The sequence below is a fragment of the Amycolatopsis sp. TRM77291 genome (assembly GCF_054166285.1).
The window spans coordinates 2093647-2204736 of sequence record NZ_JBSZHF010000001.1; the positions used below are offsets into that span (position 1 = coordinate 2093647).

Annotated in this window: 106 protein-coding genes and 6 tRNA genes (2 of these 112 cut by a window edge); 67 read left to right on the forward strand and 45 right to left on the reverse strand. The window is 68.8% G+C overall.

The features are described 5' to 3' along the window. From ACXIZN_RS09815 to ACXIZN_RS09835, 5 genes are all read right to left on the reverse strand, one after another. Positions 1 to 2308, reverse strand: partial view of a PEP/pyruvate-binding domain-containing protein gene (locus tag ACXIZN_RS09815; RefSeq protein WP_457953835.1) — the 5' portion only. Its footprint begins 620 nt before the window's first position; only the first 2308 of its 2928 coding nucleotides appear in the window; its start codon is at positions 2306 to 2308; the stop codon falls past the left edge of the window. 347 nt (positions 2309 to 2655) lie between these two features. Beyond that, the gene (locus ACXIZN_RS09820) at positions 2656 to 2898 is read right to left on the reverse strand and encodes a hypothetical protein (RefSeq protein ID WP_457953837.1); all 243 of its coding nucleotides are present in this window, start codon (positions 2896 to 2898) and stop codon (positions 2656 to 2658) included. Continuing rightward, positions 2898 to 4109 (reverse strand): cation:proton antiporter, encoded by a 1212-nt coding sequence (locus tag ACXIZN_RS09825; RefSeq protein ID WP_457953839.1) that lies wholly within the window; start codon positions 4107 to 4109, stop codon positions 2898 to 2900. The genes ACXIZN_RS09820 and ACXIZN_RS09825 overlap by 1 nt, the downstream gene beginning before the upstream one ends. Positions 4110 to 4247: 138 nt before the next feature. Further along, positions 4248 to 4754: a cation:proton antiporter gene (locus ACXIZN_RS09830; RefSeq protein WP_457953840.1), complete on the reverse strand. Its 507-nt coding sequence runs from the start codon at positions 4752 to 4754 to the stop codon at positions 4248 to 4250. Between the two features lie 58 nt (positions 4755 to 4812). Next, the gene (locus ACXIZN_RS09835) at positions 4813 to 5070 is read right to left on the reverse strand and encodes a hypothetical protein (protein WP_457953841.1); all 258 of its coding nucleotides are present in this window, start codon (positions 5068 to 5070) and stop codon (positions 4813 to 4815) included. Between the two features lie 220 nt (positions 5071 to 5290). Here ACXIZN_RS09835 and ACXIZN_RS09840 point away from each other — a divergent pair, with 220 nt between their 5' ends. Then, positions 5291 to 6340 (forward strand): integrase core domain-containing protein, encoded by a 1050-nt coding sequence (locus ACXIZN_RS09840; protein WP_457953843.1) that lies wholly within the window; start codon positions 5291 to 5293, stop codon positions 6338 to 6340. Positions 6341 to 6467: 127 nt separating this feature from the next. Here ACXIZN_RS09840 and ACXIZN_RS09845 read toward each other — a convergent pair. From ACXIZN_RS09845 to ACXIZN_RS09870, 6 genes are all read right to left on the reverse strand, one after another. Continuing rightward, a tRNA-Val gene (locus ACXIZN_RS09845) sits at positions 6468 to 6542 on the reverse strand. A 1-nt stretch (position 6543) separates the two neighbouring features. Continuing rightward, positions 6544 to 6614, reverse strand: a tRNA-Cys gene (locus ACXIZN_RS09850). A 25-nt stretch (positions 6615 to 6639) separates the two neighbouring features. Next, positions 6640 to 6712: transfer RNA gene (locus ACXIZN_RS09855), tRNA-Gly, on the reverse strand. Positions 6713 to 6714: 2 nt separating this feature from the next. Next, positions 6715 to 6787: transfer RNA gene (locus tag ACXIZN_RS09860), tRNA-Gly, on the reverse strand. A gap of 2 nt (positions 6788 to 6789) precedes the next feature. Continuing rightward, positions 6790 to 6862 (reverse strand) — tRNA-Gly (locus ACXIZN_RS09865). Positions 6863 to 6997: 135 nt separating this feature from the next. Then, the gene (locus ACXIZN_RS09870) at positions 6998 to 7423 is read right to left on the reverse strand and encodes an SsgA family sporulation/cell division regulator (RefSeq protein WP_005159130.1); all 426 of its coding nucleotides are present in this window, start codon (positions 7421 to 7423) and stop codon (positions 6998 to 7000) included. Between the two features lie 388 nt (positions 7424 to 7811). Between ACXIZN_RS09870 and ACXIZN_RS09875 the strand changes: the two genes are divergently transcribed. The 5 genes from ACXIZN_RS09875 (at position 7812) to ACXIZN_RS09895 (ending at position 13736) form a co-directional block, all read left to right on the forward strand. After that, positions 7812 to 7883: transfer RNA gene (locus ACXIZN_RS09875), tRNA-Val, on the forward strand. An 871-nt stretch (positions 7884 to 8754) separates the two neighbouring features. Next, complete coding sequence (locus tag ACXIZN_RS09880; RefSeq protein WP_457953845.1) at positions 8755 to 10281, forward strand: sugar transferase; 1527 nt, start codon at positions 8755 to 8757, stop codon at positions 10279 to 10281. Positions 10282 to 10389: 108 nt separating this feature from the next. Further along, positions 10390 to 11004 carry a malonic semialdehyde reductase gene (locus ACXIZN_RS09885; RefSeq protein WP_457953846.1) on the forward strand — a complete coding sequence of 205 codons (615 nt, stop codon included), beginning with the start codon at positions 10390 to 10392 and terminating at the stop codon, positions 11002 to 11004. Positions 11005 to 11184: 180 nt separating this feature from the next. Continuing rightward, entirely contained in the window at positions 11185 to 13203 is a 2019-nt protein-coding gene (thrS, locus tag ACXIZN_RS09890) for a threonine--tRNA ligase (protein WP_457953848.1), read from the forward strand. Beyond that, positions 13200 to 13736, forward strand: coding sequence for an HIT family protein (locus tag ACXIZN_RS09895; RefSeq protein WP_457953850.1), 537 nt, complete (start codon positions 13200 to 13202; stop codon positions 13734 to 13736). The genes thrS and ACXIZN_RS09895 overlap by 4 nt, the downstream gene beginning before the upstream one ends. Before the next feature lie 78 nt (positions 13737 to 13814). On the opposite strand, the gene ACXIZN_RS09900 is transcribed toward ACXIZN_RS09895, so the two are convergent. Next, the gene (locus ACXIZN_RS09900) at positions 13815 to 14357 is read right to left on the reverse strand and encodes a YceI family protein (RefSeq protein ID WP_034307837.1); all 543 of its coding nucleotides are present in this window, start codon (positions 14355 to 14357) and stop codon (positions 13815 to 13817) included. 118 nt (positions 14358 to 14475) lie between these two features. Here ACXIZN_RS09900 and ACXIZN_RS09905 point away from each other — a divergent pair, with 118 nt between their 5' ends. The 6 genes from ACXIZN_RS09905 to ACXIZN_RS09930 all read left to right on the forward strand — a co-directional run bounded on the left by ACXIZN_RS09905 (position 14476) and on the right by ACXIZN_RS09930 (position 18810). Beyond that, positions 14476 to 15018 carry a MarR family winged helix-turn-helix transcriptional regulator gene (locus ACXIZN_RS09905; protein WP_457953851.1) on the forward strand — a complete coding sequence of 181 codons (543 nt, stop codon included), beginning with the start codon at positions 14476 to 14478 and terminating at the stop codon, positions 15016 to 15018. Positions 15019 to 15121: 103 nt separating this feature from the next. Continuing rightward, a complete protein-coding gene (pgsA, locus tag ACXIZN_RS09910; RefSeq protein WP_016334780.1) occupies positions 15122 to 15763 on the forward strand; it encodes a phosphatidylinositol phosphate synthase in 642 nt (213 codons plus the stop codon). Beyond that, the gene (locus tag ACXIZN_RS09915; protein WP_034307832.1) at positions 15760 to 16677 is read left to right on the forward strand and encodes a phosphatidylinositol mannoside acyltransferase; all 918 of its coding nucleotides are present in this window, start codon (positions 15760 to 15762) and stop codon (positions 16675 to 16677) included. Before pgsA ends, ACXIZN_RS09915 begins: the two co-directional genes overlap by 4 nt. A 22-nt stretch (positions 16678 to 16699) precedes the next feature. Then, a complete protein-coding gene (locus ACXIZN_RS09920) occupies positions 16700 to 17845 on the forward strand; it encodes a glycosyltransferase family 4 protein (protein WP_457953852.1) in 1146 nt (381 codons plus the stop codon). After that, entirely contained in the window at positions 17842 to 18324 is a 483-nt protein-coding gene (locus ACXIZN_RS09925) for an NUDIX hydrolase (RefSeq protein WP_457953853.1), read from the forward strand. The genes ACXIZN_RS09920 and ACXIZN_RS09925 overlap by 4 nt, the downstream gene beginning before the upstream one ends. Positions 18325 to 18336: 12 nt before the next feature. Then, positions 18337 to 18810, forward strand: a complete 474-nt coding sequence (locus ACXIZN_RS09930; protein WP_457953854.1) for an XdhC family protein — start codon at positions 18337 to 18339, stop codon at positions 18808 to 18810. Between the two features lie 58 nt (positions 18811 to 18868). On the opposite strand, the gene ACXIZN_RS09935 is transcribed toward ACXIZN_RS09930, so the two are convergent. Further along, positions 18869 to 20977 carry an elongation factor G-like protein EF-G2 gene (locus ACXIZN_RS09935; RefSeq protein WP_457953855.1) on the reverse strand — a complete coding sequence of 703 codons (2109 nt, stop codon included), beginning with the start codon at positions 20975 to 20977 and terminating at the stop codon, positions 18869 to 18871. Between the two features lie 164 nt (positions 20978 to 21141). Here ACXIZN_RS09935 and ACXIZN_RS09940 point away from each other — a divergent pair, with 164 nt between their 5' ends. The 5 genes from ACXIZN_RS09940 to ACXIZN_RS09960 all read left to right on the forward strand — a co-directional run bounded on the left by ACXIZN_RS09940 (position 21142) and on the right by ACXIZN_RS09960 (position 27810). Then, positions 21142 to 22560, forward strand: a complete 1419-nt coding sequence (locus ACXIZN_RS09940; RefSeq protein WP_457953857.1) for an FAD-binding oxidoreductase — start codon at positions 21142 to 21144, stop codon at positions 22558 to 22560. A gap of 182 nt (positions 22561 to 22742) precedes the next feature. Then, on the forward strand, positions 22743 to 23657 hold the full coding sequence (gene pdxS, locus ACXIZN_RS09945; RefSeq protein WP_007034941.1) for a pyridoxal 5'-phosphate synthase lyase subunit PdxS: 915 nt from the start codon (positions 22743 to 22745) through the stop codon (positions 23655 to 23657). Between the two features lie 93 nt (positions 23658 to 23750). Continuing rightward, positions 23751 to 24167: a DUF6892 domain-containing protein gene (locus tag ACXIZN_RS09950; protein ID WP_457953858.1), complete on the forward strand. Its 417-nt coding sequence runs from the start codon at positions 23751 to 23753 to the stop codon at positions 24165 to 24167. Between the two features lie 385 nt (positions 24168 to 24552). Next, positions 24553 to 25053: a peptidase inhibitor family I36 protein gene (locus ACXIZN_RS09955; protein ID WP_457953859.1), complete on the forward strand. Its 501-nt coding sequence runs from the start codon at positions 24553 to 24555 to the stop codon at positions 25051 to 25053. 90 nt (positions 25054 to 25143) lie between these two features. Further along, on the forward strand, positions 25144 to 27810 hold the full coding sequence (locus ACXIZN_RS09960) for a BTAD domain-containing putative transcriptional regulator (protein ID WP_457953860.1): 2667 nt from the start codon (positions 25144 to 25146) through the stop codon (positions 27808 to 27810). On the opposite strand, the gene ACXIZN_RS09965 is transcribed toward ACXIZN_RS09960, so the two are convergent. Continuing rightward, the gene (locus ACXIZN_RS09965; protein WP_457953861.1) at positions 27807 to 28874 is read right to left on the reverse strand and encodes a DmpA family aminopeptidase; all 1068 of its coding nucleotides are present in this window, start codon (positions 28872 to 28874) and stop codon (positions 27807 to 27809) included. The two genes, ACXIZN_RS09960 and ACXIZN_RS09965, sit on opposite strands and share 4 nt — an antisense overlap. Continuing rightward, complete coding sequence (locus ACXIZN_RS09970) at positions 28871 to 29482, reverse strand: TetR/AcrR family transcriptional regulator (RefSeq protein WP_126734619.1); 612 nt, start codon at positions 29480 to 29482, stop codon at positions 28871 to 28873. Before ACXIZN_RS09970 ends, ACXIZN_RS09965 begins: the two co-directional genes overlap by 4 nt. Positions 29483 to 29624: 142 nt before the next feature. Here ACXIZN_RS09970 and ACXIZN_RS09975 point away from each other — a divergent pair, with 142 nt between their 5' ends. Continuing rightward, complete coding sequence (locus ACXIZN_RS09975; RefSeq protein ID WP_457953863.1) at positions 29625 to 31001, forward strand: APC family permease; 1377 nt, start codon at positions 29625 to 29627, stop codon at positions 30999 to 31001. On the opposite strand, the gene ACXIZN_RS09980 is transcribed toward ACXIZN_RS09975, so the two are convergent. Then, positions 31002 to 31568: a helix-turn-helix domain-containing protein gene (locus tag ACXIZN_RS09980; protein ID WP_192742035.1), complete on the reverse strand. Its 567-nt coding sequence runs from the start codon at positions 31566 to 31568 to the stop codon at positions 31002 to 31004. It lies immediately after the preceding gene. A gap of 68 nt (positions 31569 to 31636) precedes the next feature. Here ACXIZN_RS09980 and ACXIZN_RS09985 point away from each other — a divergent pair, with 68 nt between their 5' ends. The 5 genes from ACXIZN_RS09985 to ACXIZN_RS10005 all read left to right on the forward strand — a co-directional run bounded on the left by ACXIZN_RS09985 (position 31637) and on the right by ACXIZN_RS10005 (position 34752). Continuing rightward, on the forward strand, positions 31637 to 32350 hold the full coding sequence (locus ACXIZN_RS09985; RefSeq protein WP_148106601.1) for an AzlC family ABC transporter permease: 714 nt from the start codon (positions 31637 to 31639) through the stop codon (positions 32348 to 32350). Next, positions 32350 to 32670 carry an AzlD domain-containing protein gene (locus tag ACXIZN_RS09990; RefSeq protein ID WP_007034928.1) on the forward strand — a complete coding sequence of 107 codons (321 nt, stop codon included), beginning with the start codon at positions 32350 to 32352 and terminating at the stop codon, positions 32668 to 32670. Before ACXIZN_RS09985 ends, ACXIZN_RS09990 begins: the two co-directional genes overlap by 1 nt. A gap of 54 nt (positions 32671 to 32724) precedes the next feature. Beyond that, on the forward strand, positions 32725 to 33354 hold the full coding sequence (pdxT, locus tag ACXIZN_RS09995; RefSeq protein ID WP_457953865.1) for a pyridoxal 5'-phosphate synthase glutaminase subunit PdxT: 630 nt from the start codon (positions 32725 to 32727) through the stop codon (positions 33352 to 33354). A 50-nt stretch (positions 33355 to 33404) separates the two neighbouring features. After that, a complete protein-coding gene (locus tag ACXIZN_RS10000; RefSeq protein ID WP_016334762.1) occupies positions 33405 to 34154 on the forward strand; it encodes a YebC/PmpR family DNA-binding transcriptional regulator in 750 nt (249 codons plus the stop codon). A 67-nt stretch (positions 34155 to 34221) separates the two neighbouring features. Beyond that, the gene (locus ACXIZN_RS10005) at positions 34222 to 34752 is read left to right on the forward strand and encodes a DUF4262 domain-containing protein (protein WP_457953867.1); all 531 of its coding nucleotides are present in this window, start codon (positions 34222 to 34224) and stop codon (positions 34750 to 34752) included. A gap of 260 nt (positions 34753 to 35012) precedes the next feature. Here ACXIZN_RS10005 and ACXIZN_RS10010 read toward each other — a convergent pair whose 3' ends face one another. After that, positions 35013 to 35462 carry a cupin domain-containing protein gene (locus ACXIZN_RS10010; RefSeq protein WP_457953868.1) on the reverse strand — a complete coding sequence of 150 codons (450 nt, stop codon included), beginning with the start codon at positions 35460 to 35462 and terminating at the stop codon, positions 35013 to 35015. A 76-nt stretch (positions 35463 to 35538) separates the two neighbouring features. Here ACXIZN_RS10010 and ruvC point away from each other — a divergent pair, with 76 nt between their 5' ends. The 9 genes from ruvC (at position 35539) to ACXIZN_RS10055 (ending at position 45282) form a co-directional block, all read left to right on the forward strand. Further along, the gene (gene ruvC, locus ACXIZN_RS10015; protein ID WP_126734613.1) at positions 35539 to 36123 is read left to right on the forward strand and encodes a crossover junction endodeoxyribonuclease RuvC; all 585 of its coding nucleotides are present in this window, start codon (positions 35539 to 35541) and stop codon (positions 36121 to 36123) included. Continuing rightward, positions 36120 to 36719: a Holliday junction branch migration protein RuvA gene (gene ruvA / locus ACXIZN_RS10020; protein ID WP_125683140.1), complete on the forward strand. Its 600-nt coding sequence runs from the start codon at positions 36120 to 36122 to the stop codon at positions 36717 to 36719. Before ruvC ends, ruvA begins: the two co-directional genes overlap by 4 nt. A gap of 8 nt (positions 36720 to 36727) precedes the next feature. Further along, positions 36728 to 37804 (forward strand): Holliday junction branch migration DNA helicase RuvB, encoded by a 1077-nt coding sequence (gene ruvB, locus ACXIZN_RS10025; RefSeq protein ID WP_126734611.1) that lies wholly within the window; start codon positions 36728 to 36730, stop codon positions 37802 to 37804. A gap of 145 nt (positions 37805 to 37949) precedes the next feature. Continuing rightward, positions 37950 to 38348, forward strand: coding sequence for a preprotein translocase subunit YajC (gene yajC / locus ACXIZN_RS10030; RefSeq protein WP_457953869.1), 399 nt, complete (start codon positions 37950 to 37952; stop codon positions 38346 to 38348). A gap of 206 nt (positions 38349 to 38554) precedes the next feature. Next, positions 38555 to 40261: a protein translocase subunit SecD gene (gene secD / locus ACXIZN_RS10035; protein WP_457953870.1), complete on the forward strand. Its 1707-nt coding sequence runs from the start codon at positions 38555 to 38557 to the stop codon at positions 40259 to 40261. A 56-nt stretch (positions 40262 to 40317) separates the two neighbouring features. After that, entirely contained in the window at positions 40318 to 41460 is a 1143-nt protein-coding gene (secF, locus tag ACXIZN_RS10040) for a protein translocase subunit SecF (RefSeq protein ID WP_457960491.1), read from the forward strand. Positions 41461 to 41544: 84 nt separating this feature from the next. Beyond that, complete coding sequence (locus tag ACXIZN_RS10045) at positions 41545 to 42063, forward strand: adenine phosphoribosyltransferase (RefSeq protein WP_034307775.1); 519 nt, start codon at positions 41545 to 41547, stop codon at positions 42061 to 42063. 78 nt (positions 42064 to 42141) lie between these two features. Further along, positions 42142 to 44472, forward strand: a complete 2331-nt coding sequence (locus ACXIZN_RS10050) for a RelA/SpoT family protein (RefSeq protein WP_126734608.1) — start codon at positions 42142 to 42144, stop codon at positions 44470 to 44472. 30 nt (positions 44473 to 44502) lie between these two features. Next, positions 44503 to 45282 (forward strand): enoyl-CoA hydratase/isomerase family protein, encoded by a 780-nt coding sequence (locus tag ACXIZN_RS10055; RefSeq protein ID WP_457953871.1) that lies wholly within the window; start codon positions 44503 to 44505, stop codon positions 45280 to 45282. 1 nt (position 45283) lies between these two features. Here ACXIZN_RS10055 and ACXIZN_RS10060 read toward each other — a convergent pair whose 3' ends face one another. Both ACXIZN_RS10060 and ACXIZN_RS10065 read right to left on the reverse strand, forming a co-directional pair. Further along, positions 45284 to 46069: an aminotransferase class IV family protein gene (locus tag ACXIZN_RS10060; protein WP_457953872.1), complete on the reverse strand. Its 786-nt coding sequence runs from the start codon at positions 46067 to 46069 to the stop codon at positions 45284 to 45286. A gap of 1 nt (position 46070) precedes the next feature. Further along, positions 46071 to 46928 (reverse strand): peptidylprolyl isomerase, encoded by an 858-nt coding sequence (locus tag ACXIZN_RS10065; RefSeq protein ID WP_192742047.1) that lies wholly within the window; start codon positions 46926 to 46928, stop codon positions 46071 to 46073. Positions 46929 to 47084: 156 nt separating this feature from the next. On the opposite strand from ACXIZN_RS10065, the gene ACXIZN_RS10070 reads away from it, so the two are divergent. Together ACXIZN_RS10070 and ACXIZN_RS10075 are read left to right on the forward strand one after the other, a co-directional pair. After that, positions 47085 to 47693, forward strand: a complete 609-nt coding sequence (locus ACXIZN_RS10070; protein WP_457953874.1) for an MBL fold metallo-hydrolase — start codon at positions 47085 to 47087, stop codon at positions 47691 to 47693. Then, entirely contained in the window at positions 47693 to 48349 is a 657-nt protein-coding gene (locus tag ACXIZN_RS10075; protein WP_126734603.1) for a hypothetical protein, read from the forward strand. Before ACXIZN_RS10070 ends, ACXIZN_RS10075 begins: the two co-directional genes overlap by 1 nt. Positions 48350 to 48542: 193 nt before the next feature. Here the strand turns inward: ACXIZN_RS10075 and ACXIZN_RS10080 are convergent, their stop codons facing one another. From ACXIZN_RS10080 to ACXIZN_RS10090, 3 genes are all read right to left on the reverse strand, one after another. Further along, on the reverse strand, positions 48543 to 48803 hold the full coding sequence (locus ACXIZN_RS10080) for a hypothetical protein (protein WP_457953876.1): 261 nt from the start codon (positions 48801 to 48803) through the stop codon (positions 48543 to 48545). Positions 48804 to 48886: 83 nt separating this feature from the next. Further along, positions 48887 to 50308, reverse strand: a complete 1422-nt coding sequence (locus ACXIZN_RS10085) for a YibE/F family protein (protein ID WP_457953878.1) — start codon at positions 50306 to 50308, stop codon at positions 48887 to 48889. Positions 50309 to 50349: 41 nt separating this feature from the next. Further along, positions 50350 to 51327, reverse strand: coding sequence for a GlxA family transcriptional regulator (locus ACXIZN_RS10090; RefSeq protein ID WP_457953880.1), 978 nt, complete (start codon positions 51325 to 51327; stop codon positions 50350 to 50352). A gap of 98 nt (positions 51328 to 51425) precedes the next feature. On the opposite strand from ACXIZN_RS10090, the gene ACXIZN_RS10095 reads away from it, so the two are divergent. Together ACXIZN_RS10095 and ACXIZN_RS10100 are read left to right on the forward strand one after the other, a co-directional pair. Next, on the forward strand, positions 51426 to 52136 hold the full coding sequence (locus ACXIZN_RS10095; protein ID WP_457953881.1) for a DJ-1/PfpI family protein: 711 nt from the start codon (positions 51426 to 51428) through the stop codon (positions 52134 to 52136). Between the two features lie 86 nt (positions 52137 to 52222). Next, the gene (locus ACXIZN_RS10100; protein WP_457953882.1) at positions 52223 to 55189 is read left to right on the forward strand and encodes a BTAD domain-containing putative transcriptional regulator; all 2967 of its coding nucleotides are present in this window, start codon (positions 52223 to 52225) and stop codon (positions 55187 to 55189) included. A gap of 175 nt (positions 55190 to 55364) precedes the next feature. On the opposite strand, the gene ACXIZN_RS10105 is transcribed toward ACXIZN_RS10100, so the two are convergent. After that, complete coding sequence (locus tag ACXIZN_RS10105) at positions 55365 to 56483, reverse strand: erythromycin esterase family protein (protein ID WP_457953883.1); 1119 nt, start codon at positions 56481 to 56483, stop codon at positions 55365 to 55367. A gap of 465 nt (positions 56484 to 56948) precedes the next feature. Here ACXIZN_RS10105 and ACXIZN_RS10110 point away from each other — a divergent pair, with 465 nt between their 5' ends. From ACXIZN_RS10110 to ACXIZN_RS10120, 3 genes are all read left to right on the forward strand, one after another. Continuing rightward, the gene (locus ACXIZN_RS10110; RefSeq protein ID WP_457960492.1) at positions 56949 to 57806 is read left to right on the forward strand and encodes a helix-turn-helix domain-containing protein; all 858 of its coding nucleotides are present in this window, start codon (positions 56949 to 56951) and stop codon (positions 57804 to 57806) included. A gap of 70 nt (positions 57807 to 57876) precedes the next feature. Continuing rightward, on the forward strand, positions 57877 to 59385 hold the full coding sequence (locus ACXIZN_RS10115; RefSeq protein ID WP_457953884.1) for a CYTH and CHAD domain-containing protein: 1509 nt from the start codon (positions 57877 to 57879) through the stop codon (positions 59383 to 59385). Positions 59386 to 59505: 120 nt separating this feature from the next. Next, positions 59506 to 59814 carry an STAS domain-containing protein gene (locus ACXIZN_RS10120; protein WP_457953886.1) on the forward strand — a complete coding sequence of 103 codons (309 nt, stop codon included), beginning with the start codon at positions 59506 to 59508 and terminating at the stop codon, positions 59812 to 59814. Positions 59815 to 59868: 54 nt separating this feature from the next. Here ACXIZN_RS10120 and ACXIZN_RS10125 read toward each other — a convergent pair whose 3' ends face one another. From ACXIZN_RS10125 to ACXIZN_RS10140, 4 genes are all read right to left on the reverse strand, one after another. Further along, positions 59869 to 61317 (reverse strand): DNA polymerase ligase N-terminal domain-containing protein, encoded by a 1449-nt coding sequence (locus ACXIZN_RS10125; RefSeq protein WP_457953887.1) that lies wholly within the window; start codon positions 61315 to 61317, stop codon positions 59869 to 59871. A 128-nt stretch (positions 61318 to 61445) separates the two neighbouring features. Then, entirely contained in the window at positions 61446 to 63470 is a 2025-nt protein-coding gene (locus ACXIZN_RS10130) for an ABC transporter ATP-binding protein (protein WP_457953888.1), read from the reverse strand. Further along, on the reverse strand, positions 63470 to 65203 hold the full coding sequence (locus ACXIZN_RS10135; protein ID WP_457953889.1) for an ABC transporter ATP-binding protein: 1734 nt from the start codon (positions 65201 to 65203) through the stop codon (positions 63470 to 63472). The genes ACXIZN_RS10130 and ACXIZN_RS10135 overlap by 1 nt, the downstream gene beginning before the upstream one ends. A 30-nt stretch (positions 65204 to 65233) precedes the next feature. Then, positions 65234 to 65881, reverse strand: a complete 648-nt coding sequence (locus ACXIZN_RS10140) for a TetR/AcrR family transcriptional regulator (protein ID WP_457953890.1) — start codon at positions 65879 to 65881, stop codon at positions 65234 to 65236. 271 nt (positions 65882 to 66152) lie between these two features. Here ACXIZN_RS10140 and ACXIZN_RS10145 point away from each other — a divergent pair, with 271 nt between their 5' ends. The 7 genes from ACXIZN_RS10145 (at position 66153) to ACXIZN_RS10175 (ending at position 71393) form a co-directional block, all read left to right on the forward strand. Then, positions 66153 to 67379 carry a sensor histidine kinase gene (locus ACXIZN_RS10145; protein ID WP_457953892.1) on the forward strand — a complete coding sequence of 409 codons (1227 nt, stop codon included), beginning with the start codon at positions 66153 to 66155 and terminating at the stop codon, positions 67377 to 67379. Next, entirely contained in the window at positions 67376 to 67810 is a 435-nt protein-coding gene (locus ACXIZN_RS10150) for a roadblock/LC7 domain-containing protein (protein WP_005159022.1), read from the forward strand. Before ACXIZN_RS10145 ends, ACXIZN_RS10150 begins: the two co-directional genes overlap by 4 nt. A 19-nt stretch (positions 67811 to 67829) precedes the next feature. Next, the gene (locus tag ACXIZN_RS10155; RefSeq protein WP_125683188.1) at positions 67830 to 68213 is read left to right on the forward strand and encodes a DUF742 domain-containing protein; all 384 of its coding nucleotides are present in this window, start codon (positions 67830 to 67832) and stop codon (positions 68211 to 68213) included. After that, entirely contained in the window at positions 68188 to 68805 is a 618-nt protein-coding gene (locus ACXIZN_RS10160; RefSeq protein ID WP_457953894.1) for a GTP-binding protein, read from the forward strand. Before ACXIZN_RS10155 ends, ACXIZN_RS10160 begins: the two co-directional genes overlap by 26 nt. 25 nt (positions 68806 to 68830) lie before the next feature. Beyond that, on the forward strand, positions 68831 to 70057 hold the full coding sequence (locus tag ACXIZN_RS10165; protein WP_126734589.1) for a styrene monooxygenase/indole monooxygenase family protein: 1227 nt from the start codon (positions 68831 to 68833) through the stop codon (positions 70055 to 70057). Between the two features lie 118 nt (positions 70058 to 70175). Then, the gene (gene ku / locus ACXIZN_RS10170; RefSeq protein WP_126734588.1) at positions 70176 to 71030 is read left to right on the forward strand and encodes a non-homologous end joining protein Ku; all 855 of its coding nucleotides are present in this window, start codon (positions 70176 to 70178) and stop codon (positions 71028 to 71030) included. A gap of 150 nt (positions 71031 to 71180) precedes the next feature. Then, on the forward strand, positions 71181 to 71393 hold the full coding sequence (locus ACXIZN_RS10175) for a hypothetical protein (RefSeq protein WP_457953896.1): 213 nt from the start codon (positions 71181 to 71183) through the stop codon (positions 71391 to 71393). A 157-nt stretch (positions 71394 to 71550) separates the two neighbouring features. Here ACXIZN_RS10175 and ACXIZN_RS10180 read toward each other — a convergent pair whose 3' ends face one another. From ACXIZN_RS10180 to ACXIZN_RS10205, 6 genes are all read right to left on the reverse strand, one after another. Further along, positions 71551 to 71772, reverse strand: a complete 222-nt coding sequence (locus ACXIZN_RS10180) for a DUF2795 domain-containing protein (protein WP_192742064.1) — start codon at positions 71770 to 71772, stop codon at positions 71551 to 71553. A gap of 149 nt (positions 71773 to 71921) precedes the next feature. Next, complete coding sequence (locus ACXIZN_RS10185) at positions 71922 to 72077, reverse strand: DUF6131 family protein (RefSeq protein ID WP_007034891.1); 156 nt, start codon at positions 72075 to 72077, stop codon at positions 71922 to 71924. Between the two features lie 320 nt (positions 72078 to 72397). After that, complete coding sequence (ahcY, locus tag ACXIZN_RS10190; protein ID WP_457953897.1) at positions 72398 to 73873, reverse strand: adenosylhomocysteinase; 1476 nt, start codon at positions 73871 to 73873, stop codon at positions 72398 to 72400. 245 nt (positions 73874 to 74118) lie between these two features. Then, positions 74119 to 75171 carry a DNA polymerase IV gene (locus tag ACXIZN_RS10195; protein WP_457953899.1) on the reverse strand — a complete coding sequence of 351 codons (1053 nt, stop codon included), beginning with the start codon at positions 75169 to 75171 and terminating at the stop codon, positions 74119 to 74121. A gap of 10 nt (positions 75172 to 75181) precedes the next feature. Beyond that, positions 75182 to 75607 carry a YciI family protein gene (locus tag ACXIZN_RS10200; RefSeq protein ID WP_457953900.1) on the reverse strand — a complete coding sequence of 142 codons (426 nt, stop codon included), beginning with the start codon at positions 75605 to 75607 and terminating at the stop codon, positions 75182 to 75184. Between the two features lie 61 nt (positions 75608 to 75668). Continuing rightward, positions 75669 to 75935, reverse strand: coding sequence for a DUF3040 domain-containing protein (locus ACXIZN_RS10205; RefSeq protein WP_257486254.1), 267 nt, complete (start codon positions 75933 to 75935; stop codon positions 75669 to 75671). A 255-nt stretch (positions 75936 to 76190) separates the two neighbouring features. On the opposite strand from ACXIZN_RS10205, the gene ACXIZN_RS10210 reads away from it, so the two are divergent. Beyond that, positions 76191 to 77249: a cobalamin-independent methionine synthase II family protein gene (locus ACXIZN_RS10210; RefSeq protein WP_457953901.1), complete on the forward strand. Its 1059-nt coding sequence runs from the start codon at positions 76191 to 76193 to the stop codon at positions 77247 to 77249. Positions 77250 to 77272: 23 nt separating this feature from the next. Here ACXIZN_RS10210 and ACXIZN_RS10215 read toward each other — a convergent pair whose 3' ends face one another. After that, entirely contained in the window at positions 77273 to 77899 is a 627-nt protein-coding gene (locus ACXIZN_RS10215; protein ID WP_457953902.1) for a LysE family translocator, read from the reverse strand. Further along, positions 77896 to 78462 (reverse strand): GNAT family N-acetyltransferase, encoded by a 567-nt coding sequence (locus tag ACXIZN_RS10220; protein WP_457953903.1) that lies wholly within the window; start codon positions 78460 to 78462, stop codon positions 77896 to 77898. The genes ACXIZN_RS10215 and ACXIZN_RS10220 overlap by 4 nt, the downstream gene beginning before the upstream one ends. Positions 78463 to 78513: 51 nt before the next feature. Here ACXIZN_RS10220 and ACXIZN_RS10225 point away from each other — a divergent pair, with 51 nt between their 5' ends. Continuing rightward, on the forward strand, positions 78514 to 79299 hold the full coding sequence (locus ACXIZN_RS10225; RefSeq protein ID WP_457953904.1) for an alpha/beta fold hydrolase: 786 nt from the start codon (positions 78514 to 78516) through the stop codon (positions 79297 to 79299). A gap of 170 nt (positions 79300 to 79469) precedes the next feature. On the opposite strand, the gene ACXIZN_RS10230 is transcribed toward ACXIZN_RS10225, so the two are convergent. Together ACXIZN_RS10230 and ACXIZN_RS10235 are read right to left on the reverse strand one after the other, a co-directional pair. Continuing rightward, a complete protein-coding gene (locus ACXIZN_RS10230; protein WP_457953906.1) occupies positions 79470 to 80285 on the reverse strand; it encodes a MerR family transcriptional regulator in 816 nt (271 codons plus the stop codon). A 45-nt stretch (positions 80286 to 80330) separates the two neighbouring features. Continuing rightward, positions 80331 to 81485 (reverse strand): epoxide hydrolase family protein, encoded by a 1155-nt coding sequence (locus ACXIZN_RS10235; RefSeq protein ID WP_457953907.1) that lies wholly within the window; start codon positions 81483 to 81485, stop codon positions 80331 to 80333. A 134-nt stretch (positions 81486 to 81619) separates the two neighbouring features. On the opposite strand from ACXIZN_RS10235, the gene ACXIZN_RS10240 reads away from it, so the two are divergent. From ACXIZN_RS10240 to gcl, 3 genes are read left to right on the forward strand one after another with little or no spacing between them, the layout of a single operon-like run. Beyond that, positions 81620 to 82447, forward strand: coding sequence for a hydroxypyruvate isomerase family protein (locus tag ACXIZN_RS10240; protein WP_457953909.1), 828 nt, complete (start codon positions 81620 to 81622; stop codon positions 82445 to 82447). Beyond that, positions 82444 to 83331, forward strand: a complete 888-nt coding sequence (locus ACXIZN_RS10245) for a 2-hydroxy-3-oxopropionate reductase (protein ID WP_457953910.1) — start codon at positions 82444 to 82446, stop codon at positions 83329 to 83331. Before ACXIZN_RS10240 ends, ACXIZN_RS10245 begins: the two co-directional genes overlap by 4 nt. 3 nt (positions 83332 to 83334) lie before the next feature. Beyond that, a complete protein-coding gene (gene gcl / locus ACXIZN_RS10250) occupies positions 83335 to 85029 on the forward strand; it encodes a glyoxylate carboligase (protein WP_457953912.1) in 1695 nt (564 codons plus the stop codon). Positions 85030 to 85073: 44 nt separating this feature from the next. Here gcl and ACXIZN_RS10255 read toward each other — a convergent pair whose 3' ends face one another. Continuing rightward, the gene (locus tag ACXIZN_RS10255) at positions 85074 to 85502 is read right to left on the reverse strand and encodes a pyridoxamine 5'-phosphate oxidase family protein (protein WP_126734573.1); all 429 of its coding nucleotides are present in this window, start codon (positions 85500 to 85502) and stop codon (positions 85074 to 85076) included. Positions 85503 to 85725: 223 nt separating this feature from the next. Continuing rightward, positions 85726 to 86919 carry a lytic transglycosylase domain-containing protein gene (locus tag ACXIZN_RS10260; protein WP_457953914.1) on the reverse strand — a complete coding sequence of 398 codons (1194 nt, stop codon included), beginning with the start codon at positions 86917 to 86919 and terminating at the stop codon, positions 85726 to 85728. A gap of 250 nt (positions 86920 to 87169) precedes the next feature. Here ACXIZN_RS10260 and ACXIZN_RS10265 point away from each other — a divergent pair, with 250 nt between their 5' ends. From ACXIZN_RS10265 to ACXIZN_RS10275, 3 genes are all read left to right on the forward strand, one after another. Then, positions 87170 to 87748, forward strand: a complete 579-nt coding sequence (locus ACXIZN_RS10265) for an ArsR/SmtB family transcription factor (RefSeq protein ID WP_457953915.1) — start codon at positions 87170 to 87172, stop codon at positions 87746 to 87748. Between the two features lie 97 nt (positions 87749 to 87845). After that, positions 87846 to 90167 carry a penicillin acylase family protein gene (locus ACXIZN_RS10270; RefSeq protein WP_457953916.1) on the forward strand — a complete coding sequence of 774 codons (2322 nt, stop codon included), beginning with the start codon at positions 87846 to 87848 and terminating at the stop codon, positions 90165 to 90167. Next, positions 90164 to 91489, forward strand: a complete 1326-nt coding sequence (locus ACXIZN_RS10275; RefSeq protein ID WP_457953917.1) for an alpha/beta hydrolase family protein — start codon at positions 90164 to 90166, stop codon at positions 91487 to 91489. Before ACXIZN_RS10270 ends, ACXIZN_RS10275 begins: the two co-directional genes overlap by 4 nt. Before the next feature lie 106 nt (positions 91490 to 91595). Here the strand turns inward: ACXIZN_RS10275 and ACXIZN_RS10280 are convergent, their stop codons facing one another. Then, positions 91596 to 92396, reverse strand: coding sequence for a carbon-nitrogen hydrolase family protein (locus ACXIZN_RS10280; protein WP_457953919.1), 801 nt, complete (start codon positions 92394 to 92396; stop codon positions 91596 to 91598). Positions 92397 to 92499: 103 nt separating this feature from the next. Here ACXIZN_RS10280 and ACXIZN_RS10285 point away from each other — a divergent pair, with 103 nt between their 5' ends. Continuing rightward, a complete protein-coding gene (locus ACXIZN_RS10285) occupies positions 92500 to 93159 on the forward strand; it encodes a GntR family transcriptional regulator (protein WP_457953920.1) in 660 nt (219 codons plus the stop codon). Between the two features lie 107 nt (positions 93160 to 93266). Beyond that, a complete protein-coding gene (locus ACXIZN_RS10290; RefSeq protein WP_457953921.1) occupies positions 93267 to 93602 on the forward strand; it encodes a sporulation protein in 336 nt (111 codons plus the stop codon). Here ACXIZN_RS10290 and ACXIZN_RS10295 read toward each other — a convergent pair. After that, positions 93541 to 94221: a TetR/AcrR family transcriptional regulator gene (locus ACXIZN_RS10295; RefSeq protein WP_457953922.1), complete on the reverse strand. Its 681-nt coding sequence runs from the start codon at positions 94219 to 94221 to the stop codon at positions 93541 to 93543. The two genes, ACXIZN_RS10290 and ACXIZN_RS10295, sit on opposite strands and share 62 nt — an antisense overlap. Positions 94222 to 94295: 74 nt before the next feature. Between ACXIZN_RS10295 and ligD the strand changes: the two genes are divergently transcribed. Beyond that, positions 94296 to 95234, forward strand: a complete 939-nt coding sequence (gene ligD, locus ACXIZN_RS10300; RefSeq protein ID WP_457953923.1) for a non-homologous end-joining DNA ligase — start codon at positions 94296 to 94298, stop codon at positions 95232 to 95234. Between the two features lie 160 nt (positions 95235 to 95394). On the opposite strand, the gene ACXIZN_RS10305 is transcribed toward ligD, so the two are convergent. Further along, a complete protein-coding gene (locus ACXIZN_RS10305) occupies positions 95395 to 97779 on the reverse strand; it encodes an ATP-binding cassette domain-containing protein (protein ID WP_457953924.1) in 2385 nt (794 codons plus the stop codon). A 147-nt stretch (positions 97780 to 97926) separates the two neighbouring features. Then, the gene (locus tag ACXIZN_RS10310; RefSeq protein ID WP_457953926.1) at positions 97927 to 98430 is read right to left on the reverse strand and encodes an Lrp/AsnC family transcriptional regulator; all 504 of its coding nucleotides are present in this window, start codon (positions 98428 to 98430) and stop codon (positions 97927 to 97929) included. 93 nt (positions 98431 to 98523) lie between these two features. Between ACXIZN_RS10310 and ACXIZN_RS10315 the strand changes: the two genes are divergently transcribed. The 7 genes from ACXIZN_RS10315 to pspAB all read left to right on the forward strand — a co-directional run bounded on the left by ACXIZN_RS10315 (position 98524) and on the right by pspAB (position 103953). Continuing rightward, entirely contained in the window at positions 98524 to 99708 is a 1185-nt protein-coding gene (locus ACXIZN_RS10315) for an MFS transporter (protein WP_457953927.1), read from the forward strand. 138 nt (positions 99709 to 99846) lie between these two features. Continuing rightward, positions 99847 to 100035 carry a hypothetical protein gene (locus tag ACXIZN_RS10320; protein WP_125683248.1) on the forward strand — a complete coding sequence of 63 codons (189 nt, stop codon included), beginning with the start codon at positions 99847 to 99849 and terminating at the stop codon, positions 100033 to 100035. Positions 100036 to 100079: 44 nt separating this feature from the next. Beyond that, complete coding sequence (locus ACXIZN_RS10325) at positions 100080 to 101222, forward strand: type III PLP-dependent enzyme (protein ID WP_457953929.1); 1143 nt, start codon at positions 100080 to 100082, stop codon at positions 101220 to 101222. Further along, a complete protein-coding gene (gene speD / locus ACXIZN_RS10330) occupies positions 101212 to 101583 on the forward strand; it encodes an adenosylmethionine decarboxylase (RefSeq protein ID WP_457953930.1) in 372 nt (123 codons plus the stop codon). Before ACXIZN_RS10325 ends, speD begins: the two co-directional genes overlap by 11 nt. Beyond that, a complete protein-coding gene (locus tag ACXIZN_RS10335; RefSeq protein WP_457953932.1) occupies positions 101583 to 102443 on the forward strand; it encodes a spermidine synthase in 861 nt (286 codons plus the stop codon). The genes speD and ACXIZN_RS10335 overlap by 1 nt, the downstream gene beginning before the upstream one ends. Positions 102444 to 102560: 117 nt before the next feature. Next, the gene (locus tag ACXIZN_RS10340; protein WP_457953933.1) at positions 102561 to 103247 is read left to right on the forward strand and encodes a GAF and ANTAR domain-containing protein; all 687 of its coding nucleotides are present in this window, start codon (positions 102561 to 102563) and stop codon (positions 103245 to 103247) included. Between the two features lie 148 nt (positions 103248 to 103395). After that, positions 103396 to 103953, forward strand: coding sequence for a PspA-associated protein PspAB (gene pspAB, locus ACXIZN_RS10345; protein WP_457953934.1), 558 nt, complete (start codon positions 103396 to 103398; stop codon positions 103951 to 103953). 14 nt (positions 103954 to 103967) lie between these two features. On the opposite strand, the gene ACXIZN_RS10350 is transcribed toward pspAB, so the two are convergent. After that, positions 103968 to 104237, reverse strand: a complete 270-nt coding sequence (locus ACXIZN_RS10350; protein ID WP_457953935.1) for a hypothetical protein — start codon at positions 104235 to 104237, stop codon at positions 103968 to 103970. A 260-nt stretch (positions 104238 to 104497) separates the two neighbouring features. On the opposite strand from ACXIZN_RS10350, the gene ACXIZN_RS10355 reads away from it, so the two are divergent. Genes ACXIZN_RS10355 through ACXIZN_RS10365 form a run of 3 tightly spaced genes read left to right on the forward strand, consistent with a single transcriptional unit; the run spans position 104498 to position 110950 of the window. Beyond that, the gene (locus ACXIZN_RS10355; protein WP_257486291.1) at positions 104498 to 105172 is read left to right on the forward strand and encodes a response regulator; all 675 of its coding nucleotides are present in this window, start codon (positions 104498 to 104500) and stop codon (positions 105170 to 105172) included. A 32-nt stretch (positions 105173 to 105204) separates the two neighbouring features. Next, entirely contained in the window at positions 105205 to 106275 is a 1071-nt protein-coding gene (locus ACXIZN_RS10360) for a PAS domain-containing sensor histidine kinase (protein WP_457953938.1), read from the forward strand. 22 nt (positions 106276 to 106297) lie between these two features. Beyond that, positions 106298 to 110950, forward strand: a complete 4653-nt coding sequence (locus tag ACXIZN_RS10365; protein ID WP_457953939.1) for a HAMP domain-containing protein — start codon at positions 106298 to 106300, stop codon at positions 110948 to 110950. Positions 110951 to 110958: 8 nt separating this feature from the next. Here ACXIZN_RS10365 and ACXIZN_RS10370 read toward each other — a convergent pair whose 3' ends face one another. Further along, a protein-coding gene (locus ACXIZN_RS10370; protein WP_457953940.1) for a response regulator crosses the window boundary here: on the reverse strand, positions 110959 to 111090 show its end. 273 nt of this gene lie beyond the right edge of the window; only the last 132 of its 405 coding nucleotides appear in the window; its start codon lies beyond the right edge, outside the window; it ends in the stop codon at positions 110959 to 110961.

The window sequence follows — 111090 nt, forward strand, 5'->3', positions numbered from 1 at the left end:
CCAGCCGGCGGTGGTCGGTGGCGTCATGGACGGCCGCGCGCGCTTCGTCGAGTGTGAGGAACATGATGTCCTCGCGACTCTTCAGCAGGCCGCGCGACACGAGATCATCACCGATGAGGAGGAGTTGGCGCCGGGAGGCTCGGATAGCGGGCAGCCACGCGAATTTCCCGATCTCCCGCAGCCCGGTGAGCTTACGCGACCGGCGCATGAGGAAGGTCGCGATCCGCCCGCGGACCGGCCGCCGGCGCCGAGCCCGGCGGGCCAGCGTCTCGATCATCGCTTCGGCCTTGTGCGCGGCTTGGCGGAAACGCCGGTCCGGGGCCAGCTCGGGGTCATCCACGCGGAGGTAGTTGGCGATCGTGGCGAACAACGGCGCCGGATCCTCGTCCCAGCGGGGCATGCCGACATCGATCTCGGCTGCCGCGCGCATGCCGTACCTGTCGAGGAACCCGGCCATGCCGATGTCGGGCAGCCGCCCGGTGCGATACCGCGCCGCCAGTTCGTCCGGTGTGATGCCGAGGAAGATGTCGCGGTGCTTGCGCGCGTTCACCGCGAGGTTCCAGAGGAGCAGGTCCATCTCGGTGGTCACGTTGTGAGGCATCCCGCCCAGGACGATGTCGAGTTCCTCGTTGGAGGCGATGCCTTTCAGCAGACCGGAGGGCGCCGCGCCGAGGAGGATCCCGGCCATCAAGGGCCCCATGAGCCCCAGCATGCCGCGGCTCATGATCGCCCGGTGTGAGTCCTCGATGACCCACCTCAGTCGTTCCGCCGTGGTGGCCGGGTTCGAGGGCGGTACGGTCAGGCGCCGGATCTCCTCGACCGCACGGTACGAGCGGACACGCGCCGCGTCCGGGCGGGCGACGCTCGACGCGATTCCGGCGACCATGCTCGGCGCCAGCAACGCCGTGGCCCTGAGGAGGTTCCCCAGCCGGAACGGAAGACCACGCCGCGGGGCGAAGCGGGGATCGGTCATCATGTGCTCGACGGCCCCCTGCACTCGCGGCCCGTACACCTGCAAGGACGTCGACAAGCGTTTGCGCATGGCCTTGTGCCGGACGAAGTCGGTCAGGTCGAAATAGAGCCGTCCACCGATGGGAACCATACGAGGCAGCGGATCCCGCGGATCGCCATGGACCCCGTGTGCGTGGAACCACAGCGCCGATCCGGCCTTCAGCAGAGAGATCCCCATCGGCGTGCAGGGGCGGAGCATGCCCTGGATATGGCCGAACTCGAGATACAGCCGGGTCTCACCGGTGTCCGGTGGCGACGGGAACAGGGTGGTGATCGGCCGTGACTGCAGCAACCACAGCACGCCGTCGGAATCGATCGCCCACTCGATGTCCTGTGGAGAGCCGAAATGCCGTTGCAGGCGCAGGCCGGCGTCCCGGAGTTTTTCGAGTTCTTGTGTGCCGAGACATCCTTCGGGCAGCTGTGGCACGGTTCGCGCGTGCCCGAGAACATAGTGATCGGGCACGACAGTGCCGTCGACGATCGCCGTTCCCAAACCTGGAGCGGCGTCGATGATCATCTCGGTGCGGCAACCGGTGATCGGGTTGGCGGTGAACAGAACACCGGCCACCACGGGGTCGATCATCCGCTGGATCACCACCGCCATGGCGGCGTCGTCGATGCCGGCGGCGGCGCGGTAGGCCACGGCCCGGTCGGAATGCAGGGAATCCCAGCACTTGTGGATGGCATCGACGAGCGACGCGGGCCCGTTGACATCGAGGAAGGTGTCCTGCTGACCGGCGAAGCTGGCTTCCGGCAGATCCTCCGCAGTGGCGCTGGAACGCACCGCGACCTGGCCGCTGCCAAGCCGCTCGTAGGCGCCGATCACCTCGTTTTCGGGGAGGTCTCTCGACGAGTACGCCTCGACGGTCAAGCAAAAGCCGTCCGGGACGCGCTCGCCCGCCTTGATCATCTCACCGAGGCCGGCGGCCTTCCCGCCTACCAGGTCGATCATCGACGCATCGATCTCGGACAGACGGATCAGTTTCATCTCTCCTCCTCCTGTGGTGGACTCAGGTGATTCGGCGGCTGGTTCGATATGCCATCGCGGCGAGGAGCGCCAGCGATCCGATGCCGCACGGGATCGTGTGTTCAGCGTTGCCGAGGAGCAGGGTTCCGGCGAAGGCAAGGAGAAGCCCGACCAGTACCGCGCCGCTAGAGCTGCAGTGTTCTTCTTTGCCGGTGCGGTATCGAGATGCCGCCGGTAGAGCGCGGTCCAGACCTCCAGCTGACCCCATGGCGGTGAGTCCATGGCGGACCGATGGCGAAGGACGGTTGTGCCAGCTGCCGGAATGGCCATGTCGGTGGACCAGCCCCGGCCGCGGCAAGGACCCGCAGAGCCGAGGCGACTGCCTGCCGGCCGACTCGCAGCCGCCGGTGGAGATCCTCGAGGGAACACGGGGCTTCGACCAGGATGTCCAGGATTTCGACCACGTGGGTCGACTGACCAGCCGGGCCAGCTCCGCGATGGAGTGATCGGACACTGGCCGTAGCTCCCCTTCCCGCGTCGGGATGGTTGGGCCTACACGATAGGCGCGCATTGTCGACCTTGACGTTTTCTCAACGGGGTTGGACCGGCCGGACGACGCCGGTCACCCGGCCTTCCAGTGCCGTCTCGCCTTCTGCAGCAGTAACGAGCGAGCCGCGTCACCCGTCGGGATCATCGCGGGGACCCGCACGCTTACCCGTAAGGGCGAGCCATAACAGGCTGAAGACTGTGATCGCCAGGCCCAACGTGTCGGTCCACTGTCCTGTGAATTCACTGTCGAGCCAGACGAGAACCCAGCCGAGTACCGCGGGAAGCTGCAGGTACCAGTAACGCCGCGGAATGCCGCCAAGCAGCACCATGAACAGCACCGCGAACACCAGGGCGGGGTTGACGGTGCCCATCAGGAACTTTCTTTCTGTGCCTGGGCTTCCGGGCGTCCTGTCGGCAGGTTGTCGGGTGGTTCGATTCTGAGTGCCTTGGCGACGGGGACGTCGGTAGAGGAGTGCAGGACGATCGACAAGGCGATCGTGATGGCGACGAGGTCGAAGACGTGCTCCCCAGCGGGAATCCCGGCCTGGAGCGCGAGCAGGCCGTAAACGACGGACGCGAAACCCTTCGGCCCGAACCAGGCAGCGACCGATCGTTCCCGTGCGGGCAGCGGAGTGCGGATCAGGGAGAACATCATCGCGGCGGGCCGGATCAGCACGATGGCAATGACCGCGACGGCCCAGTCGCCCAAGCTGAGATGTGACAGCCGCTCGGGCGTGATGAGAGCGCCGAACACGAGCAAAGCGGCGAACTTCGTCGTTTCCGAGAGCAGGTCACCGAAGTGTTCGAAGTGCTCGGCCGAGACGCGGTCCATCGTCGCCAATGTGGCGCCGGCGGCGAATGCGGCGAGGTACGGGTTCGCGTGGGTGAGGTGGCAGGTTGCGTAGAGGATGACCGCGACCGCCAATGGTCCCAGTGCTTGGAGGCGCGGTTCAGCGGTCAGGACTTTCAGTCGCCAGGCGAGTGCGATGGCTGCGGGAATGGCGACACCGAGTACGAGACCGGCGACGAGTTCGATCGCGATTCCGCCGAAATCGGTGTCCCGGTTCGCGGCGGTGGCCAAGAAGATCAGTACGAACGGCAGGGCAAGACCGTCGTTGAGCCCGGATTCGACGTTGAGAAGCCTGCGCAGGCGCAGTGGCACGTCGGTCCGGCCGACGATGGCCGACGCGAAGACCGGGTCGGTCGGGGACAGAATGGCACCGATCAGGAACGAGGTGGTCCAGTCCAGGCCGGTGAGGTAGTGGGTGGGCACGGCGATTCCGACCATGGTCAAGGGCATCGCCAATCCGAGTGCGCGGCCGGAGAGCCGCCATCCCTCCTTCAAGGAGGGCAGACTGGCGCGCTGGCCGTCGGTGAACAGCACCGTGAAGAGGGCCAAGTCGGCGAGCCCGGTCACGAAGGCGCCGTTCGACGGGATGTCGACCAGCCCGAAGCCACCTTGCCCGATCAGTGCACCGGCGACCAGGAACAATAACGCGGTGGAAAGCACGGTCCGGGCCGCGAGCCCGGACAACGACACGCTGATCAACAGCACCAGACCGAACGCCAAAGCGAGCGCCATCACAACCCCGTCCACGTCGAATGGCCCACCCGTCATGGATGGGTCATGCCGACCAGGCTTCCCGGCGCTCCGCGCGTAAAGATGCCGTATGGCAGCCGCAGATGCAAACCAGCGACCGGGCGGTTCGGGATGCAGGTGTCAGGCGCGAGGTGCTGGAGGCAGCGGCGGCGGGTCTTCGTCGGCGACGTGCTTGTGCTGGCGCTCGACGGTCGTTCGCGGGGTTCGTGACCGCGGCCAACGCGTGAGCACGGGGCCGATGGTGGCGAGAATGAGGACGTAGGCGGTCACGATAGGACCGAGTGTTGCGCTTGCCGCGCCCGCGAGGCTGACGATCACGATCGAGAACTCGCCGCGAGGGACCAGGATGGTGCCTGCCCTCGTCCGTCCTCGGGACCCGGCGCCGTCGCGTCGCGCGGCAAGCCATCCTGTCGCGAACTTGGTCGCGATACCGGCGGCGGCGAGTGCCATCGCCGTGGGGAGCACGGGTAGCAGATCGGCGGGGCTCACGGCGAATCCAATGGCCAAGAAGAAGGCGGCGGCGAACAGGTCCCTCAGGGGTGAGAGCACTGTCCGCGTGCGTTCTGCGGCTTCCCCGGTGAGTGTCAGGCCGATCAGGAACGCACCTACAGCGGCTGACACATCCACCAGTTCCGCCAGCTGTTCGTAGTCATGGGCTCACTGCCAAGCATGGGGACAGGTTCGGTCAGCGGAACCGGTCCGGCCAATGGACCGGTTCCGCTGACCGAACCGCACTACGGGACGAGAACGGCACGGCCGCGAACCCGGCCGGCCCGCAGTATCGCTGGACCCTCAGCCGGAGTTCCCCCGCGGACAGCCGCTTCACCAGGTCACCGGCTACCTCGCGGGCCCGGCGTTCCTGCCGGATCATGTTGACCGGCAGCAAAGCCACGTCATCGAGAAGCCAGGACGGCAGGTCGACGCGGGCTTCGGTGCCCGTCACGTACCCCACCACCACGGCGCGGCCTCCCTGGCGGACCCAGCGAGTGCGGGCCACGAGTCCGTCACCGCCGAGCGTGTCGACCAACAGGGACGCCGGACGCTCTTCGGCGAGCCTGTGGGTGCCGGAAACGTTGTCATGAGTGTCGACGAGCTGATTCGTGGCGTGTGGGCGGGTGGTTGATGGGTGACGGTGCCGTGGTTCATGATCACATGCTGTGATCATGAGGCTTCTGTATTTGCTGGTGACGCGGGTGTTCGGTTTGCTGGTGCTGTGCTCGCGGTCGAATGCTGCGAAGGATGCGGAGATCTTGGTGTTGCGTCATCAGCTCGCGGTGCTTCGGCGTCAGGTGGCGCGGCCGCGTTTGACCTGGGCTGGATCGTGCGGTGCTGACGGCGTTGGTGCGGCAAGTACCGAATTGGCGTCGGTTGCGGTTAATCGTGTCGCCGCGCACGATCCTGCGGTGGCATGCGGCGCTGGTGCGACGTCGGTGGACCTACGGGGGTCGACGGGGTCGGCCGGCTGTTGCCGTGGTGATCCGCCGGTTGGTGGTGGAGATGGCGAGGGACAATCCGTCGTGGGCTACCGGCGAATTCACGGCGAACTGGGATACACGATTGCGCCCTCGACAGTGTGGAAGATCCTCAATGATAGGGGAGTGGACCCGACACCGCGCCGATCGGGACCGACGTGGAAGCAGTTCCTCATCGCCCAGGCCAAAGGCATTCTGGCGATGGACTTCTTTCACGTGGACACGGTGTTGCTGCGCCGGTTGTACGTGTTGTTTGTCGTCGAGCATGATCGTCGCCGGGTGCATATCGTTGGGGCGACGGTTCATCCGACTGCGGAGTGGCTGGTGCAGCAGGCCCGGAACCTGCTGGTGGACCTCGGCGACCGAGTGGACAGTTTGCGGTTTCTGATCCGTGACCGCGACGCGAAGTTCACGGCCGCGTTCGATGAGGTGTTCACGTCGGTCGGCATCGACATCCTGCGGAGCCCTGTCCGAGCTCCTCGGGCGAACGCGATCGCCGAGCGATGGGTAGGCAGTGTGCGTCGCGAATGTCTGGATCGGATACTCATCGTCAACCAGCGTCACCTGGAGCAAGTGCTGGCCGAGTATGTCGATCACTTCAACCAGCATCGGCCCCATCGCTCCTTGAACCAACGGCCGCCCGATCGAGTCCTGGTACCCGGCCGCGTGACCGGCACGGGACGGGTTCGTCGGCGTGATCGGCTCTGCGGACTGATCCACGAATATCAGCAGGTCGCATGACGTGACACAGTTCTCGGCACCCACAGGCTCGAGACGGCTCCGAGGGCCATCGCCATTTCATCGCCATTGAACGACTGAAGCCCCGCCCCTCCGAGGAGGAGCAGGGCTTCTGACCTGCGAAAACAGATGGTGCGCGATACTGGGATTGAACCAGTGACCTCTTCCGTGTCAGGGAAGCGCTCTCCCGCTGAGCTAATCGCGCGAGGTGGAGACGGGATTCGAACCCGTGTACACGGCTTTGCAGGCCGTTGCCTCGCCTCTCGGCCACTCCACCGTGTCAGGCCCGAGAGGGCCTTCCGAGCGGATGACGGGATTCGAACCCGCGACCCTCACCTTGGCAAGGTGATGCGCTACCAGCTGCGCTACATCCGCCGAGCGGATGACGGGATTCGAACCCGCGACCCTCACCTTGGCAAGGTGATGCGCTACCAGCTGCGCTACATCCGCAGAGCGGATGACGGGATTCGAACCCGCGACCCTCACCTTGGCAAGGTGATGCGCTACCAGCTGCGCTACATCCGCACATCCTCGGTCTGGCTGAAGCTCAAAACCTCGCGGTTCTGTTCCTCACCCCGTCGCCGTGGTGTGTGTGAACACTATCGGACCCCGAAATCGGCCCTGCAACCGGGGTGCCACTTGCTGTTCGCAAGCCCGTCATCAGGCCAGATCGTTGGGGATCAGGTGGGTCAGGGCGTCGTCGACGTCGACCCAGAGGTGCTCGTTGCCCGGGAGCACGACGTCGTAGGTCCGGTCGAGGAAGTCGGCCAGCTCCTGGGCGGACGCCTCGAACATGGCGTGCCCGGACGGCGAGTTCAGTTCGATGAGGACGGACTCGGGGTCTTCGACGGAGGGGCGGATGCGTACGTCGCCGTCGCCCGCGTCGGCCAGGAGGCCGTCCGCGAGGAGGTCGCGCGCGTAGACCCACTCGACCCAGCCGGCGCGGCCGGTGCGGAAGGCGGCCACGACCGCGTACGGGTCGCGTGTGTCGTATCGCAGTTCAACCTTGACCGGAACCGCGGGGGTCCGCGGTGCCAGGAGGTCGAACACCGCCGTCGAGCGGAGCGTCACGTGATCGTTGCGCATCGTCCTACCCTTCGTCTCCTTCCCGGCCCGGTCGAACCGAGTGGCGATGATGTGACGTATCGGCCGGCTGATCGGAACGCGGTTTTGCCGCAGATCACCCGGACGGGGTCATCGGACCCCGGTCACCCCATCATCACCCGCGCGACGCGCAGCCATCCATGCGCCCTGCAGGCAGTCCACATGTACATACTGCGCGGTTTAGTCGTCACGCGATAGCACCGTCGCACGAATGTCGAAACGCGTCGCGGGCGGCCCCCGGCCGGGACAACCCCGGCTAGCTCGCGGTTGTTCGCTCCGTATTTGCTGGTGAGCGGAGTGTGGTCGGGCGGAACCACCCGTTTGCAGGCCCCCTAAAGTCGTGGGGTAGAGTCTGCCGGACACCGCGAGCGGGCGATTAGCTCAGCGGGAGAGCGCTTCGTTCACACCGAAGAGGTCACTGGTTCGATCCCAGTATCGCCCACCGGATGAAGGCCCTGGACCGATGGTCCGGGGCCTTGATTCATTCTCGGGGGTGCGCCGTCCGGCGGCATTCGATCCCCAGGTCGGACGCGGGTTGTGTGGGGGCGGTACTTCTGCCGTCCCGGGCGGCGCCACCGGCGCGGCCGAATCCGCTCGCCTGGTCGACGGCCGCGGTTCGACGATCTCCGAAGCCTCTCGTTCCGGCCGGTGTGGACACTCGTCGGAGACCGCGTGTCACGTCGTGAAAATGTCGCATGATCCGGCCATCGAGACAACTTTGTGATCCTCGGCACGAAGCGTCCGCCGAAAGGTCCAGACCACAAGAAAGGTGATGTGGGACATGGCCGGACGGCTCACCTGTCCGGCCGCGGCGGCGGGGTCGCCGTGATGCTGACGTGATGTGACGAAACGCCACTCCGGTGACCGATTGACAAGGTAGGTCGGCTCGCGGTGGGCGAGTCCGGCCGGCGGCCGTCCACCGGGGTCGCTAAATCCACAGTGGACCGACCGGAGATCGACTCGTGTGAATAGTCCACTGTGGAGTTTTCGGGGCTGTTCGGCCGATCGGGGAGGCGGTGCTCCAAGTGGCCGCGAGTCAGGAGAATTCGTGACTACTTTGAGTAGTTGTTCGCAGGATACGGTCTATTACGCATCGTCATCATGTTGTTATCGACACGGCATTCATTTGCCGGATGCTCGCCAAGGGTGTGGCTGGAAATCCTTGTAACGATGGCCGGAGAGTGGCCGATACCTTGGCGTGTGTCGCCCCATCGGCCGCGGAGAGACCTTGAGAATCGATCACTCTTCGAGATCACTCTCATTTACTCAGCGTGTTGATCCGGCGTTCGGGAATCCCCACTCCGGGAGGTCTGATGGAAGAGTCGGTGCGGCCGTCGTCCACCGTCAACGGGACGCCGCAGCACATCGACCTCCAGTCGGTCCCGCTTCCCCCGCAACGGGATACGGGCAATGCCGCCGCGGTCGGCACGATGCCGGCACGGCCGCCTTACGCGGCTTGGGAATCGCGCTACCGCGCGTGGGTCATCGGTAGTGACGTTTTCACCGCTTTCGTGCTCATCGTGATGAGCGCCTTCTTGATCGATCGATCCGATCCGCATGACATGCACGCGCTCGGTACCGCCGCGGCCTTCCTGTTCGGGTTGTCGGTCTGCCGCGCCTGGAGTCCGCGTGTGCTGGGCGAGGGCGCGGAGGAGTACCGGACGCTGGGGCGCGGCTTGGTGACCACGGCCGTTCTGGTCGCGTTGGGCGGCCTGCTCTTCGGCGCGCTCGCCGTGCAGCCGTGGGTCTTCATCGTCGTCCCGATGATCTCCGTCTTCATGTTCCTGCAGCGATACGCGCTGAGACAGGTGCTGCACCGGCGCAGGCGGCTCGGTGAATGCCTGCTGCCGGTGCTCGCGGCCGGAAGCCCCGACACGGTCGCCGACCTGATCGCGCGCACCAAGGCCGATCCGCATGTCGGCTGGCGGGTGGAAGCCGTCTGCACGTATTCCGGTGCCGGAGCGGAACGGGGGAGCGGCGAGGTGGAAGGCGTCCCGATCGTCGGGAAGCTCGACGACCTCGCGGGCCACGTCCGCCGTGGCGGCTACCGGGTGGTCGCCGTGACGGCCGATCAGCACTGGAACCCGAAACGCCTGCAGCGGCTCGCCTGGGACCTCGAAGGCACCTCGGCCGAGATGGTGGTCGCGCCGATGCTGATGGAGGTCGCCGGTCCCCGGCTGAACGTCTCCGGCGTGCTCGGCATGCCGCTGCTGCGGGTCACCGCGCCGATGTTCACCGGCGGCCGCCGCCTGGTGAAGGAGGCGCTCGACCGGTTCGGTTCCGCCCTGCTCCTCACCCTCGTTTCCCCGTTGCTGCTGGCGATCGCCGTCGCGATCCGGCTCGACGACCGCGGCCCGGTGATCTACCGCCAGCGCCGCGTCGGCCGCGACGGCCACACCTTCACGATGCTGAAGTTCCGCACGATGGTCACGAACGCCGACAAGCTGAAGCGGGAGCTCCAGGCGGACAACGAAGGCGCGGGCCCGTTGTTCAAGATGCGGAAGGATCCGAGGGTCACCCGGGTCGGTGGTCTGCTTCGCCGGTACTCCCTCGACGAGCTGCCGCAGTTGTTCAACGTCGTGAGCGGGCGCATGTCGCTCGTCGGCCCTCGCCCGCCGCTGCCCGAGGAGACCGCGAAGTACGCTCCGGACGCGCGGCGCCGTCTCCTGGTCAAGCCGGGGCTGACCGGGCTGTGGCAGGTCAGTGGCCGCAGCGACCTCAGCTGGGCCGAGAGCATCCGCCTCGACCTGCGTTACGTCGAGGACTGGTCGCTCGCCCTCGACCTGGTGATCCTCTGGAAGACCTTCCGCGCCGTGGTGCAGGGACGGGGTGCCTACTGACGCTTTCCTGTGACCGTACCCACACGAAGAGATAGTTGAGCGAGAAATAGTTCAGCGCTCAACTAGGTTGGGACGGGTACAGGACGCGTACGGAAGGAAGATCCACCCATGACCACCAGCGTTGAGCCGACCGAAGCCTTGAACCTCCCGCAGGACGTTCAGGACCTGCTGTTCCGCGAGGCCCGTACCGCGAACAGCTTCAGCGACGAGCCGGTGACCGACGAGCAGATCCGCGCGATCTACGAGCTGGTCAAATGGGCCCCGACATCGATGAACAACCAGCCGCTGCGCGCGCTGGTGATCCGCACCGAAGAGGGCAAGAAGCGCCTCGCCCCGCTGATGTCCGAGGGCAACCGCGCCAAGACCGAAGCCGCGCCGGTGACGGTCGTGCTGGCCGCCGACACCGAGTTCCACGAGAACCTGCCGCGTACGTTCCCGCACTTCCCAGGCGCCAAGGACCTGTTCGCCGACGAGGCGGGCCGGGTCGAGACCGCCAAGCTCAACGCGCTGCTGCAGGTCGGCTACTTCATCATCGGTGTCCGGGCCGCCGGGCTGGCCGCCGGCCCGATGACCGGCTTCGACGCCGAGGGCATCGACAAGGAGTTCTTCGCGGGCAAGCCGTGGAAGTCCCTCGTCGTGATCAACGTCGGCAAGCCGGGCGACAACCCCTGGTTCGACCGCCTGCCGCGGCTGGACTTCGACGAGGTCGTCGAGACCGTCTGACCTCGTTCCCCGGTACGCGAAGGCCTTCTTCCGATGGGAAGGAGGCCTTCGTGGTGCTTGGGGTAATGCGCGTGAGCCGCGCGGTGGGTGACGACTAACATCACACGAAACATCCGCCTTCATCGCGAGGAGTCCATCGTGTCCCAGCCGTCGTCAGTAGCAGCCGCAACCGCCCCCCGCGTGGTGGTACCGGCCGGCACTACGGCGGGCACCGCGGTCCGCGAAGCCGGGCTGCCGACCAAGGGGCCGGACACGATCGTCGTCGTGCGCGATGCCGAGGGGAACCTCCGCGACCTTTCCTGGGCCCCGGAGTCCGAGGTCGAGGTCGAAGCCGTCGCGGCGAACACCGAGGACGGCCGCAGCGTCATCCGTCACTCGGCCGCCCACGTGCTCGCTCAGGCCGTGCAGCAGCAGTTCCCGCAGGCCAAGCTCGGCATCGGGCCGCCGGTCAAGGACGGTTTCTACTACGACTTCGCCGTCGACACCCCGTTCACCCCGGAAGACCTGCAGGCGCTCGAAAAGCGCATGAAGCAGATCGTGAAGGGCGCGCAGCAGTTCTCCCGCCGCGTCTTCGACTCGGTCGATGAGGCGAAGAAGGAACTGGCCGACGAGCCGTTCAAGCTGGAACTCGTGGACATCAAGTCCGATGTGGACACCTCCGAGGTGATGGAGGTGGGCGGCGGCGAGCTGACCATCTACGACAACCTCGACCCGCGCACCAAGGAGCGCGTGTGGAGCGACCTCTGCCGCGGCCCGCACGTGCCGACCACCAAGTTCATCCCGGCGTTCAAGCTCACCCGCGTCGCCGCCGCGTACTGGCGCGGTGACGACAAGAACCCGCAGCTGCAGCGGATCTACGGCACCGCTTGGGAATCCGCCGAGGCGCAGGACGTCTACCTGGAGCGCCTGGCCGAGGCCGAGCGGCGCGACCACCGCAAGCTCGGGGTCGAGCTGGACCTGTTCTCCTTCCCCGACGAGATCGGCTCGGGGCTGCCGGTGTTCCACCCCAAGGGCGGGATCATCCGGCAGGAGATGGAGAACTACTCGCGCCAGCGGCACGTCGAAGCCGGGTACGACTTCGTCTACTCGCCGCATATCACCAAGGGCGCGCTGTTCGAGACCTCCGGTCACCTCGACTGGTACCGCGACGGCATGTACCCGGCGATGCACCTCGACGCCGAGCACAACGAGGACGGTTCGGTCCGCAAACCCGGCCAGGACTACTACCTCAAGCCGATGAACTGCCCGTTCCACGACCTGATCTTCCGTTCGCGCGGGCGCTCCTACCGGGAACTGCCGCTGCGGATGTTCGAGTTCGGCTCCGTGTACCGCTACGAGAAGTCCGGCGTGATCCACGGCCTGACCCGCGTGCGCGGCATGACGCAGGACGACGCGCACATCTTCTGCACCCTGGAGCAGGTTCCCGGTGAGCTGAAGTCCCTTTTGGACTTTGTGCTGAACCTGTTGCGCGACTATGGTCTCGACGACTTCTACCTCGAACTGTCCACTCGGAACGAAGAGAAGTACATCGGTTCCGAAGAGGTCTGGGCCGAGGCGACCGAGGTGCTGCGCACGGCCGCCGTGGACTCCGGGCTGGAACTGGTGCCGGATCCGGGTGGCGCCGCGTTCTACGGGCCGAAGATCTCCGTGCAGGCGAAGGACGCGCTGGGCCGCACCTGGCAGATGTCGACCATCCAGCTGGACTTCATGCTGCCCGAGAAGTTCGAGCTGGAGTACACCGCGGGCGACGGCAGCCGTCAGCGCCCGGTGATGATCCACCGCGCGCTGTTCGGTTCGATCGAGCGGTTCTTCGGCGTGCTGACCGAGCATTACGCGGGCGCGTTCCCGGCGTGGCTTTCGCCCGTCCAGGTGGTCGGTATCCCGATCACCGAGGACCAGGTCGAGCACCTGCGTGGGGTCGAGAAGGCGCTGCGGGCCAAGGGGATCCGGGTCGACGTCGACGCGAGCGACGACCGGATGCAGAAGAAGATCCGCACCCACACCACGCAGAAGGTGCCCTTCATGCTCCTGGCGGGCGCGAAGGACGTCGAGGCGGGCGCGGTGTCGTTCCGGTTCCGCGACGGCGGCCAGATCAACGGTGTCCCGGTGGCCGACGCGGTCGAGGCGATCGCCGGCTGGGTCCAGCGCCGCGAGAACGCTTCGCCGACCGTGGCGGGCTTGGAGGCGGTACTCCGGTGACGGGCCCCGATGGCCCTGAAGTCGTCGGACAGGACGGTGTGGGGGTCCCGGACGCGTTGCAGCGCCTGTGGACCCCGCACCGGCTCGCCTACGTGCAAGGGTCGAAGAAGCCCGACGAGGGCTGCCCGTTCTGCCATCTTCCCGGCAAGAGCGACGAGGACGCGCTGATCATCGCGCGCGGGAAGACCGTGTACGTGGTGCTGAACCTGTACCCGTACAACCCCGGTCACCTGATGGCCGTGCCGTACCGCCATGTCGCGGACTACACGGACCTGACGGCGGAAGAGACCGCCGAGGTGGCGGAGTTCACCCAGCACGCGATGCGGGTGATCCGGGAGGTTTCGTCGGCGCACGGGTTCAACATCGGGATGAACCAGGGCGTGATCGCCGGCGCGGGGATCGCCGCGCATCTGCACCAGCACGTGGTGCCGCGATGGGGCGGCGACGCGAACTTCATGCCGGTGATCGGGCATACGAAGGTGCTGCCGCAGTTGCTGGGGGAGACCCGGCAACTTCTGGCGGGTGCCTGGTAGATCGCCTGGGCCGTGAAGCGCGTGAAGGCCCCCTTCCCTCGGCTCAGCCGAGGGAAGGGGGCCTTCACGCGCAGTGGCTCAGGCGTTGAGCGCGGCCTGCAGCTCGATGTCGATCTTGACCTTCTCGGACAGGAAGGCGTTGCCCTCCGGGCCGATGCCGAAGTCGCGACGGTTCACGGTCGCGGTGGCCGAGACGCCGAGGGTGGTGGCGTTGTCGTTGGCCGGGTTGGTGCCGATGCCGTTGAACTCGGCCTCGAGCGAGACCGGGACGGTCTTGCCGCGCCAGGTGAGCTCGCCGTCGATGACGTAGTCGCCACCGTCCTCGCGGATGCCGGTGGAGCGGAACGTGATGACCGGGTGCTCGTCGACGTGGAAGAAGTCCTCGGACTTGAGGTGCGTGTCGCGCCCGTCGACACCGCTGGCGACCGACGAGGCGTCGATCTCGACGGTGACCGACGAGTCGAGGATGTTGTCGGCGGTGACGACCTCACCGGTGAAGGCGGTGAAGTTGCCCCGGGACTTGGCCAGGCCGAGGTGCTTCACGGTGTAGGCGATGTCGGAGTGGGCGGTGTCGATCGTCCACTTGCCTGCGACATAGCCCGGGATCTCGGTGGTGGTCATTAAAGTCGATCTCCAAAAAGTCTGGGTGCGTTCGTGGTGAACCCTCGTCTGGTTGAGCGCTCAACCATGACTGTAGCGCAATTTGGTTGAGCGTTCAACCAGGGGTAGAATGGGTGGCATGTCCGAACCCCGATGGCTCTCCGACGAGGAGCAAAAAGTCTGGCGCGACTTCTCCGCGGCCACGCGCATGCTGCAAGCGCACCTGGAGGGCCAGCTTCAGCACGAGGCGGGCATGCCCCACACCTACTACGAAGTGCTCGTCGCCCTGTCCGAGGCGCCGGACCGGCGGCTGCGGATGAGTGAACTGGCGGACGCGCGCAAGGCGTCGCGCAGCAGGCTCTCGCACGCGGTCGCGCGGCTCGAGGCCAACGGCTGGGTGCGCCGCGAGTCGTGCCCCACCGACAAACGCGGTTCCTGGGCGGTGCTCACTCCCGCGGGTTTCGCCGCGCTGGAGGAGGCCGCGCCCGGGCACGTCGAGGCCGTCCGCGAGAGCCTTTTCGACCCGCTGACCCCCGAACAGGTGAAGGCGCTCGGCGAGATCAGCGCCGCCGTCCTGGGGCGGCTGTCACCGAAATGCGCCGCCGCCGAGGCGGAACTGGCGCTGCGGGAAGAGACCCTCGCGAACCTCGAGGACTCGGCCGAACTGGCCAAAGCGGACTGACCGGAACCCGGTCCGGGGGCGGGCGCGACGACGGGTGTCGGTGCGGGTGGATAGGCTTCGGGCGGCCACCCGACCCTGCTGCTTAGGTGCACCTGAAGAACCGATGCTCAACATTTTCGCGCGCGCCTCCGTTTCCCGCGTCACCGACCCGATGGGGAAGGTGCTCGTGCGCGCCGGTCTGACCCCGAACGCGATGACCGTCATCGGCACGGCCGGGGCGGTGCTGTGCGCGCTCGGGTTCTTTCCCAACGACATGCTGCTGTGGGGCACCTTCACCGTCTGGGGCTTCGCGATGCTGGACCTGCTCGACGGCGCGATGGCGCGCGCCCGCGGGTACGGCACGGCGTTCGGCGCGGTCCTCGACGCGACATGCGACAGGCTGGTCGACGGCGCGTTGTTCGCCGCGATCGCGTGGTGGTGCTTCGTCCACGACGACAACCGCCCTGCCGCGGCCGCCGCGCTGATCTGCCTGGTACTCGCGCAGGTCATCTCGTACGTCAAGGCCCGCGCCGAGGCTTCCGGGCTGGAGGCGGACGGCGGGCTCGTCGAACGTGCGGAACGCCTGATCATCGCCCTCGTGGGAACCGGACTGCACGGTCTGGGCGTTCCGTACACCGTGGACATCACCCTCTGGCTGCTCGCGGTGCTTTCGGTGATCACCCTGCTGCAGCGGACGGCCGCGGTGGCCAAGGCGGCGAGGGCCGCCAAGGCGGCCGGGCCACCCGCCGCGGAGGGCGGGGCATGAGCGGGTTCTCCCAGCGGCTCAGCGACTTCGGGTACGCGGCGGGCTGGCGGCTCGCGCGCTGGCTGCCGGAGTCGGCGGGCGCGGTGACGTTCGGGCTCGGCGCCGACCTGGCCGTCCGGCGGGACGGCGGCGGCGTGCGTCAGCTGCGGCGCAACCTCGCCAGGGTCGTACCGCAGGCCGACGGCGTCGAACTCGACGAACTGACCCGCCGCGCGATGCGCTCCTACGCCCGCTATTGGCACGAGATGTTCCGGCTGCCCTCGATGGACCACAAGGAGGTCAGTCGCAAGGTCGCCCAGTCGATCACCGGCGTGGAGAACCTCGACGCCGCCCTCGCCGAGGGCAACGGCGCGGTGATGGCGCTGCCGCACAGCGGGAACTGGGACGCCGCCGGCGTCTGGCTGGCGGACTATCTCGGCGGTTTCACCACGGTCGCGGAGCGGCTGAAGCCCGAGTCGCTGTACCAGCGGTTCGTGTCCTACCGGGAATCGCTCGGCTTCGAGATCGTCCCGCTGACCGGCGACAGTTCCGCGATGCGCGTGCTGCTCAAGCGCCTGCGGGAGAACAAGGCGATCTGCCTGGTCGGCGACAGGGATCTGACGAATTCCGGCGTACCGGTGAAGTTCTTCGGCGAGCAGACCCGGATGCCGGGCGGGCCCGCCAGGCTGGCCGCCACCACCGGTGCCGCGCTGATCCCGGCAGGCTGCTGGTTCACCGAGGACGGCTGGCAGATCCGGCTGCATCCGCGGATCCGGGTGACGAACCGGTCCGAGGTCCCTGCGGCCACGCAGGCGCTGGCGGACATCTTCGCCGGGGACATCGCGGCGCATCCGGCCGACTGGCACATGATGCAGAAGTTCTGGCTCTCCGACTTCGAAGCCGGGGAACAGGCCGCCCTCGGCGAAGCGAGCTGAGCCGATGGCTCAGGCGCGGGTCATGAAGATCGGGATCGTCTGCCCGTACTCGTTCGACGTACCGGGCGGCGTGCAGGGCCACGTCATCGATCTCGCGAAGGCGTTGCTGGCACGCGGGCATCAGGTCTCCGTCCTCGCTCCGGCGGACGATGATTCCGACGTCCCGGATTTCGTCGTCCCCGCGGGGAAGGCGCTCGGCATCCCGTACAACGGCTCCGTCGCGCGGCTGCAGTTCGGCCCGGTGTCCTACGCCAGGGTGCGGCGGTGGATCCGCGACGGCGACTTCGACGTCCTGCACCTGCACGAGCCGGCCGCGCCGAGTCTTTCGCTCTTGGCGCTGAAGGTCGCGGACGGCCCGATCGTGGCGACCTTCCACACCGCGACGACGCGTTCGCGCACCCTGGCGGCGTTCCAGCCGGTGCTGCGGCCGCTGCTGGAGAAGATCACCGCGCGGATCGCGGTTTCGGCACTGGCCCGCAGGGTCCAGGTGGAACACGCCGGCGGCGACGCGGTCGAGGTGCCCAACGGCGTCGACGTCGACTTCTTCTCCCGCGCGCTCCCGCTGGACGGCTACCCGCGCGCGGGCGGCACGGTCGGCTTCGTCGGGCGGTACACCGAGCCCCGCAAGGGGATGGGAGTACTGCTGGAGGCGTTGCGGATGCTGCTGCCGGAGTTCGAGGAACTGCGCCTGCTGGTCGTCGGCCGTGGCGACGCCGATCAGCTCCGCCGCGAGGCCGGGCCGGAGCTGGCGCCGCATATCGACCTGCTCGGCCAGGTCGACGACGAGACGAAGGCGCGGGCGCTGCGGAGCGTCGACGTCTACTGCGCGCCGAACACGGGCGGCGAGAGCTTCGGGATGATCCTCACCGAGGCCATGGCGGCGGGCACGCCGGTGCTGGCGAGCGGGCTGGACTCGTTCCGCCGGGTGCTCGACGACGGCAAGGCCGGGATGCTGACCGAGACCGGCGACGCGGCGGCACTCGCCGACGGCCTGCGCGAACTGCTCGGTGACCCGGCCCGGCGGGTGTCGCTGGCGGCGGCCGCGGGGGAGCGGGTCGCGATGTTCGACTGGTCCGTGGTCACCACGCAGGTGCTGCGCGTGTACGAGACCGCGATCGCCGCCGACCCCCGGCGCGTCGGCGCGGGTGAACGCGAGTTCAGCCGATGACGACCTGGGTGTGGATCGGCGGTCTTGTCGCCGTGATCGTCGTGCTGGGCGGGCTTTTCCTGCTCGCGACGGCGAACAGGCTGGACCGGCTGCACGTCCGCACGGACGCGGGCTGGGCGGCGCTCGACGCGGCCCTCGCGCGGCGCGCCGTCGTCGCCAGGGCGGCCGCCGCGATCCTGGGCGACGAGGAGCTGCGTGCGCTGGGCGAGCGGGCCGAGCGGGCGCCGAGGCCGGATCGCGAAGCCGAGGAAAGCGAACTGACGTTGAGGCTGGCGCGCGTCGACCGGACGGCCCTGCCGACGCCACTGGCCGAAGAGCTGACCGACGCCGAGCACCGCGTCGTCATCGCGCGGCGCGTGCACAACGACGCCGTCCGGGACACCCTGCATCTGCGGAGGCGGCGGAAGGTCCGGTACTTCGGACTCGCCGGGACCGCTCGGCTTCCTGAATACTTCGAGATCGCCGAACCCGATCTGTAGGAGGACGATCCCATGAGCGAGCGGCTGCTGGTGGCGGTGTTCGCGACGCCCGTGGCGTCGTTCCTCCTGCGCTACGGCAAGGATCTCGGCTACAAGGCGGTGTTGTTCGAGCCGGACGGCGCACGGGTGACCGACGTCGAGGACGGCTTGGACGCCCTCACGACGGTGCCGGATCTCGGCCCGGACGCCGACGTCGTCGTCACCGATCATGACCGGCCCGAGCTCGGCGAGGTCCTCAAGGCCGTGCTGGACCGCCCGACCAGGTGGGTCGGGGTACTCGGCAATCCGCGCCATGCCGGCCCGCACGTCGCCGCGCTCAAGGCGCTGGACGTCCCCGACCGCGAGATCGGGCGGGTCCACCGCCCGGTCGGGCTGAACATCGGCTCACGCACGCCGCCCGAGATCGCCGTCGCCACCCTGGCCGGTCTGCTGGCGGACCGGAACGGTCGTCCGGGCGGTTTCGACTTTTCGTCGCCCGGCGTTTAGTCCTCTGAATGCGGTACTTGCGTGCGCAAGGATCGCATTCAGAGGACTGAACGCGGGGTCAGTGGGCCACCGCTCCTTCCGGCATCGGCTCGAACCGGGCGTGCCTGCGGGTGAACGTCGCCGTTCCCGAAGTCAGCGAACGCAGGTCGATCGCGTAGCGTAGAAGCTCGACCGCGGGGACCTCGGCGCGGATGACCGTGCGGCCGCCTTCACCCGATTCGGTACCGAGCACGCGGCCACGCCGGGACGAGAGATCACCCAGCACGGTGCCCAGGTGCTCGTCCGGAAGCCGCACCGCCACCTCTTCGAGCGGTTCGAGCAGCGCGATCTTGCCCGCCGCGGCCGCCTCCTTCAGCGCCAGCGCCCCCGCCGTCTGGAACGCGGCGTCCGACGAGTCGACGCTGTGCGCCTTGCCGTCGACGAGGGTCACCCGGATGTCGATCAGCGGATGGCCGTCGACGATCCCGCGCTGTGCCTGCGCCCGGACTCCCTTCTCGACGCTCGGGATGAACTGGTGCGGCACCGAGCCGCCGACGACCTTGTCCACGAACTCGAAGCCCGACCCCCTCGGCAGCGGCTGGACCTCGATGTCGCAGACGGCGAACTGGCCGTGCCCGCCGGACTGCTTGACATGCCGGCCGTGCCCGCGGCCCGGCCCGGCGAAGGTCGACCGCAGGCTGATGCGGACTGGCTCGGTGTCCACGTCGGCGCCGCCCGCGCGCAGCCGTGACAGCACGACGTCGGCGTGGGCCTCGCCCATGCACCACAGTACGAGCTGGTTGGTCTCGGCGTTGCGGTCCAGCCGAAGTGTCGGATCACCCGCGACGAGCCGGGAAAGGTTGCGCGCCAAGGTGTCTTCGTCGCTGCGCGTTTTCGCGACGACGGCGACCGGCAGCAGTGGTTCAGGCATCGCCCACGGCTTCATGATCAGCGGATCATCCGGCGAGGAAACGGTGTCGCCGGTTTCCGCCGAGCCGACCTTGGTGAGGGCGCAAAGGTCGCCCGCGACGCAGTACGGGACTTCGCGCAGGTTCGCCCCGAGCGGCGAGTACAGATGCGCGACCCGTTCGTCGGCGTCGTGATCCTCGTGCCCGCGTTCGGCGAGGCCGTGGCCCGAGACGTGCACCGGCCGTTCGGGGCGGAGCGTCCCGGAGAAGACCCGCACCAGGGACACCCTGCCGACGTAGGAGTCGACAGCGGTCCGGACCACCTCGGCCGCCAGCGGGCCGTCGGGATCGGCGCGGAGCCCGGCGTGCGGTTCGCCGGTGGGGGAGGTGACCTCCGGCGGGACGTGTTCCAGCGGCGAGGGGAAGGCGCGCACGATCCCGTCGAGGACTTCGGCGAGCCCCACCCCGGTCGTCGAACACACCGGGATCACCGGATGGAAGGACCCGCGCGCGACGGCGGTCTCGAGGTCGGCGATCAGCGTGTCCTCGGCGATCTCCTCGCCGGCGAGGTACCGGTCCATCAGGGACTCGTCCTCGCTCTCGGCGATGACCCCTTCGATGAGTTCGTTGCGGGCCTCGGTCATCCGCGCGAGATCGGCCTCGTCCGGCTCGCCGACCTGGGGTGGGAAGCCGTTCGAATAATCGAAGTAGCGGCGCGTGATGAGCCCGACGAGCCCGTCGCGCGCGGGCAGGTACAGCGGCAGGACTCCGGCGCCGAAAGCCTCCTGACAGGCCGCGATCTCGCCGTCGGGGTCGGCGCGGTGATGGTCCAGCCGGGAGACGACCACCGCCCTCGGCATGCCGACGGCGGCGCATTCCTCCCAGACCGCGATCGTGGCCGCGTCGACGCCTTCCGCCGCGCAGACCACGAACAGCGCCGCGTCGGCGGCGCGGAGCCCGGCGCGCAGTTCGCCGACGAAATCGGCGTACCCCGGGGTGTCGATGAGGTTGATCTTGTGGCCCTGGTGCAGCACCGGCGCGACCGAGAGGCCGACCGACCGCTGCTGCCGGACCGCGGCGGGGTCGTGGTCGCATACCGTGGTGCCCTCGACGACAGAGCCCGCCCTGGTCACCGTGCCGGACGCGGCGAGCAGCGCTTCGGCGAGCGTCGTCTTGCCCGATCCCGACGGGCCGACCAGGACGACGTTGCGGACCTTCGCCGGGTCGTCCACAGCGACGGCGGCCCCGGAGTCTCCGTTCTTGCTCTGTTTGTCGGCCATGCCGGTCTCCTCACCACACGATGCCGCGTACAGGTGTGTCCTCGATCACACACCCGCGACGGGCGTCGCGGCAAGGCGACCGGCGAGGGAACCCCCGAATGTCGACCCGCCGTTATGCTCGATGGCGGACACCCGGAGGCGGATCCGATGGTGGGGGATGAGCGATGGAGCTCGACAGGCGAACCGTGTTGCGGCTGGCGGGGGCGGTCCCGGTGATGGCGGCGGTGCCCGCGGGGATCCCCGGTGGCGGTGGTCCGTGGGAACGGTTGCGCGCCCGGTTGACCGGTGAGCTGTTCCGGCCCGGCGACCCGGGGTACGACGAGAAGAGGCTCGGGTTCTTCAGCCTCTACGACCATCGGCTGCCCGCCGGTGTCGCGGTCTGCGCGACCGAGGACGACGTCCGGCACTGCGTCGATTTCGCGGCAAGGCAGCGGATTCCGATCGCGGCCCGCTCTGGCGGGCACAGCTACGCCGGTTATTCCATTGTGGACAAAGGGCTGGTCGTCGATCTGTCCCGGCTGAACGCGGTCCGGATCCTGCCCGGAGGCCGGGCGGAGATCGGGGCGGGCGCGCAGCTCGGCCAGGTGTACGAGGCCTTGGCCGCGGCGGGCCGCGCGCTGCCCGCCGGCAGTTGTCCCCAGGTCGGTATCGCCGGGCTGACCCTCGGCGGCGGTATCGGGGTCCTGGCTCGGAAGTACGGCCTGACCTGCGACAACGTCGAGTCCGTGCGCTTTGTCGGCGCGGATGGGAAGGCGCGCCTGGTGTCGGAGGAGACGGCGCCGGACCTGCTATGGGCGTTGCGCGGCGGTGGCGGGGGCAACTTCGGCGTCGTCACGTCGTTCACGTTCCGGACGGCGGCGGCCAGGACGCTGGCGAACTTCAGCCTGGTCTTCCCGCCCGCCGCGCTGGCCGCGCTGGTCGCGGCCTGGCAGGAGTGGCAGTCCGCGATGCCGGACGAACTGTGGGCCGGGATGGGGCTCGGCGCGACGGCCGCGAACTGCGGCGGCTGTTTCGTGGGCACCGCCGCGCAGGTGAACCCGTTGCTGGACGATCTGGTCCGTCGCGTCGGCGTTCAGCCGACCGAACGCGTGGTGACCGAGAAGGGCCACCTGGCCTCGATGCGGACCTTCGCCAAGGAAGCCGAGTTCCCCGCCGCGGTCGCGCAGCGAGGTGAGTACGTGGCCACTTCGCGGATGCTGACCCATCCGGTGCCCGATCCCGACGCGTTCGCGGCGTTGCTGAGCAGCGATCCGCAGCTGTACTCGATCGTGGACGCGTACGGCGGCGCGATCGCGCGGGTGCCGTCGAGCGAGTCGTGCTTCCCGCACCGGTCCGCGCTGGGCAGTGTCCAGATCATCCGCGGCCTGGAAGGGGGCGAGGCGTACGCGCGCCAGGTGATCGGCCGGGTCCGGGACGAGCTCGGCCGTGAATACGGGCAGGCCGGGTACGTCAACTACATCGACCCGGAGATGCCCGAGTGGGCCAAGGCGTACTACGGCGACAGCCTGCCGCGTCTGCGGCGGGTGGCACGGAAGTACGACCCGGACGGTCTGTTCGCCTTCGGCCAGGGCCTCGCCCGCTGACGCGTTTCGTCCTCTGGATGCGGTAGTTCGCTGGCGAACTACCGCATCCAGAGGACCAAGTGCGGGCAGGATCACCTAGTGGACTGCTGAAATCGCCGCGAACTGGCCTGCTTCAGAGGTCCAAAAGCGGCCTACCCTCGGAGGTGTCACCCCACCTCGCGCGCTTTCCGAAAGGTCCAGCAGTGTCTGACGACTCCACGAACACGGCCACCACCTCGCTCACCGGCACCGCCCGGGTCAAGCGCGGGATGGCGGAGATGCTCAAGGGCGGTGTGATCATGGACGTGGTCACCGCCGAACAGGCGAAGATCGCCGAGGACGCCGGCGCGGTCGCGGTGATGGCGCTCGAGCGGGTCCCCGCGGACATCCGCGCGCAGGGCGGCGTCGCCCGGATGAGCGACCCGGACCTGATCGACGGCATCATCGAGGCCGTTTCGATCCCCGTCATGGCGAAGGCCCGCATCGGCCACTTCGTCGAGGCCCAGCTGCTCCAGTCGCTCGGCGTCGACTACATCGACGAGTCCGAGGTGCTGACCCCGGCCGACTACGAGAACCACATCGACAAGTGGGCCTTCACCGTGCCCTTCGTCTGTGGTGCGACCAACCTCGGCGAGGCGCTGCGCCGGATCAACGAGGGCGCGGCGATGATCCGCTCCAAGGGCGAGGCCGGCACCGGCGACGTCTCGAACGCGACCACGCACATGCGCAAGATCCGCGCGGAGCTGCGCCGCCTTTCTTCGCTCCCCGAGGACGAGCTTTACGTTGCGGCGAAGGAACTCCAGGCGCCGTACGACCTCGTCAAGGAGGTCGCGGAGAAGGGCAAGCTCCCCGTCGTGCTGTTCACCGCCGGTGGGATCGCGACCCCGGCCGACGCCGCGATGATGATGCAGCTCGGCGCCGAAGGCGTGTTCGTCGGCTCCGGCATCTTCAAGTCCGGCAACCCGGCGCAGCGCGCCGAGGCGATCGTCAAGGCCACCACGTTCCACGACGACCCGGACGTCATCGCGAAGGTTTCGCGCGGCCTCGGCGAGGCGATGGTCGGCATCAACGTCGACGACGTGCCCGAGCCGCACCGCCTGTCCGAGCGCGGCTGGTAGCAACCGGACGATCGCGGGACCGGCCGGGCCGGTCCCGTGACCACTTCTCCGGATCCGGACCCGGCTGGACGTACCGGCCGATAAAGTCCGGACATGAGCCAGACGATCTCGTTCACCGACCTCAACTTCAAGCTCGCCGTGGTGCAAGAGCTGATGTACAACCAGGAACTCCTGCCGAAGTTCGACCTGGGGCAGTACGCCGCCGAGAAGGGCTTCACCTACGACGGCGGCAGCGTCGAGGCGGTCCCTGAGGCCCTGGCCTACTTCGAGGAGCTCGAGATCCCCGCGGAGTTCGCGGAGAAGATCACCGAGATCGAGATGGACGGCGGCAACGAGATCTACCTCGAGATCGCGCCGAACTGGGACGGCGAAGACTCCCTGTTCGACGTCGACGAATTCGCCGACGTCGCGCACTTTCCGAACCTGAAGTCGATGACGCTGCTCTACACGGGTAACGACGAGGCGCTGGAGACACTGCGCGCTCGCGGCATCGAGGCGGACTGGCTCTGATCGGCCGACGGCGGATCTCTTGGGGCTGTAACGCAAAGGCGCCGAGTAAGGTGAAGGGGACTTCAGCCGCATCGGATGTGGGAAAGGTCCCCTTCGCCCCTGCTTCGGGCACTGCCGCTCCGCGGTGTCCCTGCGCGAGACCCAGCGGAAGTGCCGCGAAAGCCACTTTCGGGACATCAGACGTCGCGAAAGTGGCTTTCGCGACACGGTCTTGATCATCAGACACGGACGAGCCGAGCCCCGCCGGGCTCGATCAGGTCGGCTTTGCCCGCCCCTCGATAAGCGGCCGAGCCGCGTTCCCTTTTCGGCCGCTTAAGCATCGGGTAGCGGATCACGGGACCTTGATCCCGGCGTGCGGAGGGCACGCCGGGATCTAGGAGGACCAATGCGCAAACTTCGGTTCGTTTCCGCCGCCTTGGGCGCCGCCGCGATCGCGACGGCACTCGTCGCGACACCCGCTTCGGCCGCGACCGACGGGGCGGCCACGCTGAAGGCCGCCGGTGTCGACGCGGCGAAGCTCACCCCCGGCTGGAAGGTCGACGGCGACGAGGTCGTCTGGAACGGCGGGGAGACCACGCTTTCGCTCTCACCCATGGCGCCGGGGGATTGCGCCGCGAACTACGTGTGCCTCTGGGAAAACCGCGATTTCACCGGTAGGCGATTGCAGTTCCGGGACCCGGGGCTGAAGAATCTGGTCGATTACGGATTCAACGACCAGATGTCGTCCTGGTACAACCGGCGTGGCGTCGATGCCCGCTGGTACTACAACATCGGCGGTGGGACCAGCCGCTGCATGCAGGCGGGGGCCCGGTCGGCGTATGTGGGCAACGGTGACAACGACCAGGCGACTTCGTTGAGGATTTACACCTCGGCCAGCGCCTGCTGAGTGAGACGTTCCTTCGAATGCCGGACGCCACCCTCGGGGTATTTGTGACACTCTCGAATAAGGGTGTCTCGAATACTGGGGGAGAAACCGGTGAAGGAAAAGAATTATTTCTATCGTCTGTTCGGTGAACCCGCGGCCGAGTGGCAGGGCGACGACCTGCCACTCGGCCCACCGCAGGCGCGCCGGATCTTCGCGCTCCTGCTGATCGATGCGGGGCGCCCGGTGCCCCTCGACCGGATGATCGACGAGCTCTGGGGCGAGGCGCCACCGGTTTCGGCGAAGGTTCAGGTCCAAGGTCTGATCTCCGGTCTTCGCCGGGCTTTGCGCGCGCCGGGCGGCGCAACGCCGATTCTCACCAGGGGGGCGGCGTACCTTCTCGACGCGGGACCCGAGGAAACCGACACCGGCCGGTTCACCTGCCTCACCGTCCAGGGCCGCGAACTGCTGGCCCGTGACTGTCATCGCGAGGCGGCCCAGCGGTTCCGGGACGCGCTCGAACTCTGGCGCGGACCGGTGCTCGCCGGGATCCCCGCCGCGGCCGAGGTGGTCGCGCACTGGGAGGAAGAGCGCCTTTCGGTGCTGGAGGACAAGGCCGACGCCGAACTCGGCCTCGGCGAACACGACAGGCTCGTTCCCGGCCTGCGTGACCTGCTCGCCGCGGCCCCGTTCCGCGAACGGGCCTGCGGGCAGTTGATGACCGCGCTCGCCCGCGCCGGCCGCATGGCCGAGGCGCTCGACGTCTACGCCGGATGGCGCCGCAGGCTGGTCGACGAACTCGGCGTCGAGCCGTCGGCGTCGATTCGCGCGTTGCAGTGCGAGATCCTGCGCGAGGGCAAGGGCAGGACCACGCGCGAGTATCCCGCGTACCAGGAACCCGCCGTGCCGAGCCAGCTGCCGCCGGCGATCCCCGACTTCGTCGGCAGGGACGCGCTCATCGCGGACCTGCTGAACGACCTCGGCGAGGACGACGGCCGCGACACCCCGCCCGTCCTGCTGCTGACCGGCGCGGGCGGTGTCGGCAAGTCCTCGCTGGCGATCCGGCTCGCGCACCGGGTCGCGCACGACTACCCCGACGGGCGGCTGTTCGCGGCCCTGCGGGGGACCACGAACGAGCCGAGGCCGCCGGAGGCCGTACTCGCCGGTTTCCTGCGTGCCTTCGGCGTCGCCGTCGACGAGATCCCGGCCGACGTCGACGAATGCGCCTGCCTGTTCCGCAGCCTGGTCCATGGCCGTCGCGTACTGGTCGTCCTGGACGACGCCGCCGGCGAGGCGCAGCTGCGGCCGCTGCTTCCCGCGTCCGTCGGCTGCGCGGTGATCGTCACGAGCCGGTTCTCCCTGGCCGGTCTCGAACTCGGCCGCCGGGTCCCGGTCGATCTCCTGCCACCGGAGGACGCGGCGGCCCTGCTCGCGAAGCTCACCGAGACCGACGAAGACCCCGTCGCCGCCCGGCAGATCCTCGAACAGTGCGGTGGGCTCCCGCTGGCGTTGCGGATCGCCGGCAGCCGGATCGGCGACCGCGCGGGCTGGCGGCTCGCCGACGTCGCGGGCGAACTGTCCGTCGAAGGGCGACGGCTGGATTGGCTGCGCACCGGGGATCTCGCCGTCCGCGGCAGCCTGTCCCTCGGGTACCGCCAATTGACGCCGGACCGGCAGCGGCTGTTCCGAAGACTCGGTTTGCTGCCCGCGGCCGATTTCCCGGTCTGGGCGGCGGCGCTGGCGGACGGCGGCGAGCCCGAGGCGACGTCCCGCGCGCTCGAAGACCTGCGGCATCGGCACATGGTCCAGCCGGTTCCGCGGGCCACCGGCGCACCCCGGTACCGTTTGCACGCTCTCCTGCGCGCGTTCGCCGTCGAGCAGGCCGAGCCGGATCGGCTGCGTGCGGAGACGATCGAAAGGGTGCTCGGCGGCTGGCTCTGGCTCGCGGAGAAGGCCGCGGAACGGTTGCCCCGGAGCGTTTTGCGGCCCGAAGCCGGCGGCGCGACCCGGACCTCACTCGACGAAACGCTGGTGACGGAACCGCTTTCGTGGTTCCGGTCCGAACTGCCCGCCTTGGAGGCCGCCGTCTCGCAAGCGGCGGAGGCCGGATTGGGCGAGCTCGCCTGGGAACTCGCCGTCGTGACGTCGTCGTACTTCGACCACAATGGACTGTACGCGGAGTGGTCGCGGTGTCATCGGAGCGCGCTCGCCGCGGCGAAGGAGTCGGGGTGCGCACGCGGGGAAGCCGCGCTGCTACGGGGAATCGGCCAGATCGACCTGTACCGGGACGACTTCCGGGCGGCGGGTGAGGCGCTCACCGAATCGTGCCGGATCAGCGAGCGGATCGGTGACCCCGCCGGGCGGGCCAGGGCGCTGACCGGGCTCTGCGTCCTCGCCCGTGCCACCGGACGGCCCGAGGAATCGCGCGCGACCGCGAGGCGGGCGCTGGCCCTCTTCCGGGAGATCGGTGACGTTCTCGGCATGGCGCACGCTCACACCTCGTACGCCGTCGCGAGCGTGGAGCTCGGGCTGCTCGACGCGGCGGAGGCGGCGCTGGACGAAGCCGGCCGCCTGTGCGCCGAACTGAACGACCCGCACCGCACGGCGCTCGTCCTGCGCAGGCGAGGCCAGCTGTACTTGCGGCGCGAAGACCGGCGGAGCGCGATGTCGTGCCTGCGCCGCGCGCTGGAGCTGCTGGACTCGCTCTCCGACGAGATCTGCGCCGAGCGGGTCCGGCTGGACCTCGCGCGGGCCCCCGCGCAGGTGCTGATCGCGACCTAGACCGCGCGCCAGCGCGCCGTCGGCAACGCGGGGACCCGGTGGCCGCGGTGACCGGTCATCTCCTCGTTCGCGAACAGGGCGTTGAGCACCGCCTCCTCGGTCGCCTGCACCACGGCCTCGAAGAACGGGTCGAGCCTGCCCCACGGGATGAAACGCATGCTTTCGTACTCGGCCGCCTCCGTCCGCGGGAACCGGCTGGTGAGCGCTCCCGGGTTCGCCGTGCTGAAGGCGAGGAAGAGGTCGCCGGAGAAGTGCGAACCCGCGGTTCCCGTGCGGGCGAGGCCGAGCGGGACACGGCGGGCGAGCGCGGTGCACTGACCGGGCAGCAGGGGAGCATCGGTACCCACGAGCACGATCACCGACCCCGCTCCCGCCGGCGCTGTCCAGGCTTCCTCCATCGGGTTGTCGGCGCCGAGTTCGGCTCCGACGTGTTCGCCCGCGACGGTGAGCTCGCGGCGGGAGCCGAAGTTGGCCTGTACCAACGTTCCCACGGTGTACTCGTCGTCGCCGTAGGACACGACGCGGGAGGCCGTGCCGGTGCCGCCCTTGAAGCCGTAACAGGTCATCCCGGTACCGCCGCCGACGGAACCTTCGTCGACCGGACCCGTTCGCGCGGCGTCGATCGCGGCGATGGCGTGTCCACTGTGGATCGTCGGCGCGATGCTGTCGTTCAGGTAGCCGTCCCAGGTCTCGGCGACCACCGGCAGCAGCCATTCGGCGGCCACGTCGGGCCGTTCGCGCACCACCCAGTCGATCGTGCCGCGGTGGCACGCGCCGACGGCGTGCGTGGAGGTGATCAGCACCGGCAGGGTCAGCGAGCCGGTCTCGGCCAGCCACGCGGTGCCGGTCATCTCGCCGTTGCCGTTGAGGGCGTATGTCCCGGCGGCGCACGGCACGGCGAAGTCCTCGCGTCCGCGAGGCAGGACGGCGGTTACGCCGGTGCGCACCGACTCGCCATCGACGAGGGTCGTGAAACCGATCTCGACGCCGGGGACGTCGGTGAGCGCGTTGTGCTCGCCGGTCCGGCCGGGCAGCGGGACACCCAGGTCGCGGGCGCGGGTCATGGACGGTCCTCCAAGGGGTTCGAGGTGGCTGTGCGGGCGTAGGAGAGCAACATCGCTTCGGCCGTGGCGGTTTCCAGCGTCGGCACGGCCTGCGTGAGGTGCAGGCCGTAGCCGTCCTCCAACGCGACGAGGTTCCGCGCGATCGACACCGCGTCCGCGGTCAGCGTGAACTCGCCGGTGGCGGCGCCCGCTTCGAGGATGCCGGTGTAGATCCGGACCTGCTGTTCGTAGAGCGTGATGTGCCGCGCGGCGTACACGGGATCGCGGCGGGCGATCGTGCCGAGTTCGTAGAGCAGCACGCAGAGTTCGTCGTCGGGACCGGTCGGCAGGCCGCTGCGGATCATCGCCAGCAGCCGGCCGGACGGGGTCGTCTTCGCGCCCGCGGCCAGCTCCCTCGCCGAACAGAACCGTGCCACCGCCTCGCGCTGCACCTCCTGGAGCAGGTCGGCGAGGGTGGGGAAGTAGTACAGGACCGAACCCGGCGACAGGCCCGCCCCCTCGGCGACGTCCCTCAGCCGCAGGTTCAGCACACCGCGTTCGAGGACCGCCTGCCTGGCCACCTCGATCAGTTCGGTCCGTCGCTCCGCCGCCTTGCTGGGTCTCGCCATGCACCCATTCTTCGAATCTCGTTCGAAAAACGCAAGAGCGGAGCGCGATCAACCCTTGACGTCACACTGCCGAAGGCCTTTGATGCGTGCTCAACGGTTTTTCGAAGGAGATTCAAGGAACCCACCTTGTAGGAGGTCGGCCGTGTCCACTCCCGCCCTGCGCCGCGGTCTGCGCACCCTCGGCACGCTGCTCATCACGCTCTCCGCGATCAGCCCGGCTTCGTCGGTCTTCATCATCGCGCCGGGGGTGATCTCCGGTGCCGGGACGGGCGCCTTCTACAGCTTCGTGGCGGCCGCGGTGGTCGGAGTGTTCATGGCCTTCGTCTACGCCGAACTGGCGTCGGCGTTCCCGCTGGCGGGCGGCGAGTACGCGATCGTCACCCGCACTCTCGGCCGCTTGCCCGGGTTCGCCGTACTCGGCCTGATGATCATCACGCAGGTGCTCATCGTCGCGGTGATCGCGCTCGGCGTCGGCACCTACCTCGGCGTGCTCCTGCCCGGCGTGCCCGGCTCGGTGATCGCCGCCGTGACCTGTGTGGTCGCGGCCGTCGTCGGCGTGTTCGACATCAAGCTCAACGCCTGGGTCACCGGTATCTTCCTGGCGATCGAGATCCTCGCGCTGATCGTGGTCAGCGCGCTCGGGCTGCTGAACCCGGCACGCTCGTTCACCGAGCTGCTGGCCCATCCGGTCGCCTCGGACGGCGGCCCGGCCACGGTCGGCGCCATCGCGATCGCCACCTCGGTCGCGATCTTCGCCTACAACGGTTACGGCTCGGCGGTGTACTTCGGCGAGGAGACGCAGGACGCCTCGCGCGGCATCGCCCGCGCGATCCTGATGGCCCTCGGCATCACGGTGCTCGCCGAGCTGATCCCGGTGACCGCGGTCCTGCTCGGCGCGCCCGATCTGAACGCGCTGTTCGCCTCGGAGAACATGCTGTCCTACTTCATCGATTCGCGCGGCGGCGGAACCCTCGACACGGTGCTCGGGCTGGCCGTCGCGCTCGCGATCATCAACGCGGTGCTGGCGATCGTGCTGATCAGCTCGCGGATGCTGTTCAGCAGCGGCCGGGACCGCGCGTGGCCCCGGCCGGTCAATCGGGCGCTGGCCGCGGTGCACCCGAGGTTCGGGACGCCGTGGGTGGCCACGGTCGGCACCGGCCTGGTGGCCGCGCTGCTCTGCTTCGTCGACCCGAAACTGCTGCTGGTGGTGACGAGTACGTCGATCGTGGCGGTCTACGCGGCGCTCTGCCTCGGCGCGATCGTCGGAAGGCGCACCGGCGCCACCGCGCACGCCAAGTACCGGATGCCGTGGTTCCCGGTCGCGCCGGTGCTGGCGCTCGCCGTCCTGGTGTTCGTCGTCTACCAGAACCTGCTCGACCCGGCGGTGGGGCGGCCGAGCCTGATCGTCACCGCCTGCGTCGCCCTGCTGTCCATCGCGTACTACGTCCTGGTGCTGCGGCGGAGGGGTGGCTGGAAGCTCGCCGACGTCACCGAGGAGAAGGCCGAGGAGCCCGCTTGATCAGGTGTACTCGGCGATCTCGACGCCGAACGTGCCCGGTTCGAGCGCCTCGAAGATGTGCGGGACGTCGCCGGGGTAGCAGATGTAGTCGCCGGGCAGCAGTTCGACCGGCTCGTCCAGCGGCCCCACCTTGGCGCGGCCCGCGCTGAGGACGATGTGCTCGACGATGCCGCTCATATGCGGATCGGAGAGCCGCGGTTTCCCGGGCTCGGCGCGGATCAGGTACACGTCGCGCCGGGCGCCGGGCGGGCAGGAACTGAGCAGCGTGCAGGCGTAATCGGCGTGTTCGGCGAACACCGTCGGCCCGCTTCCCGAGCGGATGACCTGCACACGGGGGCGCTCGGGTTCGACCACGCGGGAGAACGGCACGTCGAGCGCGACGCACAGCGCCCAGATCGTCTCGACGCTCGGGTTCCCGGTCCCGGACTCCAGCTGCGAGAGCGTGGACTTCGCGATGCCGGCGCGTTTGGCGACCTCGGTGAGGGACAGCCCGGTGCGGGCGCGTTCCCGGCGCAGGGACATGGCGATGACGTCCAGAGGTGCGCCGTCGGACGCGGTCGGGGACATGCGTTCGCTCCATCGGTCGTTGCGTTCGCCTTGACGAACACGGCTGCGTTCGTTCATTGTATGACGCTATGCGTTCGATATGGCGAACAACCACTCGTGTCCTGGGGCGCGATCTTCTCCGTGACATCGGGCTGGTCTGCCTCGCCGACACCATTGTCGGCATCTCCTACGGCGCCATCGCGGTGGGCTCCGGCTTCCCGATCTGGGCGCCGATGCTGCTTTCCGTGCTGGTCTTCGCCGGTGCCTCGCAGTTCATGTTCGTCGGCATCATCGCCGCCGGCGGCAGCCCGGTCGCGGCCGTCGCGGCGGGTCTGCTCGCCAACGCGCGGCATCTGCCCTTCGGCTTCGCGATCGGCGACGTCCTGGGGAAGCGGTGGTCGTCGAGGATCGTCGGCAGCCACCTGATGATCGACGAATCGGTCGCGTTCGCCCTGGCTCAGCGCGACGAGGAACGGCGCAAGGCGGCCTACTGGGTCTGCGGGATCGGGCTGTTCGTCTGCTGGAACGTCGGCGTCCTCGCCGGGGCCTATGCCGGCACCGCGATCAGCGACACCGACGCCTTCGGTCTCGACGCCGCCTTCCCGGCGGTCCTGCTCGCGCTGGTCCTGCCGTCGCTGCGCGACCGTGCCGCCCGGCTGCCGGTGCTCGTCGGCGTGGCCGTCGCGCTGGCCACGACGCCGTTCCTGCCCGCGGGGCTGCCGGTGCTGCTCGCGCTGGTCGGCGTACTGGCCGGAGTGGCCGCGAAGGAACCCGCCGAACGTGAACCCGAGGGAGTGCGCTGATGGACCCGCTGGAACTGATCATCGCCGGCGGGGTGCTCGCGGCCGGGACCTTCGCCTTCCGGTTCGCCGGGCCGGTGCTGAAGGCGCGGTTCACCGTGTCGCCCAAGGCCGAGAAACTGATGGCGCGTTCGGCCGTCGTCCTGCTGGCCGCGCTGGTCGCTGTCGCCGCGCTCACCGAAGGGCACGAGTTCGCCGGATACGCCCGGCCCGCGGGGGTCCTGGTCGGCGGCGTGCTCGCCTGGCGCAAGGCGCCGTTCGCGCTGGTCGTCGTGGCGGCCGCTGCGACCGCCGCCCTGCTGCGGCTGGCCGGGGTCCCCTGACCTGGCCGTTCCCCGAAGCGCCTAAGCTAGGGGGAAGGTCTTTCGGGAGGTCGGGTGGCGATCGCGACGGGGGCACGGCCGGTGGTCGGCGTGCTCGCACTGCAGGGCGACGTGCGGGAGCACGCCGCGATGGTGGAACGCGCCGGCGCGCGTGCGCTGCCGGTCCGCCGCCCGGGCGAACTGTCCGAAGTGGACGGTCTGGTGCTGCCCGGCGGCGAGTCGACCACCATGTCGAGGCTGCTGGAGACCTTCGAACTGCTGGAGCCGCTGCGTGAGCGCATCGCGGACGGGATGCCGGCGTTCGGCTCCTGCGCCGGGATGATCCTGCTCGCCCGCCAGGCCCTCGACGGGCGGCCCGACCAGCGGCAACTCGGTGGTCTCGACGTCGTCGTCCGGCGCAACGCGTTCGGGCGGCAGGTGGACTCGTTCGAAGCCGACCTCGACTTCACCGGCGTCGAAGGCGGCCCGGTGCACGCTGTGTTCATCCGCGCCCCGTGGGTCGAAAAGGCGGGCGACGGGGTCGAGGTACTCGCCAGTGTCCCCGAAATGCCGGGCTCCGAGGACGCGGCCGCTAGGATCGTCGCGGTCCGGCAGGGGGCGGTACTCGCCACGTCGTTCCACCCCGAACTCACCGGGGACGAACGCGTGCACACGCTGTTCGTCGACCTCGTGCGGCAGGCTTAGCAAAACCGACACTGTGCTCAGCGGCGGGCACAGGAGTAGATGGAGGAGAGATGAGCGGCCACTCCAAGTGGGCCACCACGAAGCACAAGAAGGCCAACCTGGACGCGAAGCGCGGCAAGCTCTTCGCCCGGTTGATCAAGAACATCGAGGTGGCGGCCCGGACCGGCGGTGGCGACCCGGACGGCAACCCGACGCTCTACGACGCCATCCAGAAGGCCAAGAAGAACTCGGTCCCGCAGGACAACATCGAGCGTGCCCGCAAGCGCGGCGCCGGTGAAGAGGCCGGTGGCGCCGACTGGCAGACCATCACCTACGAGGGCTACGGCCCGAACGGTGTGGCCGTGCTGATCGAATGCCTCACCGACAACAAGAACCGCGCCGCCATGGAGGTGCGGACCGCGCTCACCCGGAACAACGGCTCGCTGGCCGACCCGGGTTCGGTCGCCTACATGTTCAACCGCAAGGGCGTCGTGATCATGCCCAAGGGTGACGCCGGCGAGGACGACGTCCTCATGGCCGTACTCGACGCGGGTGCCGAAGAGGTGAACGACCTCGACGAGAACTTCGAGATCGTCTCCGAGGCCACCGACCTCGTCCCGGTCCGGAAAGCCTTGCAGGAAGCCGGTTTCGAGTACGAGTCCGCGGATCTCACGTTCCTGCCGTCGGTCAGCGTCCCGCTGGACGTCGAAGGCGCGAAGAAGGTCTTCAAGCTCATCGACGCGCTCGAGGATTGCGACGACGTGCAGAACGTCTACGCGAACTTCGATGTGTCCGACGAGGTCATGGCCGAGGTCGGCTGATCGATTTTCCCGCCATGCCGCGGAAAATCGGTCCCGGGACTAGGTGCGGGCGCCCGCGTGGGGCACAATGTCGCGCGTGACGACCTCCGAAGCCGACGCCCTCACCGCCGAAGAAACCGAACTCATCCAGTGGATCGAGGGACAGGCGAAGGCGAGAGGGAACGCGGTCATCGCGGTCGAAGGCGACGAGGAGGACGCGCCCTTCTGCTTCACCGCGTGCGCCTGGGCACTGCACAACGTCGCGGAGGCGGTCGTGATCGGACTGCCCGAGCACATGGGGCCGGTCCTGCTCGACGCCTACGTCGACCGGGCGGCCGCCGGTGAGATCTTCGAGGTCGGCAAGCGGTACGACGATTTCTTCGAGGGCGCGCCGGTGGTCTTCGAACGGGTCGCGAAGGGGCACTATCCCGAGTACTTCGGGAGCGCGTTCCTGATCTACCCGGACGGGGACTTCCCGGCGCTGCAACTGATCGTCGCCACGCCGGACGGTCACTTCCCGTGGCACGCGGACGCGCCCGAGGGCTTCGCGCGGTACCAGCCGGTGCTGACCGAATCCGGTGACCCGGAGAGCTGGACGCCGGGCGTCGACGGCCCCTGAGGTGCTCGCCTCGCTCACGCTATGAACGGTCCTTCCTTGCGACCCCTGCAAGTAAGGACCGTTCATCGCATCCGGGGGCGCCGCACTCACGTGCTCAGAGCCGTAACTCGCGTGATCGGGGACGTAACTCACGTGCTTGGAGACGTAACTCGCGTGATCGGAGGCCGATCATCGAGTGCGCCGTCCAAGCACGCGAGTTACGCGACTGATCACGCGAGTTACGCGTCTGATCACGCGAGTTACGTTTTCGCGCACGTGCCTCAAGGCGCAAGCCAGGGCGCCAGGTCCTCCGCCGCCTCCGGCCACTCGGCGGCCAAGGCCGCCGCGGACCGGAACTCCACGCAGTCGTCCGTATAAGGCGGCACCACCACCGTGCCGGCCAGGCTCCACTCACCGGTGCTCACCGACGCCTGCCACACCCCGGCGGGCACCACCACCTGCGGCCGCTGACCTGCGGCGACGTCCGGCCCCAGCACCGGCCGCGAAACACTCCCGTCCGGGAACAACAGCAGCATCCGCACCGGCGCGCCGGCGTGGTGCGCGTAGATCTCCAGCCGGTCCAGCCGGTGCGGCGCCGAGGTTTCCGGCGGCGCCAGCAGGTAATAGATCGCGGACGCGGTTTCGTCGCGCCAGCTCTGTGCCCAGCGGCCACCCTCGACGGGCAACGGCTGGAGACCCAGATGGGCGGTGAAGTCGTCGGGACTCGGCATGTCCTCATCTTGCCCGGAGCCCGCTCCGGGTAGCCTCGGATCTCGAACTGATGTTCGCCGGAGCGGAGGAAAACGCGTGCGGGTACTCGGGGTCGACCCCGGTCTGACCAGGTGCGGGCTGGGAGTGGTCGACGGCGGCACGGGCCGCACCGTCCGCGCCGTGGCCGTCGACGTCGTGCGGACCCCGCCGGACGCCGATCTCTCCGTGCGGCTGCTGGGGATCTCCGACGCCGTCGAGCGCTGGCTCGACCGGTACAAGCCCGAGGCCGTCGCCGTGGAACGGGTTTTCGCGCAGCACAACGTGCGCACCGCGATGGGCACCGCGCAGGCGGGCGGCGTCGTCGCGCTCGCCGCGGCCCGGCGCGGGCTGCCGGTCGTGTTCCACACCCCGAGCGAGGTCAAGGCCGCCGTCACGGGCTCCGGGCGCGCGGACAAGGCGCAGGTCACCGGTATGGTCATGCGGCTGCTCGGCCTCGAGGTCAAACCGCATCCGGCGGACGCCGCGGACGCGCTCGCGCTCGCCATCTGCCACCTGTGGCGCGAGCCGATGCGCGTCCGGCTCGCCGAAGCCGAGGCCAGGGCGGCCGAGATCGCCAAGAACCACAAGGCCAGGCTCGCCGCCGCGGCCAAACAAGCCAAAACGCAGGGAGCGGCTCGATGATCTCCTCGGTACGCGGTGAAATCCTCTCCATCGGTCTCGACCACGTCGTGATCGAGGTCGGGGGAGTGGGCTTCGCCGTGCAGGCCACCCCCGCCACCCTCGCGACGCTTCGCCGCGGTGAGGAGGCGATGCTGCACACCGCGCTCGTGGTCCGCGAGGATTCCTTGACGCTGTTCGGTTTCGCCGACGCGGACGCCCGCGAGCTGTTCGGCCTGCTGCAGACGGTCTCCGGGATCGGCCCGCGGCTAGCGCTCGCGACACTCGCCGTCCTCGATCCCGACAAGCTGCGTTCCGCGCTGGTCGAAGGCAACATCACCGTGCTCACCCAGGTGCCCGGTATCGGCCGCAAGGGCGCCGAGCGGCTCACGCTCGAACTCCGGGACAAGGTCACCGCGCTCGCGGGCCCGACGGACGGTTCGCCCGCGGTCGTGGCGCCCGGTGCGCTGCGAGGCGAGGTCGTCGAAGCGCTCGCGGGTCTCGGCTTCCCGGCCAAGCAGGCCGAGCAGGCCGTCGACAAGGTGCTCGGCGAAGGCGAAGGCCACACGACGTCGTCCGTGCTGCGCGCCGCGTTGGCCACCCTCGGGCGTAAGCGGTAACCGGCCACATGGACTATGAGGCCGTGACGGAATTCGACGCCGACGACGAGACGCTTTCGGCGCTGCCGCAGACGGGCGAACGCGAGGTCGAGACCACGCTGCGCCCGCGCAAACTCGACGAGTTCGTCGGGCAGCCGCGGGTGCGTGAACAGCTCGAACTCGTCTTGGAGAGCGCGCGACGCCGAGGTGTCCCGCCGGATCACGTCCTGCTCTCCGGTCCGCCGGGGCTCGGCAAGACGAGTATGGCGATGATCGTCGCCGCCGAACTCAACGCCGCCATCCGCATCACCTCGGGACCGGCGCTGGAACGCGCGGGCGACCTGGCCGCGATGCTGTCGAACCTGGCGCCCGGCGACGTCCTGTTCATCGACGAGATCCACCGCATCGCCCGTCCCGCCGAGGAGATGCTGTACCTCGCGATGGAGGACTTCCGCGTCGACGTCGTCGTCGGCAAGGGGCCCGGCGCCACCAGCATCCCGCTGGAGATCGCCCCGTTCACGCTGGTCGGCGCCACGACGAGGTCCGGTTCGCTGACCGGCCCGCTGCGCGACCGGTTCGGTTTCACCGGCCAGATGGAGTTCTACAGCGACAGCGAACTCGAACTCGTCGCCCGCCGCGCCGCCACGATCCTCGACATCGACATCGACCGGGACGGCTGCGCGGAGATCGCCCGCCGGTCCCGCGGCACACCCCGGATCGCGAACCGGCTCCTGCGCCGGGTGCGCGACTACGCCGAGGTCCGGGCCGACGGCAAGGTCACGCGCAAGATCGCGCGGGCCGCGCTGGAGGTCTACGACGTCGACGAACTCGGCCTCGACCGGCTCGACCGCGCGGTGCTGACCGCGCTGGTCCGCTCCTTCGGCGGCGGACCGGTCGGCGTGTCGACGCTGGCCGTCGCGGTGGGGGAGGAACCGACCACCGTCGAAGAGGTGTGTGAGCCTTACCTGGTCCGCGCCGGTATGCTCGCCCGCACTCCTCGCGGCCGGGTCGCCACAGCGGCCGCGTGGGAACACCTCGGCCTGCCGGTCCCGGCCGGCGCCACGCGCGGCGATCAGGGCGGACCGACCCTGTTCGACCAGGACTGACCGGACCGTTCACGCGGTCCGAGGCCCGTGGTGACGACGGGTGGTGGTGGAGTTTCCGCTGGCACCTGGCACACTCGGAGAGAGCACACCCCGCCAAACCGGACAAAACAGCGCACCGCGCGGCGTCCGCTCGAAATGGAGAATCATGAACCAGTTATTGCTGCCGCTGCTCCTGATGCTCGTTGTGGCGATTCCGCTCGTCATGGGCACCCGTAAGCAGAAGAAGGCGGCGGCAGCGCAGCAGGAGCTGCTCGCGAGCCTGGCTCCCGGTGACCGGGTGATGACCACCTCCGGTCTTTACGCGTCCGTCGCCGACGCTTCCGCCGACACCACGATCGACCTCGAGATCGCTCCGGGCGTCGTGACCACCTGGCTGCGCCAGGCCGTCCGCGAGAAGGTCGAGCCGGTCGTCGAGACCGACGAAGACGTCACCGACACCGACGAGGTCGTCGAGGCGCCGGTCGTCGAGTCGAAGGACGACGAGCGCGTCGAGGAGAAGTCGGGCGCGCAGATCGCTCCTCCGCTGGAGCACGGCAAGAAGTAGCGCTTGTAAGGCCATCCCCGACACCAGACTTTCGTAGGTGCGGGGCCAACGCCGGGCTCACGCAGCACCGAGTAGTGTCTCGGTGCTGCGTGCGTGTCCGTCGTCATAGTCGTGCTCGTTCGCGGTACCGCCGGACTCCCGTCCAGTGAGTGAACAGCCAAGTCCATTGGGGAAAAACCCAGTCCGTCCGAGGAGACCGAAGCACAGTGGCCGCACCGGCCGGGCATCTCCGCCCGGGACGCTATCTCGCCTTCTTCGCCCTGATCGTGGTGGCGCTGTACGCCCTGGTGTTCTTCACCGGTAGCGGCAAGCCGACGCCGAAGCTCGGCATCGATCTGCAAGGCGGCACGAGGGTCACCCTGACCGCCCGAAACCCCGACGGCGGCGACCCTCCGCGAGAGTCCCTCGAACAGGCCCGCTCGATCATCGAGCGCCGGGTCAACGGTATCGGCGTCAGCGGCACCGAGGTCGTCCTCGACGGCAGCAACGTCGTCATCACCGTCCCCGGTGAACAGGGCGATCAGGCCAAGACGCTGGGCAAGACCGCGAAGCTGGGCTTCCGGAAGGTCGTGACGTCGCAGCCGGTGACCCCGGTTCAGCAGCCGTCGGCCCCGCCCGCTTCGGGCGCGCCGTCGTCGGCACCGTCGGCGCCCCCGGCCTCACCGGGCGCGAGCGCCCCGCCGAGCAGCCCGGCCAACGGTGGCGGTGGCGCCGCCGGCGCGCCGCAGCAGCAGCCGGACGAGAATTCCGACGAGAAGACCAAGCGGGAGATCGAGGAGGCCCGGAACCTCCGGCAGAACCCCGATCTGCTGTCGACGGACCAGGCGAAGCAGGCCGCGGCGGCCGAAAAGGCTTTCGCGGCGCTCAACTGCGACCCCAAGATCGCGGACCCGCTGGTCGGCAACGACCTCACCGACAAGCCGCTGGTCGCCTGCGGTGACAAGAACACCATGAAGTACCTGCTGGAGCCGGAGTTCCTGCCCGGAACCGAGATCTCCGACGCCTCCTCGGGCTACGACACCCAGAACTCCCAGTGGGTCGTCAACCTGAACTTCAAGGGCGAGGGTTCCCGGATCTGGGGCGACTTCACCTCGAAGAACGTCCAGAAGCAGGCCGCGTTCGTCCTCGACACGCAGGTCGTCTCCGCGCCGACCATCCAGTCGGCGATCCTGGGCGGGCAGACCCAGATCACCGGCCGCTTCAGCCAGACCGAGGCGAAGGACCTGGCGGATGTGCTGAAGTACGGTTCGCTGCCGCTGTCGTTCGAGTCCTCGGACGCGACGACGGTGTCCGCGACCCTGGGCCTCGCGTCGCTGCAGGCCGGCCTGATCGCCGGCGGTATCGGCCTGCTGGCCGTGTTCATCTACTGCATGTTCTACTACCGGCTGCTCGGCCTGCTGACGATCCTGTCGCTCGGCCTGTCGTTCACGATCGTGTACGGGGTCCTGGTGCTTCTGGGGCGGTGGATCGGGTACACCCTCGACCTCGCGGGCGTGGCGGGCCTGATCATCGCGATCGGTATCACCGCGGACTCGTTCGTCATCTACTTCGAACGGTTGAAGGACGAAATCCGCGAGGGCAGGACCTTCCGGTCCGCGGTCCCACGTGGCTGGTCCCGGGCCCAGCGCACGATTCTCGCGGCGGACGCGGTCAGCTTCCTCGCCGCGGCGATCCTCTACCTGCTGGCCGTCGGTGACGTGAAGGGCTTCGCGTTCACCCTCGGCATGTCGACGGTCCTCGACCTCGTGGTCGTCTACCTCGTCACGCATCCCCTGGTCGCGATGGTGTCCAGGTCCAAGTCGAAGTTCCTGTCCAACCCCAAGAACCTCGGCCTCGGTGCCGTGCAGGAAGTGGGTTCGGACCGCAAGGCCGCTCGCGCCGTTCCCGGCCGTACGAACGTGAAGGAGGCGTGACCGTGGTCGACGAGAAGAGCGCCACCGAGAACAAGCACGAGAGCGTCTTCCGCCGCATGTACGTGGGCACCGGCGTGTTCGACGTCGTCGGGGTCCGCAAGCGCTGGTATCTCTTCTTCGGGGCGCTGGTGCTGGTGTGCATCGCTTCGATGGGGGTCAAGGGCTTCAACTTCGGCATCGACTTCGAGGGCGGCACCCAGATCCAGTTGCCCGCCAACGGCAAGAGCGGGCAGATCACCGAAGAGCGGGCCAAGGAGGTCTTCGCCGACGCGCTGGGCAAGCCCGCGGACGAGGCGCAGAAGGTCGGCGCCGGTGTCTCGTCGACCATCCAGCTCCGCTCGGACACCCTGGACGCGGCCGAGGTCGCCAAGGTGAAGCAGGCCCTGTTCCAGGAACTGGGCCCGATCGGGTCCAACGGGCAGCCGAGCGTCCAGGCGATCAGTGACAGCGCGGTGAGCGCGTCCTGGGGCGGGGAGATCTCCCGGCAGGCACTGATCGCGCTCGGGGTGTTCCTGCTGGCGGTCACGTTGTTCCTGGCGTTGTACTTCGACCCGCGGATGGCGGCCGCGGCACTGGTCACCCTGCTGAACGACATCGTGGTGACGGCGGGCGTGTACTCGCTGATCGGCTTCGAGGTCACGCCGGCGACGGTGATCGGTCTGCTGACGATCCTCGGGTTCTCGCTGTACGACACGGTGGTGGTGTTCGACAAGGTCCGCGAGAACACGCGCGGCCTGCTCGGGCTCACCCGCCGAACCTTCGGCGAGGCGGCCAACCTGGCGTTGAACCAGACGCTGATGCGGTCGTTCAACACGTCGTTGATCGCCGCCCTGCCGATCCTCGGGCTGCTGGTGATCGGGTACCTCCTTCTCGGTTCCGGCACCCTGCAGGAACTCGCGCTGGTGCAGCTCACCGGCACCGTCGTCGGCGTGCTGTCGTCGGTCGCGCTGGCGACTCCGCTGCTGGTCGACTTCAAGATGCGTGACCCGAAGTTCCGCCAGCAGGCCGAGCGGGTCGCTTCGCGGCGCGCGAACCAGGCCCGCAAGGCCGCCGAGCGCGACGACGACTTCGACCCGAACGACGAGGACGCCCTGGCCGCCGAACTCCGCAAGGAGAAGGCGTACGCCGCCGCGGCGAGCGTCCCCGCCCGGAACCAGAAGGCCCACAAGGGCCGTCCGTCGGGCAAGCGCAAGAGGTAGCCGAGTTCAACCCCGGAAAGGTCCTTTCCTTGCGAACTCCGTGAGGGAAGGACCTTTTCTGGTGTTCAGGAGAGCAGGAAGCACATGGAGCTGGACAAGGCACTCGACCTCATCGCCGACGTGCCGGACTTCCCGGAACCCGGCGTGCTGTTCCGGGACCTGAGTCCGCTGTTCGCGGACGCGGCGGGCTTCAAGGCCGTCACCGACGCGCTGGCCGCCACCGTCGATCCCGACGTCGATCTGCTGGCCGGGGTGGAAGCACGCGGATTCCTGCTGGCCGCCGCCGTCGGCTACGCCCGTGGCCTCGGTGTCGCGCTGATCCGCAAGCCCGGCAAGCTGCCCCGGGTCGCGGGGCGGGTCGGTTACACGCTGGAGTACGGCACCGCGACCGTCGAACTCCCCGAAGGTGTCGTCGAGCCCGGCCAGCGTGTCGCGGTCCTCGACGACGTGCTCGCCACCGGTGGCACGGTCGCGGCGACCTGCAAACTGCTGGAAGACGCGAAGGCGCAGGTCACCGGGGTTTCGGTGGTGATGGAACTCGGCGCGCTCGGTGGTCGTTCCGTGCTTGAAGGGCGCCGTGTGGAGGCCCTCCGGGTGTGTTGACCGGGCGTACCGAGTGAGCCGCGAGGGGGAGCGGTTACCCTTGATGTCCGAAGGCCGCACGAAGCGCAGGAGGTGCGGGTGAGCCAAGAGCTCGATGCCGCGGTGTCCTCGAAGGACGGCACCGAGCAGAACGGTGCGGCGCGACAGGGGGCAGCGCCGACGCCGTCCGCGACGCGCCGCGTGCGCGCCCGCCTCGCCCGCCGGATCACCGCGCAGCGCGCCGCGCCGGTCAAGCAGGTTCTCGAGCCGCTCGCCGTCATCCACCGCGAGCTGCATCCCAACGCGGATCTCGCGCAGCTCCAGCGCGCCTACGACGTCGCCGAAGAGCTGCACCGAGAGCAGCGGCGCAAGTCCGGCGACCCGTACATCACGCATCCGCTCGCGGTCGCGACCATCCTCGCCGAACTCGGCATGGACACCACGACGCTGGTCGCGGCGCTGCTGCACGACACCGTCGAAGACACCGGCTACTCGCTGGAGAGCCTGAAGGCCGATTTCGGCGAGAAGGTCGGCGAGCTCGTCGACGGCGTCACCAAACTGGACAAGGTCAAGCTCGGCACGGCCGCCGAGGCCGAGACCATCCGCAAGATGGTCATCGCGATGGCGCGCGACCCGCGCGTGCTGGTCATCAAGCTGGCCGACCGGCTGCACAACATGCGCACGATGCGCTTCCTGCCGCCGGAGAAGCAGGCTCGCAAGGCGCGCGAGACCCTGGAGGTCCTCGCCCCGCTGGCGCACCGGCTCGGCATGGCGACGGTCAAATGGGAGCTGGAGGACCTGGCCTTCGCCATCCTGCAGCCGAAGAAGTACGACGAGATCGTCCGCCTCGTCGCCGATCGCGCGCCTTCGCGCGACACGTACCTGCGCTCGGTGATCACCGAGCTGACCAGCAATCTCGAAGGCTCGCGGATCACCGCCAAGGTCGAGGGCAGGCCGAAGCACTACTACTCGATCCACCAGAAGATGATCGTCCGCGGCCGCGACCTCGACGACATCCACGACCTGGTGGGCGTGCGGATCCTGGTCGAGGACGTCCGTGACTGCTACGCCGCGATGGGCGTCGTCCACGCGCTGTGGCAGCCGGTCCCCGGCCGGTTCAAGGACTACATCGCGCAGCCGCGGTTCGGTGTGTACCAGTCGTTGCACACCACGGTGATCGGGCCGGACGGCAAACCGCTCGAAGTCCAGATCCGCACCTACGAGATGCACCGCACCGCCGAGTACGGCATCGCCGCGCACTGGCGGTACAAGGAGACCAAGGGCACCCACAACGGCAACGCCATGGACGTCGACGAGATGGCGTGGATGCGCCAGCTCCTCGACTGGCAGCGTGAAGCGGCGGACCCGGGGGACTTCCTCGAGTCACTGCGCTACGAGCTCGCCTCGCGCGAGATCTTCGTGTTCACGCCCAAGGGTGACGTGATCACGCTGCCGGTCGATTCGACGCCGGTCGACTTCGCCTATGCCGTGCACACCGAGGTCGGTCATCGCTGCATCGGGGCCCGCGTCAACGGCAGGCTCGTCGCGCTCGAGCGCAAGCTGGAGAACGGCGAGGTCATCGAGATCTTCACCTCGAAGGCCGAGACGGCGGGGCCGAGCCGCGACTGGCTGCAATTCGCGGGTTCGCCCAAGGCGCGCGCGAAGATCCGGCAGTGGTTCGCCAAGGAACGCCGCGACGAGGCGATCGAAGGTGGCAAGGAGGCCATCACCAAGGAGGTCCGCAAGGTCGGCCTCCCGATCCAGCGGCTGGTCTCCGCCGAGTCGATGGGCGCGGTCGCCACCGAGCTCCGGCATCCGGACATCAGTTCGCTGTACGCGGCCGTCGGTGAGGGCCACACCAGCGCGAAGCACGTCGTGCAGCGGCTGGTCGCGCTCATCGGCGGGGTCGACGAGGCGGAGGAGGAGCTCGCCGAGCGCGCGACCCCGTCCACCGTCACGCGTCGCCGCGGCTCGAACGACGTCGGCGTCGTGGTGAAGGGCGCCAGCGACATCTGGGCCAAGCTCGCCCGCTGCTGCACGCCGGTGCCCGGCGACGAGATCCTCGGTTTCGTCACCCGCGGCGGCGGCGTCAGCGTGCACCGGACCGACTGCACCAACGCCGACGACCTGCGGGCCCAGCCCGAGCGGCTCGTCGAGGTCGAGTGGGCGCCGTCGGCGTCCTCGGTGTTCCTCGTCGCGATCCAGGTCGAGGCGCTGGACCGGCACCGCCTGCTTTCGGACGTCACGAAGGTGCTCGCGGACGAGAAGGTCAACATCCTGTCCGCGTCGGTCACGACGTCGCGCGACCGGGTCGCGGTCAGCCGGTTCTCGTTCGAGATGGGCGACCCGAAGCACCTCGGGCACGTGCTGAAGGTGGTCCGGGGCGTCGAAGGCGTTTACGACGTGTATCGGGTCACTTCGGCTTCGTGATCTTCGGTGGATCCCGGCTAGAGTCCGGGCATGACTGACGGGTTCGAGTTCACTCGCGACGGCGAGGTCGCGCGGCTGACGTTCACCAGGCCGGAGAAGATGAACGCGATCACCTACGGGATGTGGTCGGCGATCCCGGACGTGGTGGCGCGGGTGGAGGCGGATCCGGCGATCAAGGTCCTCGTGCTGACCGGCGCGGGCGCGCATTTCTCGGCGGGCGCGGACATCAGGGAGTTCCGGGACCTGCGGTCGACCGCCGACGCGGCCGAGACCTACGACAAGGCCGTCGACGGCGCAGTGGCGGCGCTGACGGCGTCACGGAAGCCGACGGTCGCGATGATCCGGGGGAACTGCATCGGCGGCGGGTGCCAGATCTCGGTCGCCTGCGACTTCCGCTTCGCCGCGGAGGGCTCGCGCTTCGGCATCACGCCGGCGAAGCTCGGGATCGTCTACCACTTCGACTCGACAAGGCAGCTAGTCTCGCTGGTCGGCCCGGCGCACGCGAAGTACTTCCTGCTCTCGGGTGAACTCGTCGACGCCCGCCGGGCGCGCGAGATCGGGCTGCTGAACGACGTCTTCCCGGCCGATGAGCTGGAGGCCTCGACCACGAAGTTCGTCGAGACGCTGGCTTCGCGTTCGCAGGCATCGGTGCGCGGGATGAACCGGATCATCGAGAAGATCGTGGCGGGACAACAGGAATCCGACGCCGAGGTCGACGAGATCCGGCTCGGTGCCCTGCACGGCGAGGACTACGCGGAGGGGGTGGCCGCGTTCCTGGCGCGGCGGCCGCCGAAATTCACCCACCGCTGAGCTAGATCACGTCCCAGGGGTTGCTTTCGTACGCCTCGGTGAGGATCCGCCCCGACTCCGGAGCGAACGGCAGCACGACGTCGTCCACCGACGCCACCGGCCACCCGACCGACTCCGAATTGGTCAGGAACATGGCGTCGAATCCCGGCAGATCGGCGGGGCGGACGTCACGGGTCTCCTGTGGGATCCCGTTGCGTTCGAGGCCGCGTCGCACCAGTTGCTGACTGATGCCATCGAGCACCGGCGCCTGTGGCCAGACCACGGTGCCGCCGTCGAGGAAACCGACGTTCCAGATCGACGCCTCGCTGACCCGGCCCTGGTAATCGACGAACAGCGCGTCGTCGTATCCCGCCAGCTTCGCCTCGCGCGTGTGGTGGAGCAGCCCGAACGTGCCGACGTGCTTGACCTCGGGGAGAACCCGTTCGTAGCGCACGGATCGCAGGCGCAGCGGTGTCATCTCGTGCTCGCGGGGCGGCCCGACGCGGACGAGGACATCCGGTGCGGCCGGTGCGCCGGGGTCGGACCAGTCCAACGCCCGGGAGAAGATCAGGACCCGTACGGACAAGGCGTCTTCACCCTGGATGGCCTGCCGTACGTACCCGCGCACCGCTTCGGTGTCGAGATCGTGGGCGAACATGCGCCGCGTGCTCGTCGCGAGACGGCGAAGGTGGATGTCCAGCCCGCGGACCTTGCCGTCGCGGACCTGCATCGCGGTGAAGTGGCCGTAACCGAACGCGCCCGCCAGGTCTTCCGACCGGGCGGGCGCGCCGTTGACTTCCAGCTTCACGTCAGGCGTTGACCGTGACGCCGGTGAACTTGACCTCGGTGTTGGGCGGGCCGGTGCCGTCGCCGTTACCGGCCTGCGCGTTCGCGCCCGCCTTGGCGACCTTGTCGAGCACCTTCAGGCCCTCGTCGGAGATGCTGCCGAAGACCGAGTAATCCGGGGACAGTTCGGCCTCGCCGTAGACCATGAAGAACTGGCTTCCACCGGAATTCGGCTGCTGCGTCTTCGCCATCGCGAGGATGCCGCGGCCGTACTTGATCTCCTTGAACGCCTCGTCCGGCATGGTGTAGCCCGGGCCGCCCATACCGCTGGCTTCGGGGTCGCCGCACTGCAGCATCTGCAGGCCGGTGGTGCCGAGCCGGTGGCACTTGGTGTCGTTGAAGTAGCCCTGCTGCGAAAGGCTGATGAAGCTCTGGACGGCGCACGGGGCGAGCGCCCGGTCGAGCGTCAGCGGGATGTCGCCCGCGGTGCTCTTCAGCACGACGTTCACCGTGCCGTTCGAGGAGACGTCCTTGCCCTCCGGCTTGTTCACCTTCTTCGAAGCCGGCTTGCTGGAGTCGTCCTTGTAGTCACAGGCCACCGGGTTCGCCAGCGGCGTCGGCCGCTTCGGCATCGGAGCGCGCTCCGTGGGGATGGTGACCTCGGGGGTCGGTGGGGCCGAGCTCGGGGAAGCGTCGGAGGCGGCATCGTCACCACTGTTGCTGCTGACGATCCACCACACCGCGCCCGCCACGATGGCGACGACACCGACGACCGCTACCGAGCCGACGATCCTGCGCCGCTTGGCCTGTTCGGCCCGTCGCACGATCTGTCGCTCGAGCTTGCGCTTCGCGGCTTCGCGGCGCTGCTGGTTGGTCGGCACCCGCCCTCCCGGTTTCCACTCGATGTCACACGTCTGAGGTAGCGGGAGTCTATTGGCACAGCCTGTGAGGCCCCCGTACAGGGGCCGCTAGGCTTACTTGATCGTGATCAGGGCCATCCTGTCACCTGTTCGGCGGAAGAACTGAGGAGGCGTTTCGTGCTGGTCGTCGGTTTTCCGGCAGGCCCCCTCGAAGCCAACTGCTACCTGCTCGCCCCCGAAGGCGGCGGGGAGTGCGTGATCGTCGATCCCGGGGAGGACGTCGCCGGACCGCTCGCGGCCGCGCTTTCCACGCACGGCCTGACACCGGTCGCGATGCTCGCCACCCACGGCCACCCCGATCACGTCGCTTCTGCGGACGAGATCGGCGCGCGCCACGGAATACCTCTCTATCTGCACGAGGCGGACCGGCCACTGCTCGGCCGGGACCCCGGAGAACGGAAGGACGGGATCGTGCCACTCGCCGATGGCCCGCTCGGGCTGGCCGGACTGGAGATCACGGTGTCCGGTACACCGGGGCACACCGCCGGATCGGTGGTGTTCGGGCTGACCTCCGCCGAGGGCGGCCGGATCGTGCTCACCGGGGACAGCCTGTTCGCCGGTTCGATCGGCCGGTCCGCCGGGGACGGGGACGAACTCGTGCGGTCGCTCGGTGCCAAGGTGATGACGATGCCCGACGACACCGTCGTCCTCCCGGGTCACGGCCCGGCCACCACGATCGGGCAGGAGCGGGCGGGGAACCCGTTTCTGGCCGGGACGGGCGCGTGATGACCGAGCCGACCGGGACCCCGGAGACCCCCGAACGTCTCCCGCTGTTCCACGACGACCCCAAGCTGCGCCGCAGGCGGGGCTGCTCCAGCGTCGCCGGCGTCGTGATCTTCGCGGCCGCGTTCGGCGGGATCGCCGGGCTGATCGGCGGTGAGATCGCCGGGCTCGTGGTCGCAGGCGTGATCGCGATACCGCTGCTCTACATCATGTTCTACAACCTGCGCCGCCGGGTGTGGCTCGAAGGCGACACGCTCATCGTGCGGACCTGGGGAGTGCGGCGGATCGACCTGACCGCGGCCGAGCGCATCGACCTGGTGATCAGCGACGTGCGCGGCACCCGGACGGTCAGCCTGCTGGTCAACGCGGGCAAGCGCCGCAAGGTCGCGAAGGTCGACCTGGCCGTCTACTCCGGTGCGGGCGGCCGGGAACTGGGCATCCTGCAGCTGCGCAAGCTGGCGAACGCGCTGCTGAACAACACCGACGCGAACGGCCTGGTGTTCTCGGAACTGCTGGTGGCCCAGCTGAAATCGGAGGCGCGCGGGGACGCGGCGGCGGAGCGCCCGCTCTACCGGCTGGCCTCGGCGGCGCCCGCCGGGAAGTACATCCAGCGGTTCACGATGGAGGCGGTCAGCCGGTTCGTGGCGACCCTGGACTGAGCCGCGCGACGGCTAGACCAGACCCACTCGGTACCGGGATTCCGCTGGGCGCTGGGCGCGGCGTCGTCCTGGTGGTCATGCCGCGAAAGCCACTTTCGAGACGTCTGATGTCCCGAAAGTGGCTTTCGCGGCACCGGCTAGGCCTTCACGGACCGGGTCCTGAGACACCCTCGGTGGGAACCGTCCGTACCACTCACGAGGCTTCGGTGCGGGTCTCCAGCTTCTCCAGCCGCGCCTTGATCTCCTCCAGCTGGTAGACGATCTCCGGCAATTCGCCCGCGGCGAAGGTCACCAGCCGCTCCGAGTGCTTGAGCGTCGACCGGACGTCGTCGAGCGCGGCGGCGATCTCGGGTACCGCCTCGACGGCTTCCCACGTCGAGACGAGCACGCGCCGCGCGACGGCGGCCAGCTGTCTGGGGACGGCGAACACGTCGAACATGGCCCCTCCGATCACGCGGCGAACCTCGGGTGCGGCCTCTTCGTACCCGACTTCGGCCCGTGATCGAGCGGCGGGCCCGCGCTTTGGGGCGCTTGTGGCTACAGGGACTCTTGTGGCTCCCGCGAGGCGATCAGCGCGGCCAGCACGGTGGTGACCGGGACCGCCGCGACGATGCCGACGCTTCCGGCCAGCGTCCGGACGATCTCCTGCGCGATGTCCTCAGCGCCGAGGATCGAGCCGAGCCCGACCCCGGAAAGCGACGTGTACAGCAGCACCGGCAGCGCGGCGCCCGCGTACGCCATCACGAGCGTGTTGACCGCCGAGCCGACGTGGTCGCGGCCGATCCGCAGGCCCGCGCCGTACAGCTCACGCCAGCCGAGCGACGGGTTCGCCCGCCGGAGCTCCCACACCGCGCTCGTCTGCGTCACCGTGACGTCGTCCAGCACGCCGAGCGCGCCGATCACGACGCCCGCCAGCAGCAGGCCGCGCGCGTCGATCCCGTGCCCGAGCGAACCGATCAGCTGGGAGGTGCTGTCGTCGAGCCCGGTCAGCGACGCCGCGGCCGAGAAGATCGCGGACAGGACGCCGATCAGGACCAGGCTCACCAAGGTGCCCAGCACCGCCACCGACGTTCTCGCGGACAACCCGTGTGTCAGATACAGCGCGACGAACATGATCGCGCCCGCGCCCGCGATCGCGACCAGCAGCGGGCTTTCCCCGGCGAGGATCGACGGCAGCACGAAGAACGCCAGCACCAGGAAGCTCAGCCCCAGCGCGACCAGCGCGGCGAGCCCCCGCCAGCGGCCCAGCACGATCACCGCGAGCGCGAACAACCCGGCGAGCAGCAGCAACGGGGTGCCGCGCTGGAAGTCGACGATCTGGAACGACGCGGGGTTCGCGACGTCGCCGCCGTTGTAGGACAGCACCACGTCGTCGCCCGCGGCGAACCGCGGCGTGCTCGGCTCGATGGGAAGCGTGAGCTTCAGCGACCTCCCGGTCCCGGGGCCGTCGGTCATCGTGAGCTCGCTGGTGAGACACGGCTTCGCGTCCGGCGGCGGCTCGCCGACCTGCACCTGCCCTTCGGCGAGGCACGGGCCGGTGATCGTCCCGGTGATCGTCGCGTTCACCGGTGTCCCCTGGGGGAAGACGCTTTTCGCCGGATCCCCGCCCCACGGGTAGAGCACGATCATCCCCACGACGGTGGCGGCGGCGAGCGGGATCAGCAGCCACATCAGCAGGAGCCGGACCCGGCGCGACGCCGGTGCCGCCGGCCCGTGGCCGTGCGAGTGCCCGTGACCGACCGGTGGTTCGGCCTTCGGTTCGGGCTTCGGTTCCGGGGCACGACGCCGGCCCGATTCCGCCTGCCGCGGCCGCTGGGCCGGGGGACGGGGGCGCCGCGTCCCCTCGGGCGGCGGAGTCCGGCGCGGCGAACGGGACGTTCCGGGCGAACGATCGGACGGGGCGTCCGTAACCCGGCGAATCGGGCCGGTGTCGTCGTCGGAGATGTCGCGGCGGTTCACCCGCACATCCTCCACAGTCGGCGGCGCGCGCCGCACACGGCCTAGCCGAACGCCTGCCGAAGGTGGACACGGCGATAGGCCGAAGGAGGGGTGTCGAAGTGATCGAGGAAGGCCTGGCGCAGTGTCTCGGTCGAGCCGAAACCGCATCGTCTCGCGATCGAGGTCAGCGGAAGTTCGGTGCCGCACAACAGTTTCGCCGCGTTCTCGGTCCTCGCCGCCCGTACGTACCTGCTCGGCGTGGTGCTCAGGTGCGCGTCGAACAGCCTGGTCAGCTGCCGGGTGCTGATCCCGGCCCGTTCGGCGAGGACGGCGGTGCCGAGATCGCCTGCCAGATGTTCCGCCACGTACGCGGTGATGTCGCGGACGAGCCGGTTCTCCGGCGGCGGGCCGGACAGGAACATGCTCACCTGCGCCTGGTTGCCCGGCCGCTGCAGGTAGGTCACCAGCATGCGGGCGACCTCCCTGGCCACGCTCGGGCCGTGGTCGGCCTCAACGAACGCGAGGGTGAGGTCGATCCCGCTGGTCACACCAGCCGCCGTGTAGACGTTGCCGTCGCGCACGTACAGCGGCACCGGATCCACGTTCACCTGCGGGTAGTTCGTCGCGAGCCGGTTCGCGAACCGCCAGTGCGTGGTGGCGCGCCGTCCGTTGAGCAACCCGCACGCGGCGAGCACCGTGGCGCCGGTGCACACCGAAGCGACTCGGCGGCTCTGCTGCGCGAGCCTGCGGACGTGGGTGACGACCCTCGGGTCGGCGGCGGCCGCCTCGTGCCCGGTACCGCCCGCGACGATCAGCGTGTCCAGTTCGCCGGTCACCTGGTCGAGCCGGTGCTGTGCCTGCAGCGTCAGCCCGGACTCGCAGCGGATGCCGCGCCCGTCGACGCTGGCGAGCATGATCTCGTACCCCGGCTTGCCGCCGAGTTTGGTCGCGGCGTCCAGGACGTCCGACGGACCGGCGATGTCGAGCAGCTCGGCGTTGCTGTAGCCGACGATCAACACTCGTCTGGGTGAACCCGGCATGATCGAACGCTACCAGTAGTGCCCGGCCGTCGGACGTTGTTCGCAGGAATCCGGACATCGGGGCCACCGCGGTCCCGCGCCTGCGACACCGTTGTCCCATGACAGACGACAAGAAGACGATCGCGTTCGTGGTGTACCCGGGGATGACCCCGCTGGACATGGTCGGGCCGCTGACCGTGCTGGACGGGATGGCGAGCACGGCGCAGGAGTACCGGACGGTCGTGGTCGGTGAGACGAAGGACGCGGTCACCACCGACAACCCGCTGAAGCTCGTGGCGACCCACACCTACGACGAAGTCCCCTCGCCGTACGCGCTGCTCGTGCCCGGCGGCGCCGCGCCGACGCTGAAGGCGCTCGCCGACGAGAAACTGGTGGGATACGTGCGGACCGCCGGGGCGAACGCCGAACTCGTGACCTCGGTGTGCACGGGCTCGCTGCTGCTGGGGCAGGCCGGGCTGTTGAAAGGCCGCAAGGCCGCGACGCACTGGATGTTCCGTGAGCTGCTGGGCGCTTTCGGCGCGGAGCCGGTCGCCGAGCGCTGGGTCGAGGACGGGAACGTGATCACCGCCGCCGGGGTGTCGGCGGGGATCGACCTCGCGCTGCATCTGGTCGAGCGGCTCGTCGGCGCCGAGATCGCCAGGACGATCCAGTTCGTCATCGAATACGACCCGGAGCCGCCGCTGGGCCCGCTCGACTGGTCTCAGCGGCCGTACGGGGATCTCAAGCCCCTGCTGGAGCACACGCTGAACGAGGCACTCGCGGACGAACCCGCGTTGCGGGACAAGCTGCTCGCGCACACCGGGAAGTAAGAGGCGGCCATCCGGGTGAGAAATCGCTGTCACGGGGACGGCACCGGGTTACATTCTGGGTCATCCGTCCAGGTGATAGGTGGTTCGTGGAGTTCAAGGTGCTCGGCCCGCTCGCGGCCTCGGTCCCGCTGCCGTCGGCGGCTCAGCCCCGCCGGGTGCTCGCGGTGCTCCTGGCCCGGCCGAACGAGTTCGTCCACCGGGACACCCTCGTCGACGAACTCTGGCCGCAGGGGCCGCCGTCGAGTGCCGCCGCGGTCGTGCAGATGGCGGTTTCCAAGCTGCGCAAGGCGTTGTCGCCCGGTGTGCCGGTCGACGACGTCCGCCAGCGGCTGCGGTCCGGCCGGAGCGGCTACCGGCTGACGGTGGCGGACGGCGAACTGGACGTCACCGCGTTCTCCGAGCTGACCGCCGCGGCCGCGAAGGCGACCGGAGCCGAGCGCAGGGCCTTGCTCGACCAGGCACTGGGGTTGTGGCGTGGGCGGGCCTTCGCCGACGTGCCCGCCGGTCCGCTGGTGGAGGCGCACCGGCTGTGGCTCGAGGACCAGCGGAGTTCGGTGCTGGGCAAGCTCGTGGAGCTGGAACTGGCGGCCGGTGACCACAAGGCGGTCGCCGAAAGGTTGGGACCCGAACTGGCCGCCTGGCCGGGTGACGAGCGTCTGGCCGGGTGGCTGGCCGAGGCGCTGCACGGGCTCGGGCGGCGGGACGCGGCGCTGGCCGTCCTCGACCGGTGCCGTCAGGCGTTGTGGGAGCACACCGGTGTCTCGCCGGGGGAGGAACTGCTCTCGGCTCATCGCCGGATCGCGGGCACCGGCTGGTCCACGGGCGGCGCGCCGTGCCGTCTGCCGCCGGCGACGCCGGACTTCACCGGCCGGGCCGGGGAACTGGCGGAGGTGGGACGCGCGCTGCGCGGCCCGGCGCCGGTCGTGCTCCATGGAGCGGCGGGGTCGGGGAAGAGCGCGCTGGCCGTCCAGGCCGCGTGGCGGGTGCGCAAGCGGTTCCCGGACGGGCAGCTCGTCGCCGATCTGCGCGACACCGGCGACGTGCTCACCGGGTTCCTCCGCGCGCTCGGCCTCGCGGAGGCGGAGATCCCCGCCGACCGGGCCGGGCGGATCTCGTTGTGGCAGAGCCACACCGCGGACCGGCGGCTGCTGGTGATCCTCGAGAACTGCCGGTCCGAGGCCGAGGTGCGGCCGTTGCTGCCGACCGGGCCCGGCTGTGCGGCGATCGTCACGACACGGCGGCGGCCGGCCGGGCTCGTCGGCGCCAGATTCGTCGAAGTCGGCACCCTGTCCGCCGCGGAGTCACGGGACCTGCTCGGCGTGATCGCCGGAGAGGCCCGGTTGTCCGCCGAACCCGACGCGGTCCGCCGGGTGCTGGCCTGCTGCGACGGTCTCGCGCTGGCCGTGCGGGCAGCGGGAATGAAGCTGTCGCAGCGGCCGAGACTGAGCGTCGCCGAGTTCGCGGCGCGCCTGGAGAACGAGCGCCTGCGCCTCGACGAACTCGCCGTCGGCGACTTCGGTGTCCGCCCGGTGCTCGCCGGCGCGCTCGCCGAGCTGTCGCCACGACAACGGAAGTCCTTGCGGCTGCTCGGTTTCCCCGGCGCCACCGAGTTCGCAGGCTGGTTCGCGGCTGCCATGCTCGGCCGGTCGGAAGGCGAGGCGGCCGAATTGCTCGACGAGCTGGTGGACGACCACCTGCTGCACGCCGAGCCCGATCGAATGGGCGTCGTCCGGTACCGGCTACCGGCCCTGATCCGGCTCGCGCTCCGGGAACCGCCGGATCCCGGAGCCCTTCGGCGCGCGCTGACGGCCATGGCGGCGTTGGCCGAACACGCGCTGGAGGCCCTCGGCGCCGAGTACCCGCCGTCGCGGCGATCGGACGTCCCGGCGGCGGTTTCGGATCGCGTCGCGGCCGACCCGATCGGCTGGCGTGACACGGAAACGGCGAACCTCGCACTCGCCGTCCGGACCGCGAAGAACCACGGCTGGACCGAGCTGGCCATGCGGCTGGCCGACGCCTGCAGCGATCTCGTCGGCCCGGCGAAAGGCGGATCCCCGGCCTGGCTCGGATTCGGCATCGTGCGCGACCGCGTCGATCTCCCCGCCGAGGCGGGAAAGCTGCTCAAGCTCGGGCACGCCCACGCCGACGCGGGGGATCTGGCGCGGGCGCGGACCTGCTTCTCGCTGGCGGAGACCAGGTTCCGCTCCGTGGGTGACCATCCCGGCACCGGGTCCGCGCTCATCGCCCTCGCCGACGTCGACGCAGACACCGGGCGGACCGGTGCGGCGGTCCACGCGCTGAGGGAGGCACTGGACCTGTTGCGGGACTGCGGTGACCTCGCCGGGCAGGCGATGGCGTCGGCGCAGTTCGGCTCGCTGTGGGACGACCTCGGCGATTTCCGGCGGGCACAGGAATGTTTCGACGCGAGCCTGCTGCTTTCGCTCCATTGCGAGGACGGGCGGCAGCACGACAGGTCCGCCAAACGGTACGCCGACGTCCTGCGCCGGAACGGCCGGATGGACGAGGCGGGCGAGCTGCTGACCAGCGCGTTGATCGGCACGCGCAGCTCGCGTGAACGGCACTGGGAGGCCCACGTCCTCCGGAGCTTCGGCGATCTCCACGCGAAGACCGGCGACACGGGGGAGAGCGAACGATGCCTCGCGCGGTCGCTGGAGCTGTTCGAATACGTCGGACACCGGCATGCCGCCGCGTACACGCACCGGAGCTTCGGCGAGTCGTTACGCCTGGCGGGTGAACACGGCCGCGCCGCCGAGCACCTGAACCTGGCGATGAGCACTTTCCGTGAACTCGGAGACCGCCGGGGCGGTGGATACGCCCTGCTCAGCTTCGGGCGGCTGCGGGCCGACGAAGGCGTCGCGTCCGAAGCCGCCGACGGGCTCCGGACCGCGGCGGGGCTGTTCCGTGAACTGGGCTTCCCGGTGTGGGAATTGCGCGCGCTCAAAGGTCTTTCCGCCGTGGACCAGAGCGGCCGCCAGCGGGACCGGGCTCGTGAAGCCTTGACGAAGATCCGCTTCGGGGCGACTCCGGCATAGCCCGGTGGACGACCGCCGGCCGTGGCGTTTGGCGAAGTTATGGCACCGGCGTGTTGACTGCGGCTCAAGTGAGCGGACTTCGCGCCGCCCCGGATTCGCGGCACTGGGGGTGGCGGCGCGTGCTCGTGGCCGGGTGACGCCTTCCGAGGGCAGGAGGCGTCACCCGGTTCGACGGCTAGGACCGGACGTGCAGGATCGCGTCGGCGTCGTTCAGGATCCCTTGGTCGAGCGGGAAGTAACCCTGCCGCGGGGTGGGGTCGGTCCGGACGCTCGCGGGCGGGACCTCGGACGCGGTGAGCAGGCCCCAGTCCGTGGTGACGTGCTTCTGAAGGAACCCTTCGTAGGTATCGGGTTCCGGCTCATCGAGCGCTATGGCGTCGCTTCGGCCGAGGCTGGTCGCGACGAAGACGTAGCGGTCACCGAGCAGCGGGGCCACCAGCGCGCCGGCGGGGAACCAGGTGGTCTCCGTCCCCGCCACCCGCATCGTGCTCGCCTGGCGGCGCAGGTGGAGATTGTGGGCGAAGACCAGCGTCCTGCCCCGGACGGCTTCGGTGGCGCGGATGTCCAGCAGGTTCCGCGCCATGATGGCGTCCCTGGTCGCGGCAAGGGGCGTGTACCGCTCGTGCGGCTCCAGCGGTTCGGCGCATTGCCGGTGGTAGCGCAGCAGATCGATGCCCGCCATGAGGTGGATCTCCGCGCGGGACCAGTCGTCCGTGACCGGTTCCGGTTTCCGGGAGCGGAGCGCGGCGAGCAGATCGGCCGCGATCGCGCGCAGCCGGTAAGCGTCGGCCGAGCCGCCGGGCGACGAAGCCGCGTCCATGACGGCTTCGGTGCGGCTCCAGCGTTCGTCGTCGCCCGCCGGGCCCGCGATGTCGACGTCGACGCGCAGGAAGTCGCGGGCGTACTCGAGGTAGGGCCGCGGACTGGGCGCGGAGGTGTTCTCGGTCTGGGTGTCGAAGCCGTGGAACGAAAGCCGCTCTTCGGGAGGCCGGTTCTCGTTGAACTCGCGCATCCAGGCGATCAGCCGCCTGTTCGCCTCGACGGTACCGAAGACGTGCGAGAACCCTTCGCTCATCGCGAAGTCGAGGGTTCCGGTGCCGTCGCGGACGAAGTCGTTCGCGACGAGCGCGGCCACGCGATCCGTTTCGAGGGCGATCGAGCGGAAGCCGCGGTCGACCAGCTGGGCGAACAGTGTGTTGCGGACGTCCGCGAAGACCGGGGTCGCGTGCGTCGGCTCGCCAAGGGCGAGCAGGTCACAGGAGGGGGTCACGAAGTCTCGGATGTCTTGACTCATGAGGTTCAAGCGTATCGTTGATGCTTCGGTTGAAACTTTGGCCGACTTCTCTCGGTGGCAGCGTATGGAAGTCTCAAACGGAGCGTCAGGTGCCGGATCTCGCGCGAGCCAAGCACCCGCCCCGACTCCTCGCCACCGGCGCCAGCGTCGCGAAAGCCACTTTCGCGACGCCTGATGTCCCGAAAGTGGCTTTCGCGGCACGTTTCGGCCGGCGAAGGAGCACGATGGGCCCCGACGCGGGACCGCGCCCGGACCCCGGTGCCGTAACGCAAGAAAAACACTTCCGGAGAACTCGCCCCCATTCCATTCGTCCGCTATAAAGTTTAAGAACGCTTCGCGCGCGAAGGTGCTTCGCTCGCGAAGCGGCCCTTCGCGGAAATGCGCGAGCGCAAGTTATCAGCAGTTGAGGTGAATCACCGCGTGGCAATCACCGCGCGGCCGGAGTTCGGCCCTAGTTTTGCCCGCATGGTTGAGAAGGATTCGACGGCGCGGACCCGGGAACTGGGCCACCGCATGAAGGCGTTCCGGCAGCGCAGGCACTTCAGCGGAGCCGACGTCAGCCGCCGTAACGGCTGGTTGCAGAGCAAGGTCACGAGGTGGGAACAAGGACTGCGTGAGCTGTCCGTGGTGGACGCGGCGCTGTATCTCGCGACCTGCGGCGAGGCGGAGCCCGAGCGTGACCTGCTGCTGGAACTGACCCAGCCCGGCGGAGACCTGTACTGGGTTCGGCCGTACTTCGACGAACTCGTCGATCCGATGAAATCCCTTGCTATCCAAGAGAATCTCGCGCACACCCTGGTGCGCTACGAGTCACTGACGCTGCCCGGGCTGCTCCAGACCGAACAGTACGCCCGCGCCGCCTTCGAGCTGATCGGCAACCGCGACCAGGCACAGCTGGATCAGGTCGTGAACGCCAGGATGGAGCGGCAGCGGCTGCTGCAGCGCGATCGTCCGCCGCGGTGCCGGTTCTACGTCCACGAGCGCGCGTTGCGTTCGGTCGTCGGAGGGCCACGGATCATGCACGAGCAACTGCTGCACCTCGTCCTGTCGGCGAATTTGCCGTATTGCTCCATTCGCATCGTCCCGGAAAGCGGCGGTGTCGGCACGGTGCTCGAGAATTCGTTCACCATCATGGAATTCACGGAACATCCGGCGGTGGTGTACACGGATTCCTATGCGGCCGGTGTGTTCATCGACGACCGGGTGGCGGTCGAGGCCTATTATTCCCTTGTCGCGAGACTGGAAAGCGATACCCTGACCGAGGAGAGGTCACGGCAAACGCTCGCCGAATGGGCGGACCGGTACGACCGGATGGAGGAGTGAACCGTCCGGGGGTTTCCCGTGGTCACTTCAGGGGGTAATCCTTCCGGGTAGCCGAGAGAAGGAGTTCGTGGTGACGAAGACGCAGGGTGGTGCCCCGGTCGCCGAGACGGAGATCGAGCGGAAGTACGACCTGGCGGCAGACCGGCCCATCCCGCCGCTGGTCCCGGTCGGCCCCGTGACGAACCAGGCCGAGCCGAGGGTCGACGTCCTCGACGCCACGTACTTCGACACGTCCGACTTCCGCCTCGCCCAGGCGGGCATCACGCTGCGGCGGCGGCTGGGCGGGAGCGACGAGGGCTGGCACCTCAAACTCCCGGTCGGCGAAGACCGGCGAGAGGAACTCCGCCTTCCGCTGGGAGGCAAGCCGGACAAGGTGCCGGGCGCGCTGGCGAAGCTGGTCCGGGCGCACACCCTCGGCGCCAAACTCGTCCAGGCCGCGCATCTGCGTACCGAGCGCACTTCGTACGCCTTGCTCGACGCCGGAGGCCGCGAGGTCGCGACGCTGACCGATGACGTCGTCACCGGTGAAGCGGGCGGGGAGAAGGCGCACCTCGACCGCTGGCGGGAGATCGAGATCGAGCTCTCGCCCGGTGCCGATCCCGAAGTGCTCGACAGCTTGGACCACGCGGTCCTGGAAGCGGGCGCGGAGCGGTCGCGCTGGCCGTCGAAGCTCCGGCGCTTGACCGACGAGCTCGTGCCCTCGGCGAGGGGGAAGTCGGGTTCGGTGCTGGCGGATTACCTCGCCGAGCAGCTGGACGCGCTGCGACGCCACGACATCGGGGTCCGCCGCGACGCCGAGGACGCGGTGCACCAGATGCGGGTCGCGAGCAGGCGGTTGCGCAGCGCGCTGCGGACGTTCCGGCGGTCCCTCGATCCGGACGTCGCCGACGGGCTGACCGATGAGCTCCGCTGGCTCGGTGGTGAACTCGGGCCGGCGAGGGACACGGAAGTGATGTCGGCGCGCCTGCACGACGAGGTCAAGGCGCTGCCGGCCGAGCTGGTGCTGGGCAACGTCGAGCAGCTGATGACACGGCACTTCGCGCGCGAGGCCGAGGAGGCCAAGGCACGGGTGATCCGGGCGCTCGACAGCAAGCGGTACACGGAGCTGCTGCGAGCACTGGAAAAGCTCGTCCGCAAACCCCGGAAGATCAAGGACGGCAAGAAGGAACTACGCAAGGCGGTCGCTCGGTCGAGCCGGAAGCTCGGCAAGGCCGTCGCCGCGGCGCGCGAGCTGGAGCCCGGCGCGGAGCAGGACGCCGCTCTGCACGAAGTGCGCAAGAAGGCCAAACGAGCCAGGTACGCGGCGGATACGGTCCGGCCGGTGTCCGGCAGGAAACTTCGAAAATGGCGAAAGAACGTCAAGGCGATGCAGTCCACGCTCGGTACGCATCACGACATCGTGGTCACCCGGGACGTCCTGCGGCTTCTCGGCCTGCGCGCGTACGCCGAGAACGAAAACGCTTTCACCTTCGGGGTTCTGCACGGCCGCTCGATCGCCGCGGCCGAGTCCGCGCACCGGCGCTTCACCGCGGAATGGCAAGACTTGGGTAAAGGTTCTCGCCCGAATTGGCTCAAATGAGGTAGCCCGGGTTGACCTCTCGCCGTCGCCGAGTACCGTCGAGGGAACTTGGTGGTCTGGAGAGAGGCGCCCCCAATGTTGCCTGGCCAGCGTGTACCCGGCGAATCGCCGCCTCTGGCCGTGACCAGCAGCCGCCGCAAGGACGGCGTCCTCGTCCTCACCGCGGTGGGGGAGATCGACGCCGCCACGGTCGGCCGGTTCCGTACCGAGCTCAGCGGTGCCTGTGTCAAAGGAAAGCACGTGATCCTCGACCTCTCCGGCGTCCGCTTCCTCAGCTGTGCCGGGTTGCAGGTGCTCGAGGAGGCGAACGCGGTGTCCCCTCGATTCTCGGTGATCGTGAAGACCGCTTTGGTGTCACGGATTCTGGACGTCAGCGGGGTCGGAGCCGATCTCGACGTCCGGTGGGACCTCGAGGACGTGCGCATCTAGGGCGCGTTTCATAAGCCAAGTTCGCGCCCATCGAACAGGCTTACGAAACACGCCCTAGTCCTGGCCGCCGTCGAGCTCCACCTCGCCGGCCGTGACGTCCGGCAGCAGGCCGCGCCAGCGCGGATTGCGCAGGCAGCCCGCGTCGGTCCAGCCGCCGAAGACGACTTCGCCGACGATGATCGGCCGCGACCAGCGCGCGTCCCGCGCCTGTTTGTCCGGGACGGAGTGGAACGGGGATGTCTTGCGCTCCAAGCGGACCAGCCGCTGGGACAGTTCCGCCAGTTCGTCGCCCGCGAAGCCGACGCCGACGTTTCCGATGTACCGCAGGCCATCCCCGTGCGGGACGCCGAGCAGCAATGAGCTGAACGTGTCCGCCCGGCTGCCGCCACCCGGCCGCCATCCGCCAAGAACCACTTGCTGTACCAGGGTTCCGGTGATGGAAAGCCATTCCCCGGTGCGCCTCCCAGGGTGGTACGCGGAGTCGGCCCGTTTGGCGACGATTCCGGCGAGCCCGTGTTCGCGGGCCGCCCGCGCGACCGCTCCACCGTCCCCGAGGTAATATCGCGGGACCTGCCAATGCGGCCCGGCGAGCCCGAGTTCGTCGAGGAGTTCCCGTCGTTCGGCATAAGGCGTCTCGACACAGGATCGGCCGTCGAGATGCAGCAGATCGTTCACCAGGTAGAACGCCGGATACCGGGACGTGAGCCGTTTCGCGGAATTCTTCGTCGCCCGTGCGCGGTGCCCGAGCCCTTCCGGACTCGGCTTCCCGCCGTCGAAGACGACGATTTCCCCGTCCAGAAACGCTTCCGTGGCACCGAGTTGCTCGCCGAGGCCGCGGAATTCGGGAAACAGCCCGGTGACGTCGTCGCCCGAATCGTCGTAGGCGGTGATCCGTCCGCCGGACACCCGGATCAGCGTCCGGCGCCCGGACCAGTCGAATTCATAGGCCCAGTCCGCGTCTTCGCTCGTCGACGGAAGCCGCCCCGGCTTGCTCAGCATCGGGGCGAGGAAGGAGGGGAGTTCCGCGCGGCCGGGATCGGCCGGGTCGAGCCGTTTGAGCAGCCAGCCGTTGTCCCTGCCGTCCTTCTTCACGTTGAGGAACAGGTATTTCCCGCGCGCTCGCTCGCCGTGGAAGACGACTTCGACCTTGTGGTCGTTGAAGTGCAGCGTTTCGTACCGGCCGGTGTCCCAGATCGTCATGGTGCCGCCGCCGTATTCGCCCGCGGGTATCTCGCCTTCGAAGGTGAGGTATTCCATCGGGTGGTCTTCGGTGTGCACGGCGAGCCGCTCGAGATCCGGCGACATCGGCAGGCCCTTCGGTACCGCCCAGGAGACGAGCACACCGTCCCGTTCGAGGCGGATGTCCCAGTGCAGGCTGCTCGCGTGGTGTTCCTGGATGACGAAGAGATCGTCGGCCCCGGCGTCCCCGTCGCGATCCGGGAGAGGTTCGGGAGTTCGTCCCGGTTTGCGCTTACGGCGGTATTCGCCGAGTTTCTCCGCCATGGCCGGCCAGCGCACCCCTCTTTCGGATCGGGTCACGCAAGCCTAGCGCCGTTCACGGTCCTTTCGTGCGATGAAGGCCCCTTTTCCCACGGTTACAGCAGGAAAAGAGGCCTTCACGCCGATGCGGTTCAGTCGGTCTCGGCCAGTGCCTCCGCGAACTGCGCGGCGTAGAGCCGGGAGTAGGCACCGCCGGTGAGCAGCAGTGTTTCGTGGTCGCCCTGCTCGACGATCGACCCGTTCTCCATCACCAGGATGACGTCCGCGTCGCGGATGGTGGAAAGCCGGTGCGCGATGACGAAACTCGTCCGCCCTTCGCGCAGCGAGTTCATCGCCCGCTGGATCAGCACCTCGGTCCGCGTGTCGACGGAACTGGTGGCCTCGTCGAGGATGAGGATCGCGGGTTTCGCCAGGAACGCCCGCGCGACGGTGATCAGCTGTTTCTCACCGGCGCTGACCGTGCCGCCCTCGTCGTCGATCACCGTGTCGTAGCCGTCCGGAAGGGTGCGGACGAACCGGTCGACGTGGGTCGCCTTGGCGGCCGCGACGACCTCGTCGTGCGTGGCGCCCTCCGAACCGTAGGCGATGTTCTCCGCGATGGTGCCGCCGAACAGCCACGCGTCCTGCAGCACCATGCCGGTCTTGGCCCGCAGGTCCTCGCGGTCCATCCCGGCGATGTCGACGCCGTCGAGGGTGATCCGGCCACCGTCGAGTTCGTAGAACCGCATGAGCAGGTTGACCAGCGTGGTCTTCCCCGCGCCGGTCGGGCCGACGATGGCGACGGTGTGCCCCGGTTCGACGGTGAGCGACAGGTCCTCGATGAGCGGCGTGTCCTCGGTGTACCGGAACGACACGTGCTCGAACTCGACCTGCCCCCGCACATCCTCGACCCGTGCGGGTTCGGCGGGCTCGGGTTCCTGCTCGTCCGCGTCGAGCAGTGCGAAGACCCGCTCCGCGGACGCGATGCCGGACTGCAGCAGGTTCGCCATGCTGGCGATCTGCGTGACCGGCTGGCTGAATTGCCGTGAATACTGGATGAACGCTTGGACGTCGCCGAGCGACAGGGTTCCGGACGCCACCCGCAGCGCGCCGATCACGGCCACGAGCACGTAGCTCAGGTTGCCGATGAACATCATCGCGGGCTGGATGGTGCCCGAGATGAACTGCGCCTTGAAGCTCGCGCCGTACAGGGTGTCGTTGTGCTCACGGAAGACCTCTTCGGCCTCCTCGCGGCGGCCGAACACCTTGACCAGCGAGTGCCCGGTGTACATCTCCTCGATATGCGCGTTGAGCCGTCCGGTGGTGGACCACTGCTTGATGAACTGCGGCTGCGCCTTCTTGCCGATCTTGGCCGCGACGAGGACCGACGCCGGCACCGAAAGCAGCGCGACGAGGGCAAGCAGGGGCGAGATGACGAACATCATCACCAGCACGCCGACGACCATCAGCAGCGACGACACGATCTGCGCGAGGGTCTGCTGAAGGGACAGCGCGAGATTGTCGATGTCGTTGGTCGCCCGGCTCAGCACCTCGCCGCGCGGCTGGCGGTCGAAGTAGCTCAGCGGGAGCTTGGCGAACTTCTCCTCGATCCGCTCCCGCAGGTCGAACACCGCCCGCTGGACCAGGTTCGTGGTCAGCCTGGCCTGCAGCAGCGAGAAGAACGACGCCACGATGTAGAGCAGCAGCACCCACAACAGGACCTGGCCGACGGCGTCGAGGTCGATGCGCTGGCCGGGGACGAAATCGATCCCCGAGTACAGGTCGGCGACGGTGTTGTCGCCCGCCGCCCGCAGCCCGGCGATGATCTGTTCCTTGCTCACTCCCGCGGGCATGTCCTTCGCGACGACGCCCGCGAAGATGAGGTCCGTGGCCATCCCGAGGATCTTCGGGCCGATGACGCTCAGCGTGACACTGGCGATGCCGAAGATCAGGATGCCGTAGAGCATGGCGCGCTGCGGTTGCAGCAGGCGCAGCAGCCGTTTCAGAGATCCCTTGAAGTCCAAGGCCTTTTCGGCGGACGGTCCGCCCATGAAGCCGGCGGGGCCACGGCCGAGACTGCCGCCTCCGGGGCCGGGTCCCCGCGCGGCGCTCGCGCGCTCGCCCACCGGTTTGGCCGGGGTGTCCGAAGAAGACTGTGTGGATTCGGGCGCGCTCATCAGGCGGCCTCCTGCTCGGTCAGCTGGGACAGCACGATCTCCCGATAGGTCTCGTTCGTGTCCATGAGTTCGGTATGGGTTCCGCTGCCGACGACGCGGCCTTCGTCTAGCACGACGATGCGGTCGGCGTGGCGGATCGTGCTGACCCGCTGCGCGACGATGACCACGGTCGCCTCGGCGGTCTCGGCCGTGAGCGCCCGCCGCAGCGCGGCATCGGTCGCGTAGTCGAGCGCGGAGAAGGAGTCGTCGAAGAGGTAGATCTCGGGGCGCCGCACCAGCATCCGCGCGATCGCGAGCCGCTGCCGCTGCCCGCCCGAGACGTTGGTCCCGCCCTGGGCGATGGGGGAGTTCAGCCCCTCGGGCATCCGCTCGACGAAGTCCTTGCCCTGGGCCACCTCCAGCGCGTGCCAGAGCTCTTCGTCGGTGGCGTCGGATTTGCCGTAGCGGAGATTGCTCGCGACCGTCCCGGCGAACAGGTACGGCTTCTGCGGCACCAGCCCGACGGCGTCGGACAGCACGGTCTGATCCAGCTCCCGGACGTCGACGCCGTCGACCCGCACGGAGCCGCCGGTGGCGTCCATCAGCCGGGGGATCAGGTTGAGCAGCGTGGTCTTGCCGCTGCCCGTGCTGCCGATGATCGCGGTGGTCTCCCCGGGCAGGGCCAGCAGCGAGATCTCCTGGAGCACCGGCTTCTCCGCGCCGGGGTACCGGAATTCCACATCGGACAGTTCGAGCCGTCCGTGCACCTCGCCGGGGCTGACCGGGTTCGCCGGGAGGACGACGCTGGTGTGCGTGTCGAGCACCTCGGTGATGCGTTCGGCGCTGACCTCGGCGCGGGGCACCATCATGAACATGAAGGTGGCCATCATGACCGCCATCAGGATCTGCATCAGGTACGACAGGAACGCGGTGAGCGCGCCGATCTGCATGCTGCCGTCGTCGATGCGCAGCCCGCCGAACCACAGCACGGCGACGCTGGAGGCGTTCATCACCAGCATGACGATGGGGAACATCAGGGCCATCAGCCTGCCGACGACGAGCGAGACGTCCAGCAGTTCGGTGTCGGCCTTGGTGAACCGTCGCCGTTCGTGCGTGTCCTTGACGAACGCCCTGATCACGCGGATGCCCATGATCTGCTCGCGCAGGATCTGGTTGATCTTGTCGATGCGCTCCTGCATCAGCCGGAACGCCGGGCGCATCTTCGCGATGATGACCCCGACCGAGACACCCAGGATCGGCACCGCGAGCACGAGCAGCCACGAGAGGGTGACGTCCTGGTTCAGCGCCATGATGATGCCGCCGAAGCACATGATCGGCGCGGACACCATCAGGGTGAAGGCCATCAACGTCAGCATCTGCACCTGCTGGACGTCGTTCGTGGTGCGGGTGATCAGCGACGGCGTCCCGAACTGGCCGACCTCACGGGCGGAGAAGTCCTGGACGCGGTGGAAGATCGCGCCGCGGACGTCCCGGCCGACCGCCATCGCGGTCCGGGCGCCGTAGTAGACGGCGCCGATCGAACAGGCGATCTGCACCAGCGACACCAGCAGCATGACGCCGCCGACACCGAGGATGTAGTCGATGTCGCCGGTGACCACACCGCTGTCGATGATGTCGGCGTTCAGGGTGGGGAGGTAGAGCCCGGCGAGGGTCTGGACGAACTGCAGCAGCACGATGAGCCACAGGTCTCGCCGGTACGGGCGCAGGTGGATGCGCAACAGCTTGGTCAGCACAACGGTTTCTCCCCAGTGGTGGGTCGGGTGTTACTGCTTCTTCGGTTTCGTCACCGGTTCGGGGCCGGTGAGCGAGGGGACGCCCGCGGCGGCCTCGCGCAGAAGGGCCGCTGCCGTCTCCAGGAACGGCTCGGCACCCTCGTTCATCAGCCAGTGGAAGAACGCCGTCTTCACCGCGGACTCCACGATGGCCGCCATCAGCCGGGCGTTCAACGCGTTTTCCGGGCCGGCGCCCGCCCGTTCGAGGATCCCCTCCGCCAGCACCCGTTCGACGGTGGCGTGCGCCTTGAGGAACTCACCGTGCACCGACGGGTGCAGGATCATCGAGCGCGCGACCTTCACCGAGTCGCGGTCCGGCTCTCCGTCACGGCCGTAGGTCTCCAGCGTCGCGGCGCTGACGGCTTCCCACAACGGCTCCTCCGGTGGCCTTTCGCGCAGGGCTTCCAGCACCCGTTCCTGCCGTTCGACGATGAACGAGCAGATCGCCTCCTCCTTGCTGGAGAAGTAGTTGTTGAACGTGCGCGGGGAGACGCCCACGGCGTTGGCGATGTCTTCGACGCGGACCAGCTCGACGCCTTTCTCCGCGGCGAGTTTGAGCGCTGCCTCGCTCATGGCGCGACGGGCCGCGCGCTTCTTGCGTTCGCGCAGCCCCAGCGGCGGGTTCGGGTCGGCGGCCATGCGTTCAGCCTAGGGAAAAGTTGCGGGGTGCGCAAATTAATGCGCGGCACGCACTTTTCGGCCATCCTCCGTGGCGAGGAACACGCAGATGCAGCCGAATGGCCTAGCGCGCCGCGCTCACCAGCCGTAACGCGTTCGTGACCACGTCACTGCCAGCGGTTGAACGGGAACCGACTGTGGACACGGATAGTGACTTCTGCTTGCATGGCCGTCGTTGTGCTGGGGAGTGCGACACGGGTCCGGGTATGCGAAGAGAAAGAAGTGGAAGCACATGGTGACGCGGGCTCGAGGCTTGCTTGACCGCTCACGGGTTCTTCTGGACCGTTCCAGGGTCGCCGCGGCGCAGTTCCTCGCCGCCCCGCCCCGGCACGCTCCGTCGGCTCCGCCTGCCGAACCGGAGGTGGAGCAAAGGCCCGCCGTGGAGGCGCCGGACGCCGGCGCGCTCGCCGGGGTCTGCTCCAATGTCGCGCTGCGCGACCTCAACCTGCTCGACCAGCTGCTCGCGCAGCTGGAGACGATGGAGGCGGGGGAGGAGAACTCCGACCGCCTCGCCGAGCTCTACCGGCTCGACCACCTGGCGACCCGGTTGCGGCGCAACGCCGAGAACCTGCGCGTCCTCGCCGGCCGCGATGCCGACGACACGACGGCCGGGATCTCGTCCGTGCTCGACGTGATGCGGGCCGCGATGTCGTCGATCGACCACTACTCGCGGATCACGATCGGCCGGGTCGTTTCGCTCGGTGTCGTCGGGTTCGCCGCCGAAGACGTCAGCCGGATCCTCGCGGAACTGTTCGACAACGCCGCGAACCAGTCTTCGCCGAGTTCGCCGGTCAGCGTCAGCGCGCACCTCACCGAACAGGGCAGCGTGCTGATCCGCATCGAGGACGAGGGCATCGGCATGCCACCCGAACGCCTCGCGGCGCTGAACGAGCGGCTGGCGGCCGGTCCGGTGCTCGACGACGATTCCGTGCGGCATATGGGACTCGCGGTCGTCGGCAGGCTCGCCGACCGGCACGAGATCACCGTCAAACTCGACCGCCGCACCCCGCACGGCACGGTCGCGACTGTACTGCTGCCGGTCCCGGTGGTCTCGGAACTGGCCGAGAAGCAGTGGTCCGGTTCGCAGACCGTCGTGCTGCCGCAGGCCAGGATCACCAACGGCGCGCCCGTCGGCGACGCGGTCGCGACACCGTCCGGGCTGCCGCGGCGACGCCCGGCTCCCTCGGCCGCACCGGAACCGCAACGGAAGCCCAGCCCCCGACCGCGCACGGCCTTCGAGCCGCCCGCCGACGGTGGCACCACGGCGAGCGGCCTGCCGCGCCGCGTTTCCCGCAGTATCAGGACTTTGCCCGACGAACCGGCCCCGCCGACCACCCCGCCCGCCGACACGGCGGACGGGCACGAGGCGCTGCTGGCCGACCTCGATGCCTTCACCGACGGCGAGCGTGCCGCCCTCGACGACCGGCACGAGCGTGAGACCGGAGGAAACACCCAGTGACCGCCCAGGACGCGACCACGGATTTCACGTGGTTGCTCGACGACTTCGTGCGCAAGGTGCACGGTGCCAGCCACGCGCTGATCATGTCCGTCGACGGTTTCCCTTTGACCGCTTCGGAATCGGTGTCCAGCGACGACGCCGAGCAGCTCGCGGCCATCGCGAGCGGCCTGCTCAGCCTCGCGGGCAACAGCGCGGCGCTGTTCGGCAAGGGCAACTGCGAGCAGATCATCATCCGGCTCACCCGCGGGTACTTCCTGTTCATGGGGATCGGTGCCGAGGCGGGGCTCGCGGTGCTCACCGAACCGGACTGCGACATGAAGGTCGTCGCCTACGAGATGACCCAGTTCATCACCAACGCCGGTCACGCGCTCACCCCCGAGGTGCGAGCGGGACTCCGGCAGGTCCTGACCGCCCGACGGCCGCAGGCCTGAGAATCCGGAGAAGGAAGGGATGACCGTGTCCAGCGACCAATCTCCGGACCGGCCCGTCAAGATGCGCAGCCGCAGAATCCGGCCGTACGCGCTGACCGGCGGCCGGACCAAGAGCAGCCAGCTGCTGCTGGTGGAGACCCTGATCTCGGTCCCGCGCTACGACCCGTCACTCGCCGAGGCGCTGATGCCCGAATCGCGCTCGCTGTACGAGCGCGCCCGGGATCGCTCGTCGATCGCCGAGCTTTCGGTGGGACTGGATCTGCCCTTGGGCGTGGTCCGGGTGCTCGTCGGCGACCTCGCCACCCAGGGTGCGGTCTTCGTGCACCCGACGGCCCACGCCTACAACCACGATACGAACGTGCTCGAGAGGATCCTCGATGGACTCAAGCGCCTCCCGGTCTGACCCCAGTCTGCTGGCGATTTCCGCCAAGATCGTGGTCGCCGGTGGATTCGGCGTTGGCAAGACGACCTTCGTCGGCTCCGTCTCCGAGGTCCCCCCGCTGAGCAACGAGGCCTGGATGACCGAGGCGGGCGCCGGCGTCGACGAGCTGGTGCCACCCGGAACCAAATCCACCACCACGGTCGCGATGGACTTCGGCCGGATCACCCTGCGTGAAGACCTGCTCCTGTACCTGTTCGGCACCCCCGGCCAGGCCCGGTTCTGGTTCCTCTGGGACGACCTCTCGCGCGGCGCGCTCGGCGCCGTCGTACTGGTCGACACCAGCCGGATCGACCAGTCGTTCGCCGCGATCAACTACTTCGAGAACGACTCCGAGCTGCCGTTCATCGTCGCGGTCAACCAGTTCGAGGGCATGCCGGTGCACGACCTCGAAGAGGTGCGCGACGCGCTGGCGCTGTCCCCGGACATCCCGCTGGTCACCTGCGACGCCCGCGACCCGAAGTCGGCGGTCGCGACGTTGCAGGAACTGGTGTCGCACACGCTGTCCCTCGCCGTGGTCTCCGGACCGGGGCGGGAATTCGCCGCACTCGGCTGAACAGTTTCCGGGAGGAACACAGAGGATGCGCAAGGTTCTGATCGTCGGTGCCGGGCAGTCGGGGTTGCAGCTGGCCTTGAGCCTGCTCGCCCACGACTACGACGTCACGGTGATGTCGGCGCGGACGCCGGACGAGATCCGGTCCGGCAAGGTGATGTCGACCCAGTGCATGTTCCATTCCGCTCTGCAGCACGAGCGGGACCACAAGCTGAACCTGTGGGAGGACGAGACCGTCAAGGTCGAGGGGCTCGGCGTTTCCATCGCGGGGCCGGACTCCAGCCGGGTGCTGGACTGGTTCGGGCCGCTGGAGCACTACGCGCAGTCGGTCGACCAGCGGGTGAAGATGGCCGCCTGGCTGGAGCTGGTGGAGGATCGCGGCGGCAAGGTCGTCATCCACGGCGTCACCACCTCGGATCTGGCGCCGCTGGCGAAGCTGTACGACCTGGTCGTCATCGCCGCGGGCAAGGGCGAGCTGGTCCAGCTGTTCGACCGGATCCCGGAGCGTTCGCCCTACACCGAACCCCAGCGCGCGCTCTCGCTGGCTTACGTGCACGGTGTCGAGCGGCGGCCCGAGCACCCGGACACGGCGGCGGTGCGGTTCAACATCATCCCCGGCGTGGGTGAGCTGTTCATGATCCCCGCGTACACGCTGAGCGGGAACTGCGACATCCTCTTCTTCGAGGGGATCCCCGGCGGCCCGCTCGACTGCTGGGACGACCGGCCGACGCCGCAGCAGCATCTCGACCGGATCCTGTCGCTGATGAAGCAGTTCCTCCCGTGGGAGTACGAGCGGTCCCGGAACGCCGTGCTGACCGACGACAAGGCGACGCTGGCGGGCGGGTACACGCCGGTCGTGCGGAACGCGGTCGGCAAACTGGACTCGGGGACCGCGGTGCTCGGCATGGCCGACGTCGTGGTGGCCAACGACCCGATCACCGGCCAGGGCTCCAACAACGCGAGCCACTGCGCGGCGTCCTATCTGGACTCGATCCTCGAGCGCGGCGACAAGCCGTTCGACGAGGAGTGGATGTCCGCCTCGTTCGAGAAGTACTGGGAGTACGCCCAGCACGTGACGATCTGGACCAACGCGATGCTGCAGCCGCCGCCCCCGCACGTGCTCCAGATCATCGGCGCGGCGGGGGAGAAGCCCGCCGTGGCGCGGCGGTTCGCGAACGGGTTCTCCGATCCGACCGACTTCCAGCACTGGTTCCTTGACCCCGCGAAAGCCGAGAAGTACCTGGCCGAGGTCTGATTCCGGGACCGCGACAGTCCCGCGATCGGGTTCGCGGGGCTGTCGCGGTGCGCCGTTTCGGGCTACCGTGGTCACCGTGTGTGAGTACGGTCGGTGACGGCAGCGGAGGTGCGGCTCGATGCGTTCGATGTGGAAGGGCTCGGTGTCCTTCGGGCTGGTGAGCATCCCGATCCAGCTCTACGCGGCCACCGAGAACAAGAACGTCTCGCTGCGCCAGGTGCACGAGGCCGACGGCGGCCGGATCCAGTACAAGCGGTTCTGCACGATCGACGGCGAGGAAGTGCCCTACGCCGAGATCGCCAAGGGCTACGAACTGCCCGACGGCGAGATGGTCGTGCTCACCGACGAGGACATGTCCGAGCTGCCGCTCGCGTCGTCGCGGGCGATCGACGTACTCGAGTTCGTGCCGCTGGAGTCCATCGACCCGATCCAGTTCGACAAGACCTACTACCTCGAACCGCAGAAGAACGCCGTCAAACCGTACGTGGTCCTGCGTGACGCGCTGCAGAAGGCGAGCCACGTGGCGGTCGCGAAGGTCGCCATCCGGCAGCGGGAGACGCTCGCGATCCTGCGGGTCCACAGCGATGTCCTGACGATGACGACGATGTTGTGGCCCGACGAGGTCCGCGTCCCCGATTTCGGGTTCCTGCACGAGGATCCGCCGCAGGTGCGGCCGCAGGAGCTGACGATGGCGGGCTCGCTGATCGACTCGCTCTCGGAGCCCGTCTTCGAGCAGGAGAAGTACAGCGATTCGTACCGCGAGGCGCTGGAAGCCATGATCGAGGCCAAGGCCGCGGGCAACCAGACGGCGAAACCGAAGGCCGTCGGCGCGAAGGCCGACGTCGTCGACCTCATGGAGGCCTTGCAGGCCAGTGTGAGCGAGGCGAAGAAGAGCCGGAAGCCCGCGGCGGCGAAGAAGGCCACAGCGGCCAAGAAACCCGCGTCGGCCAAGCGAACCCCGAAGAGCGCCTGACTCTCCTTTGTGGACGGTTGTGCCCGGTGTCACCGCGCCGGGTGCCCCGACACGCCGCGCGTATGCCGAAATTTGTCGCCCCTCGATGGTAGTAAGGCAATCGAGGAGAACTTTTCCGAAGCGATCTTCGATCTGATCGCGGGAGGCGGCATGAACATGGAGTGCGCGTTCTGCGCCGGCGAGCTCGATCACTGCCACGGGACCCTGGTGGTCCACGTCGACGGTGGTTTCACCGAATGCAGCGAAGACGGCTGCGTCGACCTCGACTTCACCCGGCACACGCTGACGATCGACTGTTTCGACGTCGACGGAGGCTGCTCGTGTGCGGAGATGGCGGCCCAGCTGCTGCTACGGGCTTCTTGACCGGCGGCCAATACACCAATCCGGCCCGATTCGGGAGTTCGTGCCCGATTGCCACTCGAAGGTGTATGCGTTCGTGTACATCGCGGCCGGGAATGTGTTAACTATGACGGGGTCCTCCGGCTCTCCCTCCCCCTCGGAGCCGGGGGACCCCTTCATGTCACGGTGCTTCCTTCGCGGTGTCGTGGATCGGCGCCCCGTTGTAGGAGCGTATGGCCTCCCAGACACCGTCTCCGTCCGCGTAGTCACGCGCGGGCAGCGTGCCCAGAGGGCCCAGGACGTCGTCGCCCGCTCCGGCCGCGGCGGCGGCCCGTAGGAGTTCGTCGCGTCCACACGGGTACTTCGCGCCCGTCAGGTACGGGCGAGGGTCCGTCCCTGGCATCGGCTCTCCCTCCTTCTCCTCGTTCGCGGCGGATACCCGGCGATCGGGGAACGAAAACGGCCCGGGCACCTGACGTGAGGGGAACGCCAGGTGCCCGGGCCGTTTTTCAGCGCCGGTACCGGGGGCTCGGTACCGGTTCGGTCCGGTGCTCAGTACCAGTGGGCGCGACCGCCGATGGCCTTCCCGGTGTTCCCGAGAACGGCCAGGATGATGCCGATGACCGCCAGCGCGATCCCGATCGAGTACAGGACGGGGATGCTGGCGATGACACCGACGACAATCAGGATGACGCCGAGAATGATCACGGGAACACCTTCTCCTTCGTAGTCGCCCGGCCCGAGTGCTGCCGGGGTGTGGCTACTGGAGGGATTCCCGCCTCGATCGGGGTGAAAACAGGTCCATCCGGCCGAAGTTATCACGCATTCGGCCTAATGGACGTCAGGTTCGTAAGTGGTAAGGACGGTTCTCCGTGAAGGCCTCCTTCCCTACCTTCAGGGTAGGCAAGGAGGCCTTCACGGACTTGCGCGTTGGCGAGAGCAAGGCGGCGGTGGCGTGGTCGGCCTAACGGCCTCCTGAGTGGCAAGACGGTTGGAACCGTCCTTGCCACTCACGAGGCCGGTCGGGCTCAGTACCGGTAGTGGTCCAGCTTGTACGGGCCCTCGACGTCCACGCTGATGTACTCGGCCTGGCGCTTGGTCAGCTTCGTCAGCCGGACGCCCAGCGCGTCGAGGTGCAGGCGGGCCACCTTCTCGTCGAGGTGCTTCGGCAGCACGTGGACGTCGGTGGTGTACTCGCCCTGCTTCGTGAACAGCTCGATCTGCGCGATCGTCTGGTTGGTGAAGGAGTTCGACATCACGAAGCTCGGGTGGCCGGTCGCGTTCCCGAGGTTCATCAGCCTGCCTTCGGACAGCACGATGATCGAGTGCGTCTCGCGGTCCGCAGTCGCGGGGAAGACCCACTCGTGCACCTGCGGCTTGATCTCGATCTTCTGGATGCCCGGGATCTTCGCGAGGCCGGCCATGTCGATCTCGTTGTCGAAGTGCCCGACGTTCGCGACGATCGCGTTGTGCTTCATCTTGGCCATCTGGTCGGCCATGATGATGTCGAAGTTGCCGGTGGTGGTGATGAAGATGTCGCCGCGCTCGACGACGTCGTCGAGTTCCACGACGTCGAGGCCCTCCATCGCCGCCTGAAGCGCGCAGATCGGGTCGATCTCGGTGACGACCACGCGGGCCCCCTGGCCACGCAGCGATTCCACGGCGCCCTTGCCGACGTCGCCGTAGCCGCAGACGACCGCGACCTTGCCCGCGATCATCACGTCGGTGCCGCGGTTGAGGCCGTCGATGAGCGAGTGGCGGATGCCGTACTTGTTGTCGAACTTCGACTTCGTCACCGAGTCGTTCACGTTCATCGCCGGGAAGAGCAGCTCGCCGTCCTTTGCGAGCTTGTAGAGCCGCTTGACGCCGTTGGTGGTCTCCTCGGTGACCCCGCGGACCTCCTTGGCGATCCGGGTGAACCGGCTGGTGTCGCGGCCGAGGCTTTCGCGCAGCGTCTCCAGCACGAGGCCGTACTCTTCGCCGTCTTCCTCGGTCGCCTGCGGGACTGCGCCCGCGGCCTCGAACTCGACGCCCTTGTGGATCAGCAGGGTCGCGTCGCCGCCGTCGTCCAGGATCATGTTCGGGAGGCGGCCGTCGCCGAAGTCGAAGAGCTGGTCGGTGCACCACCAGTACTCGGCTAGGGTCTCACCCTTCCACGCGAACACCGACGAGCCCGACGGGTTCTCGACGGTGCCGTCCGGGCCGACGACGACGGCCGCGGCCGCCTCGTCCTGCGTGGAGAAGATGTTGCAGGACACCCAGCGCACCTCGGCGCCCAGCGCGACGAGCGTCTCGATCAGCACGGCGGTCTGCACGGTCATGTGCAGTGAACCCGCGACCCGCGCGCCCTTCAACGGCTGCGAGCCGGCGTATTCGCGGCGCAGCGCCATCAGGCCGGGCATCTCGACCTCGGCGAGGCGCAGCTGCTTGCGGCCGGCCTCGGCCAGGGAGAGATCGGCGACGGCGAATTCGATCCCGTTGACCTTGGACAGGGTCGGGCTCATGGGTTCTCCAATCATCAGGGAAGGCAGGGCGGAGCGGTCCTTTTCGCCGGTGGCGGGAAGGACGATGTCAGTGCGGGGGTTTCAGTGCTCGGCCTCGAAGGCCGGAAAAGGGTTCGGACGCAACAAAGGCACCTCCACAGTGGGAGGCGCCCTTACGTCTGTCGCGGCGGGCCGAGCGTGGCGGAAGAATTCCGTCGCAGCGCCTCTCGACCCGGAACCAGAATGGCAAAGCGCCGCGAGCGCTGTCAAGGCGACGCGGATCGCTCCGCAGTCGAGAGGAATTCGGCGCGGACACCCAGCAGGCGGACCGGTCTGCCGAGGTCGAACATGCCGAGCACGGCCAGCGCCGCCTTCTCGATTTCGGCGGGATCGGAGGTTCGTGCGGGCAGGGTCATGCTGTGCGTATGGGTCCGGAACGGGGCGAACCGGACCTTGACCGCGACCCGCGCGGCGGGCCTGCCTTCCTCGGCGACGTCCTGTGAGACGCGTTTCGCCAGCGCGACGACCTCCGCGGACATGGCCTCGGGATCGGAGATGTTCTGCTGAAAGGTCGTCTCGCGGCTACGGGATCGCGCGACGTACGGAGTCGCGGTGACCTCGGCGTCGCCGATTCCGCCGGCGAGGACCCGGTACCAAGGACCGAGCTTCGGCCCGAATCGGGCCGCTAGGTCCGCCGGATCGGCACCCGCCAGCTCCAGCACGGTGTGGTAGCCGGCCTCGGCGAGCTTCTTCGTCGTCTTGCTGCCGATGCCCCACAGGGCGTCCGTCGGCCGCTCGGCCATGACGTCCCACCAGTTGTCCTGGACGAGCCGGAAGATCCCCGCGGGTTTGGCGAATCCGGTGGCGAGTTTGGCGCGAAGTTTGTTGTCCCCGATACCGACGGAGCAGGAAAGGCCGGTCTCCTCGGCCACTATCCGCCGGATGTCGGCGGCGAGGGCTTCGGGATCGTCGGTGGTGACGCCGAGGAACGCTTCGTCCCAGCCGAGCACTTCGACGACCACGGGGAACTCCCGCAATACCGCCATCACCCGATCGGACACCTCTTGGTACGCGGGTGCGTCCGTGGCGAGGAAGATCGCGTCAGGGCAGCGTTTCGCGGCGGTTCGCAAGGGCATCCCGGACTGGATGCCGAACTCCCGCGCCTCGTACGACGCCGTCGCCACCACGGCCCGTTCCGTGGGATCGCCCGTGCCGCCGACGACGACGGGCTTACCGCGCAGCTCAGGCCGCCGGGCGACCTCGACCGCCGCGATGAACTGGTCGAGGTCGACGTGAAGTACCCACTCCCCGGCGGCCATGGAACCGAGCTTAGGACCGTTCGGCGATCTCGTCGCGCATCCGCTGCTCGTTCGCCTGCAGCTCCGGGGTGAAGTTCTCGCCGAAGTCCTCGGCCTCGAGGATCTTGCGGACCTCGAGCACGGTGTCGCCGGTCGGGGGAGTGGGGCAGCGCTTCGCCCACTCGATGGCTTCGGCACGCGAAGGGACGTCGACGATCCAGAAGCCACCGACGAGTTCCTTGGCTTCGGTGAACGGGCCGTCGGTGACGGTGGCCCCGGCCGCGTTGAGCGTGACCCGTGCGCCCTTCGAGCTTTCCTGCAGGCCTTCGCCACCGACCAGCACCCCGGCGTCGAGCATCTCCTGGTTGAACTTCGCCATGGCGGTCAGAGCCTCCATCGGCGGCAGCTTCCCGGCTTCGGAATCCTCGTCCGCCTTGATGATGATCATGAACCGCATGCGTCTTCCTCCCAGTGAACCGGACGTATCGGCCGGACTCTACCGGTGGACGGGAAGACGATCAGGCGCGCCCGAACCGGGAAAGATGCACGATCACCGCCGCGGTCACGGTGATCATTCCCATCAAGAGCAGGGCCGGGCTGTTCACCACGATGCCGAGCAGCATCAACAGTCCCGCGGTGATGTCGAGGCTGAGGACGAGCGCCAGCCGGAGCAGCGGGGGCCGGGCGGGCCTGCCGGAGCGGAGTTGGGCGGCCAGGGCCGGCTCGGTGAGCTCGAACCAGCGCTCGATCTTTTCCAGCTCTTGCCGATCATGATGGCTCAGCATCGGTTTCTCCTTCGGCGCGCCCCGGCCGTCGACATCCACGGAATACCCAGGGGGAGGGCCGGGTAAGCATCGAATTTCAGCAAGCGTCGTATAACGACCTATACGCCTCGCGAGCGAAGATCCTTCGAAGCCCTAACCATTGCGCCATTGGGGGTTTCGGGGCGCCGAAAGATCGTCAAGGAGGGGAAAGGCTCGGTAGTTTCCACGCTTGTGGCCAGGGCGGCCGCGGCAGCGCCATCTGGGAGGACGCGAGCGATGACCATCCCCACCGAACCGATCGGCAGTATTCCCCGTCCCGGCTATCTCGTCGAAGCGCTCGGTGAGTACGCGGCGGGGCGCCTCGACGCCGACGGACTCGGCGAGTCGCAGGAAAAAGCTCTCGTGGAGACCATCGAACGGTTCGAGGCGACTGGCTCGCCGGTCATCACCGACGGCGAACAGGGCAAACCGAGTTTCGCCACGTATCCCTTGGCGGGCCTCGCTTCGCTGGCGCCGGACGGCGTCGTCATCCCGTTCGCCGACGGGCACACCCGGCAGCTTCCGAGGCTGACCGCCGGGTCGTTCCGCTATCAGACCTACGCCGACAGCTATCTGCGTGAGGCCAAGAAGTACGCGACGCGGCCGGTGAAGCAGGCGGTGATCGCGGCTTCGGCGATCAGTCTCGTCTATCCCGGTGAAGAATTGGCCGGATACGACAAAGAACAGTTCATCGCCGACCTGGTGAACGAGGCCGAGGCCGACATCCGCCGCAGCCTCGACGCGGGTGCGGACAGCGTCCAGATCGACTTCACCGAAGGCCGGCTGTCGCTGAAGCTCGATCCGTCCGGCGGCCTGCTGAAGTCCTTTGTGGACCTGAACAACACCGTACTGGACCGGTTCTCCGAGGAGGAGCGGAAGAAGATCGGCGTGCACACCTGCCCCGGTGGGGACCAGGACTCCGTGCACAGCCTGGACGTCGACTACGCCGGGCTGCTGCCGACGTTGTTCGAGCTGAAGGTGGGCAACGTCTACGTCCAGCTGGCCAGCGAGCCGGATCCCGAGCGGGCACTGCGGGTGATCGCCGAGCACTCTCGCCCGGAGCAGCGGGTCTTCGTCGGCGTGACCGATCCGATCGACCCGCGCGTCGAAACCGCCGAAGAGGTGCGGGACAGGGTCCTGCAGGCGGCGCGGTACATCCCGCCGGACCGGCTGGGCACCTGCGACGACTGCGGTTTCTCACCGTTCGCCGACGACACCTCGACGTCGCGGGAGATCGCGTTCGCCAAGATCGCCGCCCGCGTCGAAGGTACGCGCCTCGCCGCCGAATCCCTCTGACGTCCTGTGATGGGCGCCTTCGGTCAGTTCTGCACCGCGACCCGGATGCCGAGGCCGACCAGGAAGGTGCCCATCACCGCGTCCATCGTGCGACGCACCCTGCCGGAGCTGAAGAACCTCCGCAGCGAACCGACCAGCGTCGCCAGGACGAAGGTCCAGACGACGGCGACCGTGGTGGCCAGCACGGCCAGCTGCAGGGTTTGCGCGGTCGAGGCCGAATGAGGGAGGAACTGGGGGATCAGCGCGAGGAAGAACATCGCGACCTTCGGATTGAACAGGTTGGTGAGCAATCCCTGCCGGAAGGCCTCCTTGGGCGCGACGACCGGTGCGACCTTGTCCTTGATCTCGCTGTAGTCGCCGCGGCGCACCGCCAGCCACGCCTTGACACCGAGGAAGATCAGGTACGCGGCGCCGATCAGCTTCACCACGGTGAAGGCGATGGCCGACGCGGTGAGGATCGCGGCGACCCCGAGCGCGATCGCGACCACCCAGACGAAGACGCCGAGCGCGATCCCGAGTCCGGCGGCGATCCCGGCCTTGCGCCCGCCGAGGATCGCGCTGCGGGTCACCACCAGGAAATCCGGGCCCGGTGCCATCGCGCCGAGCAGGCAGATCAGGACGAACGAGAGTGCGGTGGCCCCGGAGATCATGTCCGGATGCTATCCGGCTCGTCGATGCCCCTGGCCATCACGGCGCCCGGTACGTCGACGCCGTCGGGCGTCGTGACGATCACCCGTTCGACTTCGGTGAAGCCGAACGACCGGTACAGCGGAACGCCGGGCAGGGTCGCTGTCAGGGTCAGCGAGGTGAAGCCCTCGGCCTTCGCGGCGAGACGACAGGACTCGAGGATCGCGCGCCCGAGACCGCGGCGGGTCCAGTCGCCGCGGACGAACATGGCGCGCACGCGCGCGGGTTCGGTGGCCGGGTCGAGCGGACGGTCGTCGTCCGACGCGTCGCCGGCGCCCGCGTGGGTCTTGTTGCGTCTGCTCCAGCCCCCGCAGGCGACGATCTCGCCGTCCGCCTCGTGCACGAAGTAGGTGCCGTCCTCGATCAACCGGAGGTCGAGGCGCGCGATGTGGTCGGCGGCGCTCGCGGTCTGCCGCTCGTCGTAGAACCGGGGGAACAACTCCAGCACCGAGGCCCGCATCAGCGCCGCGATGGCGGGAGCGTCGGCGAGGGCGGCCGTCCGCTGCGGAGGCGTGTACGTCGTCATGTCGCGGAAGATAGCCAACGGCCGCGGCCTCGCCTACCGGATAATCTCGTGATGATCACCGACGACGGCTGCGAGCTGTGGACCTCGGCGACCGGCCCGGGCGCACCGATCCTGTGCTGCCACGGCGGTCCCGGCCTGTGGGACATGTTCGGCACCCTCGATCTCGGGCCGCGTTTCCGGTTGATCAGGTGGGACCAGCGCGGTGCCGGGCGTTCGGACGCGCGTGGCCCGTACACCCTCGAACGGATGGTCGCCGACGTCGACGCCGTCCGCGAGTGGCACGGCCTCGACCGCGTCCCGGTTCTCGGGCATTCGTGGGGTGCGCATCTCGGTCTCCTCTACGCGCTCGCGAGACCGGAACGGGTGAGTGCTCTCGTGTACGTGTCGGGTGTCGGCCTCGGTCACGCCTGGCACGCGGAGTTCAAGCGGAACTTCGAGCGGGTGGCGGGGGAGAAGCCTCGCGGCGAAGGGCGCGAACGCGCGATGTGGCAGTGGGCCGCGGATTTCGTGACCGGCGGTGCGCGCCATGCCGAAGCGATGGCGACGCCCTGGTTCCCGGTGAACTACGAGGCGAACGCGGCGCTCAGCGAGGAGATGCGGACCGTGCCGGAGCGGGAGCTGATCTCGGCCTGCGAGTCGCTGCGGGTGCCGACGCTGATCGTGGACGGGATGGCCGACAACCGGCCCCGGTGGGCCGTCGACTCCTTGGAGCGGGCTCTGCCGTCGGTGCGGCGGGTGCGGTTCGAGGAGGTCGGACACGTGCCGTGGCTGGAGGCGCCGGACGAGTTCCGTTCTGCCGTGACCGAGTTCCTGACCGCCTCGCATTGTTCGGGGTGAAGGGGGCTTTCCCGCAACGGAGGCCGGTTGCGAAGCCACTTTCGCAACGTCGGATCGTGCAGGCGTGAGGCGAATTCCGGCGCCCGCGGAGGCGTGTCGCGAAAGCCACTTTCGGGACATCAGACGTCCCGAAAGTGGCTTTCGCGACGCCGCTCATCGACTCATGACGGTCAGGCCTTGGTGATCGGCTGCTGCAGCTCGGTGACCCATTGGTCCCCGTCCTCCGGGCACTCGAGGTAGAACTCCCGCGCCGGGCCGCTCGCGCGATACCCGTGGGCGTCGACCCACTTCGCCAGCGCCTGGTAGCTGGGGAGCACGGTCTCCATCGATCCCCGGTGCAGGATCGTCGCCGCGGTCGCGACTTCGGCGAGGCGGACCGTCGAGAATCCTTCGGTGCCATCGGTTTCGGCCGAGATCGGAACCGCGGCGTGGATCAGCACCCGTTCGCCGTCGGCGTCGTCTTCGTAGTAGGCGAGCAGCGGTCCGGACGGCGTGATCGGGCCGAGCGCGCCGAACAGTTCCTTGTAGAGCCCTTGGACGACGGGCCCGATCTCGGTGTTCACGTAACCGCTCGCCGTCGCGGTCAGTTCGGCGACGCGCACCGCGGGCAGGCTTTTGACGACGACGTCTTCGGAAGGCATGGTTCCCTCGCTTTCGATCGACCGGAGCCTCGCTTCGACGGCCTTGAGCCGCGCCTCGTCGGCCTCGATGGCCGCTTCGAGTTCGGCGCGGCGCAGCCGCAGCATGCCGCGCAGTTCGTCCGCGCCGATCTCCGCGTCGAGGATCTCCTGCACCTGGGTGAGGGTGAAGCCGAGATCCTTGAGCGCGATCACCCGGTTGAGCCGGGCCAGCTGCTCGCCGCTGTAGGACCGGTAGCCGCTGAACGGGTCGACGTGGGCGGGGCGCAGCAGCCCGATGGCGTCGTAGTGACGCAGCATCCGGACCGATACCCGGCCGTGTTTGGCGAAATCTCCGATACTGAACATGACGCCTCCCAGCGCACAGCCTGACACGGTGTCACAGTCAAGCGGTCACCGCACGAGCCGGAAGAACGACCGCACCTCCTCGGTGAACACGTCGGGCTGTTCGAACGCCGCGAAGTGGCCGCCCCGGCCGAGTTCGTTCCAGTACCGGATGTCGGTGAAGCGGCGCTCCGCCCAGCGGCGGGACGGGCGCGGGGTCTCGCGCGGGAAGATCGAACAGCCGGTCGGCACGGTGATGGTGTCCACAGTGGACTCGGCGAACCAGCTCGACACCTCGGCGAAACTCTCCCAGTACAACCGGGCGGACGAGGCGCCGGTGCCCGTCAGCCAGTAGAGCGTGATGTCGTCGAGCATCGCGTCGCGGCTCAGCGCGTTCTCCGGATGGCCGTCGCAATCCGTCCACGACTGGAACTTCTCGACGATCCATGCGCACAGCGCGACCGGCGAGTCGGCCAGCGCGTAACCGATCGTTTGCGGCCTTGTCGCCTGCTGGATCGCGTAGCCTGAGCCGTCGGCCTTGGCTCGCTCGAGGTCGGCGAGCGATTTCCGTTCAGATTCGGTCAGCTCGTCGAACGTCGCCGGGTCCGGCGCCGCCAGCGGTGGGTTGAGGTGGATCCCGGCCAGCCGCTCGGGTGCCGTCCGGCCCATGAGCGTGGTGATGCTGGTGCCCCAATCGCCGCCTTGGGCGCCATAACGCTCGTACCCCAGGTCCTCCATGAGGCGGATCCACGTGTCGGCGATGCGCTGGATCGACCAGCCGGCCCGCGTGGGTTTGTCGCTGAAGCCGTACCCGGGCAGGGACGGGACGACGACGTGGAAGGCGTCCGCCGCGTCCCCGCCGTGAGCGACCGGATCGGTGAGCGGGCCGAGCACGTCGAGGAACTCGAAGACCGAGCCCGGCCAGCCGTGGGTGAGCACCAGTGGCAGCGCGTCCGGATGCGGGGACCGGACGTGCAGGTAGTGGATACCGAGCCCTTCGATCTCGGACCGGAACTGGGGGAACGCGTTGAGCCGCGACTCGGCTGCCCGCCAGTCGTAGGTCTCCGCCCAATAGGCGCACAGTTCACGCAGGTAGGCGGCGGGTACGCCCTGCGACCAGTCGTCGACGGTCTCGTCTTCGGGCCAGCGGGCACGGCGGAGCCGGTCGCGGAGGTCTTCGAGATCGGCCTCCGGGATCCGGGCTTGGAAGAGCGTGCTGTCCATGCCGGCTGACGCTAACGAAGGGGTCCGACAATTCCCGGTTTGGCGGTCCGTCGCCCGTTGACCGAGGACAGGTCAGCGAGCTATTCTCGATATACGAAAGAAAGTTTCCGCATAGCGAAATAACAGAGGTTTCGATGGCTGATCTTGCCGGTTCGCGCCACGCGCTGCCCTACGTGCTGAACCTGTCGCTGGTGTTCACCGAGTTGCCGCTGCTCGACCGTGCGGAGGCGGCGCGCGCGGCGGGCTTCACCGCGGTCGAGTACTGGTGGCCGTTCGAGACACCGGTGCCGGACAGCGCCGAGGTCGACGCCTTCGTGGCGTCGGTCGAGCGGGCGGGCGTCGCGGTGACCGGGCTGAACTTCTTCCCCGGTGACATGGCGGGCGGCGATCGCGGCCTGGTCACCTGGCCCGGTCGTGAGGACGAGTTGGCCCGCGGCATCGCCTCGGCGATCGACCTGGGCGAGCGGCTCGGCTGCCGCCGGTTCAACGCGCTCTACGGCAACCGGATCGACGGCGCGGATCCGGCCGCGCAGGACAAGCTCGGTCTCTCGAATCTGGCGCTCGCGTCGGACGCGGCCGCGCGCATCGGCGCCGAGATCGTCCTGGAGCCGTTGTCGGGGGCGGAGAAGTACCCGCTCAAGACCGCGGACGACGTACTGAAGGTGCTCGACGAACTCGGGCGGGACAACGTGAAGCTGCTGGCCGACCTGTACCACCTGGCGGTCAACGGTGACGACCTCGACACGGTCATCACCGTCCACACCGGACGGATCGGCCACGTGCAGATCGCCGATGCCCCAGGGCGCCACCAGCCGGGGACCGGAACGCTGGACATCGAGGGATACCTGGAAAAGCTGCAGACGGCGGGCTACCGCGGGCAGGTCGGCGTGGAGTACAAACCCGACGGGCCGAGCGCGGAATCGCTGTCGTGGCTGCCTTTCGAACGAAGGGGACTGGCATGACCAAGCTGGGATTCATCGGCCTTGGGATCATGGGCGGGCCGATGGCGGGACACCTCGTCGCCGCCGGCCACGAGGTGAGCGGATTCGACACGAACGCCGAAGCGCTCGCGAGGCTGGAGGCCGCGGGCGGCCGGGCCGCGAACGGGGTGACGGACGCCGTGGCGGACGCGGAGGTCGTCATCACCATGCTGCCGAACCACCCGCAGGTCGAGGCCGTCGTGCTCGCGGCGGGCGGGGTGCTGGAGTCGGCGAAACCGGGCACCCTGCTGATCGACATGAGCACCATCCGGCCGGAGACCTCCATCGAGGTGGCCGAGCGGGCGGCCGAACGGGAGATCCGGGTGCTGGACGCGCCCGTTTCCGGTGGCCAGGCCGGAGCCGAGCAGGCTTCACTGTCCATTATGGCCGGTGGCGATGGCGAGGACTTCGCCGCGGCGCTCCCGATCCTGGAATCGGTCGGCAAGACGATCGTCCACGTCGGACCGCACGGCGCAGGCCAGGTCGTCAAGGCCGCGAACCAGCTGGTGGTCGGCGGAACCTACGCGCTGATCGCCGAGGCCATCGTGCTGCTCGAAGCCTCCGGCGTGGACGCAGGTGTCGGGCTGGACGTCCTCGCGGGCGGCCTCGCGGGCAGCCGGATCCTCGAACTGAAGCGGAAGTCCATGGTGGCGCGGGAATTCGCGCCGGGCTTCCGGATCGATCTGCACCACAAGGACATGGGCATCGCGCTCGCCGCCGCCAGGCAGGCGGATGTCGCGCTACCGCTCACCGGGCTGGTCGCCCAGCTCGTCGCCGCCGGACGGGCGATGGGCCACGGCTCGCTCGATCACTCCGCACTGCTGAAGGTCGTCGAAACGCTGTCCGGCGCGGAAAACAAGGAGTGACGCATGCCAAGAATCCCCGCCATGCAGGCCGTCGTCGACGTCCTGGTCAGTGAGGGCGTCGACACCGCGTTCGGCTGCCCCGGCGCCGCGATCCTCCCGCTGTACCACGCGATGCAGGACAGCGGGATCGAGCACCTGATCGTGCGCCACGAAGAGGGCGCGACCCATATGGCCGACGGCTGGGCGAGGACCACCGGCAACGTCGGCGTCGCGATCGGTACCTCCGGACCCGCCGGGACGAACATGATCACCGGTCTCTACACCGCCCAGGCCGACTCGATCCCGATCCTGTGCATCACCGGGCAGGCCGATTCGCGGAAGCTGCACACCGAGGCGTTCCAGGCCGTCGACATCGTCGAGATCGCCAAACCGGTGACGAAATGGGCCGTGCAGGTCAAGGAGGCGGCCCAGCTGCCGTGGGTGTTCCGTGAGGCGTTCCGGATCGCGCGGTCCGGCCGCCCGGGGCCGGTGCTGATCGACCTGCCGATCGACGTCCAGCGGCAGGAGATCGAGTGGGATTCCAGTATCGACTCGCCGTTGCCGGTCACGAAGGCGACGCCGTCGCCTGCCAGGGTCGAGCGCGCGCTGGACCTGTTGCTCGCCGCCGAACGGCCGCTGATCCTCGCCGGTGGCGGCGTGGTGCTCGGCGACGCGAGCGACCGGCTGCGCACCGCGGCCGAACTGCTCGGCGTCCCGGTCGGCGTGACGTTGATGGGCAAGGGGACCTTCCCCGAGGACCACGAACTGTTCGCCGGCATGGCGGGGATCCAGACCTCGCAGCGCTGGGCGAACGCGGCCTTCCTCGAAGCGGATCTGGTGCTGGCGCTGGGCGCGCGGTTCGGCGACCGGCACACCGGTGACCTCGACGTCTACCGCGGGAACCGGAAGTTCATCCACGTCGACATCGAGCCGACGCAACTGGGCAAGGTGTTCGGGCCGGATCTCGGCATCGTCTCGGACACGGGCGCCTTCCTGGACGCGCTGATCGAGGCGGCGTCGAAGCGTTCCCCGGCGCGGGATCGGGCGTGGCCGCGGCGGATCGGCGAGCTTAAGGAGAGCCTGCCGCGACGCGAGGACTTCGAGGACACGCCGATCAAGGCGCCCCGGGTCTTCAAGGAGATCAACGAGTTCTACGGCGAGGACGCCTACTTCGTCACCGCGATCGGGCTCTACCAGATCTGGTCCGGGCAGTTCCAGCGCGCGCACAAGCCGCGGCACTATCAGGTGTGCGGCCAGGCCGGACCCCTCGGCTGGGAGATCCCGGCGGCGATCGGGGTCAAGAAGGCGAAACCGGACGCCGAGGTCGTCGGCGTCGTCGGGGACTACTCGTTCCAGTTCCTGGTCGAGGAGCTGGCGGTCGCCGCGCAGTACGACGTCGGGTTCGTGCTGATCATGCTGAACAACGAGTACCTCGGGCTCATCCGGCAGGCCGAGACCGGCTACGAGATGAACTTCGAGGTCGACATCCACTACGACAAGATCGGCACGGACAACGTGAAGGTCATGGAGGCCTACGGCTGCTCCGGCACCCGCGTCTCCGAACCGGGCGAGATCCGGACATCGCTGGAGTGGGCGCGCAAGGAGGCCGAGCGGACGTCGCGGCCGGTGCTGGTGGAGATCATGATCGAACGCGAAGGGAACGCCGCGATGGGCAAGGCGCTCGACAGCGTCGTCGAGTTCGAACCGATCGCGGGCTGACGACGGTGTCCCGGCGGGCCGCCCGCCGGGACACCGTCATGCGGTCAGGCCTTGCTCTGGTCGTTGCTCAGCCATTTCTCCGGCCGGACGCGGACCAGCACGGAGTTGTCGCTGAGCGCGCCGTCGACGTACTTCGTGCCCTCTTCGCCGGGCAGGTAGCGGTGCGCGATCTTCAGCGCCTGCTCCCTGGTCGGCGGCGCGTCGTTGGCGACGACCGGACCCTCGGCCGTCACGTACTTGTAGGGGAAGGTCTCCGTCTGCGCGACCAGGCTGAGCCTGCCCGCCTTCTTGATCGCCTTGTCCTTGACCGAACCGCCGTCCATCCAGATCAGGAGTTCGCCGCCGGGCTCGTAGTCGTACCAGACCGGCACGGCCAGCGGGGCCCGGCCTTCCCGCTCCACGGCCAAGACCCCGATGTGGACCTCGCTCAGGAAGGCTTCCCGTTCTTCGGCGGTCATGACGAAAGACGACATCCGTGTCTCGCTTCTCTCGGTTGGTGAACTACGAGAAGCGATAACGCGGCCGGTCTTCGGGGCATTCCGGGAACCCCCGAGGGTCAGACCGACTCAGCGCCGGTGTTCCCCTTGCTCTTATGTCGCGAAGGGCCCCTTTGAGACCTTCATCGTCTCAAAGGGGCCCTTCACGACATACCCACGACCGGCGAAGGTCACGTGAGCGCCCGACTGGGCACGAGCGTCACGGGGTGGGGGAAGCGGTGGTGCTGGTCGGGCTCGTCTCACCGGTGTTCTCGGCCGGGGTCGAGGCCGGCGGCGCGGAAGACGTGCTGGACGGAGGAGGCGTCGTCGAGGGCGGCGGCGTGCTCGAAGGCGGTGTCGACGAGGGAGGCGTCGACGAAGGCGGGGTGCTGGTCGGCTTCGAGGGCGACGTGCTGCTCGGCGGTGTGGTGCTGCTCGGCGGGAGCGACGTGCCGGGCTGCGAGGTCGGCGGCGGTGTGGTCGTGCCGGGCGGGGGAGTGCCGGGCAGGGTCGGCACCGGGACCTCGCCGCCGGGCGTGCCGGCGGCGACGTCCGGGGAATCGGGAGCGCCGACGGGCACCTGGCTGTCCGGCGTGGTGGCGACACCGCCGCGGTAGGCGACCGCCCATCGGATCACGGTGTCCACATAGGACAGTGAGTGGTTGTAGCGGTATACGGCCACTCGCTGCGTCTGCTCGGACGTCAGGTCGACGCCGCCGGAGCAGAGGTACCGGCCCGAGGCGAGCGTCGCGTCGTAGATGTTGTTCGGGTTGGACTCGCCGTCGCCGTTGCCGTCGGAGGCGTATCCCTTCCACGTCGACGGGATGAACTGTGTCGGGCCGACGGCGCGGTCCCACACCGTGTCGCCGTCGAATTTGCCGCCGTCGGTGTCCGGGATGGCGGCGAACGGCCCGGCGCCGTTGAGCTGCGGGCCGAGGATCGGTTCGAGGGTGTCGCCCTTCGCGTCGACGTAACCGCCGCGTGCGTGATTGGACTCGATGCGGCCGATACTCGCGATCAAGGCCCAGTCGATGTGGCAGCCGGGCAGTTCCTTCGCGAGGATGTCAGCCGCGTTCTTGTACGCCTTCATCATGCTGGCGGGGATGCCGAGCGCGCCCGAAGGCGCGAACGCGCCGCCGACGTTGCCGCTGTAGCCGGGGACGGTCAGCGGGTCCGGCGTGGGCGGCTGGGGGAGGCTGCCGTCGACGGCGATCTCCGGGACCGTGCCCGCGGGCGGCTGCCAGGCCGCGGCCTGGTTCTGCGGTGCGGCCGGTTTCGGCGCGGCGACCGGGGCGTCCGGGCCCGCCGACGCGGTGACCGCGGGCAGGACGGCGAGCGCGCCACCGGCGAGCGCGAAGGCCGTCCGGTGCCGGGCGGACAACTTGTCCGTCTGTCGAGGGCGGTGCTTCGGCATGTTCTCTCCCGCTAGGTCGACTCCGGGCAAAACTATCCGATACAACCGAATTTCGGGGACGACGCAACGAAAAACCCGCGAACCTGTCGAGTTTTCGTCCGCCCGGCACAAGACCTTCGTAGTGAAGTTGTCAATTTCACGCTGAGTTCACCGAAACGTCAGCAGAATCCTCGGTCGCTCCGCGGCGGTGGTCTGAACCGCATGCAAAGAGACCTTTGCACAATCTCCTTTGCACGGCTACGTTGGTGCCATGACCGGTCCGCCGCCACCCGAAGAGATCGCCGACGCCGCCGTGCTCAAGGCGGTGATGCACCCGCTGCGCCGCCGGATCATGGAGGCGCTGGGCCGCGGGCCCGCGACGGCGACGAAGCTGGCCAAGGAACTGGGGGAGAGCTCGGGCGCGACCAGCTACCACCTGCGGGAACTGGCGAAGTACGACTTCGTCGACGAGGCACCGGAGCTCGCGCACGGCAAGGAGCGTTGGTGGCGCGCCCGGCCGCGCGACATCCGCTGGCCCCGGCACAGCGAGCAGAACGACGAGATGCGCGCCGTGTTCGACGAGGCCCAGCGCGCCGCGTTCACCGAGGACCTCGAGCAGCTGGCGCGTTTCCTCGAGCGGCGCGGTGAGCTGGGCGAATGGGGTGACGCGCTGGTGTTCTCCCGCGGCTCGGTCCATCTGAACCTCGAAGAGCTCAAGGAGTTCTTCGACGAGTACCTGGACCTGTTGCGCCGCTACTGGCGGCCGGAACCCGGGCCGGACGCGCGGAAGGTGCTCGTGCGCTGGGCGGCGTTCCCGGACGCCGACGGGGAGGTGAGGGAAGGGAAGTGAGAAACCGGTGGGAGAGCGGCCACTCGACCACCGGTAACGCGTCACCACGCCGGACGGCGTGTCTTCACGAACGACTCCACAGACAAGGGGGAGCAGCATGCTGCTCTGGAAGAGGATCGCGGCCGTCTGCGCCGCGGCGGGCCTGCTCGCGGCGGGGACCGCGACGGCCGCGCAACCGCCGGACGGGGTATCCCGGCCGGACGCCACCATCCGCTACACCGAGTACGGCATCCCGCATATCGTCGCGAACGACTGGGCGGACCTGGGCTTCGGGCAGGGGTTCGCCGCGGCCAAGGACAACATCTGCGCGATCGCGGACGTCGCGGTCACGACGCGGGCCGAGCGTTCCCGCTGGCTGGGGCCCGACGCGCCGCCGACGAGCGGGGTGAGCCAGGCGAGCACGAACCTAGCGAGCGACCTGTACTTCCAAGGCCTGAACGACAGCGGGGTGATCGAGCGGCTCCTTTCGGCGCCCGCGCCGCGCGGACCGTACCGGGAGGTCCGCGAACTGATCCGCGGGTACGTCGAGGGGGTCAACAAGTACCTGCGCACCGGTGAGATCACCGATCCGGCCTGCCGGGGCGCCGGCTGGCTGAAGCCGATCACCGAACTCGACGTCCACCGGCACGCCCACGCGGTCGGCATGATCTTCGGACAGGGCGGTGTCGCGGACTCGATCACCGCGTCGCTGCCGGGTGCCCCGCCGGCGGGCGGCGGCACCGAACAGATGCTCGGGGAGACCGGGATCGGCAGTAACGCGATCGCGGTCGGTTCGGCCGCGTCGGCGAACGGACGTGGCGTCTCGCTGGCCAACCCGCACCTGCCGTGGCAGCTGAGCGGGACCAGGCTGTGGCAGTCGCAGCTGACGTTGCCCGGCAAGCTCAACGTCAGTGGTGCCGGTATCCCCGGTATTCCGCTCATGTGGCTGGGGCACAACGAAACCGCCGCCTGGAGCGGGACCGCGACCGACACCACGCGTACGTACACGCTGTTCGAGCTGAAGCTCGTGCCCGGCTCACCGACGACGTATCTGGTCGACGGGAAGCCCGAGCGGATGCGTCGTCACGACGTGAGTGTCCTGTCGCGCAAGGCGGACGGCACTCTGGAACGGGTCGTACGTCCACAGTGGACTACCCGATACGGCCCGGTGACGACCCGGCTGGGACAGCGGGAACTGCCGTGGACGGCGTCGGCCGCGTTCGCCATCGCGGACGCCAACGCCACGAACCTCGGGATGACGAACTCGATGTTCGCGATCGCCCGCGGCCGGACGGCGGTGGAGATGATCGGCGCGGTCCGCGACACACAGGGGCTGCCGTGGATGAACATCCTCGCCACCGACGACCGCGGCCGGGTGGAGTTCAGCCAGATCCACGGGGTCCCGCACGTCACCGACGAGAAGGCGGCGCACTGCAATACCCCGCTGGGCAAGGAACTGTTCGAGGCCGACGGCGTGGCAGTGCTCGACGGCGCCAAGACGTCCTGCGCGTGGGGCCGGGATCGCGACGCGCTGCGGCCGGGCGTCTTCGGCCCGTCCAGCCTGCCGAGCCTGAGCCGCACCGACTACGTGGCGAACTCGAACGACAGCTACTGGCTGCCCAATCCCGCGGTGCCGAAGACCGGTTTCCCCCGGATCGTGGGCCCGGTCCGCTACGAACAGAACATGCGGACGCGGGGCGGTTTCGTCGAGATCGCCGACCAGCTGAAGAAGGGCGGCTTCACCGGGCAAGCGATGCGGGACCTGATGTTCTCGCACCGGGACCACGCCGCCGAACTCGTCCGGGCCGACGTCGTCACGATGTGCCGCACGATGCCGGGAATGGAGGCCGCGTGCGCCGCGCTGGCGGCTTGGGACGGCCGTTCGGACGCGGACAGCCGGGGCGCGCTGCTGTTCGACCGGTTCTGGGCACTCGTCGATCGCAGGGGACCGTCGATCTGGAAGGTACCGTTCGACGTCAAGGATCCGGTCCACACGCCGAACACCCTCGACACGGGTAACGCGGCGATCCGCAAGGCGCTTTCCGATGCCGTCGCGGAGTTGCGGGCGGCGAAGATCCCGCTCGACGCGCCGTACGGCGACAACCACTACGTCGTCCGTGACGGCCGGAAGATCCCGCTGGGCGGCGGAACCGCCGGACGTGGTGTCTACGACTCGCTGGGCGGGCCGTGGGATCCGGCCCGTGGCTACACCGAGTTCACGCACGGCGGGACGTACTTGCACGTCGTGGCGTTCAACGGCACCGGCTGCCCGGACACGACGACGCTGACGACCTATTCGCAGTCCGCGAACCCGAAGTCGGCGCACCACAGCGACCAGACGGAGCTGTACTCGCGCAAGCAGTGGGTCACCGAACGGTACTGCGAGAAGGACATCCTCGCGTCGCCTTCGCTGGAGGTCGTCCGGGTGAGCAGGCGATGATCGCCGCGTTGCTCGCGGCCGTCGTGGCGGTCTCGTCACCGCTGCCCGCCGCGGCTCCGGACGGCGAAGTCTCGTTCACCAGCCACGGGGTCACCTTGCGGGGAACGGTGGTCGCGCCGGCGGGCGGCGGTCCGGCGCCGGGCATCGTCATGGTGCACGGCTCCGGCGAACACGACCGGGACGATTACCGAGCCGAGGCGGAATCCTTCGCGAAGGCGGGGATCGCGACCCTGATCTACGACAAGCGGACCGAGGGCTATTCGCTGTTCGAGCGGGACTACTCGGTCCTGGCCGACGACGCTCTTGCCGCCGTCCAGGCGTTGCGCTCACATCCGGGGGTGGATCCGGCTCGCGTCGGGGTGTGGGGCCTGAGCGAAGGAGGCTGGGTCGCGCCGCTGGCGGCGTCGAAGTCGAAGGACGTCGCCTTCGTGGTCACGGTCGGGGCCAACGGCGTTTCGCCCGACCGCCAGCAGTCGTGGGCCTTCGAGACCTACCTGCGCCGCGGCGGGGTCACCGGTTCGATGGTGGACATGGTGTCGTCGACGAACATGCGCACCCTCGCGGGCGCCGGCGTGTTCCCCGAGGCCGGATACGACCCGGTCCCGGTGCTGGAGCAGGTGCGTCAGCCGGTGCTCGGCCTGTGGGGTGAACTGGATCGGCTCACCCCGCCAGGCGAGGCTGTCCGGATCTTCCGGGAGACGCTGGACCGAGCCGGAAACCGGCAGTACACGCTGAAGGTGTTCCCGCAGGCCCAGCACGGCCTCCGGCGGACGACCGATGGTTTCGACAAGCTCGACGGGTTCGCTCCCGGCTACCTCGATCTCGTCGCGAGCTGGGTGAACGGGGCGAAAGAAGGGCCGTCGGCCGACCCGCCGCCGGTCCAGGCGAGCCAAAGCGCCGCGCTGGCACCGCTCGCCTGGTACGAGGCGCCGTGGGTGCAGATCGGGGTCTGGGCGCTGGCGTTGCTGGCGTTCGCGGCCTACCCGGTGACGGCGTTGTTCCGCCGTCGCAAGGAGGTTCCGCTCGCCAGGCCCGCACGCTGGCTGGCGTCGGCCGGCCTGCTCGGGACGGTGGGATTCCTCGTCTACTACGTCGTGCTGACGACGGGGGCGGCGATGGCGCCGGGTCCGGTCCTTTTAGGACGGACGTTGCCGTGGCTCGCGCTGCAGCTGGTCGCGGCCGGGGTCGTCGCCGCCGGAGCGGTGACCGCGGTCTCGTGGTGGCGGAAGAAGGAGCGCGGGGGAGTGCGCGTCGGCCTGCTGCTGACCGGGGCCGTGCTGTTCGTCCCGTGGGCCGTCCACTGGGGACTGCTGGTGCCGTGAAATGAGCCTGGGTGCCGGGCGGCCACCCGGCACCCAGGCGAACGGAAGCCGCGTCACCACGCCCGAGGGCGTGTCTTCACGAACGGACCTCCGGGTCAGAAGATACTCAGGACTTCGGGGTGACGGCGAACCGGCGCAGCTGCAGCGCCGGGTTATTGGCGCGCACCTCGGAGATCCGCTCGGCGGAGACCTCGCCGGTCGCGGTGCCCGTGCGCTCGCCGAGCGAGGCGACGACGACGCCCATCGGGTCGACGATCATGCTGTGCCCCGAACCCGCCGGAGCGCCCTGCCCGGCCGCGACGAGGTAGATCGTGTTCTCGATCGCCCTGGCCCGGACCAGCGTGGTCCAGTGGTCCTCTTTGAGCGGACCCGGCATCCACTCCGCGGGCAGCAGCACCGCGTCCGCGCCCGCGTCGACCAGGCGGCGGGTGACCTCCGGGAACCTCAGGTCGTAGCAGGTCTGGAGACCGAAGGTGATCCCGTCGACCTCGAACGTCTCCGGGGCTTCGATGTCGCCGGGCCGGACCAGTTCCGATTCGCGGAAACCGAAGGCGTCGTACAGGTGCAGCTTGCGGTAGAGCGCGGCGATCGCGCCGTCGGGGCCGGCCGCGACCAGCGTGTTCGAGATCCGCTCGCCGCCGGGGAGCGCTTCGTTGATGCCCGCGACGACGGTGATCTGCCGGTCCTTCGCGAGGCCGCGCAGTTCGGTGACGAACGGCCCGTCGAGTTCTTCGGCCGAGGTCACGAATTCCCGGCTCATCGTCGGTACGGTGAACAGCGAGTACTCGGGCAGGGCGACCACCCGCGCACCGCGGTCGGCCGCTTCGCCGACGAGGGAGGCGACTCGGGCGAGGTTGGCTTCCTTGTCGTTGCCGGGCGCGAACTGCGCCACCGCGACGTGCACCATGGGACCCCTTCCAATCAGTGGAACTCTTGTATACATGATGGATACTTGGCTGGTCCAGGTGTAGGCTCTGTCGCGGAAAGTGACGGAATAGAGGGGGAACGAGATGACTGTGACCGCCGAAGGGGGCGGCCCGGCGCGCGAGCGGGTCTACACGTGGCTGCGCGACGGAATCATCTCGGGCGAGCTGGAGGGCGGCCGCTTCCTCGACGAGATGTGGGTTTCCGGCGTCGTCGGTGTTTCCAGGACACCGGTGCGCGAGGCGTTCCACCGCCTGGCCGCCGAGCGGTTCATCAGCCTCCTGCCCCGCAAGGGCGCCCAGGTGCGCACGGTGACCTCCAGGGAACTGGAAGAGGTCTACCAGAGCAGGCGGCTGATCGAAGGGCACGCCATCGCCACGCTCTGCGCGAACCGGGCGGGCGCTCCCGCCGAACTGCCGGAACTCATCGAAGCGATGGTGAGCTCCGGGGCCGAACGCGACTGGTTCGCGGTCTCGGGGTTCGACCGCCGGTTCCACCGCGCCATCGTGAACGCCGCGGGCAACACCGTCCTGACCGAGCTGTACGACACGCTCCGGTCCCGGCAGCAGCGGGTCACGGTCCGCGCGCTGGAAGCGCGCCCGGAGCGGCTGACGGTGATCAACGAGGAACACCGGGCGCTGGTCGCCGCCCTGGACGCCCATGACGTCAAAGAGGCGTCGCGGCTGCTGGAGGAGCATCTGCGCCCGGTGTCCGAAGTGATGTCGGCGCTGCCTCAGGAAGGCTGACCCGGCGGGACTCGGCGAGCGTCGGCTTTCTGGTTCGATGGAGCTGGAGAGGGCGCGGGAGCCCCTGCGGGGCGCCATCGCACTGGAACGGACAGGCTGGGGGCCTGATGGGACTCGAAAAGGTCGTCGGCGTCATGCGTGACAACCTCACCGTCCGGCGCGTGTACGGCGAGCCCGTGGAGAAGGACGGCGTCGTGGTCATCCCGGCCGCGAGCGTGATCGGCGGCGGAGGTGGCGGGCACGGCGCCGAGCAGGACAAGGAAGGCGAGGGTGGCGGTTTCATCCTCGCCGCGCGGCCCGTCGGCGCGTACGTCCTCAAAGGCGGTGAGGTGCGCTGGGTCCCAGCCGTGGACTTGACCTTCCTCGGAGCGGTGCTCGCGGTCATGGTCGCCGCGATCCACCGGCGCCGGTCATCCCGGCGAGGATCAGCTCGATCCCGGTGAGGAACTGCGCCCGGTCGTCGTGCTCGCGGGCCTCGGCGGCGACGGCCCGGAGGAAGGGGAACTCGCCGGGATCGAGTTCTTCCCAGGCGTTCGCCGCCGCGTGGAGGAATTCGGCGCGGTCCACCCCGGGCCCGGCCACCCGCGAGTTCGCCGCGTTCTGGCCCGCGGCGCCGAAGATGTAATGCACCAATGCCGAGGTCGCCGTGAACCAGGCGGTTTCGGGGATGCCCAGCGCGCTGACGCGCTGTCCGATGCCTTCGAAGATGCGCGGGGTCACCGAACCTCGAGGGCTACGGGAAAGCTGGAGGGCGAGCTGCGGGGAAAGCCACGGGTGCCGCTCGATCGCTTCGAACAGACCGAGCCCGATGGCCAGGATCTCGTCCTCCGGTGAGCCGCCGGCCTCGACGCTCAGGGCGGTGGCGATGACGGACGCGGTCGCGGCGTCGAGCAGTGCGCCCTTGTTGGGCACGTGCCAGTAGATCGCGCCGGGGCCGGTGGCGAGGCGCTCGGTCAGCGTCTTGAAGGTCAGCCCGCGCTCGCCCGCCGCGTCGAGCAATTCGACGGCGGCCTCGACGATGCGCTCGCGGGACAGTGCCTCCGCGCGTGTCCGTGGTGCCATGCCGGTCATCCTGGCAGAGCGAGGTTCGCCGTCGAGCGGACGCGGACCGGCGGCTTTCGGGTTAGTTTCCCTGTATGGCGAAAAGCTCGGCGGTGGAGATCGAGGTCGGCGACCGGACGGTGCGCGTCTCGAACCCGGATCGCGTCTACTTCCCGGCACGGGGCGAGACCAAGCTCGACCTCGTGCGGTACTACCTCGCCGTCGGCGACGGGATCGTGCGGGCGCTGCGGGAACGGCCGTGCATGCTGCACCGGTTCCCGTCCGGCGTTTCGGGGGAAAAGGTCCATCAGAAGCGGGTACCGAACGGCGCTCCCGATTGGCTGCAGACCGTCCGCGTCGACTTCCCCTCCGGCAGGCACGCCTACGAACTGTGCGTCACCCATCCCGCGGACGTGATCTGGGCGGTGCAGATGTCGACCGTCGAGTTCCACCCGTGGAACTCCCGCCGCGCCGACACCGAACGCCCCGACGAATGGCGGATCGACCTCGACCCGATGCCCGACTGCCCGTTCTCGACCGTGCGGAAGGTCGCCCACACGGTCCACGAGATCCTGGACGAACTCGGGATCACCGGCTGGCCGAAGACCTCCGGCGGGCATGGCCTGCACGTCTACGTCCGGATCGAGCCACGCTGGGGTTTCCAGGAGGTCCGCCGGGCGGCGCTGGCCTTCGCGCACGAGGTCGAGCGCCGGATGCCCGGCGAGGTCACCACCACCTGGTGGCGCAAGGACCGTGACCCCTCGAAGCTGTTCGTGGACTACAACCAGAACGCCCGCGACCACACCATCGCGAGCGCGTACTCGGTTCGCGGCGTGCCCGAAGCCGTCGTCTCGACGCCGATCCGGTGGGACGAGATCGACGACGTCGAACCGCGTGAGTTCACCATCGCCACCGTGCCCGCGCGCTTCGCCGAACTCGGGGATCTGCACGCGGGCATCGACGACACCGCGTACTCGCTCGACACCCTGCTCGAGTGGGCGGACCGCGAAGGCCTCGACACCGACGGCGAGTGACCTCCCCGCATTTAGTCCTCTAAATGCGGGTCGGCTGGGGCCGAGTGAGGGGTTGCGAAAGCCACTTTCGGGACACCAGACGTCCTGAAAGTGGCTTTCGCGACGCCTGCGAGCTCGCGCCTCTCCGCATTTAGAGGACTAAATGCGGAGAGGGGGAGGGTCACTTGCCGACGTAGGCCGCCAGGTGTTCGCCGGTGAGCGTCGAAGCGCTCGCGACGAGGTCGGACGGCGTGCCCTCGAAGACGATCTTGCCGCCGTCGTGGCCGGCGCCGGGGCCGAGGTCGATGATCCAGTCGGCGTGCGCCATGACCGCCTGGTGGTGCTCGATCACGATCACGGACTTGCCCGCGTCGACGAGCCGGTCCAGCAGGCCGAGCAGGTTCTCGACGTCGGCGAGGTGCAGACCGGTGGTCGGCTCGTCGAGGACGTAGACGCCGCCCTTGTCACCCATATGCGTCGCGAGCTTCAGCCGCTGCCGTTCACCACCGGAAAGCGTGGTGAGCGGCTGGCCGAGGCTGAGGTAGCCGAGCCCGACGTCGTCGAGCCTGCTGAGGATGGCGTGCGCGGCCGGGATGCGCCCGTCGCCCTCGCCGAAGAACTTCACGGCCTCGGACACCGGCATTTCGAGCGCTTCGCTGATGTTCTTGCCGCCGAAGGTGTACTCCAGCACCGACGCCTGGAACCGCTTGCCGTCGCATTCCTCGCAGGTGGTCGCGGTACCCGCCATGATGCCGAGGTCGGTGTAGATGACGCCCGCGCCGTTGCAGTTCGGGCAGGCGCCCTCGGAGTTGGCGCTGAACAGCGCCGGCTTCACCCCGTTGGCCTTGGCGAAGGCCTTGCGGATCGGTTCGAGGAGGCCGGTGTAGGTCGCCGGGTTGCTCCGCCGCGAGCCGCGGATGGGGGTCTGGTCGACCGAGACCACGCCCTCGGAGGCGGGGATCGAGCCGTGGATCAGCGAACTCTTGCCGGAACCGGCGACACCGGTGACCACGCACAGGACGCCGAGCGGGACGTCGACGTCCACGTTCCGGAGGTTGTGGCGGTCCGCGCCGCGGATCTCAAGTTTGCCGGTCGGCTTGCGGACGCTGTCCTTGAGCGACGCCCGGTCGTCGAGGTGCCTGCCGGTGATGGTGTCGCTGGCGCGCAGGCCTTCGACGGTGCCCTCGAAGCAGATCGTCCCGCCCGCGGTACCCGCGCCGGGCCCGAGGTCGACGACGTGGTCGGCGATGGCGATGGTCTCCGGCTTGTGCTCGACGACCAGCACCGTGTTGCCCTTGTCCCGCAACTGCTGGAGCAGGTTGTTCATCCGCTGGATGTCGTGCGGGTGCAGCCCGATGGTGGGCTCGTCGAAGACGTAGGTCACGTCGGTGAGCGAGGAACCCAGGTGCCGGATCATCTTCGTGCGCTGCGCCTCGCCGCCCGAAAGCGTGCCGGACGGCCGGTCGAGGGAGAGGTAGCCGAGACCGATGTCGACGAAGGAGTCGAGAGTGTGCTGGAGCTTCTCCAGCAGCGGCGCGACCGACGGCTCCTTGAGCCCGCGGACCCAGTCGGCGAGGTCGCTGATCTGCATCTTGCAGGCGTCGGCGATGTTGATCCGCTTGATCTTCGACGAACGCGCGAGCTCGCTGAGCCTGCTCCCGTCACATTCGGGGCAGGTGGCGAAGGTGACCGCCCGGTCGACGAACGCGCGGATATGCGGCTGCATCGCCTCGCGGTCCTTGGACAGGAACGACTTCTGGATCGTGGGGATCAATCCCGAGTAGGTCAGGTTGATGCCCTCGATCTTGAGCTTGACCGGCTCCTTGTAGAGCAGGTCGTTCAGCTGCCGCTTGGTGTACTTCTTGATCGGCTTGTCGGGGTCGAAGAAGCCGCAGCCGCGCAGGATGCGGCCGTACCAGCCGTCCATGGAGAAGCCGGGGATCGTCAGCGCGTGCTCGTTGAGGGACTTGCTGTCGTCGTACAGCGCGCTGAGGTCGATGTCGTTGACCTGCCCCCGGCCTTCGCAACGAGCGCACATACCGCCGGTGATGCTGAACTCGCGCCGTTCCTTCGTGGTCCGCCCGCCCTTCTCGACGGTCACCGCGCCCGCGCCGGAGATCGACGCGACGTTGAAGGAGAAGGCCTGCGGCGAGCCGACATGGGGCTTGCCGAGCCGGCTGAAGAGGATGCGCAGCATGGCGTGGGCGTCGGTGGCGGTGCCGACCGTGGAGCGCGGGTCGGAGCCCATCCGCTGCTGGTCGACGATGATCGCCGTGGTCAGGCCGTCGAGCACGTCGACCTCGGGCCGGGCCAGCGTCGGCATGAAGCCCTGGACGAAGGTGCTGTACGTCTCGTTGATCAGCCGCTGCGACTCGGCGGCGATCGTGTCGAAGACCAGTGAGCTCTTGCCAGAACCGGAAACCCCGGTGAACACCGTCAGCCGTCGCTTCGGCAGCTCGACGGCGACGTTCTTGAGGTTGTTCTCGCTCGCGCCCAGCACGCGGATCAGGTCGTGGCTGTCGGCGGGGTGCTGCTCGGGCGGCTGCGGCCGGGTGGTCTTGCGCATCTTCTCTCCATCCTCATGGGGGCCGCGTGCACTGTCCGTCAGCCTCACCGGGCTCGATCTAACCAGGTTCGAGCCGTTCGTCCTCGTCGATGGTCACGCTAGGTGAGTGCGGAGGCCGCGCGCTTCTCGATTCCTGACCGGTGACGTTCAGACGCTCCAGCCTTCGCTCTTCGTCGCCTTCAGGTAGTCCTCGACCGGCGGGCTGACCGGCCTGCCCTCGTACTGCGTCGACAGCACCACCGACGACCGGATCTCGCCGTGTTTGCCCAGCCGTTCGAAGAGGCCTTCGAGGTGTTCGAGCGACACGGCCCGCACCTTCAGCATGGTGCAGCGGTCGCCGCTGAGCCGGTGCAGCTCCACAACCTCGGGATAGTCCTCGGACTTGCTGGTGCGCAGCAGGCAGCTGCCGAGCGAGCAGCGCATCTCGACGAACGCCTGCAGGCCGTACCCGGCGCGGTTGGCGTCGACCTGGGCGCGATACCCGGTGATGACCCCCGCCTCCTCCAGCCGCCGGACCCGTTCGGCGACGGCGGGGGCGGAGAGGTTCACGCGGCGGCCGAGTTCCTTGAACGAGAGCCGCCCGTCGCTCTGGAGCGTTTCGAGGAGCCGCCAGTCGAGGTCGTCCAGCGCCCTTTCCGATCGTAAGGTCATACCGCCCGGATTCCTTCCATCATGCGCCTCGCACCCCCGCGAGGCCTTCGACAGCCTATTCGCCGCGGCGCCCGGAATCCTTAGGTTTGAAGCATGAAACCGATGTTGGCGCTCTTCATGGGCGTCGCCTGTCTCAGCACCGCGGTCGTCGGCCTGTCCACCACGGCGGCGCTGATCGTGGTCGAGCACGCCGGCGCGGCGTGGAGCGGGCTGCCGAACGCCGTGCTGGTACTCGGTTCCGCGGCGGGTTCGCTGTGGTCCGGGGCACTGGCCGCCCGCTACGGCAGGCGGCTCGTCCTGGTGCTGATGTACGGCGCCGCGGTGGCCGGCGCGCTGATCTCGTTCGCCGGCGTGCTCGGCGGATCCGTGCTCGCGCTGGTGGCGGGGATGCCCTTGATCGGCTTCGGCAACAGCGGCGCGCAGCTGTCCCGGTACACCGCCGCCGACCTGTCGCCCGAGCACCGCAAGGGATTCGCACTGTCCACAATGGTCTGGGCGGGGACCGTCGGCGCGATCGCGGGTCCTGCCCTGATCGCACCGGCCGCGGCGAAGGCGGAAGCCGCGGACCTGCCTGCCCTGTCCGGCCCGATCGTGGCGGGCGCGATCGTCGTGGCCATCGCCGTGGTCGCCGTCGCCACCCTGCCGCGCGGCCTCGCCGCCCCGGCGGAAGGGGTGCCGAGGCGGGAGCGGATGTCCGTGCGGAACCCGGCGATCCTCGGGCCGCTCGTGGCGATGGTCGGCGCGCAGCTGGCCATGGTGGCGGTGATGACGATGACACCGGTCCAACTGCACCAGCACGGTCAGGGACTCGAAGTCGTCGGCTGGGTGCTGAGCGCCCATCTGGCCGGGATGTTCGCGCTGGCGCCGTTGTCCGGCTGGATCGCCGACCGCTGGGGCGGCCGCGCGACCATTTTCGGCGGGATCGGCACGCTCGCCGTCGCGGCGATGACCGTCATCGCCGCTCCCGCTTCGCATCACGTGGGAATCCCGGTCGCACTGTTCCTGCTGGGCTACGGCTGGAACCTGGTGTTCGTCGGCGGCAGCAGCCTGCTCAGCCGCGATCTCCCGCCGGCTCAGCGGACGAGGGCGCAGGGCACGGTCGACGCCTTCGTCTGGGGGACCTCGGCTGCCGCGAGCCTGCTCGCCGGGCAGCTCTTCGGCCTGGGCGGATACGTTCTGGTCGCGGTCGCGGGCGGGCTGTGCGCCCTCGTCCCGCTCGCGGTGATCGGCCGCCGGGTGCCCGCGCCGGATCCCGCCGAAAAAGCCGGGCTCCGCTGATCTGCGAAACCCGGGGCCTGCCGTCATACTGCTTCACTCCGACACGAACGAACCCGTGATGACGCAGATCACGTGGGTGACCGATTCGGAGGGTCCTAGGGTGAAAGCAGACAGGATGCGGGAGATCGGGGGTGCACGATGAGCGAGTTCGCGGTGAATCTGCGGGACCGGGTACGGCAGGCGAGGGAAGACGTCCAGATCGCCAAACAGGCCTCGGACGAGGACAGGGCTTCGGCCGTCGGCGCCGATCTGGCCAACCTGGAGCGACTGGCCGCCGAGCACGGCGTGGAACTGCCGGAGCAATCCTCTGGTGACGTCCGGGCGTGACCCCGGGTTCCGGGCCGGTGATCGGCCTTTGACACCCTGGGCGGGTGACCGCAAGCCTGAACCGGATCCGCGCCTTCCTGACGGACCGTGAGCCGCCGACACCGTGCCTGGTCGTCGACACCGACCTGGTCGCGGAGCGTGCGGCCGCGGTCTCGGCGGCGTTCCCGGACGCGCTGATCCGTTACGCGGTCAAGGCGAATCCGGCTCCCGAGGTCCTCGACGCGGTGGCGTCGACCGGCGCCGGATTCGACGTGGCGGGCACGGCGGAGATCGAGCTGTGCCTGTCCCGGGGCGCGCGGGCGGCGGACCTGGCCTACGGCAACACGATCAAGAAACCGGCGGACATCGCCTTCGCCCACCGGCGCGGGATCCGTGAATTCACCACGGATTCCGCCGGTGATCTGGCGAACCTGGCCGAGCACGCGCCCGGTTCGCTGGTCTCGGTCCGTCTCCTGACCGGCGGCCCGGACTCGGTCACGCCGTTCGGGCACAAGTTCGGTTGCGAACCCGCGGTGGCCGCCGCCCTGCTCCGCCAGGTCGCGGAAGCCGGGCTGCGGCCGGGGATCGCGTTCCACGTCGGCTCGCAGCAGCCGGATCCGGCCGCCTGGGAGATCGGGATCGCGACCGCGGCCAAGGTCGCCGCCGACGCGGGCGTCGTGCTGGAGCGGCTCAACATCGGGGGCGGGTTCGCCACCGAGCACCGGGAGCCCGTGCCGTCGCTGACGGACTACGCCGCGGTGATCCACGACGCCCGCCGCGAGCATCTGCCGGGGCCGGAGTTGATGCTGGAGCCCGGTCGCGTGATCGTCGGTGACGCCGGGCTCATCAGGACCGAGGTCGTCCTGGTGACGACCCGCGCCGCCGCCGACGAACGCCGCTGGGTCTACCTCGACGTCGGCAGATACAACGGAATGGCGGAGTGCGAGAACGAAGCCGTCGCGTATCGGCTGGAGGCCGTCGGCGTCAAGGGACCGCAAGGACCTGTGGTCCTCGCCGGGCCGACCTGCGATGGTGACGACGTGCTGTACCAGCGGACGCCGTGTGCGCTGCCGCTGTCGTTGAAGGCGGGCGACCGGCTGGACATCCCGGGCACCGGCGCGTACACCGCCAGCTATTCGTCCGTCGCGTTCAACGGAATCGAGCCGTTGCGTTCTTATTGTGTGGGGAGGTTCGCCGATGCCGGGTGAAGTACCACTCGTCGGCCGGTTCGCCGGCCGCCACGTACTCGCGGAGTTCGAGGGGATCGAGCCGTCGTTGCTCGACGACGCCCTGCTCCTCAAGAAAACACTCGCCGAAGCGGTGACCGAGGCGGGGGCGACGGTCTGCGAAGTCGTGTCGCATTCGTTCGCCCCGCAAGGGGTCACCGTGCTCGCGCTGCTGGCGGAATCGCACGCGTCGGTGCACACCTATCCGGAGATCGGCTCGGTGTTCGTGGACGTGTTCACCTGCGGGGACCGGGCGGATCCGGAACGCGCGGTCGCGCTGCTGGCGAAGATGCTGGGCGCCGGGACCGTCCGGATGTCCACCGTGGAACGAGGAGAGAAGTGATGGCGCAGCGAGTGATCGTCGAGCCGATGGGTGCGGGGCTCACCCGGAACTGGGACGTCGAGGAGGTCCTGTTCGAGGGCCGCACCGCGTTCCAGAACGTCCTCATCGGACGGACCGCGCAGGGCATCTCCCTGTTCTGCGACGACGAACGGCAGAGCACCGAGCTGAGCCAGCTCGTCTACCACGAGGCGCTGATGGTTCCCTCGCTGTTGCTCGCCGAGCGCGTCGGGCGGGTATTGATCATCGGCTCCAGCGAAGGAGTCGCTTCCGAGCTCGCGGTCGCCGCGGGCGCCGAGGTGGTCGACCACGTCGACATCGACGCCGAAGCGGTGCGGGCCTGCGCGGAGCATCTTCCCTACGGCTACACCCTCGACGATCTGGCCCGCGCCGAGCGCGGGGAGGGGAAGATCCGGATCCATTACCGCGACGGCTGGGAATTCCTCGCCGAGGCGCGGGAGCGCGGGGACTCCTACGACGTGATCGTGATCGACCTGCCGGACGAGAACGACGATCCGGAGGCGCAGCACAACCGGTTGTACGGTACCGATTTCCTCGCCCGGTGCACGGAACTGCTCACCGGCGGCGGAGTGGTCGGGTGTCAGGCGGGCTGCCCGACGCTTTGGCGCAACCAGACGCTGATCTCGTCGTGGCGCCGGTTCACCGAGTCGTTCGGGACCGTTCTCTACTACGGTTCGGACGAGCACGAGTGGGCGTTCCTCAGCGGCAGGGCGGACGTGCTCGATGATCCCGGCGCGCTCGTCGCGGAGAAGATCGGCAAGGCGGGAATCGGGGAGTCCACAATGGACGAGGACGCGTTGAGGGCGAACACGGTCCCGCCGTTTTCGTTGCGGCGGAACTGAGAACCTTCGCCCGTTATCCCGCCGAGATCAACGGTCGTCGCCGTGCGTGACGTCGTCGGTACAGGATCCTCCATCTGGTCGTTGCCGCTGGTCGCGGTGGAGGCCAGAATCGCTCGGGTGAGCAGCTGGCGAGCGGACCGGGAACCCGCGGTCTGTGCCGCCTTCGCGAGTTTGACCGCGAGTGTCGCGGAAGACCTCGGGCCGGACCGGGTGGTGGACACCTTGTCCAGCGAATGCGCGCGGCTGCTTCCGATCGCCTCCACGGAGATCTTCCTGCCGGGCCTGGAACTCGAACGGCATCCCGCGGTGGTGGAGGAAGGGCCCGCGCGCGAGTCGTTCGAAACCGGGAACGACATCGCCGTCCACGATCTCTCCGCGGAGGTCGCGCGCTGGCCGGGTTATGCCGCCAGAATGGCGAGGAAGGGTTATGCCGCGGTTTCCGCGCTGCCGTTGCGCGCGATGGACGAAACCGTCGGTGCGATCGCCTTCCTCAGTGCCGAAACCGTGGTCCTGAGCGTCGAAGATCGCCGCCTGGGCCGGGCACTCGCCGACGTCGCGACGTCGTGTCTCCTGCAGCAGCGGGAACTGCGGCACTATCGGAGGCTTTCAGAGCAGTTGCAGACCGCGCTCGACAGCCGGGTCGTCATCGAGCAGGCGAAAGGCATGCTCGCCGAACGCGGCGGTGTCGACGTCGGCACCGCCTTCCATCGCTTGCGTTCGTTCGCCCGCGGCACGAACAGGAAGCTGTCGGAGGTCGCGCGCGGCGTCGTCGACGGCACGCTGGACGCCGGGGAACTTGGGTGAGGACTGCCGGGAACGGCGGCCGAAACGCTGGTAGGGCCGTTGGTCACCGGAACCGGGGACTTGTCCCGGGCGACGCGCGACCGTGCGGCCCTGGGGGCTGAGGCCGGTATCGGAAAGACTTCACGCATCGGAAGGGTGCGGTGAGGTCATGGCGTTGCTGGGAAGTCTGCGCGGGCGGAGCCGGTCGGTGCGGCCGAGCCTGCTTCCGTTGCTGGAGTTGAGGTCCGCGGCACTGACGCTGCGGTCCGGATACGGGTTGGCGGCCACCGGATCGGGGACGGTCTGCTTTGTCGCGGAAGGCCGTCCTGGCCGAGGGACGGACGCGGAGATCGTCGCCGGGCTCGCCGGGGATCCCGTCCGCCGCAACGTGGTCGATCACGACGCGCTCGGGCGGACGATCGTGCGCTGCTGGCGGGAGAACGGGGATCTCGGCTGGCTGCTCGACGATCTCGCCGACGTCAACGAGCGGTTGGCTCAGGCCGGGTTCGCGTCCTGGTTGCTGCACACGACGGTCGACTTCGCGGAGCTGCGGGACATGCGTCATCCGAAGCTGACCATGGTCTATCGCCGGGAGCGCGGCACCTTCTACCCGTACACGCCTCGCGGATCCCGCGGCCGGGACAGGGCGCTGGAACTGAAGATCCGCTCGTCGCTGACCCGGATCGTGCCGATGGAGCCCGACATCGGCCGGTGGCGCCCGGTGTGACCGTCACCCGCCGGTCAGCCCGGTGCGCCGCTGAGCCAGCCGCGCAGTCGCTGGACGCGGCGGTCTCGCGGGCTCCATCCCGGAAGACGTCGCCGCGACCGCGTGGCCAGTGCCGCGCCGTCGAAATGCCGGATGGCGGTGAGGACGTCGTCGAGCAGCGAAGCGTGCGTCTCGGGTTTCGCCACGATCCTCGGCAGCCGCCCGGGTTCGGCCGCGACCCGCGCTAGGCGTCTGGCGGCGTGGGTGCCGGAACGGCGGCGGGTCTCGCAGATTCTCGTGGTCACGTCACCGCCGCCCTTCCCCGCGCTCTCCTCACGTACGACGATGGGCCACGGAGGGCCGTTCCGGTCAGCGCCGAAGGTCGTGCCATCGAGGGCACAAAGACCCCACTCGGTCGCCAGGCGGGTACGGCGGGTCACGGGTTGGCCTCGAAACCGCGGCCGGGCCGGAGCCGATGGGACAATGCGCCGGTCGCCGGCGGGATCGATTTCCGGGAATCCGCCGGACAATGGTCCGGCGAGACGACGATCGACGGAGAAGGTGCATGCCGAACCCGAACTCCCCGCGGCCCGTGCCCCCGGCCCCGATCCGGGTGCTGCTCGTCGAGGACCACAAGATGGTGGCCGAAGCGCTGGGCGCGGCCTTCGAGGAATTCCCGGAGATCGACCTGGTGGCGTCGGTGGAGTCCTTGGCGCACGGGATGTCCGCGGCCGCGGAGCAGCTGCCCGACATCGTGCTGCTCGACCGGCGGCTGCCGGACGGCGACGGGATCGAGGCGATCGCCGGGTTCCGCGCGATCTCGCCGTCGAGCAGGGTGCTGGTGCTGACCGGCGACGCGAACAGCGCCATCGCCGCCAGGATCCTGGAGGTCGGCGGGGCCGGGCTGCTGCTGAAATCCGGTCTCCTCGACGAACTGGTCACGGCGATCCGGACCATCGCGGCGGGCGACGTGGTCATCGATCCCGAACTGCTCAGCGGCGCGCTGGCCATGCTGGCAGGCAGCCCTGGCAGGCTCGGGCCGGTACTGACCCTGAGGGAACGGCAGGTGCTCGGCCTGATCGCCGAAGGCGCGGGAACCGACCGGATAGCCGAAGAGCTGCGGCTGGCGCGGAATACCGTGCGGAATCACGTGCAGCGGATCCTGGTGAAGACCGGGACCCATTCGAAACTCGAAGCCGTGGCGCACGCGCGCAAGAATGGCCTCCTCGAACGGCCGTAGCGGGGAGACGTATCCGAGTGCCAAGCTGCACTATGGCCATGCTGCCATCGGAACAGGCGCCCGATCACCGCAGCGCTGTGCTCTTCGAGTTGTTCATGCACAGCGTCGTCGACTACGCCATTTACCTGCTGGACGTCGAGGGCCGGGTGATCAGCTGGAATCCGGGGGCGGAGCGGATCAAGGGCTATTCCGAGGACGAGATCCTCGGCCGTCATTTCTCCGTCTTCTACACCGAGAACGACGTCGCCGCCGGCAAACCCGCCGCGGAACTGCTGGTCGCGGCCGAGATGGGGAGTCACGAGGACGAGGGCTGGCGCGTCCGGCGCGGCGGCGAACGGTTCTGGGCCAACACCGTGATCACCGCCTTGCGGGACGAACAAGGCGACCTCGCCGGTTTCGGCAAAGTCACCCGTGATCTCACCGAACGCCGGAGAACACTGGAGGAAAGGACCGAACGCCGCCAGGCGTTCGCGCATTTGGTCCGGGCGCAGGAAACCGAACGTCGCCGTATCGCGTGGGATGTTCACGACGATTCCATTCAGTCGATGATCGCGGTGAGCATGCGGTTGCAGATGCTCGCCGCGCAACGTCGGGATCCCGCGCTGAAGCAACTCGACGAAGCGATTCAAGGCGCGATCCGGCGATTGCGGATCCTCGTCGCCCAATTGCGGCCGCCCGCGTTGAACGACGAGGACCTGATCGCCAGCGTCCGCGACTATCTCGACGAGGTCGTCGCGGGCTGGGGCCTCGAATACACGCTGCGGCACGACCTCGCGGTCCGGCCGCCGCCCGATCTCGTCGTCACCGCCTTCCGGATCCTGCAGGAGGCGTTGGTGAATGTGCGTAAACACGCGAACGCCACCTCCGTCGTGGTCTCGCTGACCGGGCACGACGGCGGTCTGCTGGTGACGGTCGCCGACGACGGCGACGGGATGAAACCGGACGGCGAGAGCGGGCACGAAACGTTGTCGGGCGAGCACATCGGCATGGCGTCGATGCGCGAACGTGCCGAAGCGGCGCAAGGCTGGTTCCGGATCTCCAGCAGACCCGGCGAAGGTACGTCGGTGACCTTCTGGATTCCGCTGGGCCCTCCCCGCGGGTAGGCAGAACGAAGGAGACATCCCGATGCCGGAACCGGGAAGCAAGCGTGGACCGAGAGAGACGGCCCGGGTCGGCGGGGCGATCGACGACCAGGGCCTGCAACGCCTGCTGGAGGGGCTGAAAGCCGTCCGCGACGGTGATTTCAGCACCCGGTTGCCCCAGGTGGACGACGTGCTGATGGACGAGATGGCGGTCGTCTTCAACGGGATGGTCGATCAGCTGGCGCTGTTCACCTCCGAGGTCACGCGGGTCGCGCGCGAGGTGGGGACAGACGGGAAGCTCGGCGGCCAGGCGGCGGTGCCCTCGGTTTCGGGGACCTGGAAGGACCTCACCGATTCGGTGAACGCGATGGCGGGCAACCTCACCGGCCAGGTCCGCGACATCGCCGAGGTCGCGACCGCGGTGGCGAAGGGTGATCTGTCGCAGAAGATCACCGTCGACGTCAAGGGCGAGATGCTCGAGTTGAAGAACACGATCAACACGATGGTGGATCAGTTGTCGTCGTTCGCCGACGAGGTCACGCGGGTGGCGCGCGAGGTCGGCAGCGAAGGGCGGCTGGGCGGGCAGGCCGAAGTTCCCGGGGTGGCGGGGACCTGGCGTGATCTGACGACGTCGGTGAACTTCATGGCGGGCAACCTGACCGATCAGGTGCGGTCGATCGCCGAGGTCACCACGGCGGTGGCGAAAGGCGACCTGTCGCAGAAGATCACGGTCGACGCGCGGGGCGAGATCCTGGAGTTGAAGAACACGATCAACACGATGGTGGATCAGTTGTCGTCGTTCGCGGACGAGGTCACGCGGGTTGCGCGCGAGGTCGGCACCGAGGGAGCGCTGGGCGGGCAGGCCCAGGTTCCCGGGGTCGCCGGCACCTGGCGTGATCTGACGACGTCGGTGAACTTCATGGCGGGCAACCTCACCGCCCAGGTCCGCTCCATCGCCCAGGTGGCCACGGCGGTGGCGAAAGGCGACCTGTCGCAGAAGATCACCGTGGACGCGCGGGGCGAGATCCTGGAGTTGAAGAACACGATCAACACGATGGTGGATCAGTTGTCGTCGTTCGCCGACGAGGTCACGCGGGTAGCGCGCGAAGTCGGTACGGAGGGCCGGCTGGGTGGTCAGGCGGACGTCAAGGGTGTGTCGGGCACGTGGAAGGGCCTGACCGAATCGGTCAATGTCATGGCCGACAACCTGACCGATCAGGTGCGGTCGATCGCCGAGGTCACCACGGCGGTCGCGAAAGGCGACCTGTCGCAGAAGATCCGCGTCGACGCTCGCGGCGAGATCCTGGAGCTCAAGGACACCATCAACACGATGGTCGGCCAGCTTTCGTCGTTCGCCGACGAGGTCACGCGGGTAGCGCGCGAAGTCGGTACGGAGGGCCGGCTGGGTGGTCAGGCGGACTCGTCGTTCGCCGACGAGGTCACGCGGGTAGCGCGCGAAGTCGGTACGGAGGGCCGGCTGGGTGGTCAGGCGGACGTCAAGGGTGTGTCGGGCACGTGGAAGGGCCTGACCGAATCGGTCAATGTCATGGCCGACAACCTGACCGAGGACGTCAAGGGTGTGTCGGGCACGTGGAAGGGCCTGACCGAATCGGTCAATGTCATGGCCGACAACCTGACCGACCAGGTGCGTTCCATCGCCCAGGTCGCGACCGCGGTCGCCAGGGGTGACCTGTCGCAGAAGATCACCGTCGAGGCCAAGGGCGAGGTCGCCGCGCTCGCGCAGACGATCAACACGATGGTCGACACGCTGTCGGCGTTCGCGGACGAGGTCACGCGGGTGGCGCGCGAGGTCGGCACCGAGGGCATCCTCGGCGGGCAGGCCAGGGTGCCGAACGTCGCCGGGACCTGGAAGGACCTCACCGACAACGTCAACTCGATGGCGAACAACCTCACCGGCCAGGTCCGCAACATCGCACAGGTGACCACCGCGGTCGCGCAGGGCGACCTGTCCCGCAAGATCGACGTCGATGCCCGCGGCGAGATCCTGGAGCTCAAGACCACCATCAACACGATGGTCGACCAGCTTTCCGCGTTCGCCGCGGAGGTCACCCGCGTCGCGCGCGAGGTCGGCAGTGAGGGACGGCTCGGCGGCCAGGCCGAGGTCGAAGGCGTTTCGGGCACCTGGAAACGGCTGACGGAGAACGTCAACGAGCTGGCCGGGAACCTGACCCGCCAGGTCAGGGCGATCGCCGAGGTCACCAGCGCGGTGGCCACCGGCGACCTCACCCGGTCGATCTCCGTGGAAGCGCAGGGCGAGGTCGCGGAGCTGAAGGACAACATCAACGCGATGGTCCAGTCGCTGCGCGAGACCACGCGGGCGAACGAGGAACAGGACTGGCTCAACACCAACCTGGCGCGGATCTCCGGCCTGATGCAGGGGCACCGGGACCTGCGGGTGGTGGCCACGCTCATCATGGACGAGCTGACCCCGCTCGTCGGCGCCCAGCACGGGACGCTGTTCCTCACCGAAACCGGTGAACACGGCACCCGGCTGCGGTTGATCACCAGTTACGGGCACAGCGAGGACCCGAACACGCCCGCGGATTTCGCGATGGGGCAGTCGCTGATCGGCCAGGCCGCGCAGACCAAGAAACCGATCGTGGTCGACCGGACGCCGCCGGGTTTCGTGAAGATCTCGTCGAGCCTCGGCTCCGCCCCGCCGGTCACCCTGATCGTGTTGCCGATCGTCTTCGAGGACCAGGTGCTCGGCGTCATCGAACTGGCCTCGTTCGGCGAATTCACCGCCGTCCGCAAGGATTTCCTCGAACAACTGATGGAGACCATCGGAGTCAACGTCAACACGATCATCGCCAACGCGCGGACCGACTCCCTGCTGGAGGAGTCCCAGCGCCTCGCCGAGGAACTGCAGGCCCGCTCCGAGGAGCTTCAGGCGCAGCAGGCGAAACTCCAGGTGTCCAACGCGGAACTGGAAGAGAAGGCCGAACTCCTCGCGCGGCAGAACCGCGACATCGAGGTGAAGAACTTCGAAATCGAGCAGGCACGTCAGGAAATCGAAGAACGCGCGCAGCAGCTGGCGCTGGCCTCGAAGTACAAGTCGGAGTTCCTGGCGAACATGTCGCACGAACTCCGTACCCCGTTGACCAGCCTGCTGATCCTCGCCGGGGTCCTCTCGCAGAACTCGAGCCAGAACCTGACGCCCAAACAGGTCGAGTTCGCCAAGGTGATCCAGTCGGCGGGCACCGACCTGCTGCAGCTGATCAACGACATCCTCGACCTGTCGAAGGTCGAGGCGGGCAAGATGGACATCCACCACGAGCCGTTCCCGCTGCGGCAGCTGCTCGACTACGTCGGCACGACGTTCCGGCCGCTGACCGCGGAGAAGGGGCTCGACTTCCAGGTCACCGTCGAACCCAACGTGCCGGAACTGCTCTTCACCGACGAACAGCGGCTCCGGCAGGTCCTGCGGAACCTGCTGTCGAACGCGGTCAAGTTCACCGAACGCGGCAGCGTCGAACTGCGGGTCGAACTGGTCGACACCGTCGTTTCGCCGTCGGGCGCGCTCCCGCACGAAGCGCTGGTGGCGTTCAGCGTCATCGACACCGGGATCGGGATCGCCGAGGAGAACCTCGAATCGATCTTCGGGGCCTTCCAGCAGGCCGACGGCACCACCAGCCGCAAGTACGGCGGCACCGGGCTCGGCCTGTCGATCAGCCGAGAGGTCGCGTACCTGCTCGGCGGGGAGATCCGCGCGGACAGCGTGCTGGGGACGGGCAGCACGTTCACCCTCTACCTGCCGGTGGCCAGGTTCGCCGCGGCCGCGAGCCTCGACGAGTCCACTGTGGACAACGCCGGTGCGGAGCGGCGGGTGCTGGTCGTGGAGGACGAACGGAACAGCCTGCTGACCCTGCTCGCCCGCGGTGTCGCGGCCGACGTCGCGGACAGCCACGGCTCGGTCCAGGTCCGGGCGGTGGCCGATCCGGCGGAAGCGTTCGAGGAAGTGAAGCGGGAGAGCTACCGCTGCGTCGTCCTCGACACCAGCATCCCCGGGACGAGCGCGTTGAGCTTCCTCAAACGGCTAGCCGAGGGACCGGACCCCGTCGAGGTCCCAGTGCTGGCGCACGCGACCCGCAAACTCAGCGCGGCGCAGGAGCGATTGCTGCACGGACACGCGAAAGTGCATCCGGTCGAGCTGCTGCCGTCGCTGGACATGCTGCGGGAACGCATCATGCTGCACATCTCGGCCAGCGAACTCGAAGGCATTCTGCCGCTGATGCAGCAGCCCGAGGAGACGGTGCCGTCGTCGGACCGGCCGTCCGGCCTGCCCGCCGGACGGCCGCGGCTGCAGGGCCGCAAGGTGCTGCTCGTCGACGACGATCCCCGCAACGTGTACGCGATCTCGGGGATGCTCGAACTGCACGGACTGTCGGTCGTGCACGCGCCCAACGGCCGCAAGGGCATCGAGGAACTGCTGGCCGACGACGGCATCGACCTGATCCTCATGGACGTGATGATGCCCGAGATGGACGGCCACGCGACGACCGCCGCGATCCGCGAGATGCCGAAGTTCGCCGGCCTGCCGATCATCACGGTGACCGCGAAGGCGATGGAGGGGGACCGGGAGAAGAGTCTCGCCGCCGGGGCGAGCGACTACGTCACCAAACCCGTGAACGCGGAGGAACTGCTGGCGTGCATGGAACGCTGGCTCGCGGATTGAGCGGCGGGCTACTCGGTCCCGTTGGCGCCGCTCGCGCAGACGCGGCGGATGGCCGCGACGATCTCCGAGTTGGGGCTGCCCTTCACGAGGTATTCGGTGACACCCGCGGACGCCATCTGGGCGATGGACCGGGTGTCGCT

Bases quoted from the DNA above. Each gene is read 5' to 3' on its own strand.
- ACXIZN_RS09820 (WP_457953837.1), bottom strand. From the start codon at position 2,898: ATGGGCACCGTCAACCCCGCCCTGGTGTTCGCGGTGCTGTTCATGGTG.
- ACXIZN_RS09825 (WP_457953839.1), bottom strand. From the start codon at position 4,109: ATGGCGCTCGCTTTGGCGTTCGGTCTGGTGCTGTTGATCAGCGTGTCG.
- ACXIZN_RS09840 (WP_457953843.1), top strand. From the start codon at position 5,291: ATGAGGCTTCTGTATTTGCTGGTGACGCGGGTGTTCGGTTTGCTGGTG.
- ACXIZN_RS09870 (WP_005159130.1), bottom strand. From the start codon at position 7,423: ATGCGCAACGATCACGTGACGCTCCGCTCGACGGCGGTGTTCGACCTC.
- ACXIZN_RS09880 (WP_457953845.1), top strand. From the start codon at position 8,755: ATGGAAGAGTCGGTGCGGCCGTCGTCCACCGTCAACGGGACGCCGCAG.
- ACXIZN_RS09885 (WP_457953846.1), top strand. From the start codon at position 10,390: ATGACCACCAGCGTTGAGCCGACCGAAGCCTTGAACCTCCCGCAGGAC.
- ACXIZN_RS09900 (WP_034307837.1), bottom strand. From the start codon at position 14,357: ATGACCACCACCGAGATCCCGGGCTATGTCGCAGGCAAGTGGACGATC.
- ACXIZN_RS09905 (WP_457953851.1), top strand. From the start codon at position 14,476: ATGTCCGAACCCCGATGGCTCTCCGACGAGGAGCAAAAAGTCTGGCGC.
- pgsA (WP_016334780.1), top strand. From the start codon at position 15,122: ATGCTCAACATTTTCGCGCGCGCCTCCGTTTCCCGCGTCACCGACCCG.
- ACXIZN_RS09915 (WP_034307832.1), top strand. From the start codon at position 15,760: ATGAGCGGGTTCTCCCAGCGGCTCAGCGACTTCGGGTACGCGGCGGGC.
- ACXIZN_RS09920 (WP_457953852.1), top strand. From the start codon at position 16,700: ATGAAGATCGGGATCGTCTGCCCGTACTCGTTCGACGTACCGGGCGGC.
- ACXIZN_RS09925 (WP_457953853.1), top strand. From the start codon at position 17,842: ATGACGACCTGGGTGTGGATCGGCGGTCTTGTCGCCGTGATCGTCGTG.
- ACXIZN_RS09930 (WP_457953854.1), top strand. From the start codon at position 18,337: ATGAGCGAGCGGCTGCTGGTGGCGGTGTTCGCGACGCCCGTGGCGTCG.
- ACXIZN_RS09935 (WP_457953855.1), bottom strand. From the start codon at position 20,977: ATGGCCGACAAACAGAGCAAGAACGGAGACTCCGGGGCCGCCGTCGCT.
- ACXIZN_RS09940 (WP_457953857.1), top strand. From the start codon at position 21,142: ATGGAGCTCGACAGGCGAACCGTGTTGCGGCTGGCGGGGGCGGTCCCG.
- ACXIZN_RS09950 (WP_457953858.1), top strand. From the start codon at position 23,751: ATGAGCCAGACGATCTCGTTCACCGACCTCAACTTCAAGCTCGCCGTG.
- ACXIZN_RS09955 (WP_457953859.1), top strand. From the start codon at position 24,553: ATGCGCAAACTTCGGTTCGTTTCCGCCGCCTTGGGCGCCGCCGCGATC.
- ACXIZN_RS09965 (WP_457953861.1), bottom strand. From the start codon at position 28,874: ATGACCCGCGCCCGCGACCTGGGTGTCCCGCTGCCCGGCCGGACCGGC.
- ACXIZN_RS09970 (WP_126734619.1), bottom strand. From the start codon at position 29,482: ATGGCGAGACCCAGCAAGGCGGCGGAGCGACGGACCGAACTGATCGAG.
- ACXIZN_RS09980 (WP_192742035.1), bottom strand. From the start codon at position 31,568: ATGTCCCCGACCGCGTCCGACGGCGCACCTCTGGACGTCATCGCCATG.
- ACXIZN_RS09985 (WP_148106601.1), top strand. From the start codon at position 31,637: ATGCGTTCGATATGGCGAACAACCACTCGTGTCCTGGGGCGCGATCTT.
- ACXIZN_RS09990 (WP_007034928.1), top strand. From the start codon at position 32,350: ATGGACCCGCTGGAACTGATCATCGCCGGCGGGGTGCTCGCGGCCGGG.
- ACXIZN_RS10000 (WP_016334762.1), top strand. From the start codon at position 33,405: ATGAGCGGCCACTCCAAGTGGGCCACCACGAAGCACAAGAAGGCCAAC.
- ACXIZN_RS10005 (WP_457953867.1), top strand. From the start codon at position 34,222: ATGTCGCGCGTGACGACCTCCGAAGCCGACGCCCTCACCGCCGAAGAA.
- ACXIZN_RS10010 (WP_457953868.1), bottom strand. From the start codon at position 35,462: ATGCCGAGTCCCGACGACTTCACCGCCCATCTGGGTCTCCAGCCGTTG.
- ruvA (WP_125683140.1), top strand. From the start codon at position 36,120: ATGATCTCCTCGGTACGCGGTGAAATCCTCTCCATCGGTCTCGACCAC.
- ruvB (WP_126734611.1), top strand. From the start codon at position 36,728: ATGGACTATGAGGCCGTGACGGAATTCGACGCCGACGACGAGACGCTT.
- yajC (WP_457953869.1), top strand. From the start codon at position 37,950: ATGAACCAGTTATTGCTGCCGCTGCTCCTGATGCTCGTTGTGGCGATT.
- secF (WP_457960491.1), top strand. From the start codon at position 40,318: ATGTACGTGGGCACCGGCGTGTTCGACGTCGTCGGGGTCCGCAAGCGC.
- ACXIZN_RS10045 (WP_034307775.1), top strand. From the start codon at position 41,545: ATGGAGCTGGACAAGGCACTCGACCTCATCGCCGACGTGCCGGACTTC.
- ACXIZN_RS10055 (WP_457953871.1), top strand. From the start codon at position 44,503: ATGACTGACGGGTTCGAGTTCACTCGCGACGGCGAGGTCGCGCGGCTG.
- ACXIZN_RS10075 (WP_126734603.1), top strand. From the start codon at position 47,693: ATGACCGAGCCGACCGGGACCCCGGAGACCCCCGAACGTCTCCCGCTG.
- ACXIZN_RS10090 (WP_457953880.1), bottom strand. From the start codon at position 51,327: ATGCCGGGTTCACCCAGACGAGTGTTGATCGTCGGCTACAGCAACGCC.
- ACXIZN_RS10095 (WP_457953881.1), top strand. From the start codon at position 51,426: ATGACAGACGACAAGAAGACGATCGCGTTCGTGGTGTACCCGGGGATG.
- ACXIZN_RS10105 (WP_457953883.1), bottom strand. From the start codon at position 56,483: ATGAGTCAAGACATCCGAGACTTCGTGACCCCCTCCTGTGACCTGCTC.
- ACXIZN_RS10110 (WP_457960492.1), top strand. From the start codon at position 56,949: ATGGTTGAGAAGGATTCGACGGCGCGGACCCGGGAACTGGGCCACCGC.
- ACXIZN_RS10125 (WP_457953887.1), bottom strand. From the start codon at position 61,317: ATGGCGGAGAAACTCGGCGAATACCGCCGTAAGCGCAAACCGGGACGA.
- ACXIZN_RS10130 (WP_457953888.1), bottom strand. From the start codon at position 63,470: ATGAGCGCGCCCGAATCCACACAGTCTTCTTCGGACACCCCGGCCAAA.
- ACXIZN_RS10140 (WP_457953890.1), bottom strand. From the start codon at position 65,881: ATGGCCGCCGACCCGAACCCGCCGCTGGGGCTGCGCGAACGCAAGAAG.
- ACXIZN_RS10145 (WP_457953892.1), top strand. From the start codon at position 66,153: ATGGTGACGCGGGCTCGAGGCTTGCTTGACCGCTCACGGGTTCTTCTG.
- ACXIZN_RS10155 (WP_125683188.1), top strand. From the start codon at position 67,830: ATGACCGTGTCCAGCGACCAATCTCCGGACCGGCCCGTCAAGATGCGC.
- ACXIZN_RS10160 (WP_457953894.1), top strand. From the start codon at position 68,188: ATGGACTCAAGCGCCTCCCGGTCTGACCCCAGTCTGCTGGCGATTTCC.
- ACXIZN_RS10165 (WP_126734589.1), top strand. From the start codon at position 68,831: ATGCGCAAGGTTCTGATCGTCGGTGCCGGGCAGTCGGGGTTGCAGCTG.
- ku (WP_126734588.1), top strand. From the start codon at position 70,176: ATGCGTTCGATGTGGAAGGGCTCGGTGTCCTTCGGGCTGGTGAGCATC.
- ACXIZN_RS10175 (WP_457953896.1), top strand. From the start codon at position 71,181: ATGAACATGGAGTGCGCGTTCTGCGCCGGCGAGCTCGATCACTGCCAC.
- ACXIZN_RS10180 (WP_192742064.1), bottom strand. From the start codon at position 71,772: ATGCCAGGGACGGACCCTCGCCCGTACCTGACGGGCGCGAAGTACCCG.
- ahcY (WP_457953897.1), bottom strand. From the start codon at position 73,873: ATGAGCCCGACCCTGTCCAAGGTCAACGGGATCGAATTCGCCGTCGCC.
- ACXIZN_RS10195 (WP_457953899.1), bottom strand. From the start codon at position 75,171: ATGGCCGCCGGGGAGTGGGTACTTCACGTCGACCTCGACCAGTTCATC.
- ACXIZN_RS10200 (WP_457953900.1), bottom strand. From the start codon at position 75,607: ATGCGGTTCATGATCATCATCAAGGCGGACGAGGATTCCGAAGCCGGG.
- ACXIZN_RS10205 (WP_257486254.1), bottom strand. From the start codon at position 75,935: ATGCTGAGCCATCATGATCGGCAAGAGCTGGAAAAGATCGAGCGCTGG.
- ACXIZN_RS10210 (WP_457953901.1), top strand. From the start codon at position 76,191: ATGACCATCCCCACCGAACCGATCGGCAGTATTCCCCGTCCCGGCTAT.
- ACXIZN_RS10215 (WP_457953902.1), bottom strand. From the start codon at position 77,899: ATGATCTCCGGGGCCACCGCACTCTCGTTCGTCCTGATCTGCCTGCTC.
- ACXIZN_RS10220 (WP_457953903.1), bottom strand. From the start codon at position 78,462: ATGACGACGTACACGCCTCCGCAGCGGACGGCCGCCCTCGCCGACGCT.
- ACXIZN_RS10225 (WP_457953904.1), top strand. From the start codon at position 78,514: ATGATCACCGACGACGGCTGCGAGCTGTGGACCTCGGCGACCGGCCCG.
- ACXIZN_RS10230 (WP_457953906.1), bottom strand. From the start codon at position 80,285: ATGTTCAGTATCGGAGATTTCGCCAAACACGGCCGGGTATCGGTCCGG.
- ACXIZN_RS10235 (WP_457953907.1), bottom strand. From the start codon at position 81,485: ATGGACAGCACGCTCTTCCAAGCCCGGATCCCGGAGGCCGATCTCGAA.
- ACXIZN_RS10240 (WP_457953909.1), top strand. From the start codon at position 81,620: ATGGCTGATCTTGCCGGTTCGCGCCACGCGCTGCCCTACGTGCTGAAC.
- ACXIZN_RS10245 (WP_457953910.1), top strand. From the start codon at position 82,444: ATGACCAAGCTGGGATTCATCGGCCTTGGGATCATGGGCGGGCCGATG.
- gcl (WP_457953912.1), top strand. From the start codon at position 83,335: ATGCCAAGAATCCCCGCCATGCAGGCCGTCGTCGACGTCCTGGTCAGT.
- ACXIZN_RS10255 (WP_126734573.1), bottom strand. From the start codon at position 85,502: ATGTCGTCTTTCGTCATGACCGCCGAAGAACGGGAAGCCTTCCTGAGC.
- ACXIZN_RS10260 (WP_457953914.1), bottom strand. From the start codon at position 86,919: ATGCCGAAGCACCGCCCTCGACAGACGGACAAGTTGTCCGCCCGGCAC.
- ACXIZN_RS10265 (WP_457953915.1), top strand. From the start codon at position 87,170: ATGACCGGTCCGCCGCCACCCGAAGAGATCGCCGACGCCGCCGTGCTC.
- ACXIZN_RS10270 (WP_457953916.1), top strand. From the start codon at position 87,846: ATGCTGCTCTGGAAGAGGATCGCGGCCGTCTGCGCCGCGGCGGGCCTG.
- ACXIZN_RS10275 (WP_457953917.1), top strand. From the start codon at position 90,164: ATGATCGCCGCGTTGCTCGCGGCCGTCGTGGCGGTCTCGTCACCGCTG.
- ACXIZN_RS10280 (WP_457953919.1), bottom strand. From the start codon at position 92,396: ATGGTGCACGTCGCGGTGGCGCAGTTCGCGCCCGGCAACGACAAGGAA.
- ACXIZN_RS10285 (WP_457953920.1), top strand. From the start codon at position 92,500: ATGACTGTGACCGCCGAAGGGGGCGGCCCGGCGCGCGAGCGGGTCTAC.
- ACXIZN_RS10290 (WP_457953921.1), top strand. From the start codon at position 93,267: ATGGGACTCGAAAAGGTCGTCGGCGTCATGCGTGACAACCTCACCGTC.
- ACXIZN_RS10295 (WP_457953922.1), bottom strand. From the start codon at position 94,221: ATGGCACCACGGACACGCGCGGAGGCACTGTCCCGCGAGCGCATCGTC.
- ligD (WP_457953923.1), top strand. From the start codon at position 94,296: ATGGCGAAAAGCTCGGCGGTGGAGATCGAGGTCGGCGACCGGACGGTG.
- ACXIZN_RS10305 (WP_457953924.1), bottom strand. From the start codon at position 97,779: ATGCGCAAGACCACCCGGCCGCAGCCGCCCGAGCAGCACCCCGCCGAC.
- ACXIZN_RS10310 (WP_457953926.1), bottom strand. From the start codon at position 98,430: ATGACCTTACGATCGGAAAGGGCGCTGGACGACCTCGACTGGCGGCTC.
- ACXIZN_RS10315 (WP_457953927.1), top strand. From the start codon at position 98,524: ATGAAACCGATGTTGGCGCTCTTCATGGGCGTCGCCTGTCTCAGCACC.
- ACXIZN_RS10320 (WP_125683248.1), top strand. From the start codon at position 99,847: ATGAGCGAGTTCGCGGTGAATCTGCGGGACCGGGTACGGCAGGCGAGG.
- speD (WP_457953930.1), top strand. From the start codon at position 101,212: ATGCCGGGTGAAGTACCACTCGTCGGCCGGTTCGCCGGCCGCCACGTA.
- ACXIZN_RS10335 (WP_457953932.1), top strand. From the start codon at position 101,583: ATGGCGCAGCGAGTGATCGTCGAGCCGATGGGTGCGGGGCTCACCCGG.
- pspAB (WP_457953934.1), top strand. From the start codon at position 103,396: ATGGCGTTGCTGGGAAGTCTGCGCGGGCGGAGCCGGTCGGTGCGGCCG.
- ACXIZN_RS10355 (WP_257486291.1), top strand. From the start codon at position 104,498: ATGCCGAACCCGAACTCCCCGCGGCCCGTGCCCCCGGCCCCGATCCGG.
- ACXIZN_RS10360 (WP_457953938.1), top strand. From the start codon at position 105,205: ATGGCCATGCTGCCATCGGAACAGGCGCCCGATCACCGCAGCGCTGTG.
- ACXIZN_RS10365 (WP_457953939.1), top strand. From the start codon at position 106,298: ATGCCGGAACCGGGAAGCAAGCGTGGACCGAGAGAGACGGCCCGGGTC.